Source organism: Gilliamella sp. wkB178 (assembly GCF_001690705.1).
GTDB lineage: Bacteria > Pseudomonadota > Gammaproteobacteria > Enterobacterales > Orbaceae > Gilliamella > Gilliamella apicola_K.
The window spans coordinates 57672-173014 of record NZ_LZGK01000016.1 but is presented as its reverse complement, the minus strand read 5'-3'; the positions used below and the strand labels follow the sequence as shown (position 1 = coordinate 173014).

Genomic DNA, 115343 nt, shown 5'->3' with positions numbered 1-115343 from the left:
TTTAGAAAGGAAATTCTCCCCCACAAGGGAGAGAATTAAATATTAAAAGCCATTATTTCTATAAACGTAATCCGGATTTGGCCCAGTACGCAAGTTTTGATTTAACCCGTTAATTTTTTGCATATCTTCAGCAGTCAATTCAAAATCAAAAATATTGGCATTTTCGGCAATCCGATCAGGATGGCTAGATTTAGGGATTACAATATAACCATTTTGAATATGCCAACGCAATGTTACTTGTGATGCCGATTTATGATACTTATCACCAATTTCTACTAGCAACGGTTCATTAACCACTTTATTCCGAGCCAATGGCGACCAAGCTTCAATAGCAATCTTTTGTCGACGTAGATAATTGATTAATTCCACTTGTGTTAAATATGGATGAATTTCAATTTGATTAAGCATTGGTTTAATATTTGCTTTCATAGCCAGTAATTCCATATGCGAAATATTAAAATTACAGACCCCGATTGAGCGTACACGTTTTTCTTCATATAGTTTTTCAAACGCCTTCCAAGTCTCAAAAAAGGTATCATTTAAAGGCCAATGCACCAAAAAAAGATCAAGATAATCAAGTTGTAAATCTTTTAAAGATTGGTCAAAAGCAGCTAAAGTTTTTTCATAACCTTGATTATTATTATCAATTTTACTAGTAATAAATAATTTATTACGCTCAACACCACATTGCTTGAGAGCTTGCCCAAGTTGTTTTTCATTTTGATAAAGTTCAGCCGTATCAAAGGAACGATAACCAACTTTTATTGCAGTATTAACTGCACGAGTTAATTCATCTAGATCTGTTATTTTATAAGTACCAAAACCGAACTGCTCCATGGATACATTGTTACTTAAAACTATCTTATCATTGATAGAAAAAGTCATCATCGGCCTCCTTATCGTATTAAATTAATTAACTATAGATATTATAAACACATTATTCCAAACTTTGGATCAATTATGCCCTTCCGACCATTCACTTTCAAACAATTTGACAAACTGAATTAAAAAATCATGCCTGGCTTGGGCTAATTGCTTCCCCTTTTGGGTATTCATCAGATCTTTTAGTAAAAATAGTTTTTCATAAAAATGGTTAATTACCGTACCGGGTTGTTTATAATTTGTTTCGTTTAAAGCGGTTCGCGGTGGAATATTAGGATCATACATAATATGATGTTTATTACCACCATAATAAAATGTTCGTCCTATACCTATTGCGCCTAGGGCATCGAGTCGATCCGCATCTTGCACTATTTGCCCTTCAAGGGATAATATTTTTTTGTTATTAAGATTTTTACGGTATGACATATTTTCAATAATATCAAAAATCATATGTATGGCATTAGCTGATATTGGTTGTATCTTTAAAAAATCGTCTAATTGAGCTACCGCTAAATTGACATCATCGACAACTTTTTCATCAATAACATCATGTAGATAAGCACTAGCAATCACAATAAAGCTATTAGCGTCTGGCTCGGTGACTAAAATCTGTTTAACCAACTTAACCACTCGTTCAATATGAGCTATATCATGCCCAGAATAATCATCAACCAATTTTTGCTTCACGAAAGATTGGATGTTTAGGATGACCTGTTGCTGTGATAGCGTCATTAATGGTGTTTTGCTATTCTTCATGATATTAATTACTTTAGGTATAAATGAATACAAATATTGAATACAAAATATACTTACTATATTATGCAATTTTGTTTAATTATAGCACAAAAAATGGGCACATAATTTGCTAATCACCAAGATGAAAGCCGATCGCTTATTCCACATCTTATGAAGATAATCTATAAATATCTAAGTAAATAATATACAAAAATAGCTTTAACAGCACTAATTTTAACACTAACTTTAAGTATAAAAATCCAGATACAACAAGTAATTAATCATATTACTTAACAAATATAAAAAAATAGCTAAAGAAAAACATTAGAATTTAATAATTTTTTATTTTTCTGCGATTGTTTTCGTTAATTTGGGGATGTAGAATGCGCAAATCTAAAATATTAACCAAGCAAATATTGGAGTCGACTGAGTGAAAATATTAGCGCGTAGAGTTTTGCCATGGCAATTAATAGAATACTTCACTCGCTATCGCCAACTGTTGGTTTTAATATTTGGCCTATTAATCTTTTTTATTGCCTTAATCGTTTGTTGGAATTTACTAAAAGAGATTAATCTTAATGATTTGAAACGATCAATTCATAGCCTTTCCGTTCATACTATTTTATTTTCCTGTTTATCTGCAATCGGTAGTTATGTAATGCTGATTTGCTATGAATGGTCCGCTGCTCGCTATGCTGGCGTAAAACTTAAACCATCTACTATTGTGGTTGGGGGTACATGTGCATCTGCTATTGGTAATGCTATAGGGTTATCGGCTTTATCTGGCGGCGCTGTGCGCTGTCGTTTGTACTTTAAATATGGTTTAACTACTATTGATGTTGCCAGAATGTCAATTTTTGTCACCTTGTCGCTAGGTTTTACTTTACCATTGTTAGCAGCAATAGCCGCATTAATCCAAACTAAAAATACTATGCTGGCACTGCATCTGTCGGTTCAAAGTGTATGGTTAATTGCCGGTTCAGTATTATGCCTGTATATCGTATTATTAATTTTTCTTTACCGAAATCGACGTAATGAAAGGCCAAATAAAGACACCCGTTTATTTCAAATAATTCGGTGGGCAATCCGTTTACCTAATTTACGTCTAGCCTGCTGGCAATTCCTTATCACTTTGCTTGATGCTATTTTAGCTGGTTCCATTCTGTATTTTTTATTACCTAACCACCCCAGTTTTATCACGTTTATTATGATTTATATTCTCGCCTTAGTTGCTGGAGTATTAAGTCATATACCGGGTGGTGTTGGTGTGTTTGAAGCGATTATTCTAGCAGCCTTTTCATCTGAAATAGGTGCGGCATCGTTAACGGTTGCTCTACTTATTTATAGGATTATTTATATTTTAATTCCATTGATTCCTGCCGGAATTTTATTACTTATCAATGAAGGTAAAAATTACTTAACTACGCCACAAGTTAAAGAAACCGAAACCGGAATTGCTGCATCAGTGATGGCTGTAACCGTATTTTTTGCTGGTGTAGTTATGATGTTTTCAAGTGTCGTGCCAGGGTTTAATCCACACTTAGTTAACAGTTTTATTCCTAATAAGGTAATCAACATTGCCCATTTAAGTTCTAGTCTAATTGGTGTTCTGTGTTTATTACTAGCTATGGGCTTAAGGCGTCGACTCTTTTCCGCGTGGGGAGTTACCGTTTTATTACTATTTATTGGCAGTATTTTTTCTATATTACGGGGCCTGCATTGGATTGAAGCCGGAATATTATTATCGATTGCCATTCTATTAATAAAGTTTAGACATGCCTTTTACCGAAAAAATCACTTAAGAGTCATTCCATTTTCATTTAAGTTTTTCGCTATTTGTTTTTGTATGCTAGCCATGTTTGTCTGGGTGATTTTATTCATTTATCAAGATGTGCCTTATAGTCACTCTTTATGGTGGCAATTTGAATTAGATAGCCGCGTCCCAAGGGCATTGCGTGCTGCCTTAGGCAGTTTTATATTATTAAGCTGTATTATGTTATTTTGGTTATTCCGCCCGGCATTACCTATCTTGACCAAACCAAACAAACAGCAACTGGCTAAGGCTTATCAAATTATTTTAGCTTCCAAACAACCTGAAGGTGGATTAGCCATGTGTGGGGATAAATCGCTACTATTTAATGAGTCAGAAACCTCTTTTATTATGTATGCTAGACGCGGGCGAAGTATGGTAGCACTTTACGATCCGATTGGTGACATTAGTGAACGTGCAGATTTAATATGGGAATTTCGCGATCTGTGTGACCAACACCGTTTACGTCCAGTTTTCTATCAAGTTAAAGCCGCTAATTTGCCGTTCTATATGGATATCGGCTTGCGAACTGTCAAACTTGGGGAAGAAGCCTTAGTTAATTTAAAAAAATTCGATTTAAATTCAAAAGGATATAAAGACTTACGTTATACTTGGAATCGTGGTCAACGTGATGGCTTATCTTTAGTATTTTATCCACCAGGTACCGCTCCACTCGATGAACTAAAACTAGTATCAGACACTTGGCTCAAAAATAAACATTCCAAAGAAAAGCAATTTTCGTTAGGATCATTTTCTAAAGATTACTTGGATAATTTTACTATTGCGGCAATTAAGTATGAAAATCGTATCATCGCTTTCGTTAATCTTTTAGAAACGCAACAATGTTATTGCGCAAGTATTGATTTGATGCGAGTGCTGCAAGATATTCCTAAATTAACTATGGAATTTTTAATGGTTGGTTTAATTCTTCATTATCAAGAAAAAGGGTTTAAGTATTTTAGTTTAGGTATGGTACCACTTGCCGGAATGCAGAGGCGACGAGGTGCGCCACTGATCCAACGATTAGGGGCATTAGTCTTTCGTCGCGGTGGGCGTTTTTATAATTTCCAAGGATTACGTCGCTTTAAAGAAAAATTTGCCACTCAGTGGGAACCTCGTTATATGGCTGTCCCTGCTGGGCTTGATCCATTAGTTGCATTGATCGATACCACCATGTTAATTTCTGGTGGCATTACTGGCTTAAAAAAGAGTAAGAATCCATAAATATGAAAAAATTGTTACGCTATCTACTGTTATTGCTCATCATTATTGTTGTGCTGGTACTGGCATTTTTGGGTTGGCATTATTTTAAAAATCAAGCCAGCGCGTCCGTAAAGACCATAGCAATAACTAATGATTTTGCACTTATATCCGCAACACCAAAACAATCTGCTGAAGCCGCGGCTATCATTGTTGCGACACCAAAAAGCCATTTCACAACAGAACAATTATTAACTTTATCTGCCACCACCGGTGCCAAACTGGTACAGTTTGAGTTAAAACCGCAAGCCAGTTGCAGTGAACAACAAAACCGTTTTAATCAAGCGGTGAAAATGCTCGATGAACCTAAATTTGTTGTGGCAGGGATGGAAGAAGGCGCCGCTTTTGCATACCGTTGGTTAACTACGCAACAAACTGACGATGCCAAAGCCTTGTCAGTAGAATTTACTTTAGATGATCAAGACTGTAATGAGCCTTTACCCAAGCAAGCTAATCATGGTATGTGGCAAGTTATTTGGAATAATCCGCCAGATGATGACGTAGCTATTTTCCCGCGAGAACAGCAAAAAATCACTACTACAACGGCTATCGGTGAATACGATGCTACTCCAACTGAGCTTTTAAGCCTACATTTACCGGCGATTTTATATGGTGAACATGAACAATTACCGGTAATTGAGTTACCGGCAACCATTGCAGAAGCCCATCCGAAAACAGTCACTTTTTATTATTCAGGCGATGGTGGCTGGCGTGATTTAGATAAAATCTCAGCCGAATATATGGCCCAACATGGTTATGCAGTGGTGGGAGTGGATGCATTAAAACTATTTTGGCAGCACCGATCGGTAGAGCGTAGTGCTAAAGATCTTGCTTACTTAATGCAACAATATCGAGATAAATGGGGAACGACGCGGTTTATATTAGCGGGTTATTCCTTTGGCGGCGACATATTACCTGCCCTTTATAATCGTTTATCACCTCAGGACCAAAAAAGTGTGTCAGCACTGGTTATGATTGCCTTTTCAAAAGATGCCAATTTTGAAATTGAAGTCAGTGGTTGGTTAGGGCAATCGGGTGATGAAATGAAAACTGCTCCTGAAGTGAAAAAAATTCCTGCCAATAAATTATTTTGTATATATGGTGCAGAAGAAACTGATGAAACAGGTTGCTTACAACCAGAAATGCAAGGTGAAGCGTTTAAATTACCTGGTGGCCATCACTTCGATGAAAACTACCAACACTTGGGGCAAATTATTATGGATGCCATTGATAAACGCCTGTAATAAATCCATCTAACAAATAACAAAGGGGCTACTGCCCCTAATTGAGATTGGCTATTTTTTGCGAACCTTAACCTTTCCCTCTGAAAGTAATACACCACACAAGGTAAATAAAGTGCCAATTGCGGCAATCCAAGTGAAAGGTTCATGCAAAATAATCACCGCGGTAATAATGGTAATAATGGGGACTAAGTAGATATAAATGCTGATTTTAACGGCACCCACAAGTTTTACTGCATAATTCCAAGAAGCAAAACAAATAGCCGAGGCACCAATACCTAAAAATATAATATTAAGCAGATTAACTGATTTACTAAAACGCGTTAAATCTAATTCAAAATTAAATATATACAGTGCTGGCAACATTAATATTAAGCCATAAAAAAAGAAGCGCCGAGTTAATAAAATAATGTTGTAGCCATAATTACTACTTTTTTTAGTTAGAATTGAATAACAAGCCCAAAAAATACAGGCAAAAACGGCGAGTAAATCTCCTAATGGATTGACTGATAATACAAATTTGCCATTAAAGGTAATTAGCGCAATGCCAATAATCGCAAAAATACAACCAATATAAAAGCTTTTTCCCGGTTTTTCAGCTTTCAAAAAAAAGATGGCTAAAATCGCAGTAAATACGGGTGCTAAAGTGGTAATAACGCCCACATTGGAAGCAGTAGTATAAGTTAATGCTATATTTTCACATAAAAAATAACAAGTCACACCACAAAAACCGGCACACAGAAATAATAGTTCTTGCTTGATACCTTGCCAAACAAACAAACGTGGAGCTAAAATCCATAAGGTAAGATAACCCAAGGTAAATCGAAAAAATAAAATTTCAATCGGTTTAAAATCGGTTAATAAAACTTTGGTAGCAATATAGGTTGTCCCCCAAATAAACACCGTCATTAGTGCAATAAGATGCCCTTGGGTTCGTTTAGATAATAACATGAAGATTTTCTCTGCTCACATAACACCACACTACTCAAGCATACATTATTAATCCTAATTTTTATTTAGGCTAATTAATGCCAGTCAAAATAAATTATAATAATATCTTTGGAGTGACTTGATAATGTATAAAGTAACCATATTTTGAAACTAGAAATACTAACTTCCCATTTAACTTTGTGCAAATATTTTTTACTTTAATAATAAAATTAAATGGTTAAGCTAACACAAAAAGCAAACCTTAAAATTACTACTAATGTAGCCTTGATAAATTCTAGGCAAAAAAAATCCACTCGAAAATGTGAGTGGAGGGCAAAAAATGAAAAAACGTAATCTGTAAATATAGACAAGTTAAATTATAAAAAGTTCAATTTAATTTTATATATTTTGCAAATTTTAATAAAAATTAAGCTAATTAATTGATTATTTATATGAAAATAATTTAATTTTTTTTCAATTTTATTTTCTATCAACCAATAATTTATACCTTAACAATATATTTTATACGCAAACGTAGGGTTCTCAGGAAACATCTTTACAAAGCTAATTTAATCGTAAAACTCATCAGCAATTTATAATTGTTTAATAGAATAAATTACACTTTGAAAGAGTATAATAATATACTACTAGTTGAATTTACCGTCAGTTGTTAAGGAGAAGTTATGAAAAAAAATGTTGTTTTGTTCAGTAAAATCCCCGCTGATCAGCAAGCTAGGCTTGAACAAGCCTTTAATTTAACACTCTTTGATCGCACCCCTGAGACTGAACCTAAAGCTTTTATTAAAGCATTAGCTAATGCCGATGGTATGATTGGCTCTAACATGCCAACTCGCATTGATGATAGCTTCCTTTGCCAAACACCAAAGCTTAAAGCTGCTTCGACAATTTCGGTCGGTTTTGATAATTATGATTTAGCTGCCTTAAAAAAACATGGCGTGCGCTTAATGAATACCCCTAAGGTATTAACTGAAGGCACTGCTGACTTAATTTTCACCTTACTGATGGCAACTGCACGCCGCACTGTTGAATTATCTAATTTGATTCATAATGGTCAATGGACTAAAAGCATTACACCCGAATATTATGGTAGCGATATTCATGGTAAAACCATCGGGATTTTGGGGATGGGGCGGATTGGTAAAGCCATAGCTAAACGTGCTCATCATGGCTTTGATATGAATGTCATTTATTACAATCGTTCAGCGCAACCGGATGCCGAACAAGCGTTTAATGCCAAAAAACTTGAGCTTGATGAAGTTTTAAAAACAGCAGATTTTATTGTCATTATTTTACCACTTACACCGGAGACTGATCGTTTAATCACTAAAGAAAAACTGGCATTAATGAAACCATCAGCTATTTTAATTAATGGTGCTAGGGGTCGTGTTATTGACGAACAAGCATTAATTGCCGCATTAAAAAGTAAAACTATAAAAGCTGCTGGACTCGATGTGTTTGAAGTTGAACCACTACCAACCAGTTCACCATTATTACAACTAGATAATGTTTTATTATCACCACATGTAGGTTCAGCAACCGTTGAAACCCGTTATGCAATGGCAAAATGTGCCGTCGATAATATTATTGCCGCATTAAAAGATGAAAAACCAACTGAAAATTGGGTTAATCCGGAAGTAGGCTAACTTGTATTAACACTTGAATTCACCTATAATGCCCCGATATTGTAAGGTAATACCAACACATAATTGGGGCTGATTCTGGATTCGACGGGATTTGCGAAACCCAAGGTGCATGCCGAGGTGCGGTAGGCCTCGTAAATAAACCGCAAAAAAATAGTCGCAAACGACGAAAACTACGCACTAGCAGCTTAATAACCTGCATAGAGCCTTCTCTCCCTAGCCTCCGCTCGTAGGACGGGGATCAAGAGGAGTCAAACCTAAACGAGATCGTGTGGATGCCTTGCTTGGGGCTGAAGCATTAAATTTAATCAAGCTAGTCTATCAGTGGCGTGTTTGTCCGCAGCGGGTAGATGAAATCTAAAGACAAACTACGCATGTAGTACCAAGGATGTAGAGATTTCGGACGCGGGTTCAACTCCCGCCAGCTCCACCAAATCACTATTTCATAAAATTCTTTTAAACCCACTAAAGCACACCAAATATAGTAACAATAAGCCTTTAAGCCTATTCCATTACCCTGTAAACATCAGTAAGATACATTTACATTCATATTTTTCGGGACTATATTAAGGACTACGTGGACATAGTCCTATAATTTCATAGTCCTAAAAGGTGAAAGTATGCCTAAAAAATAGCTCCAATGACTGATACACAAATTAAGAACGCCAAGCCACAAAATAAGGATTATCCTATTTATGATGGAAATGGTTTGCTTTTGCTTATCAAGTCAACAGGGACAAAAATATGGCAATTTAGATATTATCGCCCTATAACGAATAATAGGACTACGGTCAGTTTTGGTAGTTATCCCGAAAATACTTTATACGACATGCAATAATTTCCTATAACAAATGTGAAAATTATTACAATATGGTTATTTCTGTTTATGATTATATATCCGAATTCAATAGTGATTTATAGTTTTTATCTATTATAATTTAATCTATATTACTTATATATGCTTAAAAATTTGATTTCATTTATTATTCAGAAGTTATATCTTCAAGAAACAAAAATATTGATTTATAAAATCAATAAGATAACGTTAAATGTTGCTTTTGAAGAGTTTAAAGATTTAATAACAATACTAGTTATATCTGAAGATAGACGTTTTTGGCAGCATTGTGGTTTCGATTATAAAGCAATCATTCGAGCAGCATACAACTATGTAATATATAATAAAAAAAGTGGTGCCAGCACAATAACTCAGCAATTAGTTCGCACAATTACAAATTATAGAGAAAATACACTTAAACGAAAAATAAAAGAAATATTATTAGCCATCTATATTGAAAGAGAATTTGATAAGAAGACCATAGCTATGTCATATTTATTTTTGGGGTATTATGGTTGGAGAATGAATGGCATTATAGAGGCTATGGATAGATTACATACCGAAAATATTTTTGAAAAGGTTGATCTGCCATATGCAATTATATCTATGCTTAAGTATCCATTACCTCAACATTATAGCCCCAAAAGACTAAATGAAATTTATGATAGAATTCTTTATATTAAATATAACGAGAAAATATGATGAATAAAGATATTACTGAGTGGGGTAAATATGTATCGGGAGATGTTCCTAAAAATGCATTTACTTCAGAAACTCTTAATAAAATAGATGGGTTGGGTAGTAATGATATACGCGACTTTATCCAATTGTATATATTGGAAAGTATTCCTAGATTCATTATAGATCGTCCCTTTATTTATAATGCAGTCAGAAGACATATTGTAAAAAATATAGGGTTAACAGATAATGATTACAATGTAGTTTATTTAACAGGAAGCGCACAACTGGGCTTTTCTTTACATCCAACTAAAGAGCGAAAAAGCTTTAATCCTAAGACTTCAGATCTTGATTTTTTTATTGTGTCACCTAAGCTATTTGGAGAGTTGAAAACTGTTTTCGAACAGTGGGGAAAAGAACCTGAGAAAAAAGATAAACAAAGTGAACGTGCTTATGAGACTTCTAAAAAAAATCTACAGAGTGGTTTTTTTCAAATATTACAATTATCTCCTAGATATAAACATGTGATTAAGTATCTTAAGATGGAAGAAACGACTCTAAATTTTATAAATTATTTATTAAAAGAAAGTTTGACAGAACCTTTTAGTATAAAAAAAATATCATTTCGAGTTTACAAAAATTATGATGCAGCAATAAACCAGATTAAATTAAATATAGAATATTTTATTAAATGTGCAAGATAACACTATTTTTGACATAATCTATTCGCCAAAATTATTTTCCCAAAAACTCAAAATTTGTTTTCCAAAAATAATAAAGGAACAAATAAAGGGAATTACTTATTATGAATTGTGACAAATTCAATAATAGCAAGGGTTTTCTTATACTAATTCAACTCCCGCCAGCACTTAAATCAATAGACGTAAATCGAAGTAAAATAATCTTTTAAATCAATAAAATTATTTAATGATGTTTATTTTAGATGTTAATTTTTTAGAATAAATTACTGATTCTATTTTTTATTAATAAGATAATAATGATTAAATATACAAATAATAAGAAGATTATCTTTCGATAAGCATAAAAAAACCTGCTATAAGCAGGTTCTAAATAACTGAGATTGGCTCCTCCAACAGGACTTGAACCTGTGACATACGGATTAACAGTCCGCCGTTCTACCGACTGAACTATGGAGGAACACTTAACGGACAAAATATTAACCATCTATAACGATTCTGTCAATGCGAAATACATTAATTGCATACAACTGCTCAGCTTATAAGCAAATTAGGTAATTACTATGCTAAAATAACCCAGTTTAGATTGGTGATATAAAAGGTTAATAAAATTTATGAAAAAGAATATTTGTGTTTTTTGTGGTGCGAGTGAAGGTAATTTAGTTGAATATCGCACCCAAGCTGAACACTTAGGTATAACATTAGCAAAGCAAAATAGACGTTTAATTTATGGTGGTGGTAATAAAGGTTTAATGGGCATAATCGCTAACGCTGTTTTAGATCATGGAGGTGAAGTAATTGGAGTGATCCCTGAGCGTTTAGTTCAAGCTGAAACTGCCCATCATGGTATTACCCGATTAGAAGTAGTTGCGGATATGCATCAACGTAAAGCAAGATTATCTGAGCTTGCAGATGGTTTTATCGCTATGCCCGGAGGAACAGGTACCCTGGAAGAGTTATTTGAAGTTTGGACCGGTATGCAAATTGGTTACCACGAAAAACCGGTAGCTTTATTTAACCCTGCTCAATTTTGGCAACATATGTTAGTTTTTTTGCAACATGCGGCCGATCAAGGATTTATTCGTGAAAGTTTTTTTAAAACTTTGATCGTTTCTGACCATTCTGATTCGCTTTTACAAGCCATGGATGATTTTATTCCTAAAGATTTACAACGTTGGATTAAAAAGTAATATCCAACTAAAAAAAATCGCCATCATCTGATGGCGATTTAGCTTATTAAGCCACTGCTTCAGTAGCTGATTCTGGTTTTTTGATTACCGCATAAATAACACCTGCAATCACTGCCCCAACAAGTATTGATAACAAATAGCCACTTACTGGTTTTACTACTCCTGGAATAGCTAATGCAAATAGACCGCCATGTGGAGTCATTAATTGTGAACCAAAAGCAAGTGCCATGCCACCAGTAATCGCTCCACCGATTATACAACAAAGGATTACTCGTAATGGATCTCGCGCTGCAAATGGTATTGCACCTTCTGTGATAAAACATAAACCTAATACCAGTGAAGCTTTTCCACTTTCTTGCTCAGGTTTAGCAAACTTTTTACGGGCAATAAGTGTTGCAAGCCCCATGGCTAAAGGAGGTACCATACCACCAGCCATAACTGCTGCCATTGGTGCATAAACATGAGAGGAAATTAAGCTTGTACCAAATGCATAAGCAGCTTTGTTAATCGGCCCACCCATATCAACACACATCATGCCACCTAATATAGCACCCAAAATAGCTGCATTTGCAGTCCCCATTGAATTTAGCCATGCTGTCACCGCACTCATTAACCAAGCAATCGGTGTACCAACGATAAATTGCATCACTAATCCGGTTACTAATGTTGCCAGTAATGGAACAATTAAAATTGGTTTTAATGCTTCCATACTTTTTGGTAATGGTAATTTTTTGGTGATTAATAAGGCTAAGTAACCAGCAAAATAACCAATGATAATACCACCTAAAAAACCTGCTTTTGTTGATTCTGCTAACAAACCTCCCACAAGACCTGGAGTAAGACCTGGTCTATCAGCGATAGAATAAGCAATATATCCTGCCAGTAATGGCACCATAAGCGAGAAGGCTAAGTCACCAATTTGTTTTAAATGTGATTCACCAACTAATTCTTGAACTAATGCCTGTTTAACAATTTCAACACCATTTTCTATCACGGTTACTGTTTTCAAAACTTCTTTAAATTCACCTAACGCAAAAGAAAGAGCTATAATTAAACCACCCGCAACTACCATCGGTAACATGTAGGAAACACCTGTTAACAAATGCTGATAGATGCTCTTTTTTTCTTTAGTTGCCTTATTTACAGAACTACCTGCTACTGGTTGGTAGATTGTTGCTTCTTGAAAAGCTTTGTCCAACTCTTGCGCCGTCTTTTTAAGTGCCTGACCAGTTTTAGTTCGGTACATTTTTTTACCTGCAAATTTACTTAAATCAACATCAATATCGCAAGCAACAATAACTACATCAGCACTAGCCACTTCTTCTGGTGTTAATTCATTACCCACACCTACAGAACCACGAGTTTCAACTTTACACCACCAACCGCGTTTTTTAGCTTCTTCTTCAATTGCTTCCGCCGCCATAAAAGTATGGGCAACACCAGTTGGACATGCTGTAACAGCAACAATACGTTTTACTCCATCGTTTACTAATGCTGCTGAATCAGTAGTTGGTTGATAAACAACTGCTTTACTTTGTGCGTCAGTTAAAATTTGCTTAGGATTAGCAAATAGATCATTTAATTCTTTTACTACATAAACTTTTTTACCAATAACCGCTTTATCACTGATTGCTCCTGAACCAACGGCAACGATTACATCGGCTGATATAGCATTATCAACCACTTTTAAATTTAATGAATTAGCTACTAAGGCTAACTCGGCTTTAGCAAGACGCCCATTAACAGGTCCTACACTATTACCTTCAACAATATATATATTCATGCAGACTCCTATTCAGCAATTACTTCAATTTTTTCTAGCATTTTATTGACAGCTTGACGATCGGATATACCTACTCCGGCTTGTTCAACCGATAAAGCTGCTACGCTTGATGCAAATATTAATGTGTCTTTAATTGATTTATTAGTTAACAAACCATACATTAAGCCACCAACCATTGAATCACCTGCACCTACAGTACTGATCACTTTACACTTTGGTGGTTTTGCTAACCATGCTTCATTTTTGGTTACCCATAAAGCACCTTTACTACCGAGTGAAATTACTACGTTTTCAACACCTTCATTTATGAGTTCCATAGCTGCAGTTTTAATTTCTGGTAAAGTGGATAATTTTCTTCCAACCCACATTTCCAGTTCTTTATCATTGGGTTTAATTAACCATGGCTTAGCTTTTAACCCTGCCACTAATGCTTCTCGGCTACTATCAAACACAACTTTTGGACAAATCTTTTTTACTTGCTCCATCCATTTAGTAAAGTTATCAAATGACACATCCACTGGCAGACTGCCACTAATTGCCACCATATCAATTTCTTTTAACCATTCAAGTGAACTGGTTACAAATTTTTGCCAATCTTGATCACTAACTGTAAAACCTGAAAAATTAAGATCTGTAACCTCACTATTTTGTTCAGTCAATTTGACATTAATACGGGTTTGCCCTTCGATAGTTTGGAATTTATCGATCACACCTAATGATTGAAACAATAAATCAAACCCATTACGATTTTCTTTGCCTAGAAAACCACCGACAGTCAATTTTACATCTAGATCAGTCAATACCTTGGCAACATTGATACCTTTACCGGCAGCAAGTAACGCATTGGTTTGCACTAAATTAACCTCACCCAGTTCAACTTTTGGGCAAAAACCTAATAAATCATAAGCCGGATTTAAAGTAATAGTAGCGACACGGTAAACCATTATTCAGCCCCCTCACCTAAACCACTTTCAATAGCTTTACCAATAGCATCAAGTGCTTGTGCCGCATCATTCCCTTCGGCGGTAAATTGTAAGCGATTACCTTTTTTTGCTCCTAACGCCACAATTTTCATTAAACTAGTGGCACTAACGGGTTCATTTTTACCATCTAAATTAGCTACAGTTATTTTGCTATTAAATTCCTTCACTAATTTGACTAATACCGATGATGGTCGAGTGTGTAGACCATTTTCATTGAGGATAATAAATTCACGACTTAGAGTCGTACTACCTTGTTCTGTAGTAGGTTCAGAGGATGAATTAGTAGTTTGAACTGCTGCTAAAGAATCGCTAGCAAGTAGATTAATAAGATTGTCACTAGTACCAGATAATAATTTTTGCATGTTTTGATTAAAGACTAACGATGCCAAACGATTGATGATTTCAGTAATCGAATCATCAATTGCTGACATGGTAATAAGTAATTTGACTGGTTTATTGTCTGCACTAATGTTACTAATAGTTCGGGTAATCGCCATTGCATTTTTTAAATTGCCTTGTTTACTATCATTTAACCATACACCATGCCCCAAATAACTTGGTTTATTATCTAATACATTAGCAATAAAGCTTGCATTCACCGCATCCAATTGTTTTAAGCGTGAAGCATTTAAGGCTTGTAAAGTTGCCAAACTATCGGCTGGAATATCTAATAATAATGATGATTCATTGACAGTAAATTGACTATCGCTATGGTTAGCTTGACCAGTTAAAATTGCAATAGCTTCATCGGCAGATTTTATATTTTTGATTTTATCTTCTACGCCATCAGCGCAAAGTACATGGGTTAATTGCCTTAACAATTCTAAATGCTCATCCGAGCTAGCGGCGATACCAATTGCCAGATAAGCTATTTCACCATCTTCACCCCATACAACACCTTTAGGAAAACAAAAAACTTGTACCCCGGTTTTTTTAACTAAATCTCGGGTTTTAGTCGTACCATGAGGTATAGCCAGACCAATACCCAAATAAGTTGCCGCTTGTTCTTCGCGTTCAAGCATACCATTTACATAACCATCTGCAACAAATCCTGCACTAGTTAAAGCAGTGGCAATTTTTTTTATTGCTTGTGTTTTGTTAGCTGCCTGTTCATTTAAATGAATATTATCTTTAACTAAATGAAACATATAATAAATACCTCTAGGTTAAAAAATAGAATCTACTAAGGTGATTCAGCAACTCTAAATCCTTTCTTGAATTATATTGAATCGTTTCAGCAATTATTAATTTAAATAGATTAATTATCAAATAACTTATGTCTATTAATAATTTATTTGTGATCTAGATCTAATTTTTGTCTAAAAAAACACTAGATACTTATTAAAAATAAATCAATATGTTGATTATTAACTAAGACAATTTCTACTTAAATTACCTCGATAAATCAATCTTCGAGGGATTACAGTAGTACCTGGTTGATAATTATTGTCACGTAAACTATCCAATAATAGTTTGATAGTTGTTTTAGCAACTTCTTTATGATCTTGAGAAAGTGACACCACTTTACAAGGCAAAAAATCGAGCAATTCATTATCACCAAATGTAGCAATGGTAAGACTTTCGGGTAATTGTCCGAATTTTTTTAAAATCGCGTCAATCGTCCCTTGCAATAAAGAAAAAGAAGTGGTGAAAATACCATTTGGAAGGTCGTGAGATTCTAACCATTGACTAAAAGCTATCTCCGCATCATGACGACTATAATTGTTAGCATATAAGTAATTAATTTCATTATTATTTTTTGAAGCTACATTTTTAAAACCATTTAGACGCCGTTGACTAACAGATAAATTAGGTAAAGCACCAATATAAGTAACCGAACCTTGCACAAGGTTATAAAATACTTGTGCTAATGTTGTCGAATCTTCTCTATCTGCTCCTACGATATTTCTAAACTCTGCTGCAGATAATGTTCTATCTAAGGCAAATAAAGGAATTTCAGTATTTTCCCAATCATTATAAAAAGCATAATCATTTTTAGTTACAAAAGAAGAAGAAATAATTAATGCATCAACTCTACGCTGTTTTAAATGTTTTACACACTCTTTTTCTATTTCTGGATTATCTTCAGAACATGAAAGTAATAATTGATATCCTTCTTGCCTAACCAATTGTTCTAAATAATTTGCGATCCGAGTATAACTGATATTTTCTAAGTCAGGGATAATAACACCAATAGATTTGGTTTTACCGGCTCTTAAGCCTGCGGCAACTGCATTAGGTTGATAATTATATTCTTTAACTATCGCCATAACTTTTGCGATAGTCTTATCACTAACACGATATTTTTTGGCCTTTCCATTAACCACATAGCTCGCTGTAGTTCTAGAAACACCAGCTAAACGAGCAACTTCCTCTAATTTCATAACCATTTTCTCAGGAATAAATACTGCCGTTATTTAACATGAAATAAAACTAAATGTAAACAGCCCTACTTTTTAAGTAACCACAAGTATTTATTAAATAATTAATAGATATAGTAAGTCATTTTAATTATGATTTAATAATAAATAGCAATATTTTGATCATAAATATTGGCTATCTTTACTGGTGTATCAAATATATCTTCTAAGATTTCAGTATTCATAATCTGTTTTGGGGGACCTTGATAAGCTAATTCTCCTTTTTTCATGGCGAGAATATAATCAGAATAAACTGAAGCAAAATTAATATCGTGAATTACAATCACAATAGTCTTTCCAAGTTCGTCAGCAGCCCTTCGTAATTGTTTCATCATTGCCACTGCATGTTTCATATCAAGATTATTCAGTGGTTCATCAAGCAATACATATTCAGTATCTTGGCAAAGTATCATAGCAACATACGCACGTTGGCGCTGACCTCCCGATAACTCATCTAAAAAGCGATCTTTAAACTCGGTGAGATTTAAAAATTCTAATGCTCGATTAATATGTTGATGATCATCCGTATTTAAACATCCTTTAGTGTACGGATAACGTCCAAAGCCAACCAATTCAAACACCGTCAATCTACTGGTAAAACGATTTTCTTGCCTAAGTACTGAAAGATAAGTGGCTAATTTATCACTTGGAGTATTCACCACATCCATATTCTGAATTTTGACTTGCCCTTCATCCGGCAATAACAACCGACTAATAATCGATAATAGTGTAGATTTACCCGCACCATTAGGCCCTATAATGGCTGTAATACCACCTTGCGAAATTGTCGCATTGATATTTTTTAATACTGGGATTGTTTGATATTTTTTACTAATATTATCAATTTCTATCACATTGAAACCTTTTTCAATAATAAGAATATAAACAGAGAACCGCCAATAAATTCAATCACAATTGACAAAGCACCAACCAGATTTAGAACATAAGCTAAAAATAGTTGTCCCCCAACCAGAAAAATAACACCTAATAAAACAGCTGTTGGTAACAAGAAGCGATGTTGACTAGAACCACTGATACTATAAGCTAAATTGGCAATTAATAGTCCTAAAAAAGTGAACGGCCCGACTAAGGCTGTTGATATAGCTACTAACACTGATACTAATAATAAAATAATAGTGACGCTTTTTTGATAATCAATGCCTAAATTAATAGCGTTATCCCGACCTAATGCTAACACGTCAAAACGATAACGCATGCGCCATAAAAATAACCCGATCACACTAGCAATGACTAATGAGAAAACAATTAATACTGGTTCCGCTCGGGTAAAGGTGGCAAAAATGCGGCTTTGTAAAATAGCAAATTCACTTGGTGTCATTAATCTCTGGAGTAAATTAGAAAAACTGCGAAATAAAGTACCTAAAATAATCCCAATTAATAAAACTAAATGTAAATTTTGCTTAAGTTTAGTAAATAAACCACGGTATAAAAATAGCGAAAATAAAATTAATAATAATGATTCAAATAGAAATTTACCAATAATACCAATATAAGGAATACCTTGAGCATTGATAAAAAAGATTACCAATGTTTGAATCAAAATAAATAAAGCCTCAAACCCCATAATAGAGGGAGTCAAAATTCGGTTATTGGTTACAGTTTGAAATAATAAGGTTGAAGTTGCCGCTGAAAAAGCAACTAAAAGCATGGTTAAAATAGTCCAAGTACGATGTATTAAAATATAATTAACATTACCTTTTAGGTTAAATACCATAAAACATACAATACAGACTAAAGCAATAACCAACAAAATTAATAGTCTTTTAGGGCTGGAAATATGGCGAGTTTGATTAACTAACATGGTGTCTTCGACTCAACAACATTAAAAAAACAATGGCACCAATTACTCCCAGAATAACACTAACTGGAATTTCAAAAGGATAACGAATAACCCGACCAATAATATCGCATATCAATACTAAGCTAGCTCCAAAAAGGCAAATCCAAGGGATTGTTTTACGTACATTATCGCCAAAGAGTAAACTCACAATATTGGGCACAATTAAACCTAAAAACGGCAATACTCCTACAACGACCACCACAATACCACCAATTAAAGCAATGACAATCAACCCCATTAACATTACTCGTCGATAATTAAGCCCAACATTAACCGAAAAATCACGCCCTAAACCTGCTACAGTAAATTGATCTGCACTCCAACAAGCCAATAATGTTAATCCACCAACCAACCATAATAATTCATAACGACCTTTTAATATTCCGGAAAAATCTCCTGACTCCCATCCGCTAAGTGACTGCAACAAATCAAAATACATAGCAAAAAATGTGGTAATAGCGCTAATGACTGCGCCTAACATAATCCCAACCAGAGGCACCATAAGTGCTGATTTGAAAATAATTTTTCGTGAGATTATCATGAACAACATAGTACCAAGCATAGCAAATAAACTAGCTACTACCATTTTAAGCATAACACTTGCTGCAGGAGCAAAAACCATCATAACTAGCAGCCCCAAACTTGCAGATTGGGTTGTCCCCACTAAAGAAGGTTCAACAAATCGATTTTGTGTCAGTAATTGCATAATCAAACCGGCTACACTCATAGCACTACCAGCTAATATTAATGCAACTGTCCTTGGAATACGGCTAACGAAGAAGATTTCTCGCATGCTATCATTTGCCCACAGATCTGACAAAGTCACATGCCCTGCGCCTATAAATAAGCTTATTGCAGTCATTATCAATAAAATAACAATGCCTGCAATAAAATAAAAAGATTTAACCATGTTTTACATTAATTACTTGCTGATTGCTGTAAAACTTCATTAAGTTGATCCATTAAGCGACTATATGTTTGTATTCCACCAGCTATATACATAGAAGTAGAATCTAAATAAACAATATGATTGTGCTGCCAAGCATCAGTTTTTCTGATTAATTCATTATCCAATACTTGCTGAGCAGATTGTGCTTCTTTATTACCAATGGCATTATCTCGATCTAGCACAAATAACCATTCGGGATTTACACTTAAAACAAATTCTGCAGTTATTGCATTGCCATGACGACCTGCTTCTTGGAAGGTTGTTGCTGGTTTAAAATCTAACTGATCGAATACAAAACCAAAGCGCGATTTAGCACCATAAGCCGACATTTTACCACCATTAATCATAATAACTAATGCAGTACCTGCGTTAGCAGTTTTAGGTTTAAGCTGGTCGATTTTTTGATTAAAATCAGCAATTAATTTCTTTGCTTCATCTTGTTTATGGAAAATAGTACCTAGCTGTTCGGTTCGCTGAGTTAGGCTTGTTAAAAAGTTATTAGGATCGATATCTAATGCAACGGTTGGGGCGATTTCACTTAATTTATTATAGACATCGTTAGTACGACCACCGGCAACAATTAAGTCAGGTTTGAGGGAACTTAAAACTTCATAATTTGGTTCAAATAAAGTACCAACATTGGTATAGGCTTTATCACCATATTTAGCTAAAAAGTCAGGAAAATGAACGTCAGATTGCGGAACGGCTGTTACTGGAATATTTAATGCATCAATAATATCAAGTGTTGCTGGATTAAAAACAACCACCTTTTGAGGATTGTCAGGAACTTCGGTTTTACCTTGTGCATGTTCAATAGTCACAGTTTTCATGGCAGTTTGTTTATCTGCTTTATTATCGCACCCAGCTAAAGCTAATAATAATGTACATAACACTAAAAATTTAACTTTGATATTTGAATACATATAATCTCCTAATTATCAATCCCAAAACATAATAAAATGATAAATAGAATAGTTATCATTTTCATTATTGGATTGTAACCAAAAAGCGACTTTGGTTCAATGAACTTTGAGTATTTATAAGAACTGACGAGAAGCAATATAATTTTTAACACTTACTAAATTAATAATATATTATAAGCAGTTATAAAGTTACTTATTTGATAATAATAAAACTTACTTTTTTGTGATGACATTATCATCAATAAATAAAACGAAAAACATTATTAAAATAATAGAAATATCGATTTGATCAACAAATTACTTATTAATTTCTAAAAAAGGAGAAAAATATGAAAAAATTACTCATTATTATTTTTGCATTTTGTTTACTTGGATGTGTTTCAACGCCTAGCGCTAAAGATTTGGCAACCGCTGACTTTGGTAATAAACCGGTTAATTACGAAGAAAATATAAAAAGCATTGTAGGTACAAACTTAAAAGATCCATTTTCTGCTCAATATAAATTTGATGAACCGAGAAAAGGATATGTAGAAGGAGGATTAATGCAGAATTTTGAACTTCAATATGGTTGGGTTATTCCTGTGCATGTTAATGCAAAAAATAGTTTTGGCGCCTACGTTGGATTTAAAACTAAATATTTCCTAATACATAATGAACTAATTGAAGATGTCACTTATGGCTATAAATTAGGAGCTGTTAAAATATTATGATAACCTATGAATGAAGAGCTGTTTAACAGATTTTATTTTACTTTCTGACATAATTATTCTCGAAAATCCGATGAGTTAACTATAAATAATAGTTAACTCTGATCCCACTGATAATTCAACTAACAACAGAATAGTAAAGATCTATAAAGTATTTTTATTATCAATTGATAGTTCTTTAAGTTTTCGCGTTAAAGTGTTACGCCCCCAACCTAATAAATGGGCAGCATCTTGTTTATGTCCACGCGTAAAATTAAGAGCACAATTTAATAAAATACGTTCAACATCATTCACAGCTGCGGTTAATATCTCGGTTTTACCAGAAACTAGTGCCTGTTTAGCCCACTGTTCTAATAGAATTTGCCAATTTACTTCTTGTTGAGCTTGATCAGCTGATAGCAGGTTTACTTCATTATTAAGTGAATCCTTAGGATTAGATATTTTTAGCAATTCAGGAGGTAAATCTTGAACTAAAATTTCTTTATTTGAGGACATTACCGTTACCCATCGGCAAGTATTTTCAAGTTGTCTAACATTACCTGGCCAGTTAAACATACATAAAATACTCAATGCTTCTGGACTAAATACTTTACTCTCCACGCCTAACTCTTTAGCGGTAGTATGTAAGAAATGTTCAGCTAACTTAGGAATGTCTTGCGCACGATCACGTAATGGTGGCAATAAAATCCGAATAACATTTAAGCGATGGAATAAATCTTCTCTAAATTTACCTTCCCTCACTCTTAATTCTAAATCTTGATGAGTAGCAGCAATAATACGCACATCAACTTTAACGGGTGAGTACCCACCAATACGGTAAAATTGCCCATCAGCTAATACCCGTAATAAGCGTGTCTGCACATCAAGAGGCATATCACCTATTTCATCCAAAAATAGCGTACCACCATTAGCTTGTTCAAAACGCCCATGTCTAATTTGCGCTGCGCCAGTAAATGCACCTTTTTCGTGCCCAAAAAGTTCAGACTCAATCAGATCTTTAGGAATCGCCGCCATATTTAAAGCTATAAAAGGTGCATTTGCTCGCGGACTATGCGTATGCAGAGCTTTAGCTACTAGCTCTTTACCTGTGCCTGATTCACCATTGATTAATACACTTATTGACGATTTTGATAAACGCCCAATTATACGAAAAACTTCCTGCATTGCCGGTGCTTCACCTATAATGCCAGTTGAGGCTTTGGTGGTAGTAATAGAATTTGTTTTTTGGTTTTGACTTTGTAAAATAGCTCTTTCAACTAGTTGAATAACTTCATCAACATCAAAGGGTTTAGGAATATAATCGTAAGCTCCTTTCTGATAGGCATTGACTGCAGCATCCAGATCAGAATGAGCGGTCATAATGATAACTGGTAAACTGGGTAACTGTTCTTTAACGTAATTAAGTAACGATAATCCATCTATCCCTGGCATTTTAATATCCGAAATTAAAACTGCAGGTTTTTGCAACTGTGTAGCTAATGCATCAATAACTTCTTGACCACTAGCAAAGCTGTCACACTCAAAATTAGCATTAGTTAATGCTTTTTCTAACACCCAACGAATAGAACTGTCATCATCAACAACCCAAACCTTCATTTTTTTCTTCCTCACTGCTTAATTGGCAAATAGACAGAAAATTCAGTATGTCCAGGCCAACTATTAAATTCAATTTTGCCATGATGCTGGTCGACAATGTTTTGTGCAATTGACAATCCGATACCTGTTCCACCTTGATAACCACTTACCATTGGGTAAAACATTGTGTCTTGAATATGAACTGGCACACCAGGGCCATTATCTTCAATATCTATACGCGCACATAATCGGTAACGTTGCCCATGTAAGGTTACTTGAAATGAGGTTCTAGTTCTTATTGTAATTGTACCTATCTTGGTTCCAATGGCCTGTATGGCATTACGTACAATATTTAAAATCACCTGTTCTATTTGTTCGGAATCATGAATAAAATCAGGTAAGCTAGGATCGTAATCACGTACAATTTCAATGTTATTTGGTTTTTCTAAACATAAAAGTGCATAGATTCTCTCAATGGCTTTATGTATATTTTGTGTTTTTTGTTGTAACCGTTGTTGTGGACCAAGTAATCTATCAACTAGATTTCTTAATCTATCAGCTTGTTCAATAATAATTTTGGTATAGTCTTGTAATTCATTGTTGGGTAACTCGCGCGACAACAATTGCGCCGCCCCTCTAAGTCCACCTAATGGATTTTTTATTTCATGGGCAAGGCCACGAACTAATTCACGAGCTGCATTTTGTTGTGCTTGTTGTAATTGTTCTTGGCTTAATCGTTTATGGTTATTCAAAGGTACCATTTCAATTAAAATACGGCCATTTTCTAAAGATTGTGCAGTTAACGATAAAATATTTAATTCATTATTCACCACCAAATGAACTTCATTATCGGTAAATCCTTGGCTTTGCATTAATGCAGTTTGCATTAACTGAATATCCAAAGAGAAATAATTCAATAAATCTGGTAAATAACTATCTAATAATTTTTTTGAGCTTTGTGCTAACAATTGTTGAGCAGCAGAATTTGCATAAAGTATACGAAGTCGTTCATCAAGTAACAAAATACTTGTGATCATGGAATCGAGAACTAGATTAGCATCAGATTCATTATCAAATGTCATCGTTAGATTTCCGCCCTCAATTATAAACCACCGCTACAATTAGCGGTGGAATAGTGTTTTTAATTCAGAAGAATATTACTTATAGACTATAGTACAATTCAAATTCAACTGGGTGTGGAGTCATACGAACACGATCGACGTCTTGACGTTTCAATTCAATATAAGCATCGATAGTATCCTTAGTGAAGACATTACCACGAGTTAAAAATTCATGATCTGCTGCTAATGCATTAAGTGCTTCTTCAAGAGAACCTGCTACTTGAGGAATTAATTTAGATTCTTCTGGTGGTAAATCATATAGATTTTTATCCATTGCATCACCCGGATGGATTTTATTAATAATACCATCTAGACCCGCCATTAATTGTGCTGCAAACGATAAATATGGGTTACCAGCTGGATCCGGGAAGCGAACTTCAACACGACGAGCTTTAGGACTAGTTACCACAGGAATACGAATTGAAGCGGAACGGTTACGCGCAGAGTAAGCAAGCATAACTGGCGCTTCATAACCTGGCACTAAACGTTTGTAAGAGTTAGTTGCCGGATTGGAGAAAGCATTAATCGCTTTAGCGTGTTTGATGATACCGCCAATATAAAATAATGCCATTTCAGAAAGACCTGCATATTTATCGCCAGCAAATAAATTCACGCCATCTTTAGATAAAGATTGGTGGCAGTGCATACCGGAACCATTATCACCAAATATTGGTTTTGGCATGAATGTAGCAGTTTTACCATAGGCATGAGCAACATTTTGTACTACATATTTATAAATTTGTACTTCGTCAGCTTTTTTAGTTAAGGTATTAAAACGGCATGCAATTTCATTTTGACCTGCGGTAGCAACTTCATGGTGGTGGGCTTCAACAACTAATCCTAATTGCTCCATAATTAAGCACATTTCAGAACGGATATCTTGAGACGAATCAACCGGAGGGAGTGGGAAATAACCACCTTTAACGCCTGGACGATGACCTTTATTACCTTCTTCATATTTAGTACCGGAGTTCCAAGCTGCTTCAATATCATCAATATGCACAAAGCTACCTGACATTGGCGAACCAAAACGCACATCATCAAATAAGAAAAATTCTGGTTCTGGCCCAAAAATAACTGTATCAGCAATACCTGATGATTTTAAAAACTCTTCAGCACGTTTAGCAATGGAACGTGGGTCACGATCATAACCTTGTAATGTAGCTGGTTCTAATACATCGCAACGTAGATTTAAAGTTACATCTTCAAAAAATGGATCGATAACCGCACTATCAACATCTGGCATTAATACCATATCTGATTCATTAATACCTTTCCAACCCGCGATTGATGAACCATCAAACATTTTACCGTCTTCAAAGAAATCAGCATCAATTTGACTAACAGGAATAGTGACGTGTTGTTCTTTACCTTTAGTATCGGTAAAACGTAAATCAACAAACTTAACTTCATTTTCTTTAATTAAGCTTAAAACTTTTTGTGTAGACATTTATCTTCTCCATTAAGGACAAACAATTGTTCAATATAAAAGGCTATTTTTGCCAAGTTATTTTGTTTATGCAAATATAATGCCATTTTTTAATTGCACTATTTTATGTACATTTATGGATAAGATAGTACCATAGCTACTAACTTTTGCACCAAAATAAAGCGTTACGCACAAAATTAATGCACCGAAATGAAAATAGTGCTTCTAAAGTAGCTATTTTTCGTTAAATATTGTCTCATCTTAAATAAATATTGCTAAGGTAAAATAAGTTTTCTCCCATTGGCTCTGTATTTCATCGTATAATATCGTTATAATCTCCACTTATTTTGAATAAAAACTAGGTAATCATATAAGTATGGACTTTTTTACACTCGAAATTATACCTTTTATTAAAAATCATCCCTTGCTTTCTTTAGGATGGATAGCTTTATTTATTGCTATCATCGTGTTAACCATAAAGAGTAAATTATCTAAGGTTAAAATTATTAGTAATGCCCAAGCAATCAATATGATTAATAAACAAAATGCAGTTATTATTGATATTCGTTCAGCTGATAATTTTAAAAAAGGACACATTACCGAATCGCATAATATCTTACCTATTGACATTAAAAACGCTAGCGCCAAAACTATTGAAAAATTCAAAGAAAACCTAATTATTTTGATTGACGAAAATGGTTTATCTACATCAAGTATTGGCGACACTTTGGTTAAACAAGGTTTTTTACATGTTTTCGCGTTGAAAGATGGTATCGCTGGTTGGAATGGCGAAAATTTACCACTTGTTAGAAAATAATATTATTTAAAAATAAGGTTTTATCATGACAGAACAAAACAATACCCCAACAGCTGAAACAGAATTCGCAATTCAACGAATTTATATCAAAGATGTGTCGTTTGAAACTAATAATGTGCCTGAAATCTTTACTAAAGAATGGCAACCAGAAATGAATGTTGAACTTAATACATCTTCAAATACATTGCATGATAACGTATTTGAAGTGGCATTACGTGTAACCGTCACAGTAAAATCTCATAATGAAGTTGCATATATTTGTGAAGTCACTCAAGCAGGTATTTTTTCTGTAGTTGGATTTAATGATGGTCAACTCCAGCACTGCCTTGGTGCATATTGTCCTAATATTTTGTTCCCTTATGTACGTGAAGCGATTGCTAACTTAGTGAATAAAGGTTCGTTCCCGGCTGTAAATTTAGAACCAGTGAATTTTGATGCACTCTTTATGAACTATTTACAACAGCAACAACAACAGCAAGCTCAAGCCGAATCCGGTGAAACCTTGCAATAATCTTAAAAATTGTAGTTATCTAAGCTTAAGTTAAATGGATTATTTATGGGGAAAAATGCTGTAGTATCAGTAATTGGAGCCGGTTCCTACGGTACCTCTTTAGCTATTTTATTGGCTCGTAATGGTCATTCAACCCTACTATGGGGGCGTGATCCTGATAAGATGGCTACCTTACAGCATGATCGGCAAAATCAACAATTTTTGCCGAATATCCCATTTCCGGAACGGTTACAGGTCGAAAGAGATCTACAAACAGCAGTACAAGCTGCGCCAATTTTGCTTATTGTTGTTCCTAGTCATGCTTTTGCTAGTATCTTGAAACAAATAAAACCTTTTTTACGCCCAGACACTAAAATTGTATGGGCAACCAAAGGGCTTGAAGTTGATACCGGACGATTATTGCAAGATGTTGCCAGAGAAATTCTTGGCGATCAAATCCCATTAGCGGTAATATCTGGACCTACTTTCGCTAAAGAAGTTGCCTCTGGTTTACCGACTGCGGTGACCGTTGCCTCGACCGATGAGCATTTTCTGACTGAATTACAAAATTTGTTCCATTGTAGTAAAGGTTTTCGTGTTTATAGTAGTAAAGACTTTATCGGGGTTCAGCTTGGTGGTGCCATTAAGAATGTAATAGCCATCGGGGCGGGTTTATCGGATGGGCTTGGTTTCGGCGCCAATGCAAGAACCGCATTAATCACTCGTGGACTGGCTGAAATGATGCGCTTAGGCGCGGCTCTGGGTGCTGACCCAGCAACTTTCATGGGAATGGCTGGGCTTGGTGATCTAGTGTTGACTTGCACCGATAATCAATCACGTAATCGCCGTTTTGGCATACTACTTGGTCAAAATAAATCAATCCAAGAGGCGCAAGATATTATTGCACAGGTGGTTGAAGGTTGTAAAAACACCAAAGAAGTTTGGACGCTGGCACAAAAATACCATGTCGATATGCCAATTACTGAACAAATCTATCAAGTCCTTTATGAACATAAAGATCCTAAACAAGCCGCTATGGCCTTGCTAGGGCGTTCCCAAAAAGCAGAGTTAACAAGCTAATTTTTATACTGAAACGTAGGGTTCTCAGGAAACATCTTGGCAAAATGTTGCTGCTGCTTAAATTAAAAGTAACTACTGCTATTAAATATTAAGCCCAATTCCCTGTGCTTTTGCTTTGAGGTAAATATCATAACCAACGTAAACATCTAAAACTGCGGTACCTACAGTTTTAAATACTGTTATTTGTTGAGAATTTTGTCGACATTTTTGCGGTTCAATAACTAAATCCCCGAGTTCCAAAAAGTCATTTTCGGTAACTAGTTGTTGCTTAATTGGATCAATAATATCACCCGCTTCGGCAAAAACTCCATCTTTAGTATCGAGTACTCGAATATCTGCTTTTTCCACAATATTCGCGGGGATCTCATGCATTGCAGGTGTATAAGCACCAACACCATTAATATGTGTGCCCGGCTTAACTTTAGTACCATCAAAGGTTGCTACTTTTGAGGTAGTGACCGACGTAATAATATCTGCTTGGCTTATATCATCATCTAAATTTTGTGAGAAATATAGATTGGTTGAAAAATGTGCAAATTTTTGCTGCATTTGCGCAGTAAATTGTTTAGCTTTTTCCTGATTAATATCGAAAATAGCAACATCCGTTAATGGTCGTACTGTCAACATCGCTTCCAATTGTGAAATTGCTTGCCCACCCGTTCCAATTAGTACTGATCGGCTTGCATCTTTGCGAGCTAATAGATCTGTTGCCGCACCTTGTACCGCCCCCGTTCGCAGCTGGGTAACATAAGTGCCATCGAGTATGGCACAAACTTCGCCAGTTTGCGGATCAAGCATTAATACTTGTGCTGGTACTGAAGGTTTACCCAATTTGGGATTATTAGGAAATACTGAGACAATCTTAATCCCAACAACATCACGGCTTTTAATGTGCGCAGGCATAAATAAACACTGACCATTTTGCACATCAAAATTAGTACGTAATGGCACCTCACTATTACCTTGAGTATAGATTTTTAAGGCTTGTTTATCTGCTGCGATGGCATCTTGCATACTGTATACTTTTTCGATATCGGTTGCGGTTAAAACTAACATTTAATCCCCCTTCGTCATTTAAACTTTTATTTTACGTTTTTGTTACTAATTGTCTATTTTTTATATAAAACCAATCCACAAATACAATTCAATTGTTTGTTTTATATTAATAATATTAAACAACGATTACCTTCCTTGTATAATTGCTTTATTTTAACTATTATTAGTAAATGCAATCTTGCATGTTAATTGAGATATAAGATGTTATTCAACGTATTAAGATTTTTCTTAAAGATTTTATTTCATGTAAAAATTCATGGTAACCTCGATAATTTAAAACAAGACCGGCTCCTAATCACTCCTAATCATGTTTCATTTCTAGATGGTGTATTAATTGGTGTTTTTTTACCTGTGCGCCCGGTTTTTGCTATTTACGCTGGTTATATTAATCATTGGTTAGTCCGCTTAGCTAAACGTTATGTCGATTTTGTACCAATGGATCCAACTAGCCCTATGGCTATTAAACGTTTAGTACGTGAAATAGAAAAAGGTCGCCCTATTGTGATCTTCCCGGAAGGTAGAATCACTATAACTGGGTCGTTAATGAAAATTTATGATGGTGCCGCTTTTGTTGCAGCCAAATCGCAAGCAACCATTGTACCGGTTTGGATAGAAGGTGCTGAATTTACTTTGACTAGCCGCCTAAAAGGCTTATTTAAACGTCATTTATTCCCCAAAATTAGCATTCATGTATTAGAACCAACTTCAATTCCAATGCCTAAAGCTGGTAATGCTAGTGAGCGCCGTTATATTGCTGGCGAAAAGTTACATCAAATTATGATGAATGCTCGCATGGCTAGCCGTCCAAAATTGACACTATTTGCAGCACTACTTGAAGCTCAAGTCCGTTATGGCGTCAAATCACGCATGGTACAAGATCCGACAACTAACGAAGCATCTTATCGTAACTTGTTAAAGCAAATTATTGGGGTTAGTTGTATTATTGCCAAAATTACAAAGAAGAAAGAACGCGTTGGAGTTTTACTACCTAATGCAACCATTACCGTGGCAACAATTTTTGGGTTATCAGTTAAAAATCGAATTCCGGCAATGCTTAATTATACTGCTGGCACCAAAGGACTAACTTGCGCAATCACTGCGGCAGAAATTAAAACGATTATTACCTCACGGAAATTTATTAAGAAAGGTAAACTGGATTACTTACTTGAGGAAATCAAAGGCGTTAAATGGTGTTTTCTAGAAGATTTACGCCACAGTTTAACTTTCACCGATAAATTATATGTTATTATTCACCAATTTATTCCAAGGTTAGTCGAGTATAAGCAATCGAGCGAAGATGAAGCTTTGGTACTATTTACTTCTGGTTCGGAAGGTAACCCTAAAGGGGTAGTTCATAGCCATGGCAGTTTAATTGCTAATGTTGAACAAATCCGTACCGTTATTGATCCAACTCCTGCCGATCGCTTTATGTCCGCATTACCTCTATTTCATGCTTTTGGTATTACTGCTGGATTATTTTTACCTTTATTTTCTGGTAGCCGAACCTTCTTATACCCAAATCCATTGCATTATCGCATGGTGCCAGAAATTATTTATGACCAAAACTGTACCATTTTATTTGGAACGCCAACTTTCTTGGCAAATTATGCTCGTTATGCCCACCCATACGACTTTATGCGTTTACGTTATGTCGTTGCCGGGGCAGAAAAATTATCTGACGCAGTTCGCGAACAATGGAAAAATAAATATGGTATTCGTATTTTAGAAGGTTATGGTGTAACTGAATGTGCTCCCGTAGTCGCTCTTAATGTACCAATGGCTTTTAAAAATGGTACTGTCGGTCGCTTATTACCGGGTATGACATCGCGATTAATTCCGATTTCAGGTATTAGTCCTGGTGGCGAATTACAAGTTAAAGGTCCTAATGTGATGAAAGGCTATTTGCGAGTAGAGCATCCAGGTAAATTAGAACCACCAATAGCAATTGATGAGAATGGCAAACCTGAATCTGGTTGGTATGATACTGGTGATATTGTGGCCATTGATCAAGATGGTTTTTTAACCATCAAAGGGCGTTTAAAACGTTTTGCCAAAATTGCTGGGGAAATGGTTTCGCTAGAAAGTGTTGAAGTATTAGCTAAAAAAGTCGATCCCAATGCAATGCATGGTGCCACGGTCAAAGCCGATGCATCTAAAGGCGAAGCAATTGTGCTATTTACCACTTCAAAAGAACTAAATCGAGAGCAACTTAATCAAGCAGCTCAGGAGTTTGGTATTCCAGCTTTAGCAGTTCCACGAGATATTCGTGTAGTTAAAGAACTACCATTACTGGGAACGGGTAAGATTGATTTTATTACCCTGCGAAAAATGGCTGATGAATAGCTAGCAAATCAACAAAAGGATGTTTCATGACGCAAAACTCTCTTTTTAGTAAAGGCATGATAGCAACCATGCTGGCGCAATTCTTTTCAGCTTTTGGTGATAACGCCTTATTTTTTGCTATTTTAGCCTATATTAAAAATCTACATTACCCAGAATGGAGTCAATCAGTATTACAGATCGGGTTTGTGGTGCCATTTATTCTGCTTTCACCTTTTGTCGGTCAATTTGCTGATAGCATGTCAAAAGGCCGAGTAATGATGATCTCAAATAGTCTGAAATTACTAGGTGCTGGTAGTATTTGTTTAGGTGTTAGTCCATTTTTAGGTTATATTTTAGTAGGCATTGGTGCTTCAGGTTATTCACCTGCTAAATATGGTATTTTAGGTGAACTTACCACAGGCGATAATTTAGTTAAAGCTAATGGTTTAATCGAAGCCTCAACAATTGCCTCAATATTACTTGGCTCAGTTGCGGGTGGTTATATTGCTGATCTTAATGTTACTGCTTCTTTATTAGCCTGCGTATTAATGTTTGGTTGTGCAGTGATTGCTAATCTCTTTATTCCTAGATTACCAGCCGCGAGACGTGATATTAAATGGCAATTTTTAAGCATGCTTAAAGATTTTATTCGCACCGTAAAAATGCTTTTTATCAATAGACAAGCACGTTTTACTTTGTATGGTACTAGCCTATTTTGGGGCGCAGGAATTACGTTACGTTTTTTATTAATTAGCTGGGTACCGGTTGTATTAGGTATTGTTGATAATACCACTCCAACTGTACTCAATGCTGTTGTGGCTGTGGGGATAGTGGTTGGTGCCGGGCTTGCCAGTAAATTTATTTCTATCAATAATACCTTACGTTGTATTCCTGCTGGCATTATGATGGGCATTGTAGTCATCGCCTTTACACTTCAAAGCCATATGGTTTCATCATATATTTTATTAATTATGATTGGCGCACTCGGTGGCTTCTTTTTAGTCCCTTTAAATGCTTTGATCCAAAAAATAGGTAAAGAGATTATAGGTGCCGGTAGTGTAATAGCAGTACAGAACTTGAGTGAATATGGCGCCATGATGATTATGCTGGGGCTTTATTCTGTTGCTGTTGCTGCTGGTGTACCTATTATAGCTATTGGCGTAGGTTTTGGGGCATTATTTGCCTTAGTTATTTTACTATTATGGTTAGGATTAAAAAATAATGCCAAACATTAATTTATCAAAAATGCTAACTGAAAGTCGTAATTCAAACAGTGAAAAGATTGATAGCTGTTCTACGCTTGATATTTTAAAAATTATAAATAATGAAGACAAACAAGTTGCTATTGCAGTTGAAAAAGAACTACCTAATATTGCCAAAGCAGTAGATGCTATTAGTCAGGCTTTTTTGCATCAAGGCCGCTTAGTCTATATGGGTGCGGGCACATCCGGTAGACTAGGTATATTAGATGCCAGTGAGTGCCCACCGACTTATGGCACCCAACCAGATCAAGTAATAGGATTAATAGCTGGCGGGCAACCAGCTATTTTTAAAGCCGTCGAAAATGCCGAAGATAATCCTGAATTAGCTGTCGCAGATTTAAAAAATATCAAATTTACTGCCCAAGATGTATTAGTCGGTATTGCTGCAAGTGGGCGCACACCTTACGTTATAGGCGGAATGCAATTAGCTAAATCAATTGGTGCTACCGTAGTCAGTTTATGTTGTAATCCCCAAGCGCCGATGATTAATATTGCTGATATTGCAATCACCCCAATTGTCGGTGCAGAGATCATTACTGGATCATCAAGAATGAAGGCCGGTACCGCCCAAAAACTAATTCTAAATATGTTAACTACGGCTAGTATGATTAAAATTGGCAAAGTCTATGGTAATTTAATGGTGGATGTGGAAGCGACTAATGCCAAACTGATAGAACGCCAAATAAATATCGTAATGCAAGCCACCGATTGCAATCGGGAAACGGCAATTTTAGCACTGGCACAAAGCCAAAGACATTGCAAAACAGCAATTTTAATGATTTTGACCAACCTCAATGTTGAACAAGCTAAACAAGCGCTTAGTGACAATAATGGCTTTATTAGGGAAACACTAAAGAATTATCGCAATGAATTAAATTAAGCTAGCAATATAATATTGCTAAAAAGTACCTATTCAATAGGTCCAAACATATTTCATACCTAGGATTAACTTCTAAAAAATAATCATTTGCATTATTAAAAGTATGATCAATAATTAACAAAAATCTATAACTAAAAAGAATAAAAATATAATTACTTTTATTTTTGAAAAAGTGTAATATTTTTTCAACTTTAATTTGAATTCTCTGCTAATATAACATTTTATCTAAAACAAAACTGTTATTTGAGGCCATCTTTCAACAATAAAATATATAAAAATTAGGAATATAAACATTTTTTACTCAAATAATTATGTAACCGATATTTTATAAAAATATCTTTTAATAATAGAAAGTTAAGTTTTTATAGCAACGTAATATCGTTATATATTTTATGATTTAAAATAACTAAACCAATATAGTTTTTAGGATTAAATTTATAGTAATTTTATATTATCCAATAAGATAATAATTTGGAGGAAATCGTATGGTAGGGATTATTCTGGCAACTCATGGTGAGTTTGCAGAAGGTATTCTACAATCGGGTACAATGATATTTGGAGAGCAAGAGAACGTTAAAGCCGTGACTTTGCACCCAAGTGATAGTCCTGAAAGTTTGAAAGAAAGAATGTTAGCAGCAATAGCTACATTTGATAATCAAGATGAAGTATTATTCTTAGTCGATTTGTGGGGAGGTACACCATTTAATCAAGCGAATAATTTATGTGGCACGCATAGCAACTGGGCTATTGTGGCCGGTTTAAATCTACCTATGTTGATCGAGGCTTACTCTTCACGTTTATCAATGGAAACCGCTAAAGAAATAGCCTCAGCGTTGTTAGAACCGGCAAAAGAAGGGATTCGAGCAACTGTTGAAACTAGCACACCTAAACAAGCAGCAGTAAAACCATCAACTTCTATACCAGAAGGTACCGTGCTTGGTGATGGTAAAATGAAAATTGTCCTTGCCCGTGTTGATTCTCGTTTACTGCATGGTCAAGTTGCCACCTCTTGGACTAAATCTACTAATCCTAACCGCATCATCGTTGTTTCGGATTCCGTTGCCAAAGATGATTTGAGAAAAAAGCTTATTGAAGAAGCCGCTCCTCCTGGTGTAAAAGCCAATGTAGTTCCAATCAAAAAAATTATTGAAGTTGCTCACGATCCGCGTTTTGGCAATACTAAAGCCTTACTTTTATTTGAAAATCCGGAAGATGTTTTACGAACTGTTGAAGGTGGTGTAGATATTAAAGAGCTTAATGTTGGCTCTATGGCACATTCAGTTGGCAAAGTGATGGTAAATAAAGTTCTATCCATGAACACTGAAGATGTTGATGCCTTTGAAAAGTTAAAAGCCAAGAATGTGAAATTTGATGTTCGCAAAGTACCTAACGATTCTAGTAGTAATATGGATGAGTTACTGAAAAAAGCGAAAGAAGAATTAGCCGAGCAAAAAAATTAGTTTTATTTAAGGGGTTATATTATGACGTTATCTATTATTGCTATCATTTTAGTGATAGTTGTGGCCTTCCTAGCTGGAATGGAAGGTATCTTAGATCAGTTTCAATTTCACCAACCGTTAGTAGCTTGTTCGTTGATTGGGTTAGTAACAGGTAATTTAGAAGCTGGAGTTGTACTTGGTGGTTCATTACAGATGATCGCACTAGGTTGGGCTAATATTGGTGCAGCTGTAGCGCCAGATGCAGCACTTGCCTCTGTGGCATCATCCATTATTCTAGTACTTGGTGGACAAGGTGTTGCCGGTGTTTCAACCGCTATTGCAATTGCCATTCCTCTTGCTGTGGCTGGTTTATTCTTAACTATGATTGTGCGAACTATTGCGGTTCCTTTAGTACATATGATGGATGCAGCGGCTGAACATGGCAATATTCGCCGTATTGAATGGTTACAAATTCTAGGTATTTGTTTACAAGGTTTAAGAATTGCTATCCCTGCAGCGGCATTATTATTTATTCCTGCTGAAACCGTTAAACAAGCATTAAATGCAATGCCTGAATGGTTAACTACTGGTATGGCTATCGGTGGTGGTATGGTGGTTGCAGTAGGTTATGCTATGGTAATTAATATGATGGCAAACCGCGAAGTATGGCCATTTTTCATTATCGGTTTTGTTGTTGCTGCTATATCACAACTAACATTGATTGCGTTAGGTGCATTAGGTATTTCATTAGCACTTATTTACCTAAGCCTTTCTGAACGTGGCAATTCATCAAATGGTGGCGATAAAGGCGACCCACTTGATGACATTTTGAATGATTACTAAGAATTTGGAGAACGAAAATGACAGATAGAATTCAATTAAGTAAAAAAGATCGTTTAGCTGTGGCTTGGCGTTCGACTTTTCTCCAAGGTTCTTGGAACTATGAACGTATGCAAAATGGTGGTTGGGTTTATTCTATGATCCCAGCTATTAAAAAATTATATACTACAACTGAAGACCGTTCAGCGGCACTTAAACGTCACTTAGAATTTTTTAATACTCACCCATATTTAGCTTCTCCTGTGCTTGGCGTAACACTCGCTCTTGAAGAGGAAAGAGCTAATGGAGCCCCTGTTGATGATGTCGCCATTCAAGGGGTTAAAGTCGGTATGATGGGTCCACTAGCTGGTGTTGGCGATCCAGTATTCTGGTTTACTGTCCGCCCTATGCTTGGTGCTCTTGGTGCGTCATTGGCTTTAAGCGGTAATGTTATTGGCCCAATTTTGTTCTTCTTATTGTGGAATATTATCCGTTGGGGCTTTATGTGGTATACCCAAGAATTTGGATACCGCACAGGTTCTAAAATCACTGATAATCTTTCCGGTGGCTTACTACAGAAAATCACCAAAGGTGCATCTATTTTAGGGATGTTTGTACTAGCCGCTTTAGTGCAAAGGTGGGTATCAATCAAATTCCAACCAGTAGTTTCCACCGTAAAATTGGACAACGGTGCTTTCATTGATTGGAATTCATTACCTGCTGGTGCTGAAGGTATCCAAAAAGCATTGATCCAATTGCAAAATGGGTTAGCACTAACTCAAGAAAAAGTAACTACCCTGCAAAATAACTTAGACCAGTTAATTCCAGGATTAGTACCTTTATTATTAACTTTCTTATGTATGTGGTTATTACGTAAAAAAGTATCCCCTATTTTGATCATCCTTGGTCTATTTATAGTTGGAATTATTGGTCATGTAATTGGCCTGTTATAAGCTTAACATTTTGTTAAGATGTTTCCTGAGAGCATAATGTTTGAGTATAACATTATGCTCTTTATATAACTAAAACTAGTTGTGTCAGGGCTTTATGAACCAATTCTGATTTCAGATAAATCTTGAGGTTCTGGTTACAAATTGACTATTCAATATGGATATACAAAAAGATGGTACAATCATTAAATACTAAAATCGATTTAACAGTTAAAGCTACTGCTTTTGTCGGTTTTTCTGAGTATGGCAATATTATGATTGGTGACAAAGCCTTCGAATTCTATCATCAACGAGATAGCCGTAAATATATCCAAATTCCTTGGAATGAAGTAGATTATGTTGTCGCTTCGGTTTTATTTGGGGGTAGATGGATACCTCGTTATTCAATCCAAACCAAACAAAATGGCACCTTCACTTTTGCATCTACAGATCCTAAAAAAGTCTTAAAAGCGATACGTGTATATGTTGATGGGCAAAAAATGGTTAAATCACTTGGCTTTTTTGATGTTTTAAAGCGAGCTTTTAATAGAAAACGTAAACACTAATATGCCGACCGAGTAAAATCACTAGCTAATTTTAATAACATATCGCTACATAGTATTTAATTTGTTTGTTTTATAAGCAATTCCACTAACTATCAACTAGAAACAGCCATTGCACTTTTTGCCAGAAAGGGTATAATTCTCGGGCTTTGATTTTGTCCGTGTTGGGCAAAAAAAAGATTTTTTAATTTAAGAGGATGTTATGGTAACTATTCGTTTAGCTCGTGGTGGCTCTAAAAAGCGCCCATTTTATCAAGTAGTTGTCACTGATAGCCGTAACCCACGTGATGGTCGTTTTATTGAGCGTATTGGTTTTTTTAATCCAATTGCCCAAGGTAATGCCGAAGAATTACGTTTAGATCTTGATCGCGTAAATCATTGGGTAGGTTTAGGTGCAACTGTTTCTGATCGTGTTAATACATTGATCAAACAAGCACAAAAAGCTGCTTAATTAAGTAAAAAAATAGTAACTGTAATGATGAATACTGAGAATCTAATTGTTGTCGGCAAACTTGGTTCAAGCTACGGCATTCGTGGATGGCTCAGAATTTTTTCGTTTACAGAAATTCCAGATAGTATTTTTGATTACACTCCTTGGTATATCCAGCGTGCTGGAAAATGGCAGGAAGTAATCGTAGAAAGCTTTAAACCACATAATCAAGATATGATTGTGAAGCTTGCTGGCATTGATGATCGCGACCAAGCGAACACATTAACTAATGTTGAAGTTTATGTTGATGCGCAAAAGTTACCACAACTAAATGATGGTGATTTTTATTGGAAAGATTTGATTGGTTGCCAAGTAAAAACAATCAATGGTTACAATTTAGGTCAGGTAACTGATTTAATGGAAACCGGTTCTAATGATGTATTGGTAGTAAAAGCTAATCTAAAAGATGCATTTGGAGCAACAGAACGTTTAATCCCTTTTGTTGAAGAACAATTTATTAAACAAGTTGATTTAACAACAAAAATGATTGTGGTCGATTGGGATCCCGCTTTTTAATTAGTAAGGTAAGAATATGTGGATTGGCGTTATTAGCCTTTTTCCCGAAATGTTTCAAGCAATTACTAGTTATGGTGTAACTGGTCGAGCAGTTAAAAATGGGCTGTTAGAAGTAAATTATTGGAACCCGCGCGATTTTGCGCATGATAAGCATAAGACTGTCGATGATAGGCCTTATGGTGGTGGCCCAGGCATGTTAATGATGGTACAACCACTTAAAGATGCTATTCATGATGCTAAAACAGTTGCAGGTGACGATACCAAAGTAATTTATCTGTCTCCACAAGGGCGCAAATTAAACCAACAAGGTGTTTGCGAATTGTCACAAAATCAAAAATTAATTTTGATTTGTGGGCGATACGAAGGAATAGATGAACGCGTTATCCAAACCGAGATTGATGAAGAATGGTCAATTGGGGATTACGTGTTGAGTGGTGGTGAATTACCGGCGATGACCATGATTGATGCACTAGCTAGGTTTATTCCTGGGGTGTTACATCACGAAGCATCAGCAGCAGAAGATTCTTTTGCTAACGGACTACTTGATTGCCCTCACTATACTCGGCCTGAAGTGTTAGATGGTATGGCGGTGCCTGATGTATTAATGTCTGGTCACCATGAAGCGATTCGTCGTTGGCGATTAAAACAATCACTAGGACGAACTTGGTTAAGAAGAAAAGATCTTCTTGCAAATCTAGCTCTGACTGATGAAGAGCAATGCTTACTTGCTGAATTTCAGCATGAATACAGTGATAAGCAAAGCGATTAATATTTCAGTATAACTAGTAAGAGATAATATTATGAAAAATGCAATTATTCAGCAATTAGAACAAGAACAAATGAAGAAAGACATCCCGTCTTTTCGCCCGGGCGATACGGTTGAAGTAAAAGTATGGGTTGTTGAAGGTAATAAAAAACGTCTTCAAGCATACGAAGGTGTGGTTGTTGCAATTCGCAATCGTGGTTTACATTCTGCATTTACAGTACGTAAAATTTCGAATGGCGAAGGTGTTGAACGAGTATTCCAAACTCACTCACCAATTGTTGATTCAATTACTGTGAAACGTCGTGGTCAAGTACGTCAAGCTAAACTTTACTACTTACGCGAACTTCGTGGTAAAGCTGCTCGTATTAAAGAGCGCCTTAACTAATTTTGATTAGTTAACTACTAAAAATTAATTAAAATATATCAGATTAAATATGGTCACCTTTATGGTGACCGTTTTTTTATATAATAAAAGTTATTCCCCACCAATATTTATTGATAAAATTAGCTTTATTTATTAAAGCCACACAAAAGGTATATATCATGGGAGACTATCTTGTCGATATTCTTGCTACAACCGTAAAATTATTTGCATTAATGACCCCTCCAGCCGTTTTAAGTGCGTTTTTGAGTGGTACCAAACAATACAATGAACAACAGCGACGCAAAACTGCATTTAAAACGTCCTGTGCAGTTTTTATTATTGGAATTGTATTATTCTTTATTGGTAATGCCATGTTTAGTGTTTTTGGTTTTACACTGGATGCTTTTAGAATTGGTTCAGGAGCTTTATTATTTTTGACAGCTGTATCATTAATGAACGATTCCCCAGAAAAAAATAAAATTAATAGTGATGAAGATATTAGTGTAGTGCCATTAGCAATCCCGCTATGCATGGGGCCGGCATCCATAGGTACGATTATTGTATTAGGAACAGGTGCAATTGGTGTTGTACAAAATTTGATTGGGGCTATTTCATTATTAATTGCCTCAAGTGGTATTTATGCCATGTTGTTATGTGCCAAAAGTATTGCCAAAGTTTTAAAAAATACTGGTATTGCTATTCTAGCAAAATTAACTGGCTTACTATTGTCAGCCATTGCAGCACAAGTAATTTTTACAGGTGTTGCCGCATTTTTAAAATAAGCTAGTAAGCCAATTCACATTATTTAATATAGAAATAATTAATAAACTAAACAGTAAGCAAATACATACTGTTTAGTTTTTCATTAAGCATTATTAATTTGTGCGCACTAGCTATTTAATCTATTTTAATTCACCGCTGAATATTGGATGGCGTTTCTTATAGAAAAAATAAGAAGCCAAGATAACTAAGATTAATATTACTTCTGATAATAAGATGAAATGACCTGATTCACCAAACCAGACCCCAATAATAATCACCAAATTGACAATAATAGAAATTGCTGCCAGCCAAGGGAATAAAGGGGATTTAAATTTAATCATCTCTTTAGGATATTTACCACTATTTATACCTTTACGGAATTGATACTGACACCAAGCAATAATAATCCACGCAAAACAACCCACTTGCCCGGTACTTGCTACCAAATAAATATACAATTTTTCTGCCGCTATATATTTAGAAAACAAAGATACTAGTGCAATAATCGCAATAAACAAAATACCTTTAGTCGGTACTCCGCGTTTATTTACTGTAGAAAAATATTTAGGAGCAAGATTATCTTGAGCCATTGACCACAACATTCTAGAGCTAGCATAAATTGCTGAATTAGCTGCAGAAATGGCAGCACAAAAAATAACAAACAACATTATATTTGAGGCAAATGTAATGCCTGCTTTATTAAATACCCACACAAATGGACTAATTTCTGTATGTTCAGTGCCATAAGGATAAACTAACGCTAATACGGCAATGGCTAGTACATAAAACAGAATAATGCGGAAGGCTACCCCAATAATAATTTTTGGTAACACTGATTGTGGTGATTGCGATTCCCCCGCGGCACTACCAATTAGTTCAACACCTTGAAATGAATAGGTGACAATTGTCATACAAATAAAAATAGACAAAAAGCCATTAGGAAACCAACCAGATTCAGTTTTAAAAGTAGGTAAAATATGAGTATGTGAATATTGCTGATAGAGTAAATAAATACCAATCCCAATAAATGCAATAATTGCCAAAACTTTAATGGTTGAAAACCAATACTCGCTTTCACCAAACGCTCGTACTGAGGTTAGATGTACTGCAGTAATAACGATTAAAATTAATAAACTGAAAAGATAAATGGGAATAGCAGGAAACACTTGGTGAGCAATCATTGATGCAGCAGTTAAATCTGCCGCCATCGACAGCACCCAACTTAACCAATATAACCAACCTATGGTGTAACTCCAAATTGGATTAGGTATAAACATTAAAGCATAGTGTTGAAAAGAACCCGCATGAGGAAAGGCACAAGAAAGTTCACCCAAACATAACATCGTTGACAGCATTATGCACCCGGCCATTAAATAAGCAATAATGGTACCTAATGGTCCAACTGTACTAAGGGGAGCTGCAATACCAATAAATAAACCGGTACCAATTGATCCACCTAATGAGATCATCAACAAATGACGATTTTTTAGATTTTTCTTTAAAGTGCTACTGGGGTAAGGTGTATCTTGAGATTCTATTGTTGCCATGTAAACCGCCTAATAAACAATAAAAACTGCTGGTTACCCAGCAGTTTGCACGAATTAATAAATAAACCGTTTTTCTATACCATTAGTTTGACATGCCATAAGTAAGGCGGTGTAATCAAGTTCAAAACAAATGACATCACCGACTCGTAATACTTGTGTAACATCTTCAATATCGACGAGAGTGTGATCACTGGTTTGCCCTAAAACAGTAATATTGTCATTGATAGGAACACAACTTTCTGCTGGAACATCTTGACGCCCAAAGGCAAGAAGTGCTCGTTTGCGAGTCCCATGATCAACAAATGTTTTACTATTTAAAAAAGCATCTACACCTAATTCACCAACGGGAACAGTCGGTTTACTATTGAGCTCAATGATTTCGGCATATAATTTGTACAAATTACTACATGCTTTATCAACTGGTTTGTTTGAATGATGAAATTCATCAAGGTATTTCATATCCACATACTCAATACCAAACTCATGTAAACCACCTATTCTCAAATGATTCAATCCTTCCGGCCAAAGACCTTTGTCTAGTAAGTGATAACTAGTACAATTACCAGCCGATAAATATTTTATCTTAATATTACAGGATTGTTCTACCTTACGAGCTATTTGTAAAAAATCTTCACCATTTTTGACGGTAGGCAAAACAGTACCATAGCAGTTAAAGTTAGTGCCAAGCCCATAAAGCTCAACACCGGGTAAAGATAGTATTAGTTTAACAGTATTGATAATTTCATCAATATGTTCAAACCAAATTCCTTCACGTAAATCACCCATATCCACCATTAATAAAACTTGATGAACTTTTTGCTGTTTAATGGCTTCATCAGAAAGTGCTTGTATAACTTCTGGCTCACTATTTAAGCTAATATCAGCATATTTAACTACATCACTAATTTCACTTAAACAAGGACTACGTAATAAACAAGTTTTACAATTTAATGCTTGTTTCACTTTTTTCAAATTATAAGTTCTTGATTCGGCAATCACATCAATGCCACCATCGAGAACGGCTTTCGCCGTTTCGACACAACCATCAAAGACCTTATTTACAGCCATTACTTCAATGCCATGTTTAGCTAATAGATCTTTTTCTACACGGGCATTATTTCTTAACTTGCGTAAATCAATTTCTAATATAGGTTTGTACATATATTTACTCCTCTATATTTTATTGTGTTGTAAACGATTACGTTTTTGTGCTCGATGGAATATCCATTCAGCTAATCCAATAGCAAGCACCGCACCACCAACAATTTTAGCTACATACTCTGCATAACCACCCATATCAATTTGTGCTGGTGGAATAAAGACTAATACCACTGCAAACAGAGTAGATAAGAATCCTAAGCCAGGTAACACAATCGGCATTACTTTACCCGGAATTTTGAAACTACGCGCTACATTTGGTTGTGTAATACGTAAACGATAATAAGCAATAAACATAACTAAATATGGAATAAAGTAACAGATAGTAGTTAACGCTGTTAACATCCAATAAGCTGCGGCAATACTTGGCGACACAAAAGTTGAAAAACATAAAACCGTTACAATAATTGCTTGAATAATCAATGCAAAGGCCGGTGTTTTATAAACTGGGTGCAAACGACCAATTCGTTCACCAAGTAAATTATCTTCTTTTGATGCTTCTTGTAACATATAGATCGGGCCAACTAACCATGAGTTAATTTGTCCTAAAGCACCAAAGAATAAACAAATAGCCATCACTGGTAATAACCAAGGCATGTGTAATTCGTTAGCCGCTGCTTCCATTGCCTGCATTACTCCAGCAACAATATCAGTATCTTGAGCAGGTAATAAGGTATTAATTGCCCATGAACCAATCATATAAATACCAACAATTACGATTGCTGATACTGCCATTGCTTTAGGGAAATCACGTTGTGGATCACGAGTACGCCCAGCAATCATTGGAGCAACTTCAAGTCCGGCAAAAGCAAACATCATGCTAGATAAGAACACAATAGTATCCCAACTACTTAAATCAGGGATCCAATCACTAACATGGCTATAATCAGTTGCCATTGGGTGACCAGTTAATAACCAAACTACCGCTAAAACAATAATAATTGCTGCCGGGATAAATACTCCAAGCCAAGCACTAACACTATTAATAATTTTAGTCCATTGCATGCCTCTAATATTCATAAGTGTCAAAATCCAGAAGACCACCATGGAACCTACACCAATAAATACTTGATTTTGTGCTAACTCTGCACTAAACATATAACCAATTGCAGTAAAACCAAATTGCAACATTAATGGGAAGAAAAGCACACAAGAAAACAAGAAGCAAACCACAACTATCCAACCAATACGTTTACCAAATGCTTCTTTTACCCATACAAAAATCCCACCATCTTTTGGCCAGCCAGTTGAAAGCTCACCACAAACCATGGCTAAAGGGAAGAAAAGACAAAATGCAGCAAGTAGCCAAAGCAACATTGCTGATGCCCCATAAGGAGCTACATTAGGAATTTGACGTAAACTCAGTATTGCAATGACATTCATAAACACAATGTCTTTAATACCAAGTAAACCCGAATCTTTAGTATTACTCATATATAACCTCACATTATCATATCTGGAGCATTAACTGCTCCAGATAAATCATGATTAATACAGATCGTATCCAACCATATCTTCGTAGGTGTCTTCACGACGAATTAGGCGATCGTCACCTTCTTTATCGATCATTACTACCGCAGTACGAGGACGATTGTTATACACTGTTTGGCTTTCAATGGTATAAGCACCTGCATCAAGGAAAGCAACAATATCACCAATTTGAGTGTCTTTAGGCATTAAGAATTCTTCACCTTTAACACCAACATGGTAATAGTCACCACCATCACATAAAGGACCTGCCAATTTAATATATTCATCATGTGATTCATTGATTTTTGATGCATTATAAACATAGAAGAACCAATCAAAATGTTGACTGTCAGACAGGACACTATAACCAGCATCAACAAATTTCCATTCAACATGTTCTTCAACGTTACCGTCTAAATCGTAATTAGTTTTACGTTTTTCACAGGCAACTTCTGTTACCAGAACCCCTGCTGAACCAGTGACTTTACGACCAGGTTCAATGCAGATTTCAACATCAGTACGCCATTTGTGCACTTCACTAATAACTGCATCAGCAAAATCCTGCGCGGTAATACCTGCATACATGTTATCTTGTAATGGGTTACCATTTTCTTCGTCATATTTATATGGTACCGGAATACCGCCACCAACGTTGATTAAATCAAATTTAATGCCAAGTACTTCTTCTAAACGGCGTGATTCATCAACTAGTACTTTAGTTGCTTTAGCAAAAGGTTCTGACTCAGGAACTTGATCCCCAACATGCATATGTAAACCACGTAAATGTACATAAGGCATTTTAAGAATACGGCGGCAAGTTTCTTCCGCTTGTTCTAAATCAATACCTGATTTTGCATGATATGCAGTAACTAATTCTGCATGTGTTGCTGATGGCACATTAGGTTCTACGCGCACACAAACATTCGCAACTTTTTTCAAGCGAGTTGAAATTTCATCAATAATATCAAGTTCATAAAGGCTATCAACATTGATAATATAAAGATCATTTTGGATAGCGAATTCTAAATCTACTGGTTTTTTAACGACACCATTAAACACAATTTGGCTACCACTAAAACCAATATCTAAACATTTACGGACTTCATACATTGAGTTCGCTTCCGCATAGATACCTGCATCTTTTATCGCTTTTAATACACCCATTACTGAACAAGTTTTTGAAGCATAAAAAATCTTAGTATTAGGATGCGCTTTAAAAGCATCTTTAATTTCTTGCACATTACGATCAATTTCTTTTTCAGAAAAAACATAAAATGGTGTTGGATATTTTTTTGCCAACTGTTCCAAATTAACGCCATCAAAACATAGTTTGCCGTCTTGAGCACTAAATCGGCGATCTTTTGTTACAAGATCTGTACGTAATTTGTTATAATTTGACATAATTGTGTCGGACATATAGCCTCCAGTTAATTAGTACATAAAAAAGATAAGTAAAAGGTTTATCACTTATAACTTGTGCTTTTAATGCAATCAGCGTGCCAACTTAACAAAACATTAATAATCAAATAATTAACAAAAAAATTACAAAAAAAATATTAGTCATTTAGTAGAATATATGTTTTTATGACAAAAATTCGTCAATATCAGTAATGGTTGAATACTATTTAAGTTTAACAAACCCAATTTAGTAAACTGCCACATCTTAAAAGGTATTAATACATGACAATTGATCCTGAATTACTACAGGCTTTAGAAATATTTAAACATTTTTTTGACTTAATGCATCAGCCAATGGCTATTATCAATAAAGAAGGTAAATATATTTACTACAATCAGGAAAGTGCTGAGCTGGATGGTTATTCGAAGGAAAAAGCAATTGGCAAGCCAATGTTAAAAGTCTATCCTAGTTTAAAACAAGAAGATAGCACTATGCTACAAGCCCTACAACAGGGTATAGAATATCAAAATAACTACCAATCTTATTATAACCATGTTGGTAAACTGGTTGATTATTTACATACTACCGTACCCCTCTATAATCATAATAAAGAGATCATTGGCGCGGTTGAAATAGGTCGAGATTTATCGACAGTACGTGAATTACAAGACCAAGTGTTTAATCTAAATAGCAAATTATATCAGAATAAAGAACAGCCATTACCCGATATAGTTTTTGTGTCGCAAAAAATGCAAGAAGTGATTGATCAAACCAATATTTTAGGTGCTAATGATGTGCCAGTTTTAATTGTTGGCGAAACCGGAACGGGTAAAGAACTTTTTGCTCGATTAATCCATCAAACTAGTCTACGGCGTGATAAAGCTTTTATTTCACTTAATTGTGGTGCCCTACCAACTACTTTGATTGAAAGTACTTTATTTGGTACTGTCAAAGGTGCTTTTACAGGTGCTGAAAATCGCCAAGGGTATTTAGAACTGGCTAATGGTGGGACTTTATTCCTTGATGAACTCAATGCGATGCCACTGGAAATGCAAAGCAAATTGCTGCGATTTTTACAAGAAAAAACCTACTGGCAATTAGGTGGTAATAAAGAACAACATTCAGATGTGCGTATTGTTGCAGCCATGAATGAATCCCCTGTGGATCTGTTAAATAGTGGCAAATTACGCAGCGATCTATTTTATCGGTTAAATGTTGGTTTAATCAAGTTACCCGCATTACGGGAAAGAACCGAAGATATTCCTGTATTGGCAAGGTATTTTATTGATAAACATAAAAATGATGTCAATGTCGTAATTAGTGGTATCAGCGATCATGCATTGCAACAATTAATTTCAGCACCTTGGCCAGGTAATGTGCGCATGTTAGAAAATACAATTGTGCGCAGTATGGTACTACAAAATGAACCCGGCGAATTACAACAGATAATGCTTGATGATGACTTATACGAAATGAGTAATACAAGTAATCACAATGGTGCTAATAGCAATTTTGCCCATAAACCTGTCAGCAATTATGTGAGTAATGGTAGCGACTTAACTGAACAAGTCGAAGATTATGAACGCCAACTTATTGTTGATGCTTTAAATCAAGCTAATGGTAAAATTATTAGTGCAGCTAAAATATTAAATGTATCGCGTACCACCTTGCAATATAAGGTAAAAAAATACAATATCCAGTTAGGGGTACTTGATCGTTAATCAATAATATTAATACTTATGCAGTAATCGCTTCGGCACAAGCAAAAGCACTACTCCAGGCCCATTGGAAATTATAACCACCAAGCCAACCCGCTACATCGATAACCTCACCAATAAAGTAGAGATTGGATTGTGCTTTTGCTTGCATTGTTTTTGATGATAAAGCTTCGGTACTTACTCCGCCTAATGTTACTTCCGCAGTACGATAACCTTCAGTGCCATTGGGGACAACAGTCCATTGTGTTATGGTATTATATAATTGTTGTTGCTGTTTATGATTAAGTTGTTTAACCGTTGTATCCGCTAATAAATTAAGTTGCATTAGTGCTTCTATGAGCCGTTTAGGTAAAATTTGTGCCAGGCAATTCTTTATAGTCTGATTACGATTTTTTTCCAGCAGTTGTTGGAATTGCGAATCGAATTGAAAATCTGGCAATAAATTAATATTGATGGGTTCCCCTGCTTGCCAATAACTAGAAATCTGTAAAATTGCTGGTCCAGAAAGTCCACGATGAGTAAACAGAAGATTTTCTTTAAAACTAATTCTTGTGTTAGAAACTTCAACTGGGAGCGCTACACCAGATAAAGTCGCTAAAAAATCGAGTAAAGGTTTATGTAGAGTAAAAGGCACTAATCCAGCTTTAACGGGCACTACGGGTATAGAAAATTTTTCAGCTATTTTATAGCCAATTGACGTCATACCTAATGCTGGCATAGACAAACCACCTGTTGCCACTATAACCTTATCACTATCAATAACGCCTTGTGAAGTATATAATTTGAATTGCTGATTATAGGACTCAATATTCTCAACTTGAGTTTGCAATTTAAATTTGACTGTACCTTTTTGGCACTCATTGACTAACATATCAACAATATCTTGCGCTGAATTATCACAAAACAGCTGACCATGCCCCTTCTCGTGATAAGCAATATTATGTTGATTGACTAATTGCAAAAAATCCCATTGTGTAAAACGCTTTAAGGCAGATTTACAAAAATGCGGATTTTGAGATAAATAATTGCCAGAACTAATATCAAGATTAGTAAAATTACATTTACCACCCCCTGACATTAAAATTTTACGCCCAACTTTTTTACCATTATCAACTATAGTCACTTCATAGCCTTTTTGCCCAAGTAATCCCGCACAAAAAAGCCCTGCCGCACCGGCACCAATAATAGTAATTCTAGTTTGCATAACTGATACTTCAAAAAGAAAAGGTGCTAGATTATAACAGTATAAATTTTCTCGTCCTAGTGCCTCTTTTTATACTAAAAAATATACTTCTCCTGAAATATCTTTACATGACTAACGAATAGTCTATTAGATTATAGCAATTAGATTAAGATATTTACTTTATTTGCACTAAAACATAACAATTAATCATTAATATTTTATATACAATTATTAGCTTCATTAATAACTATAGTAGAAGTTATGAAAAGATTGACTTATAAGTAATATTTATTTGACCAAAATACTATTTTTCTTTAATTTCTCTGCTTATATGGGATAAACGCCTATCCCTACCCCCAATAAAAATATTATCAATCAGAGGCAATGATATGTTATACAACCAGCATCATGAAAAAGATAACTGCGGATTTGGTTTAATTGCACACATTGAAGGGCAACCAAGTCATAAAGTGGTGCGAACTGCAATTCACGGACTTGCCCGAATGCAACACCGTGGAGCAATTTTGTCTGATGGCAAAACTGGTGATGGCTGTGGGCTGTTATTACAAAAACCCGATCGTTTTTTTAGATTGGTTGCGCAAGAAGCCGGCTGGCGTTTAGCAACTAACTATGCGGTAGGAATGCTATTTTTAAGTCAAAATGAACAAGAAGCACAAGCAAGCCGGGATATTGTTGAGGAAGAACTAGCCAATGAAACTTTATCTATTTTAGGTTGGCGTGAAGTACCTATCGACCAAAGTGTATTGGGCGAAATTGCCTTATCTTCACTACCTAAAATTGAACAAGTTTTTGTGAATGCCCCTGCTGGATGGACAAAAATAGATTTAGAACGACGTTTATATATGGTGCGTCGTCGTATTGAAAAAAGAGTCCAAGACGACACCTTTTACGTATGTAGCTTTTCAAATCAGGTAAATATCTACAAAGGTCTATGTATGCCTAAAGATTTACCTCGCTTTTATTTAGATTTAGCTGACTTACGTATGGAAACTGCTATCTGCTTATTCCATCAACGTTTTTCTACTAATACCGTACCGCGTTGGCCATTAGCACAACCATTTAGACATTTAGCTCACAATGGTGAAATCAATACCATTGAAGGTAACCGCCAATGGGCCAAAGCGCGATCATACAAATTTAAAACACCTCTTATTCCTGATTTGCAAGATGCGGCACCTTTTGTCAATGTCACTGGTTCAGACTCAAGTTCATTAGATAATATGCTAGAACTGTTCCTCGTAGGTGGCATGGATATAGTTCGAGCTATGCGTCTACTAGTGCCACCTGCTTGGCAAAATAATCCAGATATGAACGAAGATTTACGCGCCTTTTTTGATTTCAATTCAATGCATATGGAACCGTGGGATGGCCCTGCGGGGATTGTACTGTCTGATGGCCGTTATGCCGCCTGTAATTTAGATCGAAATGGATTACGTCCAGCGCGTTATGTTATTACCACTGACAAACTTATCACTTGTGCATCTGAAATCGGTATTTGGGATTACCAGCCTGACGAAGTGGTAACTAAAGGACGAGTTGGTCCTGGTGAGTTACTGGTCATTGATACTGAAGAGGGTCGTATTTTACAATCATCTGAAACTGATAATGATTTACAAAAGCGGCACCCTTATAAAGAATGGATGAGCAAAAATGTTAAACAACTTATCCCTTTTGAAAACTTGCCCGATGAAAATATTGGCTCGCGTGATTATGATGATGGCTTATTAGCGACTTATCAAAAACAATTTGGTTATAGCTTTGAAGAATTGGATCAATGTATTCGTGTATTAGGCGAAAACGGTCAAGAAGCTACTGGTTCAATGGGTGACGATACACCTTTTGCAGTATTATCTAGCCGACCAAGATTGATTTATGATTACTTCCGTCAAAAGTTTGCCCAAGTAACCAATCCCCCTATCGATCCATTACGTGAAGCACATGTAATGTCACTGTCAACCAGTATTGGGCGAGAAATGAACGTATTTGCAGAGGCCGAAGGACAAGCTCACCGCGTTTCATTTAAATATCCAGTCCTAGTTTATTCAGATTTACAACAATTAACCGCATTAGAATCACGTTATTACAAATCTGAGACATTAGATATTACTTATGAAATTGATGGTAGTTTACGTGATGCCATTGAGCAATTATGTGGTGATGCCGAAACTAAAGTCCGTAGCGGTACAGTATTATTAATTTTATCGGATAAAAATATAGCGGCAGATCGTTTACCAATTCCTGCACCAATGGCTCTTGGTGCAGTACAACAACGTTTGGTTGAAAAGAGTTTACGTTGCGATGCCAATATAATTGTTGAAACCGGTAGTTGTCGTGACCCGCATCAATTTGCCGTACTCATTGGTTTTGGTGCTACAGCGATTTACCCTTATTTAGCTTATGAAACCATAGCACAAATGGTAGATAATGGCACAATTAAGAAGTCCTACCGCCAAGCAATTCTCAATTATCGTAATGGTATCAATAAAGGCCTATATAAGATCATGTCGAAAATGGGAATTTCTACCGTTGCTTCGTATCGTTGTTCAAAACTATTTGAAGCGGTTGGTTTACATAACGATGTAGTTAATCTCTGTTTTCAAGGTGTAACTAGTCGTATTAGTGGCGCTAATTTTGATGATTTTTCTCAAGACCAATTTAATCTCTCCAAAAGAGCATGGTTACGGCGTAAACCATTAGAACAAGGTGGATTACTTAAATTCGTCCATGGTGGTGAATATCATGCTTATAATCCTGATGTTGTGCAAGCATTACAAAAAGCGGTAAATAATAATAGTTATGAAGATTATAAGCGCTATGTTGACATCGTAAATAATCGCCCTGTTGCTACATTACGTGATTTACTCAAAATCAATCCGCCTGAAAATGCTGCAATTCCATTAGAGCAAGTTGAAAGCGAAGAATTACTATTTAAACGCTTTGACTCAGCGGCCATGTCGATTGGTGCACTTAGCCCTGAAGCACATGAATCGCTGGCTGAAGCGATGAACACTTTAGGTGGTTTTTCAAATTCCGGTGAAGGCGGTGAAGATCCGGCTCGTTATAACACGATAAAAGTTTCTCGTATTAAACAAGTTGCGTCGGGGCGTTTTGGCGTTACCCCCGGATATTTAATGAGTGCTGATGTAATCCAAATCAAAGTAGCCCAAGGAGCAAAACCAGGGGAAGGTGGTCAATTGCCTGGTGATAAAGTCACACCTTATATTGCTAAATTACGCTATTCTGTGCCAGGTGTGACACTGATTTCGCCTCCACCTCATCACGATATCTATTCCATTGAGGATTTAGCTCAACTTATTTTCGATCTTAAACAGATTAATCCCAAAGCGATGATCTCAGTGAAATTAGTTTCTGAACCTGGTGTGGGTACTATTGCAACAGGTGTAGCCAAAGCTTATGCCGATTTAATTACTATTTCTGGCTATGATGGCGGCACTGGCGCTAGTCCATTAACTTCCGTGAAGTATGCTGGTTCACCTTGGGAACTAGGTCTGGTTGAAACACAGCAATCGCTAGTAGCCAACGGGCTCCGTCACAAAATACGCTTACAAGTTGATGGTGGTTTAAAAACTGGTATTGATATTGTTAAAGCTGCCATTTTAGGTGCTGAAAGTTTCGGTTTTGGAACTGGACCAATGGTAGCTCTAGGCTGTAAATATTTGCGTATTTGCCATTTAAATAACTGTGCTACTGGTGTTGCAACTCAAGATGATAAATTACGTAGCGAGCACTATCATGGCTTACCAGAAAAAGCCATGAACTACTTCCGCTTTATAGCCCGAAATACGCGTGAGGTAATGGCTGAACTTGGAGTAAGCCGTATTGTTGACCTTATCGGCCGTACTGATTTGTTATTAGAATTAGATGGAATTACAGCTAAACAACAAAAATTGAATTTATCGGGACTGCTGGAAACAGCGCAACCCGTTGCAGGCAAACCTGTTTATTGTATTGAAGATAATAAACCTTTTGATAAAGGTGTGCTTAACAAAGAAATTATGACCCAAACTAAAGAGTGTGTTGATAATCGTCAAGGTAAAAGTTTCTATTTTGATATTCAAAATACCGATCGTTCCGTTGGTACTACTCTATCTGGTTATGTAGCTAAAAAATATGGCGAGCAAGGTTTAGCAACTGATCCTATCTCATTAAACTTCAATGGTACTGCTGGTCAAAGTTTTGGTGTTTGGAACGCTAGTGGTGTTGATTTAATGCTCACAGGTGATGCTAATGACTATGTAGGTAAAGGTATGGCTGGAGGTCGCATTGTTATTCGACCACCACTAGGTTCTGCATTCAAAAGTCATGATGCCACTATTGCCGGTAATACCTGTTTATATGGTGCCACAGGAGGCAAACTCTTTGCCGCCGGGCGTGCTGGTGAGCGTTTTGCTGTGCGTAATTCTGGCGCAATTAGCGTTGTTGAAGGTATTGGTGATAACGGCTGTGAATACATGACAGGCGGTATTGTTTGTGTATTAGGTAAAACGGGTGTTAACTTTGGTGCTGGCATGACTGGTGGTTTCGCTTATATTCTAGATGAAGATGGTGATTTCCATAAGCGTATTAATAAAGAACTGGTTGAAATATTAAATGTCGCCGATCACTCTATTCATGAAGAACATTTACGTGGGTTAATCATGGAACATGCTCAACTTACGCATTCATCACGTGCCGAAGATATTTTGGCCAACTGGGATAATTTTGCTAAAAAGTTTGTTTTAGTCAAACCAAAATCAAGTGATGTAAAAGCATTGTTAGGTCACCGTAGTCGCTCATCAGCAGAACTACGCGTTCAGGCACAGTAAGGAGAACCCGCAAATGAGTCAAAATGTTTACCAGTTTATCGATTTACAACGTGTTGATCCGCCTAAAAAATCGTTAAACATACGCAAAATAGAATTTATCGAAATTTATGAGGGATTTTCTGCTTCTCAGTCGCAAGCACAAGCTGATCGCTGCCTTGCTTGCGGTAATCCCTATTGCGAATGGCGTTGCCCAGTTCATAACTATATTCCGAATTGGTTAAAATTAGTCAATGAAGGAAAAATCTTAGAAGCAGTCGAACTTTCGCATCAAACCAATAGTTTACCTGAAGTATGTGGTCGTGTATGTCCACAAGATCGGCTTTGTGAAGGGTCTTGTACACTCAGTGCTGAATTTGGCGCGGTCACTATTGGTAATATTGAACGTTATATTACTGATGAAGCCTTTAAAATGGGTTGGAAACCTAATCTTTCCAATGTTGAAAACACCGGTTTAACAGTGGCAATTATTGGCGCTGGCCCGGCTGGACTTGCTTGTGCCGATGTATTAGTGCGTAATGGTATTAATCCAGTAGTATTTGATCGCCATCCTGAAATAGGTGGTTTATTAACATTTGGTATTCCAGCGTTTAAATTAGACAAAGAAGTCTTAATTAACCGTCGTCATATTTTTACTGAAATGGGTGTTGAATTCCGGCTTAATACTGAGGTAGGTAAAGAAGTACTATTAGCTGACTTAATTAATGAGTTTGATGCGGTTTTTGTGGGCACTGGTACTTACCAATCTATGCGAGCCGGTCTGGAAAATGAAAATGCTAACGGTGTGTATGATGCTTTACCATTTTTAATTGCCAATACCAAACATATTATGAAACATAAGCAAACCAAAGATACACCATATATCGACATGAAAAACAAACGTGTGGTAGTGCTCGGTGGTGGTGATACCGCTATGGATTGTGTACGTACATCTATCCGTCAAGGCGCTATTGAAGTTACCTGTGCTTATCGTCGTGATGAAGCCAATATGCCCGGTTCCAAACGAGAAGTAAAAAATGCCAAAGAAGAAGGCGTTCAATTCCAATTTAATGTACAACCTCTTAGTATTGAAACTAACAATGATGGACAAGTCACTGGAATAAAGATGGTTAGAACAGATCTTGGTGAGCCCGACGCAAAAGGTCGACGATCACCTGTGGTTATTGCAGGTTCTGAATTTGTGTTACCTGCCGATGCAGTAGTAATGGCATTTGGATTTAAGCCACATTCAATGCCATGGTTAGCCGAGCACGGGGTTGATTTTGATCAACAAGGTCGAATCATTGCTCCAGCAATTAAAGGTTATCAAACTTCAAATCCGAAAATCTTTGCTGGGGGTGATGCGGTGCGAGGTTCTGACTTAGTGGTTACAGCAATCAGTGAAGGCCGAAAAGCAGCCGAAGGGATTTTAGATTATTTAGAAGTATAAGTATCAACCTAAGTTAGCTTGGAACACTAGCCTCAATCAATATTAAATGGGCTAGTGTTTTATATTAATATTTATCTGTGTAAACGATAAGGCTCATCCATAACCACAAAAAATTGCTCTTGTAGTGCTTCATTTATCCAATCTTTAATACCTTTTGTATGGCAAATTTTATCAATGTAATTAGCTACAATTGGGCTTGTCTTTATATGATAGTTTTTCAATCTTAGACATACAGGTGCATAAAATCCATCGGCTATACTAAAGTCACCGAACAAATAGTTTTGATTAGATGTGTTTGAGATCAACAACGAGGATAAAAGATCATCTAATAACATAATTTCATTTTTTACTTCTGAATGATCGCGTAATATTATTTGCCCTACCTCAGGAAACTCAGCTTCAATATTCATTGGCAAATAATTTCGGATAGCCGGAAAACCTGAATGCATTTTAGCAACTAAACTCCGTGCCACTGCTCTATGTTTAATATCAGTAGGCCATAAAGCTAAATCATGATGTCTTTCTGCTAAGTATTCGCAAATAGCTAAAGAATCAGTGATCACAAAATCATTATCAACTAAAATCGGTACAGTTCCATACTTTGAAATTGAAGATATCGTTGTTTTGAACAAAGAACCTGCACTAAAACCATCAAATTTAATTAGCCTTTCGTTAAAAGGAATATCAAAATACTTCATCACAACCCAAGGTCGCATCGACCATGTTGAGTAATTTTTGTTACCAATATAAAGTGTATAATTCATATTTTATCTTTATTAACCAACACTTATTACTCTCATTGTTTTATTATAAATAAACCCTATGAGTGCCTTTTTTCGGTTGGAAAGTTGCTTTGCCAAATTCATCTAAGAAATAGGCAATATGATCTGCTTTGTCCCCCAGTAAACGGCCTTTTACTTTGTTCCAAGTCATCAGCACAATCATCGCATCAGGTTCACAACAAATTAGCATAGGCTGTTGAAATTCTTCATTCCAATAAAACTCACCACCATATATTTTATGTGCGGTAAGTAATAGATAACAACCATATTCTTGAGCAATCATATCTAACTGTTCTTCGGCAATACTAAAGTTTTTTTCAGCTAATTCGCCAATAATCATTTCAACAACTGTAATACTTTTTTCAGAATAATCGAGTTGATTGATACTCCATGTAGGGCTATGTAAAATTGCATTTTGGGCCCAGGCTTCAATTTCTTGGTATAGTTCATTTTTCGGTTCAGTCATTTTCATTCACTTCTCTATTTAATTTGTTCTGTTTGTTTAACACTTTGCCACGCATCTTCCATTTCTTCAAGTGTTGCATCCCTTAAAGTATAGCCTTTTTGTTTTAATATAAATTCAACTTGTTTGAATCGACGGATAAATTTTTGATTAGCTTGTTGTAAACACAGTTCAGACTTAACTTTTAAGTGCCTGGCTAAATTAACCGTAGCAAAAAACAAATCACCGAGTTCTTCTTCAATTTTATGTTGCTTTTGCGTTGTTTGATTAATTTCCTGCTCCACTTCGTTAAGCTCTTCCTTTACTTTATCTATAACAGGTTTTAATTCCAACCAATCAAAACCAACAGAAGCACAACGTTTTTGAATTTTTTCAGCTTTCATCAAAGCAGGTATGGCATTAGGTATATCATCTAGTATGGAGTATTGTGCTCGTTGATCTCTTTCTTTTTGTTTCAGCTGTTCCCAATTAGGTTTATTTGTTGTTTTAGCAGAAAAAATATGGGGATGTCGGCTAACTAACTTATCTGCAACTGCTTGACACACATCATCAAAATTAAATTGCCCTTGTTCATTAGCTAAATCGGTATAAAAAACAATCTGAAACAACAAATCACCCAATTCTTTTTTTAGTTCTGGCATATCCTGTTTATCAATTGCATCTAGAACTTCATATGTTTCTTCTAAGGTATAAGACTTTAAAGATGCCAAGGTTTGTACTCGATCCCATTCACAGCCAGTTATTGGATCACGGAGCTGTTTAACAATAGCTTGTAGACGTTGTAATTGATTCAAAATATTTCTCTAAAATTTGTTAGTTAATAAATCTATTTTAAGGGTTTTACTATTGAACTGTCATTGTTTTTACATTTTAATTTAAGGCAATATAAAATTATTTTAAATAATGCTAATTAAAATTAGAATGTGAAAAAATTAGTAATCTCTTTCAAGTTAGGTATCAATAAGATAATTTGTAGCCTGATAAGATCAAATATGTATATAATAGTTAATTATCACACTAACTTTAGTTAAAAACATGAACAATTTACGTGAACTTACATTAAGAGGCACTATTCTTGGTGCCTTTATTACTATTATATTTACTGCATCTAATGTGTATTTAGGATTAAAAGTTGGATTAACTTTTTCATCTGCTATTCCTGCAGCTGTTATTTCAATGGCTATATTAAGATTATTTTCGGGCGCAACGATTTTAGAAAATAATATGGTGCAAACTCAAGCTTCAGCAGCTGGTACCTTATCTTCGATCATTTTTGTTCTTCCTGGGTTATTAATGATTGGTTATTGGCAAAGCTTCCCTTTCTGGCTAACATTAAGTGTATGTGTCGCTGGTGGAATGCTTGGTGTTTTATTTTCTATTCCTTTGCGCCATGTAATGGTAGTAAAAAGTAATTTACCTTATCCCGAAGGTGTTGCTGCTGCTGAAATTCTAAAAGCCGGCTCAAAAACCGATAATAACGACTCAAATGAAGGGCTAAAAGACATTTTATTTGGCGGTATTATTGCATCACTAGTCAGCCTTTTTACAAATGGATTCCGCGTTTTATCTGATAGTACTGCCTATTGGTTTACTGGGGGAAAATCTATATTTCAACTACCTATGGGATTTTCGTTAGCACTACTTAGCGCTGGTTATTTGATTGGTATTATCTCGGGTATAGCTGTATTAATTGGTACTATTATTGCTTGGGGATTCGGTATCCCAATTTTAAGTGTACTAAATGATTATGATACTAGCTTACCATTATCCAAAATTGCAATGGGCTTTTGGGCTAAAGATATCCGGTTTATCGGTGCCGGCACTATTGCTATTGCCGCTATTTGGACACTGCTTACTTTAATTAAACCGATGATTGAAGGATTGAAAATTTCTTTCAAAACTTTACGTTCTGATGTGTCAGTTAACGATATTGAACGAACCGAACAAGATTTATCACCGAAAACTATTTTCTTGATTATGGCTGGCATGCTAATTATTTTGTTAGGTACTTTTTATACCTTTATCTCTGATAGTGGTTTATCTACTGGCATTGCTTGGACATTAGTTTTTTGTGCCGTATTATTTGCTTTCATTATGGGCTTTTTAGTCGCAGCAGCTTGCGGTTACATGGCCGGATTAGTTGGTTCTTCTGCCAGTCCTATATCAGGTATTGCTATTGTTGCAGTTATAGTAATTTCATTGATTTTACTTGGATTAGGCGAAACAAATGGTATGTTATCTTCTATTGAAGGTTCCAATTTTGCCACTGCTCTCGCATTATTCACTACTAGCGCTGTATTAGCTATTGCTTGTATTTCTAACGATAATTTGCAAGACCTCAAAACCGGTTACTTAGTACATGCAACGCCTTGGAAACAACAAGTAGCATTATTAATTGGGTGCGTAGTTGGAGCAATTGTTATTGCCCCTATTTTAGAGATCCTATATAACGCGTATGGTTTTACTGGTGCTCTACCTCGCCCTGATATGGATCAATCACAAGTATTAGCTGCCCCTCAAGCAACACTAATGACAACCATTGCCAAAGGTATTTTTTCGCATCAACTAGATTGGACCATGATCTTGATAGGATTAGCTTTAGGTGCAGTGATTATTATTATTGATTTGTTACTAGCCAGTAATCGTTCAAAATTTCGTTTACCTGCCTTGGCTGTCGGTTTAGGTATATATCTGCCACCAAGTATTACAATGCCAATTTTTATAGGTTCTTTATTATCATGGATAATCAAACATTATGCTTATGCCAAAGCTAAAAAACAAAATCTAAACCCTGATATCGAATACAGAAAAGTAGATCGTAAAGCAGCTTTAATTGCATCAGGTCTAATTGTAGGTGAAAGCTTAGTTGGCGTTATTTTAGCTGTTGTCATTGTTATTAGTATTACCAGTGGTGGTGGTGATGCTCCGCTAGCTATATCAGCAGATTTAGGTATGTTACCTCAATATTTAGGTCTATTGGTTTTTGTTATGATTTGTTTGCTATTTATTCGCAAAGCTTTAACCGCAATCAAAAAGTAACGTTAATTAATGATTGAAAAAGCCTTTTACTATTAAATAAAGGGCTTTTTTATTAAATATTATTCTTAAGACTACTTCCTAATTTTAATGTTAAAGCAATATTTATTGCTGAATTATAGAGATTAACTTTTGCGGTTTCTGAATCTAAAGCTTCAGATAATGTTGATACTTTAGATAAAATACTGAACATCGCTGTAATGCCGTAAGGATAAACTGTTTCGGCCCTATCCCCTAAACTACCAACTATAGCTATAACGGGTTTATTATGTTTTTTGGCGATTTGAGCAACTCCAATTGGTACTTTTCCATTAACACTCTGATAATCTAAACGGCCTTCACCAGTAATAACTAAATCAGCTTGTTTTATTAAACAATCTAATTTCAATAGATTAGTAATAATTTCTATTCCAGGTCTTAATTTTGCGTTAAAAAATGCTAATAATGCAGCCCCCATTCCTCCTGCAGCACCTGTTCCTGGAATCTGTTCAATATCGACATTAAGAAATTGTTTGATCATATGAGCAAAGTGCTTCAGATTAGAATCAAGTAATTTAACATCTTCTAATGAGGCTCCTTTTTGAGGTCCAAAAATAGCAGAGGCTCCATTTTCGCCTGTTAATGGATTAGTTACATCACATGCGACTTCAAATTCACAATCCTTCAAACGACTATCTATTTGAGTTATATCAATTTTCTCTAGTAAAGCTAACGACGCCCCGCCATAACCAATTTGATTCCCAAATTTATCTAAAAGTTTTACTCCTAGTGCTTGTAGCATTCCTGCCCCACCATCATTAGTCGCACTACCTCCTATTCCAATAATAAATTTATTACAACCATGATCTAATGCATCTTTAATTAACTCTCCGGTACCATATGAAGTAGTAATTTTTGCATTTCGTTTATTTATTGGTACTCGCTCTAATCCACTAGCACTCGCCATTTCGATAATAGCTGTATGTCCATCACCTGATATACCATAAAAAGCCGTACCATTTTCACCTAATGGATCGGTAATTGGTACGGTAATTTTACACCCTTTTAAAGCATCAACCATTGCATCTACTGTTCCTTCGCCACCATCAGCAACTGGTATTAGTGCAAATTCTGCACAAGTATAAATTTGTGAAAATCCAGCTTTTATAATGCTAGCAACTTCCTTGGCACTTAAACTTTCCTTAAAAGAATCAGGTGCAATGACAATCTTCATACTTATCCTTACAAAATCATCCAATGTTATTGAGTATGTTTCCATACCCAATATAATCAACTTTTATTTAATTTCAATTTTTGCTAATGTTTCGTAGTAACGAGCTAAAGCACTATGATCACATTCTCCCATACCATCAGTCTTAAGTGCTTGCATCATTTCCATTACAATTGCAGTAAGTGGTAATGAAGTACCTACACCATGAGAAGTATCTAATGCATTTTGTAGATCTTTTATGTGTAAATCAATTTTAAATCCAGGTTTAAAATTACGATTTAATACCATTGGTGCTTTAGCATCTAAAACCGTACTCCCTGCAAGCCCACCTCGAATAGCTTGATAAACTAATTCTGGATTTACTCCAGCTTTAGTTGCCAAGACTAATGCTTCAGACATTGCAGCAATATTGAGTGCCACAATAACTTGGTTAGCCAGTTTTGTTACATTACCTGCACCGATATCACCAGTATAAACAACAGAACCTGCCATTGCTTTCATCAAATCATAATGTTTATCAAAAATAGTTTTATCACCACCAACCATAACTGATAATGTACCGTCAATTGCTTTAGGCTCACCACCACTCACTGGAGCATCTAACATATTTAAACCTTTTTTTGCTAATTCATCATGAATTTCACGACTAGCTAATGGTGCAATAGAACTCATATCAATAAGAGTAGCACCTGCTTTGGCACCTTCAACAACACTATTTTCACCTAAGACAACTTCTTTAACATGAGGTGAATTAGGTAGCATTGTAATAATAACATCACAAACTTTAGCTACTTCTTTTGCATTTGGCGCACTTTGTGCACCAGCTGCAACAACTTCGTCAACTGAAGCTTGGTTTTTATCACAAACAATGAGTGAATAACCTGCTTTTAACAAGTTTTTACTCATCGGTTTTCCCATAATACCTAAACCAATAAAACCAATTTTCATATTATTCTCCTTTATTATTGTGATTAAAATAATATTAATTATTTTAAATAATTTATCTGCTAGTAATTCAGTAGAACCTCTCAATAAACCTAGATTATTACCTATTACAATAAATGTAACTCCCATCTGTATATATTGACGTTCATCAACGTCAATTGGAGCTCAAATTTCAAAAACTTACATTTACTTTTAACGCGGCAAAACACGTTTTATCACTTTTTGTACTTAAAGATGTTTTTGGAGCATTAAAATGATCCAATGAGGTATATTAATCACTTGACCTAAAATCAATACCTTAAACGGATGCAATAACTACTAAATTAACAATAATTTACATAATCTAAACTTACATCATTTCACAAACAATTTAATTAATTTTAGTGAAATAATCGGTAATAGTTCCAATAGCATTTCTATAATGAGATGACTTTTTATTCATATGGTTATAATTTATTTTACTATTTTAAATTATAAATACTCATCATCCATCTATAATTACTTTTGGTTTAGTTGAAAAATTTGATTTTAACTTAATTATTCATGTTTATTTAGTATGTATAAATAACATGAAAATTTCATTGGGCAATAAAACAAAATTAAAAGATAATATGCGGTTATTTATATGCAAATAAACAAATTAATGTTATTTATTTCACAATAATATAAGAAATGGGACTTATTATATAATGAATATTATTTTTTACTTATATAAAACTAATCATTAGAATATTTGAAAATATACTGTTAAAAAAAATGAAAATATAATTACCAATTATAATATTTAATAGCTTTATTTTGCATAAATAACTATTTTTTATTTATGCATTTTTCTGGCTTTTGAAAATAATTGTAATAAATCTTGCTCAGACCAATTCTTAGCTATTTTTTATCCACAGCCAATAACTTGATCTATTACACAATATAATATTATAAACACATCTCTTTTGCTATCTAACATTCTTTCCTTAATTATCTAACTAGTTATATTTTATAAATAAAATTAGTTCTTATCTAATTGTAGAGCAATATATAAAAGTAATTTATCATCAAATTTATCTAAATTTAATCCAGTCAACTTAGTTATTTTATTTAATCTATATTCTAAGGTATTACGATGTATAAAAAGTTCATTCGATGCATTACCATTATGTAAATTATTTTTAAACCAAGTTTGTAAAGTTTTTTGTAATACACCATTGTTATCATCCTTTTTTAATTTTTTTAAAGGTAACAATAATTCCTCGGCTTGCCAATCATAACTTAATCCATGTAATAAAACTGGTAAAATTAATTGTTGATAATAGTAATTTCGTACATTAGGCATCCTTTGTTTACCTATAAGCATAGTAGTTTTAGCTGTTTGATAGGATTTAACTAAAGGGTAATTATTTTGATCAAAATAATTACCTAACGAAATTCGTATATCTAATTGGGTTACATTTTTTATATCAATAACTAACTGCTCCAATTTTTTCTTATGTTCTAATAAATCCCATCGTCCATAACGGTTAAGGGCAGGGATCAGTATGACTAACTCAGTAATGGATTTAATCGCCACTAAATTATGTTTGCTTAATATTTGTACCTGTATTTGCAAATTTTGTAGCTCACTCATAGCGGTATCTATACCCAATTGTCCACTATCCACTTCTATTATGCCAACTACTCTAGGTAAATTTAGATCGATATCTAAACGTTTTACCCATTGCACCATACTATCTGGCAAAATTTCTTTCTCAATCAAAGTTAAAATAAGTTCTTCTTTTAAACGATTATCATAGGACAGTTCTTGTAATAACTGCGTTTGTTCCATCATCATTTCCGCAGACATACAGACAAGCTCACCAAATTGGCGAATATCTGAAGGTTCACCCGTTAAGCCAATTACTCCTACAATACGATCATTCAATTTTAAAGGTAGATTGATACCAGGTTTAACACCGTGCAAACGCTTTACCATATTATTATCAATTGAAACAATCCGTTTCTGCGAAATTGCAAGCATAGCACCTTCATGAACTTCACCTATGCGTTCTAGATCACCACTTCCAATAATACAACCATTCGCATCCATCACATTAATGTTACAATCAATAATTTTCATTGTTCTGTCAACAATTTGTTGTGCTATTTTAGGAGTTAGACTATAAGGACTCATTACCATATTAAAGCTCTTATTTTAATTTTTCATAAATGCAATTTTTTGTTAGCATAACACATTTTATTTTGTATTGAATAATCGTTGACAATATTATGATAGTATTTGATTCCATCCAAGTGCGCCGAGGTGCTAATTTACTTTTAGATAATGCTTCTGCAACCATCAATCCTAAACAAAAAGTTGGTCTGGTCGGTAAAAATGGTTGCGGTAAATCCACTCTTTTTTCGCTCATAAAAGGAGAAATTCAAGCAGATGCAGGAATATTAAGTATTCCTTCTCAATGGCAACTTGCATGGGTAAATCAAGAAACTCCTGCATTAGATACACCAGCAATTGAATACGCTATTGACGGTGATCGTGAATATCGGCAATTAGAACTGCAATTAGACATAGCCAATCAACAAAATAATGGCCAACAAATTGCGCTAGTGCATGAAAAACTTGATACGATTGATGCCTGGACGATTCGTTCTCGAGCAGCAACACTTTTGCATGGCCTGGGATTTTCCAATGAACAATTACAATTACCCGTAAAATCCTATTCTGGTGGTTGGCGCATGCGCTTAAATCTGGCACAAGCTTTGATGTGTCGTTCTGATTTATTACTTCTTGATGAACCGACTAATCACCTTGATTTAGATGCTGTGATTTGGCTTGAAAAATGGCTAACTAATTATCAAGGAACGTTAATTTTAATTTCACACGACAGAGATTTTTTAGATCCACTAGTGAATAAAATTATTCATATTGAACAAAAAAGCTTGTTTGAATATACCGGAAACTACTCTTCGTTTGAAATCCAACGAGCAACAAAATTGGCACAACAACAGTCTCTTTATCAAAGTCAACAACTAAAAGTGGCTCATCTGCAAAGTTATATTAATCGTTTTAAAGCAAAAGCAACTAAAGCCAAACAAGCACAAAGTAGGATTAAGATGCTCGAAAAAATGGAACTAATAGCACCAGCACATGTTGATAATCCATTTCATTTTAGTTTTCGTGCTCCAGAATTTCTACCTAGTCCACTATTAATGATGGAGAAAGTCGTAGCTGGCTATGATGAGAAAATTGTATTAGAGAAAATTAAACTTAATTTAGTCCCTAGCTCCCGAATAGGTTTATTAGGTCGTAATGGTGCCGGTAAATCAACATTAATTAAACTATTAGCTGGTGAACTTTTACCTAAAGAAGGGCATATTAATTTAGCTAAAGGTGTACAATTAGGCTATTTTGCTCAACATCAATTAGAATACTTACGCGCTGATGAATCACCGCTTTGGCATTTAACTCAACTTGCCGATTTCAATATTACCGAACAAGAGTTGCGTAATTATTTAGGTGGTTTTGATTTTCATGGTGATAAAGTTAATGAACCAGTAAATACTTTTTCTGGCGGAGAAAAAGCGCGTTTAGTGTTAGCACTTATTGTGTGGCAAAAACCTAATCTACTTCTATTAGATGAACCAACTAACCATTTGGATTTAGATATGCGACAAGCATTGACCGAAGCCTTAATTGATTTTGAAGGCGCGTTAGTTGTGGTCTCCCATGATCGTCATTTATTGCGTTCTACCACTGATGAGTTTTATCTAGTACATGATCATAAAGTGGAGCCATTTGAAGGAGATCTTGATGATTACCAGAAATGGCTTGCCGAAGAACAGAAACTTGAAAATCAAACCATTGAGAATAATATTAATAAAAATGAAACAGTTCAAAATCTTTCAGCTCAAGATCGCAAAGAACAAAAACGTAAAGAAGCCGAATTACGTGCACAATTGCAACCTATAAAAAAACAATTACAACAAGAAGAACGTAACCTTGAGCAACTAACTAAACAATTACAAGATATTGAACAGCAATTAGCAGATCCTAGTATGTATGAACCTGACAAAAAAACTGAATTAACCACTTTATTGCTTAATCAAAGTCAACTAAAAAATGAACTGGAAGAGACTGAACTTAATTGGCTGGATTTACAACAACAACTAGAAGATTTTAATACAATTTAAAAAATATTATCGTGTTAAAAAATTAAACAACTTTGCCTTATTTAATTCTGCCACTAATTAGCTTAAGTTACTAGCTAGTCTTACTTTAAGTAGATATAAAAAAATCACAGAATGACTTCTGTGATTTTTTTTAAACTCTTTTCAATTTGATTCAATTAACTTTTTTCAACTTGGCTAAAGTCAAGTTCTACTGGGGTTGAACGCCCAAAAATTGATACCGAGACTTTTAAGCGACTCTTTTCGTAATCAACTTCTTCTACGACACCATTAAAGTCAGCAAATGGACCTTCATTAACTCTAACAAGTTCACCAGGTTCGAATAATGTTTTTGGACGAGGTTTATCACCAACTTGTTGTAAGCGATTCATGATTGCATCAACTTCACGTTGACTAATTGGTGCTGGTCTATCAGAAGTTCCACCAATAAATCCTAGTGTTCTTGGTACACTTTTAACTAAATGCCAAGTTGCATCATTCATTATCATTTCGACTAAAACATAACCAGGAAAGAATTTACGTTCACTCTTACGACGTTGACCACTTTTCATTTCGACAACTTCTTCAGTTGGTACTAAGACCTCACCAAATAAATCTTCCATGTTATGTAATTTAATATATTCACGTAAGGATTGAGCAACACGTGCTTCATAGCCTGAGTATGCTTGAATAACATACCATCGTTTTTGTTGTGTTTCACTCATATTAACGTCCTATTGATGTTAAGTAAAAGACTATTGAACGGAATAAAGAATCCATTCCCCAAAGGGCTAAGCCAACAATAACAGTAATAGCTGCAATGAGTAGAGTTGTTTGTACTGTTTCTTTACGAGTAGGCCATACTACTTTTCTTAACTCTTTTCTTGATTCTTGTAAAAATACAAAAAATACTTTACCTTTATTCGTTGTAAATGCAATCAATAAAGTTAGAAGTGAAATTACAACCACTGCAATAATTCTAACGATCGTATTTGGTTGATATATATCATTAGGCCCAGCAAAATAAAAATTTCCCCAGACAATAAATGCAATCAATATAAGAACCAAACCCCACTTGAATTTGTCTAGAATCGTGCTTGTATCTTGACTCTCGTTATTTACTAGCATATAAAACCTACAACTATGTTATTTATAATAATATCCATTTCCCAAAATGCTCTTTTTGCTAAAAACATTTTGCTAAATAGACTAGATAAGAAAGGGCATCTAACGATACCCTTTCTATGAGTAACAAGTAGCTAAATTATTTAATAACCTTAGCAACAACACCAGCACCAACAGTACGACCACCTTCACGGATAGCAAAACGTAAGCCGTCTGCCATTGCGATTGGGTGAATTAATGATACTGTCATTTTGATGTTATCTCCAGGCATTACCATTTCTACGCCTTCTGGTAAAGTGATAGTTCCTGTTACGTCAGTTGTACGGAAGTAGAACTGTGGACGGTAACCTTTGAAGAATGGAGTATGACGACCACCTTCTTCTTTGCTTAAGATATACACTTCTGATTCAAAATCAGTATGTGGTGTGATTGAACCTGGTTTTGCTAATACTTGACCACGTTCGATTTCTTCACGTTTAGTACCACGTAGTAATACACCAACGTTTTCACCTGCACGGCCTTCGTCTAGTAATTTACGGAACATTTCTACACCAGTACAAGTTGTTTTTGTTGTCGGTTTGATACCAACGATTTCAACTTCTTCACCAACTTTGATTACACCGCGTTCTACACGACCTGTTACCACTGTACCACGACCTGAAATTGAGAATACGTCTTCAATTGGAAGTAGGAATGGTTTATCGATGTCACGTTGTGGCTCTGGAATATAGCTGTCTAATGCTTCTGCTAATTCTACAATTTTGTCTTCCCATGCTGCATCGCCTTCTAATGCTTTTAGCGCTGAACCACGAATTACTGGTGTATCGTCACCTGGGAAATCATATTGAGTTAGAAGTTCACGTACTTCCATTTCAACTAATTCTAATAATTCTTCATCATCAACCATATCACATTTGTTTAAGAATACGATGATGTATGGAACACCTACTTGACGACCTAATAGAATGTGTTCACGAGTTTGTGGCATAGGGCCATCAGTTGCTGCTACTACTAAAATAGCACCGTCCATTTGTGCTGCACCAGTGATCATGTTTTTAACATAGTCAGCATGGCCCGGGCAGTCTACGTGTGCATAGTGACGAGTTGGGGTGTCGTATTCAACGTGTGAAGTATTGATGGTAATACCACGTGCTTTTTCTTCCGGTGCGTTATCGATTTGATCGAATGCACGTGCTTGTCCGCCGTATTTTTTAGCAAGAACAGAAGTAATTGCAGCAGTTAAAGTTGTTTTACCATGGTCAACGTGGCCGATTGTACCAACGTTAACGTGGGGTTTTGTACGTTCAAATTTTTCTTTAGACATTTATTGTCCCTCAAATGTAATACAAATCGGTGGCGAATCACCACATTAACCAAGTATTATATTTACATAATACTAATATAAAATCAGCTTTGAATGATAACAGATAAAGCCATCGAGTGACAAGCTATAAAGCTGTTAAATTCGATATTTTTAGAAGTTTAGGAAAGGTACAAGAATGGTGCTGATAGGCAGATTTGAACTGCCGACCTCACCCTTACCAAGGGTGCGCTCTACCAACTGAGCTATATCAGCAATTGGAGCGGGCAGCGGGAATCGAACCCGCATCATCAGCTTGGAAGGCTGAGGTAATAGCCATTATACGATGCCCGCATATTCAAACTCGGCTACCTAAATGCTTCAATTAGCTATTGCTAATATTAGATACATGGTGGTGGGGGAAGGATTCGAACCTTCGAAGTGTGACACGGCAGATTTACAGTCTGCTCCCTTTGGCCGCTCGGGAACCCCACCCCGAATCTTTATTACTTTGTATACTTAGGAAAATGGTGCCGGCTGCCGGAATCGAACTGGCGACCTACTGATTACAAGTCAGTTGCTCTACCTACTGAGCTAAGCCGGCCTAAGTGCTGCGCATTATGGACTAGAACACTTAACCTTGCAAGTAAAAAAAACAAATTTTATTTTATTTGCTTAAAAAAAAATCAAAACTATAAAAAATCCTGAAATATATGACTATATCAGGATTTTGTTTAACAGAAAAAATATTTTATATTATTTCTTTTTAGTAGCTTTTTTCTTAGTGGAGGCTACACCTTTTGCCGCAGTATGTAAGGCAACATCTTCACTAATATCACCTTTATCTTCATAAACTCGTCCATAGTACGAGTCTAAGTAGAGTTGTTTTAATTCAGCAATAAGTGGATAACGCGGATTAGCACCTGTACATTGGTCATCAAACGCATCAACAGATAATTGGTCTACAGCAGCCAAGAATTCTTTTTCAGGAACTCCATATTCTTTAATTGAAGAAGGAATATTAAGATCTTTCTTAAGTGCTTCTAACCAACCAATAAGTTTTTCAACTTTCTTCTCATCTTTATCTGAAGCCGCAGTTAATCCTAAATGATCTGCAACTTCAGCATAACGTTGAATTGCTTTTGGATAACCGTATTGACTAAAAGTACCTTGTTTTGTTGGTTTATTAGTCGCATTAAAACGCACCACATTGCACATTAACATAGCATTGGCAAGACCATGAGGCACATGGAATGCAGCACCTAATTTGTGTGCTAATGAGTGACAAATACCTAAGAACGCTTGTGCAAATGCAACACCTGCAAGAGTTGCTGCACTATGAACTTTTTCACGTGCTATAGGATTTTGCGCGCCTTCTTTATAGCTTGCAGGTAAATAAGCCTTCAACAAGCTTAAAGCTTGTAATGCTTGACCATCAGAAAACTCATTTGCCATAATTGAAACATAAGCTTCTAATGAGTGAACTACAGCATCATAACCACCAAATGCACAAAGTGATTTTGGCATATTCATTACTAAATTAGCATCGACTATTGCCATATGCGGAGTAATTGCATAATCCGCTAACGGATATTTTTGCCCAGTTGCATCATCTGTAACCACTGCAAACGGTGTCACTTCTGAACCGGTACCAGATGTGGTTGCCACACAAATAAGTTTGGCTTTTTCACCCATATGCGGGAAATGACATGCACGTTTACGAATATCCATGAACCGTAATGCTAGTTCATCAAATTTAGTTTCAGGATGTTCATATAGAACCCACATAATTTTCGCCGCATCCATAGGTGAACCACCACCAACCGCGATAATAGTATCAGGCCTAAATGCAGTCATTGCTTCGGTACCTTTACGAACAATACTTAATGTTGGATCTGCTGCAACATCAAAGAAGGTTTCACATAGTGCACCTCTTGATTCAAGTTGATCAGTGATTTGTTTAGTATATCCATTGTCAAATAGGAATTTATCTGTAACAACAAATACTCGTTTGGCTCCCTGGTCAACAACTTCGTTAAGGGCGACCGGTAATGATCCACGACGGAAATAGATAGAACTTGGTAATTTATGCCATAACATGTTTTCTGCTCTCTTAGCGATTGTTTTCTTGTTGATTAAGTGTTTCGGTCCGACATTCTCAGATACCGAATTTCCACCCCAAGAACCACATCCTAGTGTTAAAGATGGAGCTAAATCAAAGTTATACAAATCACCAATACCACCATGAGCAGCTGGTTGATTAATTAAAATACGACAAGTTTTCATTTTCTTGCCAAAATAAGCAACCCGATCTTTATTGGCATCTTGATCAGTGTAAAGAACAGAAGTATGACCTAAACCACCCATTTCGATTAATTTTTCTGCTTTATCAACAGCTTCAGCAAAATCTTTTGCTTTAAACATTGCCAACGTAGGTGAAAGTTTTTCATGTGCAAAAGGCTCAGATAAATCAACTTTAGTTACTTCACCCACCAATACTTTTGCTGATGATGGTACTTTAAAACCAGCCATTTGAGCAATTTTCGCAGCTGGTTGCCCTACGATGTTGGCATTTAAGGCACCTTTATCATTTAAAATAATACCTTGTACAGCTTTAGTTTCTTTAGCATTTAAAACATATGCTCCATACTCATTTAATAAACTACGCACTTCATCATAAACAGAATCAACCACAACAATCGCTTGCTCTGACGCACAAATCATACCATTATCAAAAGTCTTAGACATAAGGACTGAAGCAACAGCACGTTTTAAATCAGCGGTTTCATCAATAACCACAGGTGTATTACCTGCGCCAACACCTAGAGCTGGTTTACCAGAACTATATGCAGCTTTCACCATACCTGGTCCACCAGTAGCTAAAATAGCCGCGACATCATCATGATGCATTAATGCATTAGATAATTCGATAGATGGCTCATCAATCCACCCAATAATATCTTTTGGGGCACCAGCTTTTACTGCTGCATCAAGAACGATACGAGCGGCTTCAATGGTTGATTTCTTAGCTCTAGGATGAGGCGAAAAAACAATCGCATTACGAGTTTTCAAACTAATTAATGATTTAAAAATAGCGGTCGATGTCGGATTAGTTGTTGGAACAATACCACAAATAACGCCTAAAGGTTCAGCGATAGTGATGGTGCCATATTGTTCATTTTCCTCAATAACACCACAAGTTTTTTCGTGACGGAATTTATTAAGAATATATTCTGCAGCAAATAAGTTTTTAATTACCTTATCTTCTACAACGCCCATGCCTGATTCAGCAACAGCTTGTTGTGCAAGCGGAATACGCGCAGCTGCAGCGGCTTTGGCTGCTTCTGTGAATATTTTATCGACTTGCTCTTGAGTATAAGTTGCATAAGTTTCTTGAGCTCTTTTCACGCGCACCATCAACTCATTTAACTCATTCATGTTGGTTACTGCCATAGATTTCTCCTTGAAATTAAAAATAAATCTGGATCGTTTGGCGTCTTCCCTGAATTTTTAATGCCTGTGCATAATTACAAAACGAAATTGACGATATCCTAAATCAGTTTGTTACTTTATACAATAATATATTGAACAAAAAATAATGTAACTGATGGGAACTAATGTTTTATTTTTTAACTAAAATTAAACATTATTAATAATTTTTTTGTAGTTGAAAAAATATTATTAAATAAATGATTTAATAATATAATTAGAGGGCTTATTAATAAACCTGATTAGATTTTACATAATTTATCTAATACATAGGCAACCGCAACAAAACCAAATGTTGCCGTAACTGTGGTAATTGCTCCAAACCCTGACTCACAGTCCATTTTTTTAGCGCCATTAGCTAAACTTTTCGAGTAACAGACTTGTCCATTTTGAGCTGGATAAATTAATTGTTCAGTCGAAAACACACATGGTATAGCAAACTTCCCTTTACTATCTTTATTAAGCTTATATTCATTTTTTAGCCTTTCGCGTAATTTAGCCGCTAATGGATCTTGAATAGTTTTTGTTAAATCAGCAATTTTTATCTTAGTTGGATCTTTTTGTCCACCAGCACCACCTATAGTTATTACTTTCAGTTTTTGTCGTTTACAATAGGCTAAGACCGCGGCTTTATCACGTACACTATCAATGGCATCAATAATATAATCATAATAAGGTTTTTGTTTAGTACCTAAATAATTACTCACATTGTCAGCATTAATAAAATCATCTACTTCATTAACAACACATTCCGGGTTAATTTGTAAAATTCTCTCCGCCATAATCTTAGTTTTAGCTTTACCAATATTGGCTTTTAAAGCATGGATCTGTCGATTAGTATTAGTCACACATACATCATCCATATCAATTAATGTAATTTGCCCAATACCGCTACGTGCAAGTGATTCTGCTACCCAAGAACCTACGCCACCAATACCAATTACACAGATATGTGCTTGTAAAAAACGGTGTAATGCTGGTTCACCATAAAGTCTAGCTATACCACTGAAACGTTGAAAATAAGATTGTGAATTCATAATTTTTGCCAGTGTTTATACTAAAACACTGTCTTCTCCTGAAACATTTTTACAAAATAACATAAAGGTAATTATGTCTAAATTTATTTTACTTGGCTAGAATACAATTCCATATATGGGCATTAATTTGGTTTTAAATAAGAATAGAGTTTATAGAGGTACTACTCATTTTAGTAGCACCTCTATAAATTAATTTTTGAAAGAATGGATTGGTGCCGGAATGCGGCCACCGCGTTTAATAAAATCACATGAACTAAATTTATTAACAGGCATAACTGGAGCATGTCCTAATAACCCACCAAATTCAATATTATCACCCACTTTAAGCCCTACTGCCGGAATAATTCGGACGGCTGTAGTTTTATGATTAATAACACCAATTGCCGCTTCATCAGCGATGATAGCAGAAATGGTTACTGCGGGGGTATCACCAGGAATAGCGATCATATCAAGCCCTACAGAACAAACACAGGTCATGGCTTCTAGTTTTTCCAGATTTAAGGCACCATTATTTACTGCATCAATCATACCTGCATCTTCTGAAACCGGAATAAATGCTCCACTTAAGCCACCAACGTGACCACATGCCATCACGCCACCTTTTTTGACGGCATCATTAAGCATAGCCAATGCGGCGGTTGTTCCATGGGTACCGACAGCTTCCAACCCCATTTCTTCTATTATATGAGCAACAGAATCGCCAATCGCCGGCGTTGGCGCTAAAGATAAATCAACAATACCAAATTTTACACCCAAACGTTCGGAGGCTTCCTTGCCCACAAGTTGCCCCATGCGTGTAATTTTGAAAGCCGTTTTCTTAATAGTTTCTGCGACAACGTCAAATGATTCACCTTTAACTTTTTCAAGTGCTCGCTTAACTACTCCTGGACCACTTACACCAACATTAATGACACAATCCGCTTCACCAACACCATGAAATGCACCGGCCATAAATGGATTGTCTTCAACCGCATTAGCAAATACCACTAATTTTGCACATGCCATACTACTATTATCTGCAGTCAACTCTGCAGCTTCTTTAATAATTTGTCCCATCTGTTTTACTGCATCCATGTTGATACCAGTTTGGGTTGACCCTACATTAACTGATGCGCATACGCGTTCTGTTTTTGCTAACGCTTCTGGAATAGATTTAATTAATATTTCATCCCCTTTGTGGTAACCTTTTTGCACTAATGCTGAGAAGCCACCAATAAAATTAACCCCAACAGCTTTCGCTGCCGCATCAAGAGTTTTAGCAAATTCAACATAATCTTTATCATTACTAGCACCTGCTATTAATGAAATAGGCGTAACAGAAATACGTTTATTGATGATTGGAATACCAAATTCAGAAGAGATATCTTCCCCAACTTTGACAAGATTTTTAGCCAGCCGTGTAATTTTTTCATAGATTTTTTGACGAGCTTGTTCACCATCACTATCAATACAATCAAGGAGCGAAATACCCATAGTTATTGTGCGGATATCGAGTTTTTCTTCCTCAATCATTTTAATTGTTTCGAGGATCTGTTTAGTTTCCATCAATATTATCCTTTCTAAAAAGTAGAAAATAGCAAATTATAATCGATGCATAGCATCAAAGATTTCTTCGCGTTGAATATTTACTTTTACCTTTAACTTATCACCTGTTTGCGTTAATGTGGTTTTAACTTCATCAAAGGATACTTTAATTTTAGAAAAATCAAGTAACATAATCATGGTAAAATACTCATCCATAATGGTTTGAGTCACATCCAAAATATTAATATCTAATTCATATAACTTTTGGCTAATACCAGCAATAATGCCTGTTTGGTCTTTACCGATTACGGTTAAAATAGTTTTCATAACGCTCCCCGCACAATTTTCATACAATATAAAAATATTTATTGAGTTAGTTATAATAACATCTTCAAAAAATATCTAAATAGGAGTAAATTATTTTTTTGAAAAAAGACAATACTATTAAAATAATCAAAGCAAGGCGGTAATACGATGAATTTCCCAAAATCTACTAAATTGGATCATGTTTGTTATGACATTCGTGGACCAATTCTCGATCATGCCAAAAAATTAGAAGAAGAAGGCCAAACAATTCTTAAACTTAATATTGGAAATCCCGCCCCATTTGGTTTTACTGCCCCCGATGAGTTACTTGCTGATATCATTCGCAATTTGCCGTTTTCACAAGGGTATTCGGATTCCAAAGGACTTTATTCCGCGCGTAAAGCTATTATGCAACATTATCAAGCTAGGGGAATTACTAGTTTAGATGTTGAAGACATTTATATTGGTAATGGAGTATCTGAGCTTATTGTCCAATCTATGCAAGCATTACTAAATAGTGGCGATGAAGTACTGGTACCTATGCCGGATTATCCTTTATGGACGGCAGCGGTAAGTTTATCCGGTGGCAATGCTATTCATTATATTTGTGACGAAGAAGCTAATTGGTCCCCAGATATAGAAGATATAAAAAGTAAAATTACCCCAAAAACTAAAGGATTAGTGATTATTAACCCTAATAACCCAACAGGAGCAGTTTACAGTAAAGAGATATTACTAGAACTAGCCGAAATTGCACGCCAAAATAACCTACTCATCTTTGCTGATGAAGTTTATGATAAAATTTTATATGACGACGCAGTACATCATTCAATTGCAGCACTAGCCCCAGATTTATTTGTTGTTACTATGAGTGGATTATCCAAAATCTACCGAGCTGCAGGTTTTAGGCAAGGTTGGATGGCACTTTGTGGACCAAAACACCATGTAAAAGGCTATATTGAAGGCTTAAATATGTTAGCTTCTATGCGTCTATGTGCTAATGTACCAATGCAACATGCTATCCAAGGCGCACTTGGTGGTTACCAAAGTATTAATGAATTTATAGTTCCTGGTGGGCGACTGTACGATCAATGCATGCTGGCATGGCGTTTACTTAATGACATTCCTGGCGTTTCATGTACCAAACCGCAAGGTGCTTTGTATTTATTCCCTAAAATTGACCAACAAAAATTTAACATTCATAATGATCAACAACTCGTTTTAGACTTTTTATTACAAGAAAAAGTACTGTTGGTTCAAGGTACAGGTTTTAACTGGCATAAACCAGATCATGTCAGAATTGTTGCTCTTCCACACATAAGAGAACTGCAGGATGCCATCCAACGGTTTGGGAATTTTTTATCTAACTATAAACAATAACAAAACTAACCCGTTAGCAATAATAGTTAAAATTAAAAAAAACCGATCAATTCGGTTTTTTAATTAACCTTCGTAATTCATTTTACAAAACTACATCTGTTCCTTCTAAGGTTTTCTCAATTTTTTTAGTACTAGAATCTAAAGCAGGTAAAAGTTCTTTTTCAATATGGTTTATCTGATCTTGTAATTGCGATACACCAACTGATATACCTATATTGCCTTTTGCTATTTCATTATGAATACGATCTACTTCGCGATAAAATCGCTGTGCATCACGTAGTAATTCTGGTGGCGTGCCTAATGTGGTAGATGAAAATTTCATATTGTCCCAAACCAGGGTATAAAAATTTAAGGGTTCAGTACGTGCACCCAAATAGCTACTATCTTGACATTTAACTAAATAGTTCTTTAAGATGCTAATATTATCAGTTAACTCATATTGCAACGATTTTTGCAGATAATAATTATCCTTATAGCTTTTCATATTTTCAAATTGAACCGCTTGTTTATAACCTTGATTAGCTGCCAGATAAACCCCAATTACGGTTGCCAGTAGAATAAAGATTTGGTTTACCCAAAAACTCGCTTTTTTAATTTCCTCATTCTTTTCGGCATTCACTTTCGATGTTAAGTTTTCAGATACCATTATTTCCTCCCTAATATTTGTTAACTACTTATAATTTTCATATTATTTAATGATACAAAAAAAGCGCCACTAAATAGTGCCGCCTTTTATAGTTCGTATTTTTATGCTTATTTTTTCAAATCAGCAAGTTTGGTACGAATATTTTTTGCACGGTCTGCAGAAGATGGGTGACTACTTAATAATGAAGCATTACCACCACCTAATTTATCAAATGCAGTTGCAAGTCCTGCTGGATTGATATTTTTTTGAACTAAGAAATCAAATGAGTAGTTATCAGCATCTTTTTCTTGGCTTTGTGAGAATTGAGAATTTACTACAGCCGCAGCTAAAGCACCTAGTTGTGATTTAGAAATTGAAGCTACTGCAGCATTTCCTGATGCAGCTGCTGCATCACGAGCAATTTCTGTAGCATAGGCAACTTGCATTGCTTTTTTGCTATGACCTAAAGCAACATGACCAATTTCATGACCGACTACACCTTCAATTTCATTGTCAGTCATCATATCCATCAAACCACTGTATACGCGAACACAACCATTTGCCATTGCCCAAGCATTAACGTCTTTAGTTAAATATACTTTATATGAAATTGGTGTACCATTTATATTATTACCAAGAGTTTTGGCAATTTTATTTAACCGTTTAGTATAAGCACTATTTGCGGGAGCAATTTTTGATTCAGCATCCATTTGAGCACATGATTGTGCACTTAATGATTTCACATCATTATCACTGAGTGTTGCAGCCTTTAAAGACTTCATGCCAAGACTAGTTAAATCGTCGGCATTCATGCTTTTACAACCGACAAGAGACATTGCAGCAACTAAAGGTAGTGCAACCAACAATGTTTTTTGATGTTTTTTCATACTATTTTCCTTATATCAATAATAATTCATTTTATGCTAACTTCCGTTAAGCAAAGGAAATTTTAACTCATGTTAAATAATAATCAACAAATAATTACTTGCGTAGTCATAACGTGGGATTTAGACTATTGCCTCTTTTTTGAAGGTCATATGATTATGCAGCTATCCGATTTTAATTTCACATTACCCAAAGAACTTATTGCCAAACACCCATCAACGACTAGAAGTGCATGTCGACTGTTATCACTTGATGGTAATAACGGTAACATTGAACATGGAGTTTTTAGTGATATTATTAATAAAATAAATCCTGGTGATTTACTCGTTTTTAATGATACTAAAGTTATTCCTGCTCGCTTATATGGCAAAAAAGAATCCGGTGGCAAAATTGAAATTTTAATTGAACGATTATTAGACAACAATCGAGTGCTCGCTCACATAAAAGCCTCAAAATCCCCCAAAGTTGGTACTGAGCTAATATTAGGGGAAGATGAATCCATTTCTGCGATTATGTTAGCGCGGCATGATACTTTATTCGAATTACAATTCCCCGACGATGTCCTTAATATATTAGACAAAATTGGGCATATTCCTTTACCACCTTACATAGATCGTCCTGACGAGGCCGCTGATAAGGAGCTTTACCAAACAGTTTATAGTGAAAAACCAGGAGCCGTTGCCGCGCCAACTGCTGGCTTACATTTTGATGAACCTCTATTAGCAAAACTAAAACAAAAAGGGGTTGAGATGGCATTTGTTACTCTACATGTTGGTGCCGGCACCTTTCAACCAGTGAGAGTCGAAAATATTGAAACACATGTCATGCACGCCGAATATGCGGAAGTTCCTGCCTCAGTTGTCGATGCTGTATTAGCGTGTAAAGCTCGGGGTAATAAAGTAATCGCTGTTGGCACCACATCAGTCAGGGCTCTTGAAAGTGCTGCTCAAAAAACTGGAACTATTGCACCATTTTTTGCCGACACTCAAATTTTTATCTATCCAGGTTATCACTTCAAAGTGATCGATTCACTGATCACTAATTTTCATCTGCCTGAATCTACTCTAATTATGCTAGTTTCGGCTTTTGCTGGTTATGGAAACACCATGAATGCTTATCAACAAGCCGTTAAAGAACAATACCGCTTTTTTAGTTATGGCGATGCCATGTTTATTACAGGTAAAGCTAACTAATAATACGAAAATGTAGTTTTACCTAAAAATTGATTAAATTTTATAGAAGCAACCAAGTTTACCCAAAGCTGGGGTGCTATTGGTTCGCCAAACCACTTTGCATAATTATAGATAATTATTCTTGATTCAATTTTCTTAAAATATTATTAATTCGCGCCAATGTTGATGGATGTGAGGTTGACTGCGCCACTGAGTGAATTGGCATTTTTACTAACATATTAATTAATCCCATTGGATTTATTTTCTCACTGACTAATAAATTAAAGGCATAATCATCGGCATCTATTTCATATTGTTGAGAAATTTCTTCTTTCATCATAATTACGGTTTCATTAGCCTTCTCCGTAATCTCTATATAAGGGGCTTGTCGAAATGAACTTATTGTATGATTCAGTGCAATATGAGCTTGTTCGTGAGCTAATACCGCTTGTAATTCATTATCTATTAATTGTTTCATTAATCCACTATTTACACGTATACAACCATTAGCTGTTGACCATGCATTAGGTTCGGTATCTAAATAAACCTTATAATTTAATTCAATATTATTAACTGATTTTGGTAAAGTTTGCGCTATTGAATAAAGTCTCTGACTAAGAGCATGAGAATCACTTGGTATGACAGCTCTCTTATCAAAATCAGCACAAGCTTGCTCACTAATTGCCAAAATATCTTGTTCAGATAATGCCTGAATTTGTTCAGATGAAAGCAGCAGCGGCTGATTGCTATTTTTATTTTGGCAACCTGTCAATAAAAATATTAGCCAACATAATAATGGCAAAAAAACATATTTCAAAAGAATCCAACCCTCATCCGATATTGTTTATTCAAATGATGCACGCTAAACTAAGCGCCGCAAATTAATAATACGCTAACGTATTATAACAAAAATAGGCGCCAAACTGTTTATTTGGTCGCAAGAGGTTAACATAAAAATGAAATTTGAACTAATTAATACTGATGGATTAGCCCGTCGGGGAAAAATGCGATTCGATCGCCGAGGAGTCGAATATACTGTTGAAACACCGGCTTTTATGCCGGTTGGTACCTATGGCACAGTTAAAGGTATGACGCCAGAAGAGGTTGCTGCAACTGGCGCACAAATATTATTAGGTAATACTTTCCACCTTTGGTTACGTCCCGGTCAAGAAATCATGCGTAAACACGGCGATTTACATGACTTTATGCAATGGTCTGGTCCGATTTTAACTGATTCCGGTGGTTTTCAAGTTTTCAGTTTAGGTGATATTCGCAAAATTAAAGAAGAAGGTGTGTATTTCCGTAATCCTATTAATGGTGATGCTATCTTCTTATCTCCAGAAATATCAATGGAGATTCAGTACGATCTTGGTTCCGATATTGTAATGATTTTTGATGAATGTGCGCCATTCCCTGCTGAATGGGACTATGTCAAAAAATCGATGGAAATGTCGTTACGTTGGGCCAAACGTAGCCGTAAACGTTTTGATGAATTGGGTAACAAAAATGCTTTATTTGGCATTGTACAAGGTGGCATCCATCAAGAATTACGTGACATTTCAATTAAAGGATTAACCGAAATCGGTTTTGATGGTTATGCCGTAGGCGGACTAGCGGTTGGTGAACCAAAAGCGGATATGCATCGCATTTTAGAAGCAACATGCCCACAATTACCGGCAGATAAACCACGTTACTTAATGGGCGTTGGTAAACCAGAAGACCTAGTCGAAGGTGTGCGCCGTGGTATTGATATGTTTGATTGTGTGATGCCGACTCGCAATGCCCGTAATGGTCACCTATTTGTCACGGATGGAGTAATCAAAATTCGTAACGCCAAATACAAGGATGACACTACACCACTCGATCCACATTGTGATTGCTATACTTGTAAAAATTACACCAAGGCTTACCTGCATCATTTAGATAAATGTGGTGAGATCTTAGGCGCACGCCTCAATACAATTCATAACCTACGCTATTATCAACGATTAATGGCAGAAATTCGCGAAGCCGTTGCTAACCAACGTTATGAAGTATTTGTTGTCGAGTTTTATCAACGAATTGGTAAGTCTCCAGCTCCTATATCCAAATAGCTAGTTACTAACATAATTTTTATCAGTAACTATTGACACCTAAGTGTTAGCGCAGTATTATGCGCATCCTAACGGCGAGTAGCGCAGCTTGGTAGCGCAACTGGTTTGGGACCAGTGGGTCGGAGGTTCGAATCCTCTCTCGCCGACCAATTTTAAAGAAAAAGCCTGCTCTATGAGTAGGCTTTTTTTATGCTATATTACATATCAAAAAGATATGTGATAAAGATGAATCAAATCAAACCTGATACCATTTTGGTGAATGAACATATTCAGCTAAAACCGCCAGCTAAAGAATATAGCCGTGCTTTATATAATGTCATAAACTTTAATCGGGATTATTTTAGTCAATTTATGGCTTGGCCTCAGTTCGTAACCCAAGAAATTGATACCGCAAAATTTTTAGATAACTGTATACTTGAACACCATAAAGGCTTAACTAAAACCTATGTGATTTTAGTTGACGATAATCCTGTTGGTTTACTTTCCTTTAATCGAATTGATAATGCTAATAAAACAGCTTATATCGGTTATTGGTTAGATAGCCGAATGCAAGGTCATGGCATAATGACTCAAGCAATTCATACCTTAACTAAATATTATGCTGAAAGCCGAATTATTAAACGTTTTGTAATTAAATGTTCCGTAGACAATAGCAAAAGTAATCAAGTGGCTAAAAGATGTGGATTTAGTTATGAAGGAACACTGAAGCAAGCGGAATATTTAAACGGAATTTATCATGATCAGAATATTTACGCTCTAATATCCTCTTATTTATAACCTAATTATTTATTTTTATACTGAAACGTATAGCTCTCAGGAAACATCTTGACAAAATTTTTGCAATTGATACCACATAATATATAATCAAATAAAAACCTACTAACAGCAGGTTTTTATTTTAACTAAGTCTTGTTAATTAAGTTAAATTTAGGCGGTCGCTTTTATACCACTAAACAACTTACAATTAGTTGCAGCAATAAGCGCCAACACGACAAAACCTATAATTACAGCAATTTGACCATTAGCCGGAACTCCAGCCGGGGAGGCTGCAATACCAAAGTTATGGGCTGTTGCACCGCCAACTAAAAAGCCTAACACAACAATTGCTGCGTCAGAATTGCCTTCACCTGCCATAACTAACTGACGTAATGGGCAACCACCAATTAGAATTGAACCAAAACCTACCAAAGCCATACCTAGGAAATTCCATACTGAATCAGTATGAGCAATAGGTTGATTATCGAAACTTAAATTGAAGTTTCCAATAAATAAGTTAGCAATTAATGCCACAACAAATATAGCTATATAGCCTGATAATAAGGTGCCACTTCTTAGTAAGATAAGGTTACGAATACCACCGGACATACATAAACGACTGCGTTGTACAAAGGCACCGATTACTAATCCAGCTATTAATGAGATCCAAATTGGCGCATGGAGTGAGCCCGGACCTTTACTACTAAATAGTATAAATGCCGGACGAACTAATAAAAACACTAATAAAATTGCCGCTATAACTGGCATTACCATACCATTAGCTTTAGGTTGACTAGCTGATGTGCCTAATGAATAACCTTTTGTAAGGAATATACAGCCTAAACCAATACCGGCAATAAATCCAAATAAACCAACTAAGGCGTTAAGATCACCTGCAGCTAAGCGTAACACCATTCGCAACGGGCAACCTAAAAAAACCAGTGCACCAATCATTACAAAAAAACCAATAACAAAGCGTAATAATGGTGCACTACCACCACTTGCCTGAAACTCTCTTTTCCCCATAGTTAATAGGAAAGATCCAAGCACAAAGCCAATAATTTCAGGGCGTATGTATTGAACAGCCGCCGCATTATCTAACCCAAGTGCACCTGCGGTATCACGTAAGAAACAAGCTGCACAAATACCCATATTAGGAGGGTTCCCCAATGTCATTAATATAATTGCAATCAGACCAATTAGTCCGCCTGTAATTATTAAAAGTACCAAACTTTTTTTGTTTTCCATATAAATAATCCCATAGCTATGAATTGTTAATGATAATTAAATATAAAATTTTAATGCTACTTATTATTGTGTAGTTAATCAGTTATATATCGAATAGTTACACTTTTAACTTAAATAAAAACTAAGTATAGATGTAAGCAACTTTTAAACTCTAAATAAAACTATATACAGCAATTAATAAAAACGATAGCTCATTGATCACACAGGTCAAATCAACTAAGGCCGATTAATTACACTTTATTTTTTGGTTACTATTATCAGGAGTGACTATTGGGAGAGGCAGCGACAAGCTAAAAAGTAATGACATATCAAATTATTAGCTTAATACCATCATCACTTTTTAAGGTGATGATGGTTTTGGTATCACATAATTAACAAGTTAATATTACTCCTAAACTATTTGGCATTAACAATGGCTTTTGGAGCAAGATTAGTTATTAATGTGCCATTCTCTGTTTCCTGACGTAAACGATATTTAAGTTGACTATACTCCTCTTTTACATAACGTTCTGCCGATAATTGATCTTCAATGGCTAATACGCGTACCGGTACATATTTATACTCAGGTGTTTTGGTTATCTTGCTAAGATTTTCACCTACTAGCTCATTACAAGCACCAATCCACCATTGGTAGGTCATATAAACTGCACCTTTATTGGTTCTATCACTAACTGAAGCTCGAGTGATGACTTTTCCGTGGTGAGATTCAACCCAAACCAATTCATCATTTTCAATATTCAGTTCCCTTGCATCATCTGTATTCATTTGAATATAACCAGGTTCATCGGCTAATGCAGCTAAAGCACGACAGTTACCAGTCATTGAACGGCAAGAATAGTGACCAACTTCACGAACTGTTGCCAATACCAATGGAAACTCGCTACTAGTTTTTTCAACTGGTGCTACCCATTCACAGGTAAATATTTGCCCTTTACCATCTGGGGTATCAAATTTAACTCCACCATGACCATCGTCATATAAGTAACGAGAACCTGGCGAATCTAAAGTTGGGCAAGGCCATTGAATATAACCTAATCCACCATTAGCATCGAGTTTTTCATAAGTTGCACCATAATATTTTGGACATAATTCGCGTAACTCGTCCCAAATTTCTTTAGTGTTGTTATAATGCATTGGATAACCAAGTTCAGTAGCTAACAAGCTAATAATTTGCCAGTCAACTTTAACATCACCTTTTGGTTCAACTGCTTTATAGAAGCGTTGGAAACCACGATCCGCTGCAGAATAGACTCCTTCATGTTCACCCCATGTGGTTGCCGGTAAAATAACATCGGCAGCCGCTGCAGTTTTGGTCATAAAGACATCTTGCACAATAAATAATTCAAGTTCGCTAAATCCACGCCTTACTGCTGATAAATCAGGTTCCGTTTGTAGTGGATCTTCACCCATACAGTAAAATGCTTTCAATTTTCCTTTTTCAGCATTCATGGCTACTTCACTTAAATATGCTCCCACTTTATCTGGTAGTGATTCTACTCCCCAAGCTTTAGCAAATTTAGCCCTTACTGCATCATCAGTAACATTTTGATAACCTGGGAACTGATTAGGTAATGCCCCCATATCACATGCACCTTGTACATTATTTTGACCGCGTACCGGAGCTAAGCCAGTATTAGGGCGACCAATTTGACCAGTTAATAGTGCTAAACTAGCCAATGCACGTACTGTTTCAACCCCTTGATAGAATTGACATACTCCCATTCCCCAGAATATTCCTGATGCTGGAGAAGTTGCATACATTCGTGCTACCTGACGAATAACATCTGGTTCTATACCAGTTAATTCTTGTACTGATTCTGGTGTATAAGTTGAAACAATTTGTTTAAGGTCATCAAAACCGTCAGTATATTTTTCGATAAAACTGTGGTTAATCAGATCTTCTTCTATAAGTACGTGAGCAACCGCATTTAAGAAAGCAATGTTACTACCATTCTTCAATGGCACATAAAGATCAGCAATACGCGCTGTTTCAATCTTTCTTGGATCACAAACTATTACTTTTGCCCCTTTCTCCTTCGCTCGCACTATACGACGGGCAATAATTGGATGGGACGTTGCTGGATTCCAGCCAAAAACAAAGATACATTTAGTGTCCTCAATCTCAACGATTGAGTTACTCATGGCACCGCCACCTACTGAAAGTTGCAGACCTGCAACAGAAGGACCATGTCAGACCCTAGCACAGCAGTCAACGTTATTAGTACCAATTACTGCTCTGGCAAACTTTTGCATCACATAATTGGTTTCATTACCAGTACTACGTGATGAACCAGAACACATAATGGAATCAGGACCATACTTTTCTTTAATTGCTTTTAATTTACTGGCAGTAAAACTAATTGCTTCTTGCCAAGATACTGGTTCAAGTTTTCCGCCTTTTTCACGACGAATCATTGGATTACGTAAACGCGGAGTTAAAATCTTGGTGTCATTAATAAAATCCCAACCATAAAGGCCTTTCAAACATAATTCACCTTCATTAGTTAACCCATTAGCGCCTTCAGCACCCACTACCCGATTATCTTGGACGTGCAAACTAATTTTGCAGCCAGATGCGCAATATGGGCAAACCTCTATCACTTTTTTCATGTTAAACTCCTTAAACTATATTATGATCTAATAAAATAAATAATAATTATTTTACTATGATCTAATAGATTATTAAGTGAGTGTATCATTACCGTTTAAACGTTAATTGACACGCTCTTTCATTTCTTCCAAATTATCTATTTTATTGAATGATAATGCATTAGTTGGGCATGCATGTACGCAAGCTGGGCCAGTAGCATTATCACTACATAAATCACACTTCATTATTTCAGCTTTATATTTAACTCCAAATGGGTAACCATTTATAGTTAAAGGGACTTGACGCATTTTGATATCTATTGCTCCATATGGGCAAGCTAAAACACAAGTCTTACAACCAATACATTTATCTTGTATCATTGTAACACTATTATCTTGTTCAATTAATGCGCCATTAGGACAAGCTGCGACACAAGCTGCATCCTCACATTGGCGACACATAACCGGAATAGTCACATCACGGGTAAAGGTTAACTTGATGCGCGCATTGAAATGTGCTGCTTCTAATGTTGTTAACTCATCTTTATGGGAAAGCACGCAAGCGATTTCACAAGTTTTACAACCAATACAGGCATTAATATTAGCACTGATAAACTGGTTCATAATTATCTCCCTAATTCAATGCAGTAAATTCAGTCTTTAAACGATTTGATTTAAGCGCATCATAGATCTTATCTACCCCCGCTTTTACCTTTTCGGTCATAGGGTAGTAGAAGCCAACAATATCAGGCTGTATTCCTAAAAAATCGATTACGGGTACATCCTCTTTTAACTGATCTACTAAGAATGTTAAAGGCATATTATGAGTATTCATCAAAAACATCTCAGCGATTAAATCAGTATCTACAAAACGAATCTCACCAGGGTTTAGCCCCATTTCAGTTGCGTCGACAATCAATAGTTGTTTCGGCTTAAGCTGGCGAATATTATGCACCACATTTTCTGGGGCACTACCACCATCAATGACAAGCCACTGGGCAATTGGCTGTTGTTGCAATTTTTCAGCTAACAATGGACCAGCACCGTCATCACCCATCATACTATTTCCAACAGTAAGAATAATTCCTGTATACTGATGATTAATACTCATACTATTTTACTCTTTTAATCATTAAATACATAGCTGGTTCTTTAGTCATGGCTTGAAATAATTGCAATAATGTTTCAGTCCATTCTTTATATGGTGAAACCATCTTATCGCGTTGCTGCATAAAAGCATTAGCCAATAAATTCACATGGGTAATATCAATGCTAATTTCGCCAAATTTTAATAATCTAGCTAATTTGGCATGAGCTTCTGGAGTAGCAGATATATAATCGATCCAATGCATATATTCATCAGTAGGACAGGTTAAAACACTTTTTAAACAATCTATTACCCCAACATGATGACCAATTGCTAAAGAGTAATACATTACCTGTTCCGCTTGTGGTGGAATATCGGTTTCTTGTTCAACAAATTTCTGATTAAGTGAATAAAATAGCACCTGATCAGCCATGATATTCTCCTTTAAGCAAACTATAAAATACTGTTTGCAATCGGTTTACAACTTCAGACAAACGTGGATCTTGCTCTGTATCTAGCCATTCTGCAAGTTTACTTTCAAATTCTGTAGGCGAATTATTTTCAATTAATGACATAATTTTATCACTGATATGTTTACCTTGGTAATAACCAACCATTTTTCTTGCTTCGCGCTCAACAATAATTCTAGCCTCAACCGGAATATTTGGGTGAAGTACTTTAACGTGTTCACTACTAGTTTGATCGTAATCATGACCTTTTAATTTTTGTTCCAATAAACCAAGGGCTACCGCGAAACCATAAATGGTTGCTGCTGGTGTTGGTGGGCACCCTGGAATATAAACATCAATAGGTACAATTTTATCGCTACCACCCCAAACACAATATAAATCATGAAATATACCGCCACCACAACCACAAGCACCATATGAGATGCAAATTTTAGGATCAGGTGCACTATGATATGCCCGTAAGGCTGGCATTCGCATTGAACGTGTTACTGCACCAGTAAAAATCAAAATATCTGCATGCCTTGGTGATGGTACAACTTTGATTCCAAAACGTTCTGCATCAAAAAGTGGTGTGATTGCCGCAAAAATTTCAATTTCACAACCATTACACCCTCCGCAGTCGACACGATAAACATAAGCGGAACGTTTTATTTTTTTAAGTAATGTTTCTTTAAGTTTACTAATTTGTTCATCAACTACAATAGGGTTTGGTGTGTAATGCAAAAGACTATTATGTTCAATATTATTTTTCAGTTCCATTTTCTACTCCTGATTGCACATATTTACTTAATAGCACATTACTTTTATCGACAATATTTTGACGACGTTTACATTCCGGACAAGTTTCAAATTGTTCTCGTCTTGATAACACTTCCTGTTCATCTAATCCAGCATGGATTAATAATGCCATAACATAATCAATCTCTTTTTGTGGTGCAAAAAAACGCTCACAAACATGGCATTTAGCCAATGAAAAAGTTGCTCGTTCATATAAATCATTTTTGTTCATTACAGCCAATTCAAATTCTGGCGATAATTCAATAGCACGGGTCGGGCAAACCTCTTCACAACGACCACAGAATATGCAGCGACCAACGAATAATTGCCATTCACGTTTACCTTTTTTGGTGTTTGTTTGCATAGTCAACGCATTAGCAGGACAAGCTGCGGTACAAGATCCACAAGCAATACACTGATCCGGATTATAATGAGGTTTACCACGAAAACCTGGCGGTAATTCCAGTGGTTTAAACGGATATTTAACCGTTGTATCGCCTACTTTGTGTATTATCTTCAACAGTTTTAACATCTTTTTGTCCTCTATGGTTTTACTGGCGAATTAACACGCTCAATACCATAACGTTCAATCTCTTTATAAGGTACAGTTACAGATTTTTGTTTACGTACATCAACTAAAGTCACCCGGTCAGTACAAGAATAACAAGGATCTAAACTACCAATAATTAATGGTGCATCAGATACAGTATTACCACGTAACATATATCTGAGTACTGGCCAATTAGCATAGGTAGCCGCCCTACAACGCCAACGGAATAATTTTTGATTATTACCGGTCATGCTCCAATGCACATCCTCACCACGAGGAGCTTCTGTAAAACCAAGTGCAAATTTATGTGGTTGGTAAGTAAATCCTTCTACTAATAGAGGACCACTTGGTAAGTTATCCAGTGCATATTCGCATATAGCTATAGAATCAAGAGTTTCTTCCACTCGCACCATAACTCGAGCAGCGACATCACATGAATCATAACTAATTAAATGTTTCGGTAATAAGTTATAACCCGCATAAGGATGATCAAACCTAACATCGCGTTTAAAACCACTTGCTCGAATCATAGGTCCTACCGGGCTAAAATCACGAGCAATTTTCTTATCTAAAATCCCTACACCTTTAGTACGCTGTTCAAAATTTGGGGTACCAACTAACATTTCAACAAGCTCAATTACTTCTTTACGCATTTCTTGTAATACTTTTATTGTTGTAATCCTAGCTTCTTTAAGAATATCTCGTCTAATACCACCAATAAGGTTCATGCCATAAGTTTTTCTTGCCCCTGTTAGCAATTCAGCTAACATCATTGACTTTTCACGTACTCTGAAGAATTGCTGGAATCCGCCATCAAAACCAGTAAAGTGGCAACTTAATCCTAAATTTAATAAATGGCTATGCAAACGTTCTATTTCGAGCAAAATGCTACGGATCATCTGTCCTCGTGCTGGAACTTCAATACCTAAAGCATTTTCAACTGAATTAGCATAGGCAACACTATGTGCATAACCACAAATACCACATACCCTATCAGCTAAAAAGGTCACTTCATTATAGCCCATGCGATTTTCGGCTACTTTTTCCATACCTCGATGCACATAAAACAATCGATAATCGGCATCGATTATTTGTTCACCATCAACAAATAATCTAAAGTGACCAGGTTCATCTGAAGTAACATGCATTGGTCCAATAGGAACTATACGGTTATCTTTATCACCTAATTCATTTAAAAACGGATAAGTATCATTATTGGTAGTTGGCGCTGGGCGTTGACGATAGTCCATAGTATCTTTACGTAATGGGTAAAGTTCATCTGGCCAATCATCAGGTAACACTAAACGGCGAGCATCAGGAATACCTACTGGTGTTAGACCGTACATATCACGAATTTCACGTTCTCCCCATACAGCAGCGGGTACCAATGGAGTAACTGAAGGAAATTCAGCGCTAATTGGATCGACAAATGCTTTAACGACTACCCAACATTTTTCCCCCTCTTCCATAGATAAAGCATAATAAATGGCGAAGTGACCATTTAAAGAGCGTTCATCATTACCAAAGAGCACAGGTAACCAACCACCTAATTCGTAATAAAGATAGGCTACAACTTGTGGCAAGCTATTTAAATCAACTGTAATTGTTAGTTGATTATAGGTTTGACGTTCTTCCTCTATTACTGCATGTGGAAAACGATTTCTAACCTGAGTAACATAATTATCACCCAGTAATTGCTGATTTTTAGACTGATTATTTAATACCGTTTCTAGTGTCACTTTATGCTCTCCCGTTGTAATGAGTCTAAAACAATTCTAGATGTTTGCGTGATAATTCCTGACTGTAAAGAGTGATCTTGCGGTGCAGATAATTCATCACTATTATTAACTGACGCAGTTGGCGCATCATAGGTAAGTACAATTGCTGTAGCATTATTTAATAGTTGTTGAATTGGTTTAGGAATACAAATACCCATAACTAACATCATAATAATCAATAACGCCATTGGTACTGTAGTTAGTAATCCTAACTCACCTTTCGCAACTTGTTCAGGTGCCTGCCCAAAAGTCACTTTAGCAACCATTCTAACTAGACCTGCTAACACAATGGTTAAAAGCAACAGTAATAGTAAAGCTAACCAAATAGAACTGGTTTTAAGTGTAGCTACTACTAACATAAACTCACTAACAAACACATTAAATGGAGGCATACCACCTAAGGCTAAGGCTCCTCCAGCAAATAATACTGCAGTTAATGGTGCTACTTTTAATAAACCACGAACGGTAAAAATATCGCGGGTACCATATTTTAATAATACATTACCAGAGCCACAGAATAATAAAGTTTTAGCTAAGCTATGATTAAGTGTATGTAATAACGCAGCCAAGACACCAAATGGTCCACCAACACCAATTGCAATAGCTACGATGCCCATGTTCTCCACACTAGAATATGCTAGTAAACGCTTCATATCACGTTGTACTACAATGAAAAACGCAGCCACACCTACTGATAAGAATCCAAATATTAACAATAAATTACGTAAAAAACTGCCGTCAATAGAACCGCTAATAATAATGTAATAACGTAAAATCACTAACAAAGCACAATTTAATAGGACGGCGGAAAGCAAGGCACTGGTTGGGCTTGGTGCTTCACTATGTGCATCTGGCAACCAAGCATGCATAGGGAATAATCCCATTTTAGTACCAAAACCAAGTAAAACAAAGACAAATGCAATATGCATCAAGGTTGCATCAAGTATTTGCGGATGTTTAACTACTTCAGTCCAAAAGATGGCCATACTTGGGTCAAGCATAACATTGGCTGCATTTGAATAAACTAGGATTGTTCCATATAAACCAAATGCAACACCTATAGTACAAACTACAATATATTTCCATGCAGCTTCTAAAGAAGATTTTTGACCGTATAAACCTACAAGAAAAGTTGAACTTAACGTTGTAGCTTCAATTGCAACCCACATTAAAATTAAATTATTCGTAGTTATGGCAATTAACATAGTAAATAAAAACAAATGGAAAAAGCCGTAGTAATAACAAAGTGTTTTCGGGGACACTTCACCATATTCAACCTCATGATTCATATAACCCACGGAGTACAATCCAGTTATAAAACCGATAACGGCTAAAATGCCTAAAAATAGTGCTCCAAGCGTATCAATATGCCACCATAAGTTTGCTGATAAAATTTGACCATCAAGATGTATTTTAAATAATACACTCGCAGCAACTGCAACTAAGGCTACTAAACCTATTACATTGATACCGTGTACCACTTTAACAAGACCGTTACTTGCTAAACTGCATAAAAAACAGATCACAGAAAAACATAACGGTATAATTAATAACAAATATAACATTAATGTATCATTCATGATGATCTATCCTTTCAATGTATTAAGTTTATTGGCATCAAGTGTATGAAGCACACAATAAATTCGCCTTGCAAAATAACACATCACAACGACGGCAAAAATTGCATCAGTTGTAACTCCAATTTCAACTAGTTTTGGAACCCTATTAGCTAACAACGCTAAAGTTAAACTTGAACCATTTTCCATTAAACAATAACCAAAAATTTGTTTAAGAATATTACGTTGACTAATAATACACATTAAACCAATTAAAAAATGACCTAAAGATACAGCTAAAACTGGTTTCAATTCACTAACTAAGGGTAGCTCTACTGGTTGAACTACAAAATGACAAGCTAACATGATCAAAGCAGCCAAGATAACAATAATTGGTACCGGTATGACTCCACCTTCAATTTTTGCTTTTTTCATTTTTCTGTAAGTTAGGTAGACTATTAGTGGTACCAATATCACTTTGGTTAGAATTGCTGTTATCGCCCAACTATACAGTTCACTGGTGGCAAAATAATTACCAATTGCAAACATTATCATTACCAAGACTAACGACTGTAAACTATACATCACAATCGTGCTGGAAATTTTGCGTACGATAATCGTTAAAACAGATGTAATTATCAGTAAACCTGCCAGATTATTGATAATAAAAGATCCCGTCATAGTAAACTCCATTAATTAAGCCAGAACACTGCCATTACACTGGAACAAAGTGACATTACAATCAGAATCACTAATACTATCTTCATCGCCAGTGGCACTGATGCAGCATTAGCAACATCTTCTGATGGTTTACCTAATACGCTTTTGCCAAACCAATATAAAAACCAACCGAAACTTGCTACTGATTCAATTACAACAATAATAACTAACGTCATAATTAACCAACTACCAGATGACAACCCAAAACCGGCAGCAAAAATTGGATATTTACTGAAGAAACCATTAAATGGTGGCACACCAGTAATGGCTAATGAAGCAACACTAAATCCTATTCCCAACATAGGTAAGGTACTTAATATGCCTTTTAGTTTTGGTAACATTCTGGTACCACAGGTATAACTTAGAGCACCAGCAACTAAGAAGAATAAGCTCTTAGCAAATGCATGGTTGAATATATATGCAATGCCTGCTTCAAATGACATTGTGCCATATACCGTTCCGTAACCATAAATTGCTAGTGATAATGCAAAGAAAATATAAGATAATTGAGTAATAGTTGAGTACGCGAGTAACCGTTTTAAATCAGTTTGTGGCAAGTACATAATAAAACCATATACCAATGTAATTACTGCCATGATCATCCCAATTTCACCTATGATAATTGGTATATTCCCTGCTGACATAATTGAACGTGCAAAAATATAAACCCCTACTTTTACCATTGAAGCAGCATGTAAATAAGCACTTACTGGTGTTGGCGCTTCCATTGCATCGGGTAACCATACGTGTAATGGTAGTTGGGCTGATTTGCCCCAGGCTGCAAATAATACACCACACAAAATGACTATTTTTGCTTCAGGACTTAATTGAGATAATGCATTTAGTGAAAAAGTTCCTGACTCAATAAATAACCATGCAGCGGCTATATATAAACCTAAAGAAGCTACGTGAGTAACTAACAATGCTTTCATTGCTGAATGTTGTGATTTAGCTGTTTGATAATAACCAATCAGTGCCCAGGAACAACCACCGGTAATTTCGAAAAATAATAATTGTCCCAACAAAGTAGAAGATAACACCAAACCAGCCATTGCACCGATGAATACCATTAAAAAAGCATAGTAACGAGTAGTACCTTCATGCGGGTGTTCACGATTATTTTTACTTAAATATGCTGTTGAATATAGACTGATTAAAAAACCCAAAAATACTACTGCAAAGCATATAAGAGTACTGACTTTATCAATTACTAAACCAAAGATGACTGTGTTACCTATATTTAATAATGTATATGTTTGGGTAACTTGACCTGCCTGAAAAAAGTACCAACCGAGACACACGGTTCCTAACGAGGCTAGTAACGACACAATCACACTAAAAATACGTGCAAAAGGATAAGGTGAACAAGCAATAATTACTGCACCAATAAATGGAATCAGGATGGTCGCTAAGGCAATATATTCCATCATATTTTCCCGTTCTCCTTATAAACCTGTTAAATAAAACACATAAGCTAATACTGATACACCAAATCCAGCCCATGTGACGTTAGATGTCAATAAAAATCGCCCTCGGCATAAACAGTTTTCGAAAATACTGGCTAATACAAATACTACGATTAATTTGACTAGATAACACAAAATTGCCAATAAAAAGTTAGCGGGTGAAAAAGGGATAAAAACCGCAATAAATAAGCTAGCAAATATTACTTGCTTAAGGCTTATACTTAATTTAATTAAAGCGAATCCAATACCTGAATATTCAGAGAGTGGACCTTCTTGTAACTCTTGTTCTGCTTCAGCATAATCAAAAGGAATTTTACCCATTTCAATAAATACTGCAAACGCACAGGCTATCATAGCTAACATGGCTGCCGTTGGTGTTGCTCCTCCCCATTGAGTAACAAATTTTATGCCCATAAAACTAATATTGGTTGAACCAGCAATTAAAGCTATTACTATCAATCCTAAAATTAGGATAGGTTCGACCAAAATACCGAGCATAAGTTCACGACTAGCACCAAGACCAGCAAAAGGACTACCAGAATCAATACCGGATAGAGAAAAGAAAAAACGAAATAGTGCAAATAGATAGATAATCACAATTAGATCACCCACCATAGACATTGCTGAATTCAGCGTCATTATTGGTAAAATCATTGCTACAAGTAGCATAGTACCAATTAATATAAGAGGAGTAATTCTAAAGATTATCCCTGCATTAGCTGGTGACATTTCTTGCCTACAAATTAGTTTAACCAGATCTCGATAATCTTGAAAAATACCTGGACCTCGCCGGGATTGCATGCGTGCACGAATTTGGCGTGAAATACCCGACATTAATGGTGCCACTAATAATAATAAAACTGCTTGCAGTAGACCTACAATTATCCAGAACGGAGATAGCGCATCAATATTTGGCATTTTTCCTCCTATACTACGGTAACGAAAAGCAAAATAATTAGGGTAACTATTACATATAGAGCATAAATACGATAATCACCTTGTTGAATTCGCTGAACATTCCGACCAATAATTTGTACTAAATTAACCACATTATTCACAATTTTCACATCCCACAAAGGCTCGATCCTCTGTGCTAATTTGGTTGTTTGTTGCACCATGATTTGCATATATCTGCCTATACTTAATTTGTTTCGTAAGGTATACAATGGTGCAAACATAAATCTTAATGGTTGAGTGAAATTCCCTGCTGTTTGCGCCATATCAATTTCATACTCATAACCACAAGCCCATGGATTATCATTATTTCTAAATGGTAAGCGTTGTGGTTTAGTAAATAAGTAAACTAATAAAGGTAAAATAACTAGGGCAATTAATAAAATAAATAATAAAATTGGAGAAACGGTTGCCTGATAAGCATCACCTGCAACTAACATTGAACCATTACTTGTAACTTGATCTAAAACAACTGTATTTAATTTACCTAATTGATTAGCAATAGATGAAATCAAAGGAATCATTAAAAAGGCACCAGCACCAAGGAAAATACATAACAATGCTAATGCCAACATTGGGACGGTCATGGATAACGGAACTTCTTTAGCTTGTTCCGCCTGAGGGCTACGAGCTTTACCGCAAAAGCAAATACCATAAACTTTAACAAAACACATAGCTGCCAAGGCGCCGGTAATGGCTAACATAACAATGGCTATTGGTCCAGCTAAACGCAGTATAATACTTTCATTGCTACTCATAGAGAACAATGATTGATAGGTATACCATTCACTAATAAAACCATTTAATGGTGGTAGTGCCGAAATTGCCATACAACCAATTAAAAAAGCAATAGCGGTTAACGGCATTGCTTTGGCCAAGCCCCCCATTTTGTCCATATCTTTAGTATGCATGCGGTAGATAATTGCACCTGCACCTAGGAATAATAATCCTTTAAATACTGCATGATTTAATAAATGATATAATGCACCAACAAAACCCAATATAATTAATAAAGGTAAATTGGCGGCAATCCCTATCATTCCTGCCCCAACACCCATTAAGATAATACCAACATTTTCTACTGTATGGTAGGCAAGTAATCGTTTAATATCATGTTCAGCTAGCGCATATAACACACCTAATACCGCTGAAATAGCACCAAATGCCAGTACTACTACCCCCCACCAAAGTTGAGTAGCACCTAGTAAATCAACTGAAACTTTAATGATACCAAATACCCCGATTTTAACCATGACCCCAGACATTAATGCTGAAGCATGAGACGGTGCAGCAGGGTGAGCTTTAGGTAACCACCCATGCAATGGAATCATACCTGCTTTAGCGCCAAAGCCAAAGAAAGCCAATAAAAACACTATAGATGACATTAATGGTGATACTGTACTGCTTCTAAAGCATTCAAAATCAAGACTTCCTGTTTGTAAATATAAAAGGAAAAAACCCACCATAATCAATATAGAACCAATATGGGCAATTAAGAAATATAACAAACCGGCATTGACAGCTTTTTCATCCTGCTCAGTGATCACTAAAAAATAAGAGGCAAGAGACATAATCTCAAAGAAGATAATAAAATAGAAAGCATTATCGACTACCATCAGTATTACCATGGCAGCAATAAATATATTAGTAAAAAAGCCAATACCATAAGCCCCTTTACCACAATATTCTTGTACATAAGAAAATGAATAGCACGATGAAGCGATGGCTACTAATGAAATTACTGCGATCATAAAAGCAGATAGACCATCTAATCTCAAAGTACACGTGGCGAAAGTAAAAGGTGTCCATAACGAATGTAGATAAACTTCACCTTGGATGAGAACTGGAACTATTACGATTAAACCAACTAATCCAGCCAATATACCAGCTATACCTGAAACTAAGATAGCTTGACGCTCTTGTTTAGCTAGTAATAAAGACAAAATACCACCAGCCACATAGATTAGGATTGAGATTAATAACATATTAAACGGATATGGCATTATAACTCTCCTTCCGGTAAAGCTGCATCGGCAGTATTAATCAACGATTCTTCAAAAGCTTCACGTTTTAATCGAGATGCAACATTCAAATTTTTATCTGCAATTAAATATAATGCATCTGTTGGACAACTTTTGATGCAGGCTGGACCTTCTGGATCAAAAAAACAAAGGTCACATTTAACCGCAATTGTTTTTCTACCAGCATTCCAAGCTAAAAATGGATTAACTGAAGGTGCACTACCTGGTAAATCACTGAGTTCTGACTCAGGAACATAATTTTCGAAACACTCAGGTAAAGCTTCAGGTTCACTGGCTGCAGGGGTAATAGCTCCGAATGGACAGGCTAAACCACAAAGCTTACAACCAACACATAAACTCTCATTAAGTAATATTGAATTATCTTTCTTAACGATAGCATTAACTGGACATACTTTAGCACATGGCGCATCTTCACAATGACGACATAAAACTGGGGCTGTACCATTATCATCACGCATAACGGTCAACCGTGCATGGGCAACTAAACCAACCTTTTCATGAGACTGAATACAAGCAGCCATGCAAGTATTACATCCAATACATTTTGTGGGCTCTGCGATCACAAAACGGTTCATGAATATTCTCCCTGCGATATCATTAATTGAATACTAAATTATAACTAGCAATAATCATGCCAAAATAAATTTTATTAAAATAAAGAATGAAAAATTATTAAAATCAATATGTTATTCATTATGATGATAATAGTTATTTCATTAGCTAATAAACATTAATAAAAATCTTAAAACCTTTAATCCCTTTATTTTTATGTGGTTATACACCAAATAACCATAAAAAAAGTGTCGATATTATTTCGTCACCTATGTGTCAATTTCGACAAAAATGTCGAAAAACAGTGAAAAATATCGTCACGATTGAAAGCCTTATTTAAGGCTAAATCATTAGTTAGTCAAAATTGAGAATAAAAATTAAAGTCGCTGTATTATTAACATTTTGGTAAATTTAAGGCTTAATCAATAATAAGATTAAAGAATTACTTACTGTAAAACAGATAACTAAAATAAAATGTGTAAAGATTTTTAATTACTAAAAAATAGCTTTTATTAATGTTATACAATTAATGTCTAATTTGCTTATATTGGTATATTTATTGCATAGTTTTAATTAAACTATCACTAAACCTAGCGACAATTTTAAAGTTATGGGTTATATAGCTATTAATATAGAAGAGTTACAACAATGCATGAACTAACTTTATGTCATCAAACCCATGAGTTAATAATACGTGAAGCTAAATTACAAAATGCAAAACAAATTACAGCTGTTTGGATTGAAATTGGAGCTTTATCATGTATTGAGCCAGAGGCTATGCGTTTTTGTTTTGACCTAGTTTGCCAAGGGAGTATTGCCGAAAACTGTCAACTACATTTAGAACAAAAGCAAGTTACAGTATGGTGTAATAAATGCCAAAAATTGATCCAACTCAAAAATGTTTTTATTGCGGTTTGTTCAGAATGTAATTCACCATTATCAACAAATATCGACGCGGATGATAAAGTTTGGGTAAAAAAAATTCAAATTAAGTAAATTATATTTTTTAACTATATGTTTAATATTCAAGTTGTTATTAACTGATTATATAATTGTCTTTCCTTGATAATAACAATAGAGGGTGAAAAATTAGCATATAGCATACATATTATATAAATGTGTAGAGAACACCATACAGTTAACAGATCAACTTAGCAATACTACGATAGCCTAAGTAACTTAAAATGGATTATAAATAATATTTAGGATGGTAATTAAGGAGAATTTATGTGTATCACTTGTGGATGTGAATCTCATAGTGCGTCTATGAAAGAAAGCCATGATCATGAACAGCATCATGATGAGCGGCATACTCACCACGAACCTCAGATTATTCATCATCATTATTATCATAATGGTGACGTCCATCATCATTATCATATAACAACAGATGAGCATATTGCTAAAACTTTTGTCCCTGCTATTGAACATGAACAGCATAACGATACTCATGCAAATCAACAACGTTTAGTTGAAATTGAGCAACATGTTTTAGCTAAAAATGATCATATTGCCGAACATAATCGGCATCATTTCGCTGAACAGCATGTTCTCGCACTTAATTTAGTTTCCAGCCCTGGTTCAGGAAAAACTACACTTTTAACTGAAACCTTAGGTTATCTAGCAAATAAATATCCTTGCGCAGTCATTGAAGGAGATCAACAAACCTCTAATGATGCAGATCGTATTGCTAAAACTGGAGTTGCAGTTATTCAAGTTAATACGGGAAAAGGGTGTCACCTAGATGCCGAAATGGTACATAAAGCTGCGCATCAACTTACTATGCCTGAAAATGGTTTTTTATTTATTGAAAATGTTGGTAACTTAGTTTGTCCCGCTAGTTTTGATTTAGGTGAAAAATTAAAAGTGGTGGTAATGTCTGTGACTGAAGGAGATGATAAACCGCTCAAGTATCCTCACATGTTTGCCGCCGCCGGACTAATGCTAATTAATAAAATTGACTTAATTAATTATGTCAATTTCGATATTCAACAATGTATAAATAATGCCAGAATAATTAATCCTAATTTAGCTGTCATATGCTTATCTTGTGTAAGTGGTGAAGGTTTAACTGACTGGTTTGAATGGTTGGAGGCTCAACAATGTGTATAGGTGTACCCTGTTGTATAAAAACGATTGATCCTAATCATCCTAATCAAGCTGAGGCAGTAGTAAATGGCATTATTTGTAATATTGATATATCACTAATTAGCCGTGAAAATAACCAAAGCTTAATTGGCCAATGGGTATTGGTGCATACAGGTTTTGCCATGAGTAAATTAGATGAAGAAGAAGCACAAAACACATTGCTTATGCTAAATGCGATGCAGGAAGAAGAAGCTGATGTTGCCGTTTTATTCCAAGCGCAAGATAGGTTTTAAGTTATGCAATTTATTGATGAGTTTCGAGATCCTCAGCAAGTTCAACAACTCTTAGCTAGGATTAATACATTAATTAATCAAACACAATACTCGTCCACTAGACCATTACAAATTATGGAAGTATGTGGTGGTCATACTCATGCAATTTATAAATTTGGATTAGAAAAATTATTACCGCCACAAATTGAATTTATTCATGGCCCTGGATGCCCTGTTTGCGTGTTACCAATGGGACGCATTGATAGTTGTATTGAAATTGCTAGGAAACCAGAAGTCATCTTTTGCACTTTTGGTGATGCAATCCGAGTGCCCGGACGTAATGGTTCATTATTACAGGCTAGACAACAAGGCGCTGATATTCGGCTTATCTATTCACCTCTTGATGCATTAAAATTGGCAAAAGAAAATGTTAATAAGCAGGTTGTGCTTTTTGGATTAGGTTTTGAAACAACTATGCCAGGTATGGCTTTAACTCTAAAACAAGCCAAACAACAGCAATTAAAAAATTTCTCACTATTTTGCCAACATATCACTATTATGCCAACACTGCGTTCTCTGTTACAACAACCAGATATTTTAATTGATGCATTTTTAGCTCCTGGACATGTTAGTATGGTAATCGGCATACAACCTTATGATTTTATTAGCCAAAATTATCATAAACCAGTAGTTATTAGCGGATTTGAACCTGTAGATATATTACAAAGTATCATTATGATTTTAGAACAAATCATTGACCATAATATTAAAGTTGAAAATCAATATCGCCGGGTGGTGCATGATAACGGCAATGCTATTGCTAGAGCCGTCATTAATGAGGTATTTACTTTGGAAGGTGATGATGAATGGAGAGGACTTGGCATCATTGCAAATTCCGGCGTCAGGCTTAGCAAAGACTACCTCGAATTTGATGCAGAACATCGATTCGGTTTACTACGAAAAAAAGTTGCCGATAATCCTCAATCTCGCTGTGGTGACGTATTAACTGGCCGATGTAAACCAATCAATTGCCCGTTATTTGGCAAACAATGTACACCTGATTCTGCATATGGTGCATTAATGGTTTCATCTGAAGGAGCTTGTGCAGCATATTATCAATATCGACATGGTGAAGTATGACAATAAAAACAATCTCTCTTATGCATGGTAGTGGTGGATTAGCTACTCAGCAACTTATTGATAATATTTTTATGCAGGCTTTTAATAATGAAAAGCTAACACAACGAGAGGATCAAGCTCGCCTTTTATTAAGCGACTTTACGCAAATTGGTAACAAACTAGCCTTTAGTACAGATAGTTATGTCATTGATCCATTAATTTTTCCGGGTGGGGATATTGGTAAGTTAGCAGTTTGTGGAACAGTCAATGATTTAGCCGTTAGTGGGGCGTATCCACGTTATTTATCTTGTGGTTTTATTATCGAAGAAGGACTACCTATTGAATTATTGACACAAGTTGTTAGCAGTATGGCCAATACAGCTAAAATAGCTAATATTGAAATTGTTACTGGTGATACCAAAGTAGTCCCCAAAGGCGCTGCAGATAAACTATTTATTAATACTAGTGGCATTGGTGTTATTCCTTATAACCTTGATTGGGGAATGCATAATATTTACCCTGGCGATAGTATTATTGTCAGTGGTACATTAGGCGATCATGGTGCAACAATTCTTAATGAACGCGAAAAATTTGGTTTGATGGGTAATTTATCGAGTGATTGTGCTCCACTTAACCAGCTCATTGATCAGCTACGAACTATTGATGGTATCCATGCGTTACGTGATGCGACTCGTGGTGGAGTTAATGCTGTATTACATGAATTTTCTCAAGCATGTGGTTACGGAATGAAAATACAAGAAGCCGACCTTCCCCTTAGTCCCATGGTACGAGGTATTTGTGAGTTATTAGGACTTGACGCACTTAATTTTGCTAATGAAGGGAAATTAGTTATTATTGCGTCAGCTACAGCTACTCCTATAGTGTTAGAAACGTTACGTGCTCATCCATTAGGAACTCACGCTAACCGTATTGGATTGGTTACACCACAACAGCAAATTTTATTATGCGGTCTTTATGGTGTGGAAAGGTTACTTGATTTACCTAGTCAAGAGCCTTTACCAAGGATATGTTAATCAATTTACCAACACACTAGTATTTAAGGGGAAAAATGGCACAAAATGGTAGTATGATTCGTGTAAAAGGCAAAGTACAAGGTGTTGGTTTTCGTCCATTTGTCTGGCAATTAGCAACTGAACTTGGTCTTTATGGTAACGTAAGTAATGATAGTCAAGGTGTACTTATCCATTTGTGGCATCATTCCATTAAAACTGATATTTTTATTGAACAACTTAAACAACGTTGCCCCCCATTAGCTAAAATTGATAGCATTGTTATTCATCCATATTATTGGCAGCAACCTCCAATGCATTTCAGTATTATTGCTAGCCAAAAGGGAATAATAGACACATTAATTGTACCTGATGCAGCAACCTGTGAAATTTGTCTTCAAGAGTTAAATACTCCTAGTGATCGGCGCTACCTCTATCCTTTTATTAACTGTACTCATTGTGGCCCACGCTTTACCATTATTAAGAAAATTCCTTATGATCGACCCAATACTACAATGGCTACATTCAAGTTATGCCCACTATGTCAACAGGAATATGATAGTCCAAATAATCGCCGATTTCATGCTCAACCCACCGCATGTCCTGTTTGTGGTCCACACATATGGGTTAGTTCAGCTGATGATAATATTTTAGCTAATAATTCAGAATCAATTAATTTTATTGGAGACAAATTAAAACATGGTCATATTATTGCAATAAAAGGCATTGGTGGTTTTCACCTTGCCTGTGATGCATTACAAGATCAAGCAGTACAACGATTACGACAACGGAAACATCGCCCTCACAAACCTTTTGCGATTATGTTACCTAATGAAGACTGGTTAACTCTATGTGTAAGGTCTGATGTCAATTTAATTTCATTAACTCAACAACTTAAAAGCCCTGCCGCACCAATTGTACTTGTCCCTATTAAGCCAAATAGTCCACTAAGTCAGTATATTGCCCCTGATTTAAATGAAATAGGTATTATGTTGCCTTCAAACCCTTTACATCATCTCTTATTACAGCATTATCAAAAACCATTAGTTATGACTTCTGGGAATATGAATAATCACCCTCCAGCACTTACCAATGAGCAAGCCTTATTAACTCTAAAAACTATTGCCGATTATTGGTTATTACATAACAGAGATATAGTCCAACGAACTGATGACTCGGTGATAAGAATAACTTCTACTAAAATTGAAACATTAAGGCGAGCAAGAGGTTATGTGCCTGACGTAGTGGATTTACCCGCTGATTTCAAATCATCGTTATCAGTACTTGCTATGGGCGCTGATCGCAAAAATACCTTTTGTTTAACCAAATCGTCACAGGCTATTGTCAGTCAACATTTTGGTAACTTGACGGATCTCAAAATTTCGCAACAATTTCAAGATACATTGAATTTATGGTTGAAAATTTACCAACCAAAGCTAGATTTAATTGCAATGGATGCGCATCCAAACTATATTAGCCACACCATTGGATTAGAGTTTAGCCAACAGCTCAATATTCCAGTGTTACCTATTTATCATCACCATGCACATATTGCTGCTTGTTTGGCTGAAAACCATTATCCATTAAAGGGAAAACCGGTTATTGGTATTGTACTTGATGGGCTAGGTTATGGACCAAATCATAGTTTATGGGGTGGTGAATGCTTAATCGCTGATTATAAAAGCTTTCAATATTTTGGGGGATTACCAGCAGTTTCCTTGCCGGGTGGGGATTTAGCAGCAAAACAACCATGGCGTAATTTACTTGCGCATTTAATCAAATTTGTAGATAACTGGCAACAAATAGCTAAAGTGACAAATATTCCTAAAGGAAATATAGAGTTGCTTACACAAGCTATTCAAAAAAACATCAATTCACCACTTGCTTCATCAACTGGCCGCTTATTTGATGCAATAGCTGCAGCACTTGGTATTGCTCCCACACAAATCAGTTGGGAAGGTGAAGCTGCATGTAAATTGGAAAATATTGCTTGGCAATACCATGGTGTTCGTACCACAGTAAATATGCCAGTGAAAAAAGATATGACATTAGATCTCAAAACATTTTGGCAACAATGGTTAAGGCTTAATGCTTCTCCAGCTGAACGCGCTTATGCCTTTCATGTCGCTTTAGCCAATGGTATGGCAGAACTAGCCAAAATAGCAGCCCAACAATATCAACTCACTACTATTGTTTTAAGTGGTGGAGTAATGCACAATCAGTTACTCCGCCAATTAATACAACAAGCACTACCTAAATATCAATTACTATTTCCAAGTCAATTTCCTGCCAATGATGGTGGAATTGCTTTAGGGCAAGCAGTTATTGCTAACGCTTTAAACATATATTAATCATAATTAAACTAATAATAATATTATGTTTAACAGGCTTAATTAAATATAATCTTAGGCGTTTAAAATTCATATAAAAATACCCATATTAATCTAAAAGTACCAGAAATAATCGATTAATGTGAGTTATCAAATAAATAAGATGAATTATTGTCCGTTTATTCCCAAATAACCCTATTTTTTGTATACTATTATAGTCTGGAGTAAATTAATATGGTTACTGACAGTGCATACTAAACATCAATTTTTTGACTTAGCCTCATTAAATCAGGCAATTTTTGCTTGTCTTGATAATATAAACAGGCTGTGTAAAAAATTTGTGCAAATAGATCGTATCAATATTATTATCGAAACTCTATCCCCTTCGACTTTAACACTATTTAATATTGATAGTAAAACCGAACAAAAAGGAGTCTGGTCACAAACATCTTCTGATAATAATAAAGTTTTTCATTGTGAACTTTCCTCGGTGCCAATGTATTATAACCATACTACTTACCAACTTTTTCTAAAAGATGTAATACCCACTACTTATTATCAAGACGTGCAAAATTGTTACCATTTTTCATTATATTGGTCAAATGATTGCCATTGTGCCTTACATTTTTTACGAACAAATGAGAATAGTTTTACTACTAGTGAGATTGCAAGTCTACAACAACTCGCAGATCTAGTAGCTCAGATCATTACTAATTTATTTACCATTGAACAAATTAAAGGTGAAAAGGTTTTTTTTGAACATGAACATTTGCGAGATCATATTTTAGTTAGCATAACGAATACAGCAATATCTATTCATGATTTAGAAAAAATGATTAAATCAGTTGCACATGATATGATCGAATTTTTCAATATTGATTATATTGGATTGATTGTTCCTACTAGCGAACAAGCGCAACAACCACTCTATTCTACATATCGTCTTTCAGATACTAAGTATAGTCAACAATGTTTATCACTTAACTTCCCCCAATCATTTATAAAAAAATTAACATCTTACTCACCTTTAGATATACATTCTATCGAGGAATTACACACACAATATAGTAAAAATACTTTACTCAATATGATGTTAGATGTTGGTTTACGTAAATTATATTGCTTACCATTGAATTTGACCAATCAACAAAAAGGAGCTCTTTTACTGGCTCATAGTCATGATGAAGTTTTTAATGATGATAATATTAATTTATTTAAACGTATCGCCGATCGTATTACTATAGCAGTTGATAATATTCAAACTTATCAACATGTATCGAATTTAAATCACTCATTAACTAATGAAAATCAATATTTATCGGAAGAAATTCATCTATTTGATTCATATAGGGAAATTGTTGGTCAAAGCAAAGCTCTGCAAAAAGTATTAGAACAAGTTGAAATGGTAGCGGATAGTTCAAGTTCAGTTTTGCTATTAGGAGAAACCGGTACCGGAAAAGAATTATTTGCTAAAGCAATACATCAACGTAGTTCACGTCATAACAAAAGGATGATCAAAATAAATTGTTCTGCTGTGCCGGCAAATCTACTGGAAAGTGAATTATTTGGGCATGAACGTGGAGCTTTTACTAATGCTAATGCTCAACGAATTGGTCGTTTTGAACTTGCGCAAGGTAGCACATTATTATTAGATGAAATTGGTGATATTCCACTTGAATTACAACCTAAATTACTGCGAGTTTTACAAGAAAAAGAAATAGAAAGATTAGGAAGTAATAAAACGATTCCGGTCGATGTCCGGGTAATCGCTGCCACAAACTGTGATTTAGAACAAATGGTTGCTGATAAAACATTCCGAGCAGATCTCTATTACCGTTTAAATGTTTTTCCAATTCATATTCCTCCATTAAGAGAGCGTAAAGAAGATATACCGATTTTGGCACAATTTTTTACTCAGAAGTTTGCACACCAAATGAAGCGAGAAATAGATAGTATTGCTTCATCAACATTACAACAGTTATGTGATTATGATTGGCCAGGTAACGTTCGAGAATTAGCTAATGTTATTGAACGTGCGGTAATTCTTACTAAGGGGCATAACTTAAACTTAAATATGCAATCTTTTCTGGTTAATGATCGTACTAATTTAAAAGAGCCGATCGTTAAAAAAGCATCGCCACTAGATTTAGAAAATAATCATTTTAGTCATACTGATATAGTACAACGTGAAAAAATTATCCAAGTTTTGAAAGAAACTAATGGTATTATTGCCGGCCCAAAAGGGGCAGCAATGAAATTAGGACTTAAGCGAACAACGCTACTTTCAAGAATGCAAAAACTCAATATTTCTGCTAAAGAAGTTATACAAGAAGATTCATAGGAAAGTATTTATGAGGCAATTATCACAGATCCCACCAATTGAAAAACTACTCAATCTTCCTGAGATTGAAGCCTATTTCACTTTATTAAGCCGTACTATAGTTGCCGAAATAGTAAAAACACAAGTCAAAGAGTATCGCAATGAATTAGTGCAAACCAACCAATCAGTAGATATTACACTTCTTCTAGACAAAATTTTAGTAAAATTAGCCTACCAAAATAAAATCCGTATTCAACCAATTATTAATGCAACTGGTATTGTAGTGCATACTAATCTTGGGCGTTCCCCACTACCTAAAGCGATTTGGCAGGAAGTAGGTGACATTGTTTGTAATTACTCTAACCTTGAATTGAACTTACTTAATGGCAAACGTGGTAATCGGATGGGGTTATTAAATCAAGTTTTACAAGCTTACTTTGGTGGTGAATCTAGCATTATAGTCAATAACAATGCAGCAGCCTTACATCTTATTTTAAAAACCTTTGCTGAAGGTAAAGAAGTAATTGTTTCGCGAGGTGAACAAATTCAGATTGGTGGTGGTTTCCGCATTCCGGATATTTTAGCTGATTCTGGTGCAATTCTACGCGATGTAGGTACCACTAATATTACTACCATCGATGACTATTTAAATGCCATTAATGATAATACTGCAATAGTGTTAATAGTTCATCAATCCAATTATTACATAGAAGGATTTAGTCAACACGTTGATATCAAACAGCTGGCTGCTAATCTACCTGAACATGTTATGTTAGTTATTGATCAGGGTTCTGGTAATCATCTTGCCGCAATACCAAGTGAATTGTCCGTTAATAATTACCTAAAAATCGAACCAGATTTGATTTGCTTTTCTGGTGATAAAATTCTTGGTGGACCTCAATCCGGAATTATCCTAGGGAAAAAAGATAAGATCAACAAACTTAGTAAACATCCTATGATGCGAGTATTAAGACCAGGTAAAGAAACGTATGCTTTATTGGAAAAAATATTAATTCACCGCTTAAATCGTGATGGTAAAGCTGATAATTCAGTCGAATTACTCATTAATCAACCTTTATCATGGCATTTGGCAAGAGCTAAACAATTAGCTGATATTGCACCTGAAAAATTAGTTTTAAAGGCAACTAAATTTATGGTGGGGGGGGGCAGCACACCGCGTGCACAATTTGATACTTGGGCTATTTCAATAAACAGTAATTTACATACCAGTACTTTAATTGAGCGCCTGCGTAACAATAATCCACCTATCATTGGAGTTATACAAAACGACCAAGTACTACTTTATCCAGTAACCTTATCTGATGAAGAGTTGTCAATAGTCAAAGATTACTTAACTATCTTAACAACTGAAATCGATTTTTAATTACGTAGAAATAGCATTTTTGCCAATAAAAATCAAAGGAGTAAACAATGGAAGAAATTAAATTAACCCAATTCTCTCATGGTGGAGGATGTGGTTGTAAAATATCCCCAGCGGTACTAACTGAATTATTAGCTAAGGTACCAGTTGGTCCTATTCCACCAGAGTTACTTATTGGAACAGAAACATCTGATGATGCTGCGGTTTATCAATTGAATGATACTCAAGCAGTAATTGCTACTACTGATTTTTTTACACCAATTGTTGACAATCCTTATGATTTTGGCCGTATAGCAGCAACTAATGCCCTATCTGACATTTATGCTATGGGGGGGACACCAATTATGGCATTAGCAATTGTTGGAATGCCACTTGATAAATTACCTCAACCAGCTATTAGTGATATTTTATCCGGTGGAGCTAATATTTGTCGTCAAGCTGGTATACCTATTGCTGGTGGTCACTCAATCGATATCCTTGAACCTGTTTATGGTTTGGTAGCAATTGGAGTGATTAACCCCAAACAACTTAAAAGCAATGCAACAGCTCAAGCTAATGATGTATTAATATTAACTAAACCATTAGGAATAGGTATGTTATCTGCTGCTCTAAAGAAAGGCCAACTTAATACCAGTGATTATGCCGAATTAATTAAATGGACTACTACCTTAAATAAAGTTGGCACTGAAATAGCTACTATCGATGGGGTACATGCTATGACTGATGTTACCGGATTTGGTTTAGCGGGTCATCTATTAGAAATGTGTAGAGCTGCGAAATGCCAAGCTGAAATTAGTTTTAATCAGTTACCATTTTTAGAAAGTGCTATCAATATTGCCAAACAAGGAACAGCAACTGGTGCTTCTAATCGTAACTGGCAAAGTTATGGTAATGCGATTAATTTAGCAGACTCATTTGAATTATGGCAACGTAATTTATTGACCGATCCACAAACATCTGGCGGTTTATTAATCGCTTGTAGTGAAAATGTTTTGCCACAAGTACAAGCAACCATTGAAAGGTCACAAGGTAATCAAGGATTTGTTATTGGCAAAATAACTCATTGCAATATTGCAGGTGAGGTTTTGGTTAAAAATTAATTGAACCAATTTAGTTGATAATGGATAAATATCAATGATGTTAGTAAAAGGGGGATTGTATGAATGCGGTTATAGGTACAGCGGGTCACGTCGATCATGGTAAATCATCGTTAATCGAAGCTCTCACCGGTATTCATCCATCCCACTTACCACAAGAAATTGCTCGTTCGATGACTATTGATCTAGGTTTTGCCTATTTTACAACACCCGATCAGCAAAAAATTGGTATTATTGACGTACCTGGTCATGAGCGTTTTATCCGCAATATGGTAAAAGCGGTGTGGGGTCTGGACTTAGTATTATTTGTAGTAGCAGCTGATGATGGTTGGGCGGCATTATCAACTGAGCATTTACATGTTATTGCAGCAATGGATATAAAATCCTGTATATTAGTAATTACTAAAGCTGATTTGGTCGATGAGCGGCGCCTCAAAGAGGTTGAAAATGACTCATTAGAGCATTTTTTAACTGAAATGGATATGATTCCCGATGTTATAAATGTTAGTAGTTATACTGGTGCAGGTATCGATAACTTGAAACAACTGATTATTGATAAAATCAATAACCTTCCACAAAGGGAAGAGCTAGATAATCAAGCTCATCTTTATGTAGATAGAGTTTTTTCAGTTAATGGCATTGGTACAACTGTTACTGGTACGTTACGTGGTGGAGAAATAAACGTAGGCGATGTATTAACCCTATTTCCAGGAAATCATGCAGTAAAAGTTCGTTCACTACAGAGTTATCACCAACAACTTAATTGTGCTCAACCTTATAGCAGGACAGCAATTGGCCTAAAACAACTCAATAGAAAATTAGTAACCAAAGGTAGTTGCTTGGTAGCTAAACCACAAGCTATTACTATGAGTACGGATTGGATTGTACAATTAAATCCTAATTTTAGTTCCTTTCTCAAAAAACAAAGTATTGTTGAAGTCGCTTTAGGTACGGCACATGTATTAGCTAAATGTTATGTTTATGCTGAAGGTAAACTAGCTCGGCTACAATTAGTTGAAGCTATTCCAGCTTTTTGGGGTCAGCCATTATTATTGATACAACATGGTGGTAGCCACATTATTGGTGCTGGTCGTGTTGTGTGGTTACAAAGTATAGATACTAAAAAACGTAACCAATTACAGTCTATCTTAGCAGACCTATCTATTAATAGTGCTAATAGGCTTAATGCACAAATTATGCTTCAACTGGCTGTTAATGGTTATAGCCAACAAAAAAAAGGAATAGCTCCGCCCTTAAATACTCTTACTTTTGGTCCATGGTGGATCACTCCTGAAACAAAAAACAGCCTCAAACAACAATGTGATGATTACTTAAATAGTGTAGTACATATGGCTTCAGCGGAAGAATTAGCACGAATAACCGGTTACCCAATTGCACTAATTGAATTAATTGCAGAAGAGGCTTGCCAAGCTAAACAATGGCAAAAAATTGACGGTAATATAACTACTGTGAGCCAGTTACAAGATAGTAAAATTCCCGCTAACCAACAACAATTACTTGATGATATTGCTGAATCCGGAGAACAAGGTTATGATGCATCCAAAACGACCATTGTGGGTATAAGACGTTTATTACGCAGTTTAACTGAAAAACAACTCATAGTACCTACTGAAAATGATCTATTTTTTACTCGCGAAATTTATCAAAATATAGTTTGTAAGATTATGTCTAATCGTAAATTATCACAACGATTTAGTGTTGCTGACGCCCGCGAATGTACAGGCTTGTCCCGAAAACAACTTATACCATTACTTAATCGTTTAGAACGAGATGGTTGGGTAAAAAGGGTTGACAATGAACGTGAAGTAATCAAAGAGTTTTCATGTTAAATAAATGATACTATAAGCTAATATATTTAATTCAACTCTTTTCTTATAAAAATCAGACTAGTTGATTATTTCTTGGCGGAAGAGGCAGGAATCGAACCTACCACAGCCGATAGGCTGACAACGGTTTTGAAGACCGTGAAGACCACCAGATCTCATCAACTTCCATAAGTATAAGCATAGTAATAATAACTAGACTAACCTAACATTGTCAATTGAATTAATATATTAATAATATTAGACATTTATTTTCAACATATTATTTTATTTGCTATTTTTCAGCTCTAATCATAAACATTGGCGTTGAATGATAATTAAGAAGTTCGGTTTGATCCCAAACTTGTTCAGAAATATTCGTCTCAAGATAAATTTTACTAAATCCTAAATCAATCAATACCTGTACATCCCATTGTGGTCTTATTTCTTGACTTAACGGTAATAATTTAGCAATACGTTCCATTTCAATTGTATCAGTTAACAAATAATGATCAGCCACATTTCTGCTACGAGTATTATTACGATCTCGTTGATACTCTAAGTAATGAGAAGGATCATATAAAAACAAATACCAATTGGCATCAAAGTTTAATAATCGCCCACCTTTTCTTAATACTCTAAACCATTCTTTATAACCATTTAATGGCTTGTCTAAATCCCAAGTAACATTTCGCAGTACTATTAGATCAAAAGAATTATCAACAAATGGTAATGATTGAACATCAGATAACACCAAGTTAATTTCTACCTGATAATTGTCAGCATTCTTTTTTGCTTGATCTAACATTGCTTGTGTAACATCAACCGCGGTTACATCATGTCCAGCCAAAGCTAAAGTTATAGCTATGAATCCAGGACCTGTACCTATATCTAATACTTTTAAAACTTCTTTTTTAGGTGCATGCGATAAAATAAGATTTTGCCATATTGTACGTTTTTTAGTCGCTAGTTCTTCCTGATTGGTTTGGCTATAACCTTCAGCACGTTTGCTCCAATAAGCAACTATATCATGTACAAGGTTGCTGTCTTGGCTATTATATTGTTTACAGCACACATCTACTCCCAATATTTCCATTTATTATTAATTAATATAATGATAACTCTGAAAAACTATAACTCATTATTTTTTACTGTGGCAAAAACTGATTTTAAATTGGTTTCTACTCAACTGTAATCAATCTTGCTAACTTATGTTGGCAATAATAATAGTAATTTATTTGCTAATTGTGTTGCCATATAGCATTAACAATACAATAACGATCATTACGCCAATACCAATTGAGTATTTAGTTTTAATTTTATACTTTTTCACTTCGCCTAGTGCTATCTCAACACCTTTATTCTTCTTATCATAATAATAATATACTGGTAAACCAATTAAAGTGAGTATTATTGAGGCGATACCATTGGTAGTTTGATAAACAAGCATGCCATAAATAACATAAACAGCACCTAAAATAGCAATAATTGGAATAATTGGATAACCAATAACTTTATAAGATCTTGGAACATTAGGATACTTTTTACGAGCGATAATTACTCCAATAAAAGTCAGTAGATAAAATACCCAAATAGAAAACATCGAAATTTCAGATAGACGATCAGCATCTAACAAAGCTGAATATAGAAAAGAGAAAATAACTAAAATTACAATGGCATTAACTGGCGAACGGCTATCATCATCAATCGTGCTTAAATAACGTGCACCTATAATCGTTCCACGCTCACCCATACTAAATATAGTTCTTGATAAAGTCATGATATAACCATTAATACCACCTAAAATAGATACCATAATCCCAACAGCAACTAAATTACCGCCTAAATGCCCAAACATACGTTGTGATGCCACAGCGGAAGCATCATGACCAAGAGAGACCATTTCTTGTACAGGAAAAATTTTAAATAATGCAATATTAATACATGCATACACAATAACTAAAAAGATAATCCCAAAAATAATCGCTTTGGGTAATACTTTAGCAGGATTATTTATTTCACCTGCAACCGAGGCAACTTGTGCCCAACCATCATAAGCAAATAATGTTGCTAAAATGGCTACTGCAAAAGGTGCATATGTTTCAATACCTTGCCCACTTGCACTAAATAGTGCTACCTGACCATTACCCTTCCATAATCCAAATATAGCCAATAATAATATTGGGATCAGCTTGCACACAGTAGCAATTGTTTGCAGGTAACCGGCTTGTTTAACACCAATAGCATTAATACAGGTGATAAAACCTAATACTCCAGCGCTAACAGCCATTCTATAAGCATCATCAATATTGAATAATAAACAAAATACCGAGCTAAAATAGCCAACTAATGCGCCAACTAAAGAAGGAGCGAACAGCACTGTAATCATCCATCCATAAAGATGGGAAACTTTAGAACCATAAATTTTTTCAAGATAAACCAGTAATCCACCTGTTTTTGGAAACATCACACCTAATTCACAAAGTGTTAATCCACCACAAATTGAAAAAATACCACCTATAATCCAAGCTAACAACGCGTAATTATAATCACCAGCAACCTCTAATACTGCTGGAGGTTTCATAAATGCTCCAGCACCTAAAACCATTCCAACAACCAGTGACAACGCCGAAACTATACCTAGATCTTTCCGCAATTTATTTTCTAAATTGTGATCTGACATTAAAAAACCTCTTTGATATATATAATTTATTTGTGAAAATTCTGCTTATGATAGGGCTTTATTTATAAAATACAAGCAACATTGATATTAATTAATAACAATGCATAATAAATTAAGTAGATATTGATTTTATGAGATGTCCTAACTATAAAACCAGCTCAAGGCTGGTTTTATATAATGAATATTAATTAAATATAGCTATTTATTTTTCTTCATTTTCATATCAACAACCATACGACCGCGAATTTTACCGGCTTTCATTTCTTCGATCATATCGTTAATATCTTCAAGAGGTCTTTTTTCAACGATTGGTACAACTTTACCTTCAGCACTGAATTGGAATGCTTCAGCTAAATCTTCACGAGTACCAACTAATGAACCTAACACTTGAATACCATCTAATACTGTTCTTGGAATACTAAGATCCATCGTTTCAGACGGTAAACCGAGTGCAACTACACGGCCTAATGGACGCACGGAATCAATTGCTTGATTGAATCCAGTTTTAGTCACAGAAGTTACTACTGCACCATGAACACCACCATTAGTATGTTCTTTAATATAGGCACCAACATCTGCCACTTTTTTAGGATTTACTACTAAATCAGCACCCAATTGTTTACATAACTCCAATTGGCTATCACTATTACTAATGGCGACCACTTTGTTGTTAAATACTTTTTTGCCATATTCAACAGCAAGTGTTCCTAACCCACCGATACCAAATACAGCTAGCCATTGACCTGGTTTTGTAGCTGCTACTTTAATACCTTTATAAGTAGTCACACCTGCACAAGTCACACTGGTTGCTTGTGCTGGATCAAGCCCATCTGGTACTTTAACTGCATAATCAGCCTTAACAATACATTGTTCTGCCATACCACCATCAACGCTATAACCAGAATTTAATACATTACGGCAAAAGGTTTCATTACCTGAAATACAAAACTCACAAGTGCCACAACCAGCATGAAACCATGCAATACTAACGCGATCACCAACTTTAAGACTTTTTACGTCCGGAGCAATTTTAGTTACAATACCTACCCCTTCATGGCCAATAACACGTCCTGGTTTTTTACCAAAATCACCCGCAGCAACATGAAGATCTGTATGACAAAGGCCACAATATTCAACGTCCACTAAAGCTTCTCCCGCTTCTAATGGTCTGACAGGAATATCTTTAATTTCAACTTGTCCATCACATTCTTGTTTAATAACAGCTGCTTTCATTTTCTTCTCCTAATAATTACAAAATATAATTAGTTTTATTTTAACCTAATTACTTTTAAAAAATATGAGTAATTTCACAATTTTAGGAAAATAAATGATTATTTAATAATCTACATTAAAACACATAATAAATCTTAAATTTTTTGTCAAAAAGAAAGGAATTAACTAATAATATTTACAAATAGATAAAATTAAAAACTGAAATCAGCTGATGACGAGTTAAAGAAACAGATATTAATATCTGTTTCTGCTTATCTGAAATAATTACGACAAATCTAGTTATTTGTGCCACTTTTAATTTATTTAAATTCAATTAGTTGAATCGATAATAAATATTAACTTATTAAAAAAGTGTTATAAGGTTAAAAATAGTATAAACGAACAATAAATAACCACTCAAAAAAAATACAATAGTTAAATTCCATATTCCATAGTGATCTATAAAGGAAACGATTATGAGTAAAATTTTATTTATTGGCAGTGGACATATGTCTGAAGCAATTATTCGAGCATTAATTAACAATAACACCTATTTACCAAATGATATCTTTGTTAATGATATTATTGAAGAACGTTTAGATTATTTAAAAACTACCTACGATGTCATTCCAACTAAACAGATTATTGATTCAGATATTATTGTACTTGGCGTTCGTCCTCAAGATACATGGGCAGAAATTGTTCAACAATTAAACCCTAAAAATGAAAAAACCATTCTTATCTCCATTATCGCTGGCATCACTATTGCTAAAATCAAGCAAACATTAACCATCAATTTACCAGTTATTAGAACAATTCCTAATACCTTAACCGATACTGGCTATGGTTATTCCGGTGTCGCAACCGATAAATCTGACCAATTATTTGTTAAGCAGGATTTAGTAGTCAAGTTTTTTAACTCTTTTGGTAAATTAGAACATATCGATGAATCTTTGCTTGATATT

Annotated in this window: 96 protein-coding genes, 7 tRNA genes, 1 other RNA gene and 1 pseudogene (2 of these 105 cut by a window edge); 46 read left to right on the top strand and 59 right to left on the bottom strand. The window is 35.4% G+C overall.

Features of this window, described 5'->3' with window-relative positions; all coding sequences use genetic code 11:
- Window positions 1–5 carry the final stretch of an AEC family transporter gene (locus tag A9G13_RS10375; RefSeq protein ID WP_065557533.1) on the top strand. It extends 919 nt beyond the left edge of the window, so the window shows 5 of its 924 coding nt (coding positions 920–924); its start codon lies beyond the left edge, outside the window; it ends in the stop codon at window positions 3–5.
- Between the two features lie 37 nt (window positions 6–42).
- Here A9G13_RS10375 and A9G13_RS10370 read toward each other — a convergent pair whose 3' ends face one another.
- Window positions 43–885: an aldo/keto reductase gene (locus A9G13_RS10370; protein ID WP_065557532.1), complete on the bottom strand. Its 843-nt coding sequence runs from the start codon at window positions 883–885 to the stop codon at window positions 43–45.
- Between the two features lie 69 nt (window positions 886–954).
- The gene (locus tag A9G13_RS10365; RefSeq protein ID WP_218059233.1) at window positions 955–1638 is read right to left on the bottom strand and encodes an HD domain-containing protein; all 684 of its coding nucleotides are present in this window, start codon (window positions 1636–1638) and stop codon (window positions 955–957) included.
- A 409-nt stretch (window positions 1639–2047) separates the two neighbouring features.
- On the opposite strand from A9G13_RS10365, the gene mprF reads away from it, so the two are divergent.
- On the top strand, window positions 2048–4651 hold the full coding sequence (gene mprF, locus A9G13_RS10360; RefSeq protein WP_065557531.1) for a bifunctional lysylphosphatidylglycerol flippase/synthetase MprF: 2604 nt from the start codon (window positions 2048–2050) through the stop codon (window positions 4649–4651).
- A gap of 2 nt (window positions 4652–4653) precedes the next feature.
- Window positions 4654–5931 carry a virulence factor family protein gene (locus A9G13_RS10355; RefSeq protein WP_065557530.1) on the top strand — a complete coding sequence of 426 codons (1278 nt, stop codon included), beginning with the start codon at window positions 4654–4656 and terminating at the stop codon, window positions 5929–5931.
- 51 nt (window positions 5932–5982) lie between these two features.
- Here A9G13_RS10355 and A9G13_RS10350 read toward each other — a convergent pair whose 3' ends face one another.
- The gene (locus A9G13_RS10350; RefSeq protein WP_065557529.1) at window positions 5983–6879 is read right to left on the bottom strand and encodes a DMT family transporter; all 897 of its coding nucleotides are present in this window, start codon (window positions 6877–6879) and stop codon (window positions 5983–5985) included.
- A gap of 662 nt (window positions 6880–7541) precedes the next feature.
- On the opposite strand from A9G13_RS10350, the gene A9G13_RS10345 reads away from it, so the two are divergent.
- The 5 genes and pseudogenes from A9G13_RS10345 to A9G13_RS10325 all read left to right on the top strand — a co-directional run bounded on the left by A9G13_RS10345 (window position 7542) and on the right by A9G13_RS10325 (window position 10736).
- The gene (locus A9G13_RS10345; protein ID WP_065557528.1) at window positions 7542–8522 is read left to right on the top strand and encodes a 2-hydroxyacid dehydrogenase; all 981 of its coding nucleotides are present in this window, start codon (window positions 7542–7544) and stop codon (window positions 8520–8522) included.
- Between the two features lie 65 nt (window positions 8523–8587).
- Window positions 8588–8952, top strand: a transfer-messenger RNA (tmRNA) gene (gene ssrA, locus A9G13_RS10340).
- Window positions 8953–9159: 207 nt separating this feature from the next.
- Window positions 9160–9348, top strand: a pseudogene (locus A9G13_RS10335) (integrase arm-type DNA-binding domain-containing protein); the annotation flags it as partial.
- Between the two features lie 129 nt (window positions 9349–9477).
- Window positions 9478–10056: a transglycosylase domain-containing protein gene (locus A9G13_RS10330; protein ID WP_065557526.1), complete on the top strand. Its 579-nt coding sequence runs from the start codon at window positions 9478–9480 to the stop codon at window positions 10054–10056.
- Window positions 10053–10736 carry a hypothetical protein gene (locus A9G13_RS10325; protein WP_065557525.1) on the top strand — a complete coding sequence of 228 codons (684 nt, stop codon included), beginning with the start codon at window positions 10053–10055 and terminating at the stop codon, window positions 10734–10736. Before A9G13_RS10330 ends, A9G13_RS10325 begins: the two co-directional genes overlap by 4 nt.
- 378 nt (window positions 10737–11114) lie before the next feature.
- Here A9G13_RS10325 and A9G13_RS10320 read toward each other — a convergent pair.
- Window positions 11115–11190: transfer RNA gene (locus tag A9G13_RS10320), tRNA-Asn, on the bottom strand.
- 154 nt (window positions 11191–11344) lie between these two features.
- On the opposite strand from A9G13_RS10320, the gene A9G13_RS10315 reads away from it, so the two are divergent.
- The gene (locus tag A9G13_RS10315) at window positions 11345–11920 is read left to right on the top strand and encodes a TIGR00730 family Rossman fold protein (protein ID WP_065557524.1); all 576 of its coding nucleotides are present in this window, start codon (window positions 11345–11347) and stop codon (window positions 11918–11920) included.
- Between the two features lie 46 nt (window positions 11921–11966).
- Here A9G13_RS10315 and fruA read toward each other — a convergent pair whose 3' ends face one another.
- The 8 genes from fruA to A9G13_RS10275 all read right to left on the bottom strand — a co-directional run bounded on the left by fruA (window position 11967) and on the right by A9G13_RS10275 (window position 20827).
- Window positions 11967–13703 (bottom strand): PTS fructose transporter subunit IIBC, encoded by a 1737-nt coding sequence (fruA, locus tag A9G13_RS10310; protein WP_065557523.1) that lies wholly within the window; start codon window positions 13701–13703, stop codon window positions 11967–11969.
- A gap of 8 nt (window positions 13704–13711) precedes the next feature.
- Complete coding sequence (gene fruK, locus A9G13_RS10305; protein ID WP_065557522.1) at window positions 13712–14647, bottom strand: 1-phosphofructokinase; 936 nt, start codon at window positions 14645–14647, stop codon at window positions 13712–13714.
- Window positions 14647–15834: a fused PTS fructose transporter subunit IIA/HPr protein gene (fruB, locus tag A9G13_RS10300; RefSeq protein WP_065557521.1), complete on the bottom strand. Its 1188-nt coding sequence runs from the start codon at window positions 15832–15834 to the stop codon at window positions 14647–14649. Before fruB ends, fruK begins: the two co-directional genes overlap by 1 nt.
- Window positions 15835–16053: 219 nt before the next feature.
- Window positions 16054–17070: a catabolite repressor/activator gene (cra, locus tag A9G13_RS10295; RefSeq protein WP_065557647.1), complete on the bottom strand. Its 1017-nt coding sequence runs from the start codon at window positions 17068–17070 to the stop codon at window positions 16054–16056.
- Window positions 17071–17204: 134 nt separating this feature from the next.
- Entirely contained in the window at window positions 17205–17960 is a 756-nt protein-coding gene (locus A9G13_RS10290) for an iron ABC transporter ATP-binding protein (RefSeq protein ID WP_065557520.1), read from the bottom strand.
- Entirely contained in the window at window positions 17957–18928 is a 972-nt protein-coding gene (locus tag A9G13_RS10285; RefSeq protein ID WP_065557519.1) for an iron chelate uptake ABC transporter family permease subunit, read from the bottom strand. The genes A9G13_RS10290 and A9G13_RS10285 overlap by 4 nt, the downstream gene beginning before the upstream one ends.
- Window positions 18918–19877 (bottom strand): ABC transporter permease, encoded by a 960-nt coding sequence (locus A9G13_RS10280; protein WP_065557518.1) that lies wholly within the window; start codon window positions 19875–19877, stop codon window positions 18918–18920. Before A9G13_RS10280 ends, A9G13_RS10285 begins: the two co-directional genes overlap by 11 nt.
- Window positions 19878–19885: 8 nt before the next feature.
- Window positions 19886–20827, bottom strand: coding sequence for a siderophore ABC transporter substrate-binding protein (locus A9G13_RS10275; protein WP_442902808.1), 942 nt, complete (start codon window positions 20825–20827; stop codon window positions 19886–19888).
- Window positions 20828–21168: 341 nt separating this feature from the next.
- On the opposite strand from A9G13_RS10275, the gene A9G13_RS10270 reads away from it, so the two are divergent.
- Window positions 21169–21549 (top strand): hypothetical protein, encoded by a 381-nt coding sequence (locus tag A9G13_RS10270; protein WP_065557516.1) that lies wholly within the window; start codon window positions 21169–21171, stop codon window positions 21547–21549.
- A 141-nt stretch (window positions 21550–21690) separates the two neighbouring features.
- Here the strand turns inward: A9G13_RS10270 and glnG are convergent, their stop codons facing one another.
- From glnG to glnA, 3 genes are all read right to left on the bottom strand, one after another.
- Window positions 21691–23142: a nitrogen regulation protein NR(I) gene (glnG, locus tag A9G13_RS10265; protein ID WP_065557515.1), complete on the bottom strand. Its 1452-nt coding sequence runs from the start codon at window positions 23140–23142 to the stop codon at window positions 21691–21693.
- 11 nt (window positions 23143–23153) lie between these two features.
- Window positions 23154–24203, bottom strand: a complete 1050-nt coding sequence (gene glnL, locus A9G13_RS10260) for a nitrogen regulation protein NR(II) (RefSeq protein WP_065557514.1) — start codon at window positions 24201–24203, stop codon at window positions 23154–23156.
- Between the two features lie 79 nt (window positions 24204–24282).
- Window positions 24283–25692, bottom strand: coding sequence for a glutamate--ammonia ligase (glnA, locus tag A9G13_RS10255; RefSeq protein WP_065557513.1), 1410 nt, complete (start codon window positions 25690–25692; stop codon window positions 24283–24285).
- A 355-nt stretch (window positions 25693–26047) separates the two neighbouring features.
- Here glnA and A9G13_RS10250 point away from each other — a divergent pair, with 355 nt between their 5' ends.
- From A9G13_RS10250 to gpsA, 3 genes are read left to right on the top strand one after another with little or no spacing between them, the layout of a single operon-like run.
- A complete protein-coding gene (locus tag A9G13_RS10250; RefSeq protein ID WP_065557512.1) occupies window positions 26048–26488 on the top strand; it encodes a rhodanese-like domain-containing protein in 441 nt (146 codons plus the stop codon).
- Window positions 26489–26513: 25 nt separating this feature from the next.
- On the top strand, window positions 26514–26999 hold the full coding sequence (gene secB, locus A9G13_RS10245) for a protein-export chaperone SecB (RefSeq protein ID WP_065557511.1): 486 nt from the start codon (window positions 26514–26516) through the stop codon (window positions 26997–26999).
- Between the two features lie 45 nt (window positions 27000–27044).
- Window positions 27045–28058: an NAD(P)H-dependent glycerol-3-phosphate dehydrogenase gene (gene gpsA / locus A9G13_RS10240; RefSeq protein WP_065557510.1), complete on the top strand. Its 1014-nt coding sequence runs from the start codon at window positions 27045–27047 to the stop codon at window positions 28056–28058.
- Between the two features lie 81 nt (window positions 28059–28139).
- On the opposite strand, the gene A9G13_RS10235 is transcribed toward gpsA, so the two are convergent.
- On the bottom strand, window positions 28140–29114 hold the full coding sequence (locus A9G13_RS10235) for an ornithine cyclodeaminase family protein (protein ID WP_065557509.1): 975 nt from the start codon (window positions 29112–29114) through the stop codon (window positions 28140–28142).
- Between the two features lie 201 nt (window positions 29115–29315).
- Between A9G13_RS10235 and aas the strand changes: the two genes are divergently transcribed.
- The 12 genes from aas (at window position 29316) to A9G13_RS10175 (ending at window position 40246) form a co-directional block, all read left to right on the top strand.
- Window positions 29316–31457: a bifunctional acyl-ACP--phospholipid O-acyltransferase/long-chain-fatty-acid--ACP ligase gene (gene aas, locus A9G13_RS10230; RefSeq protein WP_065557508.1), complete on the top strand. Its 2142-nt coding sequence runs from the start codon at window positions 29316–29318 to the stop codon at window positions 31455–31457.
- 26 nt (window positions 31458–31483) lie between these two features.
- The gene (lplT, locus tag A9G13_RS10225; protein WP_065557507.1) at window positions 31484–32671 is read left to right on the top strand and encodes a lysophospholipid transporter LplT; all 1188 of its coding nucleotides are present in this window, start codon (window positions 31484–31486) and stop codon (window positions 32669–32671) included.
- Complete coding sequence (gene murQ, locus A9G13_RS10220; protein WP_065557506.1) at window positions 32658–33578, top strand: N-acetylmuramic acid 6-phosphate etherase; 921 nt, start codon at window positions 32658–32660, stop codon at window positions 33576–33578. Before lplT ends, murQ begins: the two co-directional genes overlap by 14 nt.
- 485 nt (window positions 33579–34063) lie before the next feature.
- Window positions 34064–35038, top strand: coding sequence for a mannose/fructose/sorbose PTS transporter subunit IIB (locus tag A9G13_RS10215; protein ID WP_065557505.1), 975 nt, complete (start codon window positions 34064–34066; stop codon window positions 35036–35038).
- Window positions 35039–35059: 21 nt separating this feature from the next.
- A complete protein-coding gene (locus A9G13_RS10210) occupies window positions 35060–35860 on the top strand; it encodes a PTS mannose/fructose/sorbose transporter subunit IIC (protein ID WP_065557504.1) in 801 nt (266 codons plus the stop codon).
- Window positions 35861–35877: 17 nt separating this feature from the next.
- Window positions 35878–36789 (top strand): PTS system mannose/fructose/sorbose family transporter subunit IID, encoded by a 912-nt coding sequence (locus tag A9G13_RS10205; RefSeq protein ID WP_065557503.1) that lies wholly within the window; start codon window positions 35878–35880, stop codon window positions 36787–36789.
- Between the two features lie 170 nt (window positions 36790–36959).
- Window positions 36960–37331 (top strand): DUF956 family protein, encoded by a 372-nt coding sequence (locus A9G13_RS10200; RefSeq protein ID WP_065557502.1) that lies wholly within the window; start codon window positions 36960–36962, stop codon window positions 37329–37331.
- A 199-nt stretch (window positions 37332–37530) separates the two neighbouring features.
- Window positions 37531–37779 carry a 30S ribosomal protein S16 gene (rpsP, locus tag A9G13_RS10195; RefSeq protein ID WP_065557501.1) on the top strand — a complete coding sequence of 83 codons (249 nt, stop codon included), beginning with the start codon at window positions 37531–37533 and terminating at the stop codon, window positions 37777–37779.
- Window positions 37780–37803: 24 nt separating this feature from the next.
- Complete coding sequence (gene rimM, locus A9G13_RS10190; protein ID WP_065557500.1) at window positions 37804–38334, top strand: ribosome maturation factor RimM; 531 nt, start codon at window positions 37804–37806, stop codon at window positions 38332–38334.
- 16 nt (window positions 38335–38350) lie between these two features.
- Window positions 38351–39103 carry a tRNA (guanosine(37)-N1)-methyltransferase TrmD gene (gene trmD / locus A9G13_RS10185; RefSeq protein WP_065557499.1) on the top strand — a complete coding sequence of 251 codons (753 nt, stop codon included), beginning with the start codon at window positions 38351–38353 and terminating at the stop codon, window positions 39101–39103.
- A gap of 31 nt (window positions 39104–39134) precedes the next feature.
- Window positions 39135–39485 (top strand): 50S ribosomal protein L19, encoded by a 351-nt coding sequence (rplS, locus tag A9G13_RS10180; RefSeq protein ID WP_025314641.1) that lies wholly within the window; start codon window positions 39135–39137, stop codon window positions 39483–39485.
- A gap of 158 nt (window positions 39486–39643) precedes the next feature.
- Complete coding sequence (locus tag A9G13_RS10175) at window positions 39644–40246, top strand: MarC family protein (RefSeq protein ID WP_065557498.1); 603 nt, start codon at window positions 39644–39646, stop codon at window positions 40244–40246.
- Between the two features lie 120 nt (window positions 40247–40366).
- On the opposite strand, the gene A9G13_RS10170 is transcribed toward A9G13_RS10175, so the two are convergent.
- Genes A9G13_RS10170 through lysA form a run of 4 tightly spaced genes read right to left on the bottom strand, consistent with a single transcriptional unit; the run spans window position 40367 to window position 45817 of the window.
- On the bottom strand, window positions 40367–41773 hold the full coding sequence (locus A9G13_RS10170) for an amino acid permease (protein ID WP_065557497.1): 1407 nt from the start codon (window positions 41771–41773) through the stop codon (window positions 40367–40369).
- Between the two features lie 54 nt (window positions 41774–41827).
- On the bottom strand, window positions 41828–42934 hold the full coding sequence (locus A9G13_RS10165) for an alanine/ornithine racemase family PLP-dependent enzyme (protein ID WP_065557496.1): 1107 nt from the start codon (window positions 42932–42934) through the stop codon (window positions 41828–41830).
- Between the two features lie 12 nt (window positions 42935–42946).
- Window positions 42947–44365, bottom strand: a complete 1419-nt coding sequence (locus A9G13_RS10160) for an APC family permease (RefSeq protein ID WP_065557495.1) — start codon at window positions 44363–44365, stop codon at window positions 42947–42949.
- Window positions 44366–44419: 54 nt separating this feature from the next.
- The gene (lysA, locus tag A9G13_RS10155) at window positions 44420–45817 is read right to left on the bottom strand and encodes a diaminopimelate decarboxylase (RefSeq protein WP_065557494.1); all 1398 of its coding nucleotides are present in this window, start codon (window positions 45815–45817) and stop codon (window positions 44420–44422) included.
- 264 nt (window positions 45818–46081) lie between these two features.
- Between lysA and A9G13_RS10150 the strand changes: the two genes are divergently transcribed.
- Window positions 46082–47521, top strand: a complete 1440-nt coding sequence (locus A9G13_RS10150; RefSeq protein ID WP_065557493.1) for a sigma-54 interaction domain-containing protein — start codon at window positions 46082–46084, stop codon at window positions 47519–47521.
- Between the two features lie 16 nt (window positions 47522–47537).
- On the opposite strand, the gene A9G13_RS10145 is transcribed toward A9G13_RS10150, so the two are convergent.
- Window positions 47538–48722: an NAD(P)/FAD-dependent oxidoreductase gene (locus A9G13_RS10145; RefSeq protein WP_065557492.1), complete on the bottom strand. Its 1185-nt coding sequence runs from the start codon at window positions 48720–48722 to the stop codon at window positions 47538–47540.
- A 368-nt stretch (window positions 48723–49090) separates the two neighbouring features.
- Between A9G13_RS10145 and gltB the strand changes: the two genes are divergently transcribed.
- Together gltB and A9G13_RS10135 are read left to right on the top strand one after the other, a co-directional pair.
- Window positions 49091–53548 carry a glutamate synthase large subunit gene (gltB, locus tag A9G13_RS10140; protein ID WP_065557491.1) on the top strand — a complete coding sequence of 1486 codons (4458 nt, stop codon included), beginning with the start codon at window positions 49091–49093 and terminating at the stop codon, window positions 53546–53548.
- 13 nt (window positions 53549–53561) lie between these two features.
- Window positions 53562–54974, top strand: coding sequence for an FAD-dependent oxidoreductase (locus tag A9G13_RS10135; RefSeq protein WP_065557490.1), 1413 nt, complete (start codon window positions 53562–53564; stop codon window positions 54972–54974).
- 71 nt (window positions 54975–55045) lie between these two features.
- Here the strand turns inward: A9G13_RS10135 and A9G13_RS10130 are convergent, their stop codons facing one another.
- From A9G13_RS10130 to mazG, 3 genes are read right to left on the bottom strand one after another with little or no spacing between them, the layout of a single operon-like run.
- Complete coding sequence (locus A9G13_RS10130; RefSeq protein WP_065557489.1) at window positions 55046–55738, bottom strand: glutathione S-transferase family protein; 693 nt, start codon at window positions 55736–55738, stop codon at window positions 55046–55048.
- A 43-nt stretch (window positions 55739–55781) separates the two neighbouring features.
- The gene (locus A9G13_RS10125) at window positions 55782–56222 is read right to left on the bottom strand and encodes a hypothetical protein (protein ID WP_141670915.1); all 441 of its coding nucleotides are present in this window, start codon (window positions 56220–56222) and stop codon (window positions 55782–55784) included.
- Between the two features lie 14 nt (window positions 56223–56236).
- The gene (gene mazG / locus A9G13_RS10120) at window positions 56237–57013 is read right to left on the bottom strand and encodes a nucleoside triphosphate pyrophosphohydrolase (protein WP_065557487.1); all 777 of its coding nucleotides are present in this window, start codon (window positions 57011–57013) and stop codon (window positions 56237–56239) included.
- Window positions 57014–57254: 241 nt separating this feature from the next.
- Here mazG and A9G13_RS10115 point away from each other — a divergent pair, with 241 nt between their 5' ends.
- Window positions 57255–59258, top strand: a complete 2004-nt coding sequence (locus A9G13_RS10115; protein ID WP_065557486.1) for an OPT family oligopeptide transporter — start codon at window positions 57255–57257, stop codon at window positions 59256–59258.
- 52 nt (window positions 59259–59310) lie between these two features.
- On the opposite strand, the gene A9G13_RS10110 is transcribed toward A9G13_RS10115, so the two are convergent.
- From A9G13_RS10110 to A9G13_RS10100, 3 genes are all read right to left on the bottom strand, one after another.
- A complete protein-coding gene (locus A9G13_RS10110; RefSeq protein ID WP_065557485.1) occupies window positions 59311–60468 on the bottom strand; it encodes a glycerate kinase in 1158 nt (385 codons plus the stop codon).
- Between the two features lie 63 nt (window positions 60469–60531).
- Window positions 60532–61413 carry a 2-hydroxy-3-oxopropionate reductase gene (gene garR / locus A9G13_RS10105; RefSeq protein ID WP_065557484.1) on the bottom strand — a complete coding sequence of 294 codons (882 nt, stop codon included), beginning with the start codon at window positions 61411–61413 and terminating at the stop codon, window positions 60532–60534.
- Between the two features lie 1000 nt (window positions 61414–62413).
- On the bottom strand, window positions 62414–63571 hold the full coding sequence (locus tag A9G13_RS10100) for a sugar diacid recognition domain-containing protein (RefSeq protein WP_065557646.1): 1158 nt from the start codon (window positions 63569–63571) through the stop codon (window positions 62414–62416).
- Between the two features lie 95 nt (window positions 63572–63666).
- Here A9G13_RS10100 and A9G13_RS10095 point away from each other — a divergent pair, with 95 nt between their 5' ends.
- A complete protein-coding gene (locus tag A9G13_RS10095; protein ID WP_065557483.1) occupies window positions 63667–65586 on the top strand; it encodes an ABC transporter ATP-binding protein in 1920 nt (639 codons plus the stop codon).
- A gap of 155 nt (window positions 65587–65741) precedes the next feature.
- On the opposite strand, the gene nusG is transcribed toward A9G13_RS10095, so the two are convergent.
- The 11 genes from nusG to A9G13_RS10040 all read right to left on the bottom strand — a co-directional run bounded on the left by nusG (window position 65742) and on the right by A9G13_RS10040 (window position 74364).
- Window positions 65742–66287, bottom strand: a complete 546-nt coding sequence (nusG, locus tag A9G13_RS10090; RefSeq protein ID WP_065557482.1) for a transcription termination/antitermination protein NusG — start codon at window positions 66285–66287, stop codon at window positions 65742–65744.
- A gap of 1 nt (window position 66288) precedes the next feature.
- On the bottom strand, window positions 66289–66690 hold the full coding sequence (secE, locus tag A9G13_RS10085; RefSeq protein WP_065557481.1) for a preprotein translocase subunit SecE: 402 nt from the start codon (window positions 66688–66690) through the stop codon (window positions 66289–66291).
- A gap of 136 nt (window positions 66691–66826) precedes the next feature.
- Window positions 66827–68011 carry an elongation factor Tu gene (gene tuf / locus A9G13_RS10080; RefSeq protein ID WP_065555756.1) on the bottom strand — a complete coding sequence of 395 codons (1185 nt, stop codon included), beginning with the start codon at window positions 68009–68011 and terminating at the stop codon, window positions 66827–66829.
- 176 nt (window positions 68012–68187) lie between these two features.
- A tRNA-Thr gene (locus tag A9G13_RS10075) sits at window positions 68188–68263 on the bottom strand.
- Window positions 68264–68266: 3 nt separating this feature from the next.
- Window positions 68267–68341 (bottom strand) — tRNA-Gly (locus A9G13_RS10070).
- Window positions 68342–68397: 56 nt separating this feature from the next.
- Window positions 68398–68482: transfer RNA gene (locus A9G13_RS10065), tRNA-Tyr, on the bottom strand.
- Window positions 68483–68515: 33 nt separating this feature from the next.
- Window positions 68516–68591 (bottom strand) — tRNA-Thr (locus A9G13_RS10060).
- A gap of 152 nt (window positions 68592–68743) precedes the next feature.
- On the bottom strand, window positions 68744–71440 hold the full coding sequence (gene adhE, locus A9G13_RS10055; RefSeq protein ID WP_065557480.1) for a bifunctional acetaldehyde-CoA/alcohol dehydrogenase: 2697 nt from the start codon (window positions 71438–71440) through the stop codon (window positions 68744–68746).
- Between the two features lie 278 nt (window positions 71441–71718).
- Entirely contained in the window at window positions 71719–72513 is a 795-nt protein-coding gene (tcdA, locus tag A9G13_RS10050; protein WP_065557479.1) for a tRNA cyclic N6-threonylcarbamoyladenosine(37) synthase TcdA, read from the bottom strand.
- A 189-nt stretch (window positions 72514–72702) separates the two neighbouring features.
- Entirely contained in the window at window positions 72703–74058 is a 1356-nt protein-coding gene (locus tag A9G13_RS10045) for a PFL family protein (RefSeq protein WP_065557478.1), read from the bottom strand.
- Between the two features lie 36 nt (window positions 74059–74094).
- Window positions 74095–74364, bottom strand: coding sequence for an ACT domain-containing protein (locus A9G13_RS10040; RefSeq protein ID WP_065557477.1), 270 nt, complete (start codon window positions 74362–74364; stop codon window positions 74095–74097).
- A gap of 147 nt (window positions 74365–74511) precedes the next feature.
- Between A9G13_RS10040 and A9G13_RS10035 the strand changes: the two genes are divergently transcribed.
- Window positions 74512–75723: a pyridoxal phosphate-dependent aminotransferase gene (locus tag A9G13_RS10035; RefSeq protein WP_065557476.1), complete on the top strand. Its 1212-nt coding sequence runs from the start codon at window positions 74512–74514 to the stop codon at window positions 75721–75723.
- 82 nt (window positions 75724–75805) lie between these two features.
- Here A9G13_RS10035 and A9G13_RS10030 read toward each other — a convergent pair whose 3' ends face one another.
- Window positions 75806–76369: a hypothetical protein gene (locus A9G13_RS10030; RefSeq protein WP_065557475.1), complete on the bottom strand. Its 564-nt coding sequence runs from the start codon at window positions 76367–76369 to the stop codon at window positions 75806–75808.
- A 107-nt stretch (window positions 76370–76476) separates the two neighbouring features.
- A complete protein-coding gene (locus A9G13_RS10025; protein ID WP_065557474.1) occupies window positions 76477–77235 on the bottom strand; it encodes a M48 family metallopeptidase in 759 nt (252 codons plus the stop codon).
- 156 nt (window positions 77236–77391) lie between these two features.
- On the opposite strand from A9G13_RS10025, the gene queA reads away from it, so the two are divergent.
- Complete coding sequence (gene queA / locus A9G13_RS10020) at window positions 77392–78426, top strand: tRNA preQ1(34) S-adenosylmethionine ribosyltransferase-isomerase QueA (RefSeq protein WP_065557645.1); 1035 nt, start codon at window positions 77392–77394, stop codon at window positions 78424–78426.
- Window positions 78427–78541: 115 nt separating this feature from the next.
- Here the strand turns inward: queA and A9G13_RS10015 are convergent, their stop codons facing one another.
- Window positions 78542–79222: a M48 family metalloprotease gene (locus A9G13_RS10015; protein WP_065557473.1), complete on the bottom strand. Its 681-nt coding sequence runs from the start codon at window positions 79220–79222 to the stop codon at window positions 78542–78544.
- A 139-nt stretch (window positions 79223–79361) separates the two neighbouring features.
- On the opposite strand from A9G13_RS10015, the gene tgt reads away from it, so the two are divergent.
- From tgt to rimL, 3 genes are all read left to right on the top strand, one after another.
- Complete coding sequence (gene tgt / locus A9G13_RS10010) at window positions 79362–80498, top strand: tRNA guanosine(34) transglycosylase Tgt (protein ID WP_065557472.1); 1137 nt, start codon at window positions 79362–79364, stop codon at window positions 80496–80498.
- Between the two features lie 72 nt (window positions 80499–80570).
- Window positions 80571–80647, top strand: a tRNA-Pro gene (locus A9G13_RS10005).
- Window positions 80648–80723: 76 nt separating this feature from the next.
- Window positions 80724–81275: a 50S ribosomal protein L7/L12-serine acetyltransferase gene (gene rimL / locus A9G13_RS10000; RefSeq protein ID WP_065557471.1), complete on the top strand. Its 552-nt coding sequence runs from the start codon at window positions 80724–80726 to the stop codon at window positions 81273–81275.
- Window positions 81276–81425: 150 nt separating this feature from the next.
- On the opposite strand, the gene yedE is transcribed toward rimL, so the two are convergent.
- From yedE to A9G13_RS09925, 14 genes are all read right to left on the bottom strand, one after another.
- Entirely contained in the window at window positions 81426–82502 is a 1077-nt protein-coding gene (yedE, locus tag A9G13_RS09995; protein WP_065557470.1) for a YedE family putative selenium transporter, read from the bottom strand.
- A 396-nt stretch (window positions 82503–82898) separates the two neighbouring features.
- Window positions 82899–85112: a formate dehydrogenase subunit alpha gene (gene fdhF / locus A9G13_RS09990; protein WP_081301235.1), complete on the bottom strand. Its 2214-nt coding sequence runs from the start codon at window positions 85110–85112 to the stop codon at window positions 82899–82901.
- Between the two features lie 102 nt (window positions 85113–85214).
- Entirely contained in the window at window positions 85215–85715 is a 501-nt protein-coding gene (locus A9G13_RS09980) for a 4Fe-4S dicluster domain-containing protein (protein WP_065557468.1), read from the bottom strand.
- Between the two features lie 10 nt (window positions 85716–85725).
- A complete protein-coding gene (gene hycI, locus A9G13_RS09975; RefSeq protein ID WP_065557467.1) occupies window positions 85726–86202 on the bottom strand; it encodes a hydrogenase maturation peptidase HycI in 477 nt (158 codons plus the stop codon).
- A 1-nt stretch (window position 86203) separates the two neighbouring features.
- Window positions 86204–86611, bottom strand: coding sequence for a formate hydrogenlyase maturation HycH family protein (locus A9G13_RS09970; RefSeq protein ID WP_065557466.1), 408 nt, complete (start codon window positions 86609–86611; stop codon window positions 86204–86206).
- Window positions 86604–87407 (bottom strand): NADH-quinone oxidoreductase subunit B family protein, encoded by an 804-nt coding sequence (locus A9G13_RS09965; protein WP_065557465.1) that lies wholly within the window; start codon window positions 87405–87407, stop codon window positions 86604–86606. Before A9G13_RS09965 ends, A9G13_RS09970 begins: the two co-directional genes overlap by 8 nt.
- On the bottom strand, window positions 87391–87957 hold the full coding sequence (gene hyfH / locus A9G13_RS09960; protein WP_065557464.1) for a hydrogenase 4 subunit H: 567 nt from the start codon (window positions 87955–87957) through the stop codon (window positions 87391–87393). The genes A9G13_RS09965 and hyfH overlap by 17 nt, the downstream gene beginning before the upstream one ends.
- 11 nt (window positions 87958–87968) lie before the next feature.
- Window positions 87969–89714: a hydrogenase large subunit gene (locus A9G13_RS09955; protein WP_065557463.1), complete on the bottom strand. Its 1746-nt coding sequence runs from the start codon at window positions 89712–89714 to the stop codon at window positions 87969–87971.
- A complete protein-coding gene (locus A9G13_RS09950; protein WP_065557462.1) occupies window positions 89711–91333 on the bottom strand; it encodes a hydrogenase 4 subunit F in 1623 nt (540 codons plus the stop codon). Before A9G13_RS09950 ends, A9G13_RS09955 begins: the two co-directional genes overlap by 4 nt.
- A 6-nt stretch (window positions 91334–91339) precedes the next feature.
- Window positions 91340–91990: a hydrogenase 4 membrane subunit gene (hyfE, locus tag A9G13_RS09945; RefSeq protein ID WP_065557461.1), complete on the bottom strand. Its 651-nt coding sequence runs from the start codon at window positions 91988–91990 to the stop codon at window positions 91340–91342.
- Between the two features lie 11 nt (window positions 91991–92001).
- Window positions 92002–93456, bottom strand: coding sequence for a hydrogenase 4 subunit D (locus A9G13_RS09940; protein WP_065557644.1), 1455 nt, complete (start codon window positions 93454–93456; stop codon window positions 92002–92004).
- Window positions 93457–93474: 18 nt separating this feature from the next.
- Window positions 93475–94413 carry a respiratory chain complex I subunit 1 family protein gene (locus tag A9G13_RS09935; RefSeq protein ID WP_065557460.1) on the bottom strand — a complete coding sequence of 313 codons (939 nt, stop codon included), beginning with the start codon at window positions 94411–94413 and terminating at the stop codon, window positions 93475–93477.
- 8 nt (window positions 94414–94421) lie between these two features.
- On the bottom strand, window positions 94422–96452 hold the full coding sequence (hyfB, locus tag A9G13_RS09930) for a hydrogenase 4 subunit B (RefSeq protein ID WP_176701968.1): 2031 nt from the start codon (window positions 96450–96452) through the stop codon (window positions 94422–94424).
- Complete coding sequence (locus A9G13_RS09925; RefSeq protein ID WP_065557459.1) at window positions 96452–97066, bottom strand: 4Fe-4S dicluster domain-containing protein; 615 nt, start codon at window positions 97064–97066, stop codon at window positions 96452–96454. Before A9G13_RS09925 ends, hyfB begins: the two co-directional genes overlap by 1 nt.
- A 625-nt stretch (window positions 97067–97691) precedes the next feature.
- Here A9G13_RS09925 and hypA point away from each other — a divergent pair.
- The 10 genes from hypA to selB all read left to right on the top strand — a co-directional run bounded on the left by hypA (window position 97692) and on the right by selB (window position 110510).
- Window positions 97692–98039: a hydrogenase maturation nickel metallochaperone HypA gene (hypA, locus tag A9G13_RS09920; RefSeq protein WP_065557458.1), complete on the top strand. Its 348-nt coding sequence runs from the start codon at window positions 97692–97694 to the stop codon at window positions 98037–98039.
- A 231-nt stretch (window positions 98040–98270) separates the two neighbouring features.
- Window positions 98271–99155, top strand: a complete 885-nt coding sequence (gene hypB, locus A9G13_RS09915) for a hydrogenase nickel incorporation protein HypB (protein WP_065557457.1) — start codon at window positions 98271–98273, stop codon at window positions 99153–99155.
- Window positions 99146–99424 (top strand): HypC/HybG/HupF family hydrogenase formation chaperone, encoded by a 279-nt coding sequence (gene hypC / locus A9G13_RS09910; RefSeq protein WP_065557456.1) that lies wholly within the window; start codon window positions 99146–99148, stop codon window positions 99422–99424. The genes hypB and hypC overlap by 10 nt, the downstream gene beginning before the upstream one ends.
- A 3-nt stretch (window positions 99425–99427) precedes the next feature.
- Window positions 99428–100543 carry a hydrogenase formation protein HypD gene (hypD, locus tag A9G13_RS09905; RefSeq protein ID WP_065557455.1) on the top strand — a complete coding sequence of 372 codons (1116 nt, stop codon included), beginning with the start codon at window positions 99428–99430 and terminating at the stop codon, window positions 100541–100543.
- Complete coding sequence (gene hypE, locus A9G13_RS09900; protein WP_065557454.1) at window positions 100540–101556, top strand: hydrogenase expression/formation protein HypE; 1017 nt, start codon at window positions 100540–100542, stop codon at window positions 101554–101556. The genes hypD and hypE overlap by 4 nt, the downstream gene beginning before the upstream one ends.
- Window positions 101557–101591: 35 nt before the next feature.
- Window positions 101592–103883, top strand: a complete 2292-nt coding sequence (gene hypF / locus A9G13_RS09895) for a carbamoyltransferase HypF (RefSeq protein ID WP_065557453.1) — start codon at window positions 101592–101594, stop codon at window positions 103881–103883.
- A gap of 226 nt (window positions 103884–104109) precedes the next feature.
- Entirely contained in the window at window positions 104110–106203 is a 2094-nt protein-coding gene (locus tag A9G13_RS09890) for a nuclease (protein WP_065557452.1), read from the top strand.
- Between the two features lie 10 nt (window positions 106204–106213).
- Window positions 106214–107566, top strand: coding sequence for an L-seryl-tRNA(Sec) selenium transferase (selA, locus tag A9G13_RS09885; RefSeq protein ID WP_065557451.1), 1353 nt, complete (start codon window positions 106214–106216; stop codon window positions 107564–107566).
- A 47-nt stretch (window positions 107567–107613) separates the two neighbouring features.
- Window positions 107614–108663, top strand: coding sequence for a selenide, water dikinase SelD (selD, locus tag A9G13_RS09880; RefSeq protein ID WP_065557450.1), 1050 nt, complete (start codon window positions 107614–107616; stop codon window positions 108661–108663).
- Window positions 108664–108722: 59 nt separating this feature from the next.
- Window positions 108723–110510, top strand: coding sequence for a selenocysteine-specific translation elongation factor (selB, locus tag A9G13_RS09875; RefSeq protein ID WP_065557449.1), 1788 nt, complete (start codon window positions 108723–108725; stop codon window positions 110508–110510).
- A 73-nt stretch (window positions 110511–110583) separates the two neighbouring features.
- Here selB and A9G13_RS09870 read toward each other — a convergent pair.
- The 4 genes from A9G13_RS09870 to adhP all read right to left on the bottom strand — a co-directional run bounded on the left by A9G13_RS09870 (window position 110584) and on the right by adhP (window position 114399).
- A tRNA-Sec gene (locus A9G13_RS09870) sits at window positions 110584–110674 on the bottom strand.
- Window positions 110675–110778: 104 nt separating this feature from the next.
- Entirely contained in the window at window positions 110779–111579 is an 801-nt protein-coding gene (locus tag A9G13_RS09865; RefSeq protein ID WP_065557448.1) for a class I SAM-dependent methyltransferase, read from the bottom strand.
- A 138-nt stretch (window positions 111580–111717) separates the two neighbouring features.
- Window positions 111718–113166 (bottom strand): APC family permease, encoded by a 1449-nt coding sequence (locus A9G13_RS09860; protein WP_081301234.1) that lies wholly within the window; start codon window positions 113164–113166, stop codon window positions 111718–111720.
- A 198-nt stretch (window positions 113167–113364) separates the two neighbouring features.
- A complete protein-coding gene (gene adhP / locus A9G13_RS09855) occupies window positions 113365–114399 on the bottom strand; it encodes an alcohol dehydrogenase AdhP (RefSeq protein WP_065557447.1) in 1035 nt (344 codons plus the stop codon).
- 455 nt (window positions 114400–114854) lie between these two features.
- On the opposite strand from adhP, the gene A9G13_RS09850 reads away from it, so the two are divergent.
- A protein-coding gene (locus A9G13_RS09850) for a pyrroline-5-carboxylate reductase family protein (RefSeq protein ID WP_065557446.1) crosses the window boundary here: on the top strand, window positions 114855–115343 show its 5' portion. Its footprint extends 309 nt past the window's final position; only the first 489 of its 798 coding nucleotides appear in the window; its start codon is at window positions 114855–114857; the stop codon falls past the right edge of the window.

Coding starts and splice junctions, on each gene's coding strand:
- A9G13_RS10370 (WP_065557532.1), bottom strand. CDS start 885: ATGACTTTTTCTATCAATGATAAGATAGTTTTAAGTAACAATGTATCC.
- A9G13_RS10365 (WP_218059233.1), bottom strand. CDS start 1,638: ATGAAGAATAGCAAAACACCATTAATGACGCTATCACAGCAACAGGTC.
- A9G13_RS10355 (WP_065557530.1), top strand. CDS start 4,654: ATGAAAAAATTGTTACGCTATCTACTGTTATTGCTCATCATTATTGTT.
- A9G13_RS10350 (WP_065557529.1), bottom strand. CDS start 6,879: ATGTTATTATCTAAACGAACCCAAGGGCATCTTATTGCACTAATGACG.
- A9G13_RS10345 (WP_065557528.1), top strand. CDS start 7,542: ATGAAAAAAAATGTTGTTTTGTTCAGTAAAATCCCCGCTGATCAGCAA.
- A9G13_RS10330 (WP_065557526.1), top strand. CDS start 9,478: ATGCTTAAAAATTTGATTTCATTTATTATTCAGAAGTTATATCTTCAA.
- A9G13_RS10325 (WP_065557525.1), top strand. CDS start 10,053: ATGATGAATAAAGATATTACTGAGTGGGGTAAATATGTATCGGGAGAT.
- A9G13_RS10315 (WP_065557524.1), top strand. CDS start 11,345: ATGAAAAAGAATATTTGTGTTTTTTGTGGTGCGAGTGAAGGTAATTTA.
- fruA (WP_065557523.1), bottom strand. CDS start 13,703: ATGAATATATATATTGTTGAAGGTAATAGTGTAGGACCTGTTAATGGG.
- fruK (WP_065557522.1), bottom strand. CDS start 14,647: ATGGTTTACCGTGTCGCTACTATTACTTTAAATCCGGCTTATGATTTA.
- fruB (WP_065557521.1), bottom strand. CDS start 15,834: ATGTTTCATTTAGTTAAAGATAATATTCATTTAAATGAACAGGCAGCT.
- cra (WP_065557647.1), bottom strand. CDS start 17,070: ATGAAATTAGAGGAAGTTGCTCGTTTAGCTGGTGTTTCTAGAACTACA.
- A9G13_RS10285 (WP_065557519.1), bottom strand. CDS start 18,928: ATGTTAGTTAATCAAACTCGCCATATTTCCAGCCCTAAAAGACTATTA.
- A9G13_RS10280 (WP_065557518.1), bottom strand. CDS start 19,877: ATGGTTAAATCTTTTTATTTTATTGCAGGCATTGTTATTTTATTGATA.
- A9G13_RS10270 (WP_065557516.1), top strand. CDS start 21,169: ATGAAAAAATTACTCATTATTATTTTTGCATTTTGTTTACTTGGATGT.
- glnG (WP_065557515.1), bottom strand. CDS start 23,142: ATGAAGGTTTGGGTTGTTGATGATGACAGTTCTATTCGTTGGGTGTTA.
- glnL (WP_065557514.1), bottom strand. CDS start 24,203: ATGACATTTGATAATGAATCTGATGCTAATCTAGTTCTCGATTCCATG.
- glnA (WP_065557513.1), bottom strand. CDS start 25,692: ATGTCTACACAAAAAGTTTTAAGCTTAATTAAAGAAAATGAAGTTAAG.
- A9G13_RS10250 (WP_065557512.1), top strand. CDS start 26,048: ATGGACTTTTTTACACTCGAAATTATACCTTTTATTAAAAATCATCCC.
- secB (WP_065557511.1), top strand. CDS start 26,514: ATGACAGAACAAAACAATACCCCAACAGCTGAAACAGAATTCGCAATT.
- gpsA (WP_065557510.1), top strand. CDS start 27,045: ATGGGGAAAAATGCTGTAGTATCAGTAATTGGAGCCGGTTCCTACGGT.
- A9G13_RS10235 (WP_065557509.1), bottom strand. CDS start 29,114: ATGTTAGTTTTAACCGCAACCGATATCGAAAAAGTATACAGTATGCAA.
- aas (WP_065557508.1), top strand. CDS start 29,316: ATGTTATTCAACGTATTAAGATTTTTCTTAAAGATTTTATTTCATGTA.
- lplT (WP_065557507.1), top strand. CDS start 31,484: ATGACGCAAAACTCTCTTTTTAGTAAAGGCATGATAGCAACCATGCTG.
- murQ (WP_065557506.1), top strand. CDS start 32,658: ATGCCAAACATTAATTTATCAAAAATGCTAACTGAAAGTCGTAATTCA.
- A9G13_RS10215 (WP_065557505.1), top strand. CDS start 34,064: ATGGTAGGGATTATTCTGGCAACTCATGGTGAGTTTGCAGAAGGTATT.
- A9G13_RS10210 (WP_065557504.1), top strand. CDS start 35,060: ATGACGTTATCTATTATTGCTATCATTTTAGTGATAGTTGTGGCCTTC.
- A9G13_RS10205 (WP_065557503.1), top strand. CDS start 35,878: ATGACAGATAGAATTCAATTAAGTAAAAAAGATCGTTTAGCTGTGGCT.
- A9G13_RS10200 (WP_065557502.1), top strand. CDS start 36,960: ATGGTACAATCATTAAATACTAAAATCGATTTAACAGTTAAAGCTACT.
- rpsP (WP_065557501.1), top strand. CDS start 37,531: ATGGTAACTATTCGTTTAGCTCGTGGTGGCTCTAAAAAGCGCCCATTT.
- rimM (WP_065557500.1), top strand. CDS start 37,804: ATGATGAATACTGAGAATCTAATTGTTGTCGGCAAACTTGGTTCAAGC.
- trmD (WP_065557499.1), top strand. CDS start 38,351: ATGTGGATTGGCGTTATTAGCCTTTTTCCCGAAATGTTTCAAGCAATT.
- rplS (WP_025314641.1), top strand. CDS start 39,135: ATGAAAAATGCAATTATTCAGCAATTAGAACAAGAACAAATGAAGAAA.
- A9G13_RS10175 (WP_065557498.1), top strand. CDS start 39,644: ATGGGAGACTATCTTGTCGATATTCTTGCTACAACCGTAAAATTATTT.
- A9G13_RS10170 (WP_065557497.1), bottom strand. CDS start 41,773: ATGGCAACAATAGAATCTCAAGATACACCTTACCCCAGTAGCACTTTA.
- A9G13_RS10165 (WP_065557496.1), bottom strand. CDS start 42,934: ATGTACAAACCTATATTAGAAATTGATTTACGCAAGTTAAGAAATAAT.
- A9G13_RS10160 (WP_065557495.1), bottom strand. CDS start 44,365: ATGAGTAATACTAAAGATTCGGGTTTACTTGGTATTAAAGACATTGTG.
- lysA (WP_065557494.1), bottom strand. CDS start 45,817: ATGTCCGACACAATTATGTCAAATTATAACAAATTACGTACAGATCTT.
- A9G13_RS10150 (WP_065557493.1), top strand. CDS start 46,082: ATGACAATTGATCCTGAATTACTACAGGCTTTAGAAATATTTAAACAT.
- A9G13_RS10145 (WP_065557492.1), bottom strand. CDS start 48,722: ATGCAAACTAGAATTACTATTATTGGTGCCGGTGCGGCAGGGCTTTTT.
- gltB (WP_065557491.1), top strand. CDS start 49,091: ATGTTATACAACCAGCATCATGAAAAAGATAACTGCGGATTTGGTTTA.
- A9G13_RS10135 (WP_065557490.1), top strand. CDS start 53,562: ATGAGTCAAAATGTTTACCAGTTTATCGATTTACAACGTGTTGATCCG.
- A9G13_RS10130 (WP_065557489.1), bottom strand. CDS start 55,738: ATGAATTATACACTTTATATTGGTAACAAAAATTACTCAACATGGTCG.
- A9G13_RS10125 (WP_141670915.1), bottom strand. CDS start 56,222: ATGACTGAACCGAAAAATGAACTATACCAAGAAATTGAAGCCTGGGCC.
- A9G13_RS10115 (WP_065557486.1), top strand. CDS start 57,255: ATGAACAATTTACGTGAACTTACATTAAGAGGCACTATTCTTGGTGCC.
- A9G13_RS10110 (WP_065557485.1), bottom strand. CDS start 60,468: ATGAAGATTGTCATTGCACCTGATTCTTTTAAGGAAAGTTTAAGTGCC.
- garR (WP_065557484.1), bottom strand. CDS start 61,413: ATGAAAATTGGTTTTATTGGTTTAGGTATTATGGGAAAACCGATGAGT.
- A9G13_RS10100 (WP_065557646.1), bottom strand. CDS start 63,571: ATGAGTCCTTATAGTCTAACTCCTAAAATAGCACAACAAATTGTTGAC.
- A9G13_RS10095 (WP_065557483.1), top strand. CDS start 63,667: ATGATAGTATTTGATTCCATCCAAGTGCGCCGAGGTGCTAATTTACTT.
- nusG (WP_065557482.1), bottom strand. CDS start 66,287: ATGAGTGAAACACAACAAAAACGATGGTATGTTATTCAAGCATACTCA.
- secE (WP_065557481.1), bottom strand. CDS start 66,690: ATGCTAGTAAATAACGAGAGTCAAGATACAAGCACGATTCTAGACAAA.
- tuf (WP_065555756.1), bottom strand. CDS start 68,011: ATGTCTAAAGAAAAATTTGAACGTACAAAACCCCACGTTAACGTTGGT.
- adhE (WP_065557480.1), bottom strand. CDS start 71,440: ATGGCAGTAACCAACATGAATGAGTTAAATGAGTTGATGGTGCGCGTG.
- tcdA (WP_065557479.1), bottom strand. CDS start 72,513: ATGAATTCACAATCTTATTTTCAACGTTTCAGTGGTATAGCTAGACTT.
- A9G13_RS10045 (WP_065557478.1), bottom strand. CDS start 74,058: ATGGAAACTAAACAGATCCTCGAAACAATTAAAATGATTGAGGAAGAA.
- A9G13_RS10040 (WP_065557477.1), bottom strand. CDS start 74,364: ATGAAAACTATTTTAACCGTAATCGGTAAAGACCAAACAGGCATTATT.
- A9G13_RS10035 (WP_065557476.1), top strand. CDS start 74,512: ATGAATTTCCCAAAATCTACTAAATTGGATCATGTTTGTTATGACATT.
- A9G13_RS10030 (WP_065557475.1), bottom strand. CDS start 76,369: ATGGTATCTGAAAACTTAACATCGAAAGTGAATGCCGAAAAGAATGAG.
- A9G13_RS10025 (WP_065557474.1), bottom strand. CDS start 77,235: ATGAAAAAACATCAAAAAACATTGTTGGTTGCACTACCTTTAGTTGCT.
- queA (WP_065557645.1), top strand. CDS start 77,392: ATGCAGCTATCCGATTTTAATTTCACATTACCCAAAGAACTTATTGCC.
- tgt (WP_065557472.1), top strand. CDS start 79,362: ATGAAATTTGAACTAATTAATACTGATGGATTAGCCCGTCGGGGAAAA.
- rimL (WP_065557471.1), top strand. CDS start 80,724: ATGAATCAAATCAAACCTGATACCATTTTGGTGAATGAACATATTCAG.
- yedE (WP_065557470.1), bottom strand. CDS start 82,502: ATGGAAAACAAAAAAAGTTTGGTACTTTTAATAATTACAGGCGGACTA.
- A9G13_RS09980 (WP_065557468.1), bottom strand. CDS start 85,715: ATGAACCAGTTTATCAGTGCTAATATTAATGCCTGTATTGGTTGTAAA.
- hycI (WP_065557467.1), bottom strand. CDS start 86,202: ATGAGTATTAATCATCAGTATACAGGAATTATTCTTACTGTTGGAAAT.
- A9G13_RS09970 (WP_065557466.1), bottom strand. CDS start 86,611: ATGGCTGATCAGGTGCTATTTTATTCACTTAATCAGAAATTTGTTGAA.
- A9G13_RS09965 (WP_065557465.1), bottom strand. CDS start 87,407: ATGGAACTGAAAAATAATATTGAACATAATAGTCTTTTGCATTACACA.
- hyfH (WP_065557464.1), bottom strand. CDS start 87,957: ATGTTAAAACTGTTGAAGATAATACACAAAGTAGGCGATACAACGGTT.
- A9G13_RS09950 (WP_065557462.1), bottom strand. CDS start 91,333: ATGAATGATACATTAATGTTATATTTGTTATTAATTATACCGTTATGT.
- hyfE (WP_065557461.1), bottom strand. CDS start 91,990: ATGACGGGATCTTTTATTATCAATAATCTGGCAGGTTTACTGATAATT.
- A9G13_RS09940 (WP_065557644.1), bottom strand. CDS start 93,456: ATGGAATATATTGCCTTAGCGACCATCCTGATTCCATTTATTGGTGCA.
- A9G13_RS09935 (WP_065557460.1), bottom strand. CDS start 94,413: ATGCCAAATATTGATGCGCTATCTCCGTTCTGGATAATTGTAGGTCTA.
- hyfB (WP_176701968.1), bottom strand. CDS start 96,452: ATGCCATATCCGTTTAATATGTTATTAATCTCAATCCTAATCTATGTG.
- A9G13_RS09925 (WP_065557459.1), bottom strand. CDS start 97,066: ATGAACCGTTTTGTGATCGCAGAGCCCACAAAATGTATTGGATGTAAT.
- hypA (WP_065557458.1), top strand. CDS start 97,692: ATGCATGAACTAACTTTATGTCATCAAACCCATGAGTTAATAATACGT.
- hypB (WP_065557457.1), top strand. CDS start 98,271: ATGTGTATCACTTGTGGATGTGAATCTCATAGTGCGTCTATGAAAGAA.
- hypC (WP_065557456.1), top strand. CDS start 99,146: ATGTGTATAGGTGTACCCTGTTGTATAAAAACGATTGATCCTAATCAT.
- hypD (WP_065557455.1), top strand. CDS start 99,428: ATGCAATTTATTGATGAGTTTCGAGATCCTCAGCAAGTTCAACAACTC.
- hypE (WP_065557454.1), top strand. CDS start 100,540: ATGACAATAAAAACAATCTCTCTTATGCATGGTAGTGGTGGATTAGCT.
- hypF (WP_065557453.1), top strand. CDS start 101,592: ATGGCACAAAATGGTAGTATGATTCGTGTAAAAGGCAAAGTACAAGGT.
- selA (WP_065557451.1), top strand. CDS start 106,214: ATGAGGCAATTATCACAGATCCCACCAATTGAAAAACTACTCAATCTT.
- selD (WP_065557450.1), top strand. CDS start 107,614: ATGGAAGAAATTAAATTAACCCAATTCTCTCATGGTGGAGGATGTGGT.
- selB (WP_065557449.1), top strand. CDS start 108,723: ATGAATGCGGTTATAGGTACAGCGGGTCACGTCGATCATGGTAAATCA.
- A9G13_RS09865 (WP_065557448.1), bottom strand. CDS start 111,579: ATGGAAATATTGGGAGTAGATGTGTGCTGTAAACAATATAATAGCCAA.
- A9G13_RS09860 (WP_081301234.1), bottom strand. CDS start 113,166: ATGTCAGATCACAATTTAGAAAATAAATTGCGGAAAGATCTAGGTATA.
- adhP (WP_065557447.1), bottom strand. CDS start 114,399: ATGAAAGCAGCTGTTATTAAACAAGAATGTGATGGACAAGTTGAAATT.